Genomic DNA, 112,437 nt, shown 5'->3' on the forward strand with positions numbered 1-112,437 from the left:
CCTCGTCGGCCTGCGAGGTGGTGAGCACCACGACCGGGATGCGGCGCAGTTCCTCGTCCTTCTTGATCTCCTTGAGCACCTCCCGGCCGTCACGCCGGGGCAGGTTCAGGTCGAGCAGGATCAGGTCGGGCGTCACCGCGTCCGCGTACTGGCCCTCGCGACGCAGGTAGGCGAGCGCCTCGGCGCCGTCGGAGACGACGGTGAGGCGGTTGCGGAGCTTGTGCTCCTCGAACGCCTCCTGGGTCATCAGCACGTCGCCGGGGTCGTCCTCGACGAGCAGGACCTCGATCGGGCTCTTGCCGTCCGCGGGCGCGGTCATGCCACCGTCTCCTTCATGCCACCGTTTGTACCGTGTCGGTCCGCCTCCGCGGGCGGCTCTTCGCGTGCCTCGCCGTCCGCCTGCCGCCCGGTGGCCGCCGGGTCGGTCTCGGCGCCCTCGGCGGCCGGCGTCTCGGCCGGCTCGGCACCGTCCGCCGCCTCCCCGTCCGCGCCGTCCCCGTCCGCTGCCGCCTCCGCCGCCTTGGCGGCCTCGATGTCGGCCTCCAGCGCGGGCAGCGTGAACCGGATGGTGGTGCCCTCGTCGGCGTCGGTGTCCACCCAGACCCGGCCGCCGTGATACTCCACGATCTTCTTGACGATGGCCAGTCCGATGCCGGTGCCCGGGTACGCGTCCTTCGAGTGCAGCCGCTGGAAGATCACGAAAATCTTGTCGGCGAACTCCGGCTCGATCCCGATGCCGTTGTCCCGGCAGCTGATCTCCCACTCGCCGTCCACCAGCCGCGCCGACACGTGCACCTTCGGCGGCACGTCGGGCCGGCGGAACTTCACCGAGTTGCTGACCAGGTTGACCAGCAGGTTGGTCAGCAGCGGCTCCTCGCCGCGGATGGTGGGCATCTCGCCCCAGGTCAGGTCCGCGTCGGCGTACTGTAACGCCGCTTCGGTCTGCCCCGCCACGTCGCCCATCACCTTGTTCAGGTCGACCTCGGTGAAACCGGTGGTCAACCGGCCGATCCGGGAGAACGCCAGCAGGTCGTTGATCAGCCGCTGCATGCGCTGCGCGCCGTCCACCGCGAACGCGATGTACTGGTCGGCCCGCTCGTCGAGCTGCCCGGCGTAGCGCCGCTGGAGGAGCTGGCAGAAGCTCGCCACCTTGCGCAGCGGCTCCTGGAGGTCGTGCGAGGCGACGTACGCGAACTGCTCCAGGTCACGGTTGGAGCGGGTCAGCTCCTCGGCCTGCTTCTGCAACTGGCTGTTCACCCACTCGATGCGCTCCCGCGCCTCGCGTACCTCGTCCAGCTCCCGGGCGATCTTCATCCGCATCTGGTCGATGTCCTCGGCGAGCCGGCGGAACTCCGGCGGCCCGGACCCCTCGATGCGGTGCCGGTAGTCGCCGTCGGCCACCTCGCGCACCTGGTTGACCAGGTCGGCCAGCGGGCGGATCAGAATCCGGTCCAGCGAGAGCAGCATGACCACGCCGGCCGTCGTCACCACCAGCGCGGCGATGATCAGCAGCACGACGAGCGTGTTGCTCGTCGAGTTGACGCGGTCGGCGGTCTCCTGCCGGACGGTGAGGATCTCGTCCTGGAGCGTGTTCACCGAGGCGCGGATGCCGTCGAACTGCTGACGCGTCGCATCAGTGATCAGCGCCTGGCCGGCCTCCGGGCCGTCCCGCTCGACAGTGGTGATCACCGGCTCGGCCACCTGGGCCCGCCACTGTGCGGTCTGCTGCTCGACCACGTCCAGCGACCGGCGCACGTCCGGGTAGTCGGCGGAGAGGTCCCGGATCGAGGTGACCAGGCTCTGCTCGCGCTTCACGCCCTCCTGGTAGGGCTCCAGGTCGCTGCGGGCGCCGTTCACCGCGTACCCGCGCACCGCGGTCTCCTGGTCGAGCAGGACGCTCATCAGCTCCTGCGCCTGGACGCGCAGCGGGCCGGTCTTGAGCAGGACCGCGTCGATGTTCTCGCGGTTCTTCGCGGCGACCGCCGCCTCCGCGGCGGCCAGGCCGAGCAGCAGCACCACCACCACGCCGAGCAGCGCGCCCACTCGCCGACGCAGGGTCCACCCCTGCTGGTACGCCTTCACAGGTTCCTCCCCGTCGCCCTTCGCGCTCGCACTCACCGGCCGCTGCCCCGCGTGACCAGCAACATCGCCACGTCGTCGGCGAGCGGGCCGCCGTTTATCTGCTCGGCCCGCCCGACCAGCCACGCGGGCAGCTCGGCCAGCGGCACCGCCCGGTTCGCCGGGTCGGCGAGCAGCCCGGTCAGGCCCGGCACGTCGAGGCGTTCGTCCCCGCCGTCCACGCGGCCCTCGATGAGGCCGTCGGTGTACATCAGCAGGGACCAGTCGTCGGTGTCGAACTCCAGGTCGAAGGCGACCGGGCGGCGCGGGCGTACGCCCAGCAGCAACCCGCCCTTGGCCGGCACCGGCGCGACCTTACCGCCGCTGAGCAGCAGCGGCGGCGGATGACCGGCGAGCCGTACGGTGGCCCGCGCCGACGCCAGGTCGAGCCGGGTGGTGGCCACCGTCGCGAAGATCTCCTGGAGGCGGCGCTCGCTCATCAGCACCTGCTCCAGTGCGGGCAGCACCTCGTCGTCCGGCACCCCGGCCAGCACCAGCGCCCGCCAGGCCACGCGCAGTTCGACGCCGAGCGCCGCCTCGTCCACGCCGTGCCCGCAGACGTCGCCGACGATCAGGTCGATCCGGTCCGACCGGGTCTGCACCACGTCGTAGAAGTCGCCGCCGATCAGCGCGGCGTGCCGGCCGGGCCGGTAGAACGTGTGCACCGACACCTCGTCGGTGGTCATCAGCGGCTGCGGCAGCAGGCCACGTTCCAGGCGGGCGGACTCGGCCTGGCGCAGCTCCACCTCACGCAGCCGGCGGGCGTTCTCGTCGGCCCGCTTGCGCTCCACCGCGTACCGCAGCGCCCGGGTCAGCAGGACACCGTCGACCTGGCCCTTGACCAGGTAGTCCTGCGCTCCCTCGGCGACCGCGACGATGCCCAGGTGTTCGTCCGAGCGGCCGGTCAGCACGCAGACCGCCGCGCCGCTGGCCATCTCCAGCACCCGGCGCAGCCCGTCCAGGCCCTGCGCGTCGGGCAGGCCCAGGTCGAGCAGGACGCAGTCCACGCCCATCACCCGCTGCCGGGCCTCGCTGAGGCTGGTGGCGACCAGCAGATCGATCATCGAGTTGGTCTCGGCGAGAAGCTCACCGACCAGGAAGGCGTCGCCCTCGTCGTCCTCGACCAGCAGCACCCGCAGCCGCTCGCCCGGCGGTACACCGCCGTGCAGCCCCGCCCCGGCCGACGGCACGCGGACGGCACCCGACGCGCCGGCCCCCCGGACCGGTCGGGTCACCGCCGCGAGACGCGGGAGTTCGCTGGTGATGTCGGACTCCTTCCGAATGCCCTGCTGATCCTGGCTGACACAACGGTCCCACCCCGACAGCGGCACGGTCGACCCACGATGTTACGCCGGGAGCGCTGTCACGCCCGCAGCGCACCGACCGAGGACTGCCGCCGTGGCCCTCGGGGGTGCAGGATGATCCCCACCCCGTAGATCCACCCCGAGGAGTCCCTGTGGGCGCACCCCCCACCCGCCCCGCCGACCGCGCGTTCACCAGGCCTCGCCGCCGGCCGATCGCCGCCCTGGCCGCGCTCGCCGCGCTGCTCGCCGTCGGGGCGGGCGTCCTGGTCGGCCTCTCCACCCCGGCGCCGCGCCCGGCGGACGCGCCCGCGGGCGAGTTCAGCGCCGCCCGGGCGTTCCGGAACGTCGAGGTGATAGCGGCCGAGCCGCACGTGGCGGGCAGCGCCGCCAACGACCGGGTACGCGAGCACCTGGTGACGACGCTGCGCGGACTGGGCCTCCAGACCGAGGTGCAGGACGCGGTCGCGCCCGAGGCCGGGCAGCTGTCCGGCGCGGCGGGCGGGGCGACGCTGGCCCGGGTCCGCAACGTGGTGGCCCGGCTCCCCGGCACCGACCCGACCGGGAAGGTGTTCCTGGTCTCGCACTACGACTCGGTGCAGACCGGTCCGGGTGGCAACGACGACGCGGCCGGCACCGCCGCGATCCTGGAGGTGGCCCGGGCGCTGACCACCGGCCCGCGCCCCCGCAACGACATCGTCTTCGTGCTCACCGACGCGGAGGAGGCGTGCCTGTGCGGGGCCGCCGGGTTCGCCGGCGACCATCCGCTCGCCCGCGACGGCGGCGTGGTGCTCAACCTGGAGGCGCGCGGCTCCACCGGCCCGGTGATCATGTTCGAGACGTCCCGGAACAACGCGAAGCTGGTCGAGATCTTCGGCAAGGCCGCCCCGCACCCGGTGGGCACCTCGTTCGCGGTGGAGATCTACCGGGCGCTGCCGAACGACACCGACTTCACCGCCTTCCAGCACGGCAAGTTTGCCGGCCTGAACTCCGCGTACATCGACGGCGGCGCGATCTACCACACCCCGCTGGACGTGCCGGCCCGGCTGGACCGGGGCAGCCTCCAGATGCACGGCGACAACGCGCTCGGCCTGGCCCGCGAGTTCGGCCGCACCGACCTGGACGACCTGCGGGCCGTCCACGACGACACCTACTTCCCGGTGCTCGGCGGGCTGGTCCACTACTCCGGCTGGCTGACAGTGCCGCTCGCAGTGGTCGCCCTGCTCGCCGTCGGCGCGCTCGGCTGGCTCCTGCGCGTCCGGGGCCGGGCCACCGCCGGCACGCTCGCCGCCGGCTTCGGCCTCACCCTGGCGCCGATCGTCGTGGCACCGCTCGGCGCGTGGCTGCTCTGGACCGCGATCACCACGATCCGGCCCGGGTACGCCGAACTGCTCGACCCGTACCGCCCGGTCTGGTACCGGCTCGCCGTGGTGGCGCTCGCCGCCGCGGTGCTGTTCTGCTGGTACGCGCTGCTGCGCCGCCGGGTCGGCCCGGCCGCGCTGGCGTTCGGCGGGCTGGCCTGGCTCGCCGTGTTCGGCGTGCTGCTCGCCGTGGCGGTGCCCGGCGGGGCGTACCTGACGACACTGCCGGCGCTGGCCGGCGCGCTCGCCGGGTTCGCGGCGCTCGCCACCCGGCGCGACGGCCCGTGGCCGGTGGTCGCGGTGACGCTCGCCGCCGCAGTGGCGGTGGTGATCCTGCTGCCCCCGGTGGTGCTGCTGTTCCCGGCGCTCGGCATGGGCATGGGCGCGGTAGCCGCGCTCGTCGCGGTGCTGCTCGGCCTCGCCGTACTCCCGGTGGTGGACCTGCTGCACCCCCGGGCCGGCGGCCAGCGCGGTCTGCTCGCGCTGCGCGCACGCCGGCTCGGCGCGCTGCCCGCCGCGGCCGCCGCGCTGGCCGCGGTGGTGCTCGCCGGGGTCGGCCTCACCGTGGACCGCTTCGACGCCGCGCATCCCGTGCCGACCCATTTGATGTACGCGCTGGACGCGGGCACCGGGCAGGCGGCCTGGCTCAGCCGCGAGGAGAAGCCGCAGCCCTGGACCGACGGCTACGTCGACCGGAGCATCTCGGTGGCTGACGACTTCCCCGGCCTGGGCAACGGCGAGATGCGCGCCGGGCCGGCCACCGCCGCTCCCCTGCCCGCACCGAAGGTGGAGACGCTCTCCGACACCCGCACCGGTGACCAGCGCGTGCTGCGCGTGCGGGTGCTGCCGCAGCGGCAGGTACGCCTGCTCACGCTGCACGTCGACACCACCACCGCCACCGTGCGGTCCGCTGTGGCGGCCGGACGGGTCGTGCCGGTCGAGCCGGGCGAGGGCAGGTGGGGGTTCGGGGTCGTGTTCCACGCCCCGCCGCCGGAGGGTGTCGAGGTCACGCTGACGCTCGTGCCCCGGGGCGGTGCCGTTTCGGTGCGGGCGATGGACGCCAGTGACGGGCTGTCCGGGGTGCCCGGGTTCCGGCCCCGGCCGGAGGGCGTGGGCGTGGTCGGGTCGCACAGCTCGGAGATGTTGGCGGTGGCCCACACGTACCCGCTCTGAGCAGTCTTCTTGATCGACACCACCTCGCCGAAGTGGCGGTATCCGCGCGCCGGGATACCGCCACTTCGGCGTACTGGCTGTGGGTCAACGCCGCCCCAGCACCTCGGCGACCCGCAGGAAACCGTCCGCGCCGTGGCCCAGTCCGACGGCCCGGCGGGCCATGCCCTCGGCCGCGCGCATCACCCCCACGTCGATGCCGTGCGCCTCGGACGTGTCGACGATGTGGGCCATGGACGAGACGGCGGAGGTGATCGGGTTACCGTCGCCGGGGAAGCGTCCCGCGTCCATCTCCACCGCGCCCTCCTCGAAGATCGGCGGCAGGATCGCGGCGATACCAGTGGCGAACGGCGCGAGTTCCCGCGCCGTGACGCCCTCCGCCCTGGCCACCGCCAGCGCGTGCGCGTAACCCGCCATCGCGGTCCAGAAGATGTCGAGCAGCGCGATGTCGTACGCCGCCGCGCGCCCGATCTCCTCGCCGAGGTGGGTGTGGGTGCCGCCCAGCGCGTCGAGCACCGGCTGATGCTCCCGGTAGAGGCCGGCGGGACCGCTGTAGATGACCACCGCGCCCGCGGTGCCGATGGTGGTGGTCGGCGTCATGATCGCGCCGTCCAGATACCGGATGCCGTGTCCGGCCGCCCACCGCGCGGTGTCCCGGGCCCGGTCCGGGGTGTCGGCCGTCAGGCTGACGACCGTTCGACCCGTGAGCGCGGCGGCCACCGCATCGCGTCGCAGGATGGCGTCCGACGCGTCGTAGTTCACCACGCAGACCACGATCAGCCCGCTCGCGGCGACCGCCTCCTCGGCGGTCCGGGCGCTTGTCGCGCCCCGCTCGACCAGCTCACGGTCCTTGCCGGGCGTGCGATTCCAGACCGTCGTGGGCACTCCGGCGCTCAGGAAGGCGCCGGCCAGCGCACGACCCATCGGTCCCAGACCGAGCACCGTGACAGACTTGTCGGGATTGGTGTTCACGCAGACTCCTCTTGTCGAACGGGACGCAGATGACGCGCAGCCGGGCCCAGGATCTGAACGTCTGTGGAGTGACGGCCGCGATCGCCGTGATCGACGGCAAGTGGAAGACAGCCCTGCTCTGGCTGCTGGAATCCGGCCCGCGCCGCCCCGGAGAGTTGCGCCGGCAGCTTCCGGGCCTCACCGAGAAGGTGCTGACTCAGGCGTTACGCGAGATGGAGGGCGACGGACTGGTGCACCGGGAGGCGTACGAGGTGCTGCCGTTGAAGACCGAGTACTCGCTCACCGCTTTCGGCCGCGAACTGGCCGAGGCGCTGGCTCCCCTCTCCGACTGGGGCCACCGCCGCCTGGACAAACTCGCCGAAGCCCGCACCGCCTCCTGACCTGTTCTTTTCCGCCTCTGCCCACAACCAGGTTCGTCGCGGTCGCGCACGGCGACAAGTACCCACAAAAAAGTGGCTACGCCTGTTGCTCGACGGCGAGACTCGGGTCATGGAATTCCTCTGCTACCACCGCGATCGGCTCGGCTCGGCAACTCTGCGCCAGGAACTGGTCGAGGAGCACTGGTCCTACATGGACCGGTATGCGGAGCAAATGATCGCGCGCGGCCCGACCCTCGCCGACGACAGCTCGCCGACCGGCAGCGTGCACATCCTGAGCCTGCCCAACCCCGCCGCCGCACGGGCGTTCGCCTTCGACGAGCCCAACTACCAGGCCGGCGCGTACCGGGACGTGATGCTGCGGCGGTGGCGGAACATGCTGGGCCGCACCATGTGGGACTTCACCGGCGGCCGGACCGGCGGCAACCGCTACCTGGTGCTCGGCCTCGGTCCGGAGCAGAGCGCCGGCCCGGTGCTGCCGCAGCGGCAGGGCGAGCTAATCGCGTACGGGCCGCTGCTGTCCGACGACGGCGCGACGTGGGTGGGCACGGCGGCGCTGGTGCGGGCGGCCGGGCCGGACGAGGCACGGGCGGTGCTGGCCGCCGACCGGTACGCCGACCTCGAGGTGCACAACTGGGTGTTCGGCGGCCGTCCGGCGTAACCGGCTACTCGTGATCTCCCAGCCAGCCACCGATCCGCAGTTCGGGCGGTACCTGTCCCTGCCGCAGCACCCACTCGTCGGCCAGAGACGCGACGACCAGGTCGCAGTGATCGAACCGCAGCAGAACACCGGTCGGCTGGGCCGATACGCCCCGGATCGGTGCGGCGTTCAGCAGCCGATGCCCGGGTAGCAGCGCCAGCAGATCGGGCCGTTGTGCCGGTCCGACGCGCGTCTCACCGTCCTCCCCCATGTCGTACGCCGCGTACGGCTCGGCGAACCGAAGACGCAACGCCTCGCCGGATCCATGGGCCATGAGCGGTGGCGTGCCCGAGAAGTGCAGCCAGAAGTGCAAGAGGCTCTCCATGTCGCCGCCACGCCGGCCGCCGAACCAGTGGCGGGCCTCGGTGACCGCGACGAGATCCCGGCCGATGACCGGACGCAGCACCTGCACGGCCACCGCTTCGGTGTCATCGGGTGAATCGGGCACGGCTACTTCCAGCGGTATTGATCTAGGTCAAGGTGCATAGTCCATCAAGCGTGCAAGACCACCTCTGACCTTCGGGCAGAACCCTGGTGGGTGGGCAACGGTGGTCGCTTTCGGTTGCCCTTCGGCGGCCTGGCTACGGCATGATCTTGACTTCGGCTCAAGCCTCCGGGGACTCGAACCCTGAATCCGGCCGGCCCTGCGAGTATGCGGCGTGATCGGACGCACCGGGCCGGTGAGTAGGCGATCTGTTCACGCTGCCTGACGTCGTTTGACAGCCCTTGTCGTCCTCGGTTGTGCCGGAGTTGTGCCCGTTGATCTTGTCGCAGGAAGGGGAGGTGTGCCGGATGGATGGGTTACTTGAAGACGCCGATGATCCCTGTAACCGTGCCGACGATGCCGCTGACCGTTGCGAGCTTCGCTGACGCGCCGGTCCAGATCCCCTTGGCCTTCTGCTGCCAGCCGAGAGTCCACCAGTCGCGCCCGAACTTTTGCCACTTGTGCTGCCTGAGGTGACATCCCAGGACCAGCCCCGTCGAGTTGTTGCGGCAGAACTCCACAACGCCACCACGCTTGCGGTTGATCGCGCCGCAGTACACCGGCGCCTGGAAGAGGACGAAGACGATCAGTAGGCCGACGAGAACGGCGTAGAGGCCTGGGCCGACCGCGTTGTTGCCCAGGGACAGGAGAAGCACCGCCAGGATGATGTAGCCCCAGTACTGCCACAACTTCGATCTTCCACGCGACGCCATGAATGCGTACGGTACGGACGCGAGTGCATAACGTGAAGGCATCTAGACTGTCGGCCTTCCGACGAGACCACTTCAGCCCATCGATCTTAGAAGCTGTCGATAGTCGACCAAGCTGGACGACTGCGCCTCTGACCGGGGGTTACACCTTGCCTGGCTGGTCAACGATGGTCGCTGCTGGCTGTCGTTCGACGGTCTGGAAGCGGCATGAGCTTGCAACCTAGGACCGCTGCGGCAAATGGGTACGGCGTGCGATCCGCTAGGGTCACGAGGCTGAGTCGGCTGCAAGGGGTGAAGCAGAGATGCAGGCAGAGAGACGGGCGGCTGATCGGGTTGCCGCGATGCTGACAAAGGCCGAAAGCCTTAAGAAGACATACACTGCCCCGCCGGATAACTTCATCGGCTTCGAGGGATGGGTCGACAGTGAACTCTTCGCAGAGTGGCGCACACAGAGCCTTGTAGTACTGCGCCAAATTCTCGGCGCCGAGCATCAGTACACGCGCTCGTTCGAGAAAGGTACGGAAAAGAATGCCGTTCCCAGTTCCGTGCAAAACGGCGTCGGAGTACTTCGCGCCGTTGCCGAGGATCTGACAAACGGCCATTTGTTCGACGTAAAGCTACTAATCGAGGCGGAAGTCTTTTCCGATTTCATGGAAATGGCCAAGCATCTCGTGAACAGCGGCTACAAAGACCCCGCCGCCTCGCTCGCCGGAGCGGTTCTCGAAGACGGCTTACGGCGCATTGCAGACGCTCAAGGACTAACCTATAAAAAATCTGATGGGATTGCGGCTCTCAATGACTCCCTCGCAAAGGGCGGGGTCTACAACAAGCTGACTCACTCAAAAGTAGATTCCTGGAGACACATCAGAAACTCGGCGGATCACGGAAAGTTCAGCGACTACAGCTCCGGTGATGTGCAAGCGATGGTAACCGGCGTGGTCGATCTTCTGGGGGCCCACCTCAAGTGAGGGGCCGATAGGCAACCAGAGGCTGGCTGGACCTCACCCTGAAATGCAGGAAAATAGATAATGGCAGGCAGCGCGCCGTAGAAGTACTAGCCAATTGGTAGGCCATGACGACCAACTGGGCTGAATTCGCCAAGAATATTGCGCCCGCCGCCACAGCCTTCATCGGCGTTGCAGGAGTTTGGATCGGCTCGAGGCTTAACGCACGTACGCAGCGCCAAGCATTCCTGCGTGAGCGCATCTTCGCCGAGATGGCACGCCGCCGAGAGGTGAGCGCTCGTTTCAAAAAAGCGTTGTGGATCTTCTCGCGGCGCGTAGAGAAAGTCCGAGATATGGCCGCCGAGGCCGCCGAGTTGAAGGCCAAAGGCAAGGACTACTCTGCCATGAAGTTCAACATCGTCGAGGCTCAGGATCTCCAACTCCAAGTCATCGAAGCCTTTGCAACCTTAGACGTCCAGGTGCCCGCAAGAAACTGCATGGAGTCCCTTACCAAGGGCTTCAACGCCGCGAGCAATCTGAAGACGAAAGAGGCTCTTGCGAACTACGCCTTCTTCCAGCAGCAATACGTGATCTTGATGGAGGAACTAAACAAGGAAGGCGAGGATTTCAACGCGGTCATTGACGCCACCTTCACGCCGCTGCGACGGCTGCTGCTTCGGCGTGCACTGCGGCAACCTCCTCCGTACAAAGTTCCTCCCCCACCATCCGAACTGCGCAGGCCGGGCGAAGGAATCGAGCGCTAGTTTGCCATTCAACGCTCGCGCACTCCATTTCCCGTTGCCCCCCAGCCATCCCGTCGGCCTTCGTCCGCACCTCGGTGGGAGTGGGTGGGGCCTGCCCGGACGGAGGTTGTCGGGATGGCGCCACCATCCCAGAGCGCCCCAGCGCCCCGCCGGAGGCACTGCCTGTGTCTCGACCAACGTGAAGCCCCGGAACTGCCATCGATCATGGCGGCCCGGGGCTTCTTCTATGTCGCGCCGTCGGCGGGCTATCACCGACGCGCCGGCGGCCGAAGGCCAGAGGCGCGGCGGCGGGCCTTCGGCCCGGCCCAGGTTCGGCGGCGCGAGCGGCCTGCGAAGCGGGCCGCCTTGAACTCCGGAGTCTGGAAACCCGCGATCCGGGCCACAGGTGCACCGGACGACAGGCACAACGGGATGCACGTGCTCCGGCACACCTACGCCTCGGTGCTCCTCGACGCCGGGGAGAGCATCAAGGCCCTCTCGGCCTACCTCGGGCACGCGGACCGGGGCTTCACCCTCCGGACTTACACACACCTACTGCCGACAAGTGAGGACCGCACCCGGCGAGCCATCGACAAGGCGCTGGGTGAGGACCAGGAGGGCGACGACCCTCCGGAGCCCGTAGACGGCCTGGAGACGGCCGGATCTTGCTTCCGACCCCCGCTGGACGACCCAAGATGCAGGTCAGGGGGCATGCGGCCTCTACTTCCAGCGGAAGTGGACGAACAGGCGGCCGAAGTTCTTCGAGTCCTTCTCGACCCGGTGGTAGAGCTGCTTCACGTCCTTCTGGTCGAGGAAGCGCAGCACCTTCTTCTTCAGCGCGCCGGAGCCCTTGCCCGGGATGATCTCCACGAGCGTGGCCTTCTTCGCCACGGCCTCGTCCATGATCCCGCGCAGCGCGCGATCGATGTCGTGGCCCTTGTTGTAGATGTCGTGGAGGTCGAGCTTGAGCTTCACGGTCCCATCCTAGGTACGCGGAAGGGCAGCCCGCCCGGGCTGCCCTTCCGCGTCATCGGTCAACGACCGACCTTGCCCTCCACCCGGCGCAGGGCGGTGGCGTAGTCGGTGTTCGTCGAGTACATCGCGGCCGCGATGCGCAGGTGCCGCAGCGCGTCCGCCGGCCGGTTCATCCGCTCCAGCGTGCGGCCGAGCACGTGGTGCGCGTAGTGGTCGCTCGGATCGCGGTCGACCAGCGCGCGCAACTGCTCCTCGGCCCGGTTGAGCTGGGCCGACTGGAAGTACGCGCGGGCCAGCAGCTGCCGGACCGAGGAGTTGTCCGGCTCCGCCTCGATGATCGGTTCGAGCAGCCGGGCCGCTCCGGTCGGGTCACCCGCTTCGAAGAACATGGTCGCCCGCCGGTACTCCGCCAGAAGATCCACTCGACCCACCTCCTCGTGTCGCGCCAGGCCCTAGGTCCGACGCTGGCACAACACCGACGGAACCGCGAGTGTTCCTGCGGTCGAAGATCAGGTGGTCGGGTCGTACCGGCCGCCGATCAGGTCCCAGGCCCGGACACCACCGACGATTCCGGCCGTGTTCGGGACGATCACCACGTCGTCGCCCATCCGGGCCACCTGCTCGGGCCGGATCAGCCGCGAGTTGCCGCCGCCGAGGTACAGCCGGTCCCAGCGGAACACCGGCCGCAGGCCGTCCACCACCTGCCGGATCCGCCGGGACCAGAACGCGTCGCCGAGCCGCCGTCGTTCCGGCTCCCCCACGTACGTGTCGTAGGTGGTGTTCCACCGCACCGGCGCGTGCGACAGCTCCAGGTGCGGCGCCAGCACCCCGCCGTCGAACAGCGCGCTGCCCAGCCCGGTGCCGAGCGTCAGCACCAGCTCGCAGCCGGTCCCGGCGACCACGCCCGCGCCGTGCACCTCGGCGTCGTTCAGCACCAGCGCCGGCACGCCGAACGCCTCGGCCAGCGCGGTGCGCGCGTCGTACCCGGACCACTCGGCCATCAACTCGGGGTCGACGCGGCTGCGCGGCCCGGAGCGGGTCACGTAGTGCGGCGTCGCCACCACGACGCCGTGCCGGATCATGCCGGGCATGCCGACGGTGAGCCGGTCCGCCGTGGGCAGGCGGGCGCCGAGATCCAGCAGCGTCTTGACGAACAGTCCGGGCGGCAACGGGTACGGCGTGGGCACGCGCAGCGGCCGGGCGCGCATGGTCCCGGCGGCGTCCAGCACGGAGGCCTTGATCCCGCCGCCACCACAGTCGATCGCCAGTGTGGTCACCACGGCTGTGAGTCTCCCTCAGACCGGCGCCGCCGCGAGCGCGGGTCACGGTAATCCGGATGCGCCCGCCGGTAGGCTCGGTCACCTGATGAGCGCCACGTTGATCGCCAAGGACCTCACCGCCGGCCACGGTGACCGCCTCCTCTTCGAAGACCTCGACCTCGTCGTCGCACCCGGCGACGTGGTGGGGCTGGTCGGGGTCAACGGCGCGGGCAAGTCCACGCTGCTGCGTACCCTCGCCGGTCTTGCCCCCCGCGAGCAGGGCTCGGTGGCGCTGAGCCCGCCCACGGCGACTGTCGGCTACCTGCCGCAGGAGCCGGAGCGCCGGCCCGGCGAGACGGTCCGCGAGTTCCTGGCCCGGCGGACCGGGGTGACCGCCGCGCAGGCCGCGCTGGACGCCGCTACCGAGGCGCTCACCGCCGGGGCGGCGGGCGCCGACGACGCGTACGCGAACGCCTTGGAACGCTGGCTCGACCTCGGCGGCGCGGATCTGGACGAGCGGGCCGAGCAGGTCGCCGCGGAGCTGGGTCTCGACGTCGGCCTGGACCACCCGATGACCGGCCTGTCCGGCGGGCAGGCCGCCCGCGCCGGGCTCGCGTCGCTGCTGCTCAGCCGGTACGACATCTTCCTGCTCGACGAGCCCACGAACGACCTGGACCTGGCCGGGCTGGACCGGCTGGAACGCTTCGTCACCGGCCTGCGCGCCGGCACCGTGCTGGTCAGCCACGACCGGGAGTTCCTCACCCGCACGGTCAACCGGATCGTCGAGCTGGACCTGCACCAGCGGCAGGTCAAGCACTACGGCGGTGGCTACGCGGCCTACCTGGAGGAGCGCGCGGTGGCGCGCCGGCACGCCCGCGAGGAGTACGAGGAGTTCGCCGACACGAAGGCCGACCTGGAGGCGCGCGCCCGCACCCAGCGCGCGTGGATGGAGAAGGGCGTCAAGAACGCCCGCCGCAAGGCCACCGACAACGACAAGATCGGCCGCAAGTACCGCGCCGAGTCGACCGAGAAGCAGGCCGCGAAGGCCAAGCAGACCGCCCGGCTGATCGAGCGGCTGGAGGTGGTCGAGGAGCCGCGCAAGGAGTGGGAGCTGCGGATGGAGATCGCCGCCGCGCCCCGCGCCGGCGCCGTCGTGGCCTCGCTCCGAGGCGCAGTGGTACGCCGCGGCGGCTTCACGCTCGGCCCGGTGGACCTGCAGATCGACTGGGCCGACCGGGTGGCGATCACCGGGGCGAACGGCTCCGGCAAGAGCACCCTGCTCGCCGCGCTGCTCGGGCGGCTGCCACTGGACGAGGGGCACGCCGCGCTCGGCCCGGGTGTGGTGGTCGGCGAGGTCGACCAGGCCCGGGGACTGTTCCTCGGCGACCAGCCGCTGCTGGACGCGTTCGGCGCCGCCGTACCCGATCTCGCCCCGGCGGACGTGCGGACGCTGCTGGCCAAGTTCGGGCTGCGCGCCGAGCATGTGCTGCGGCCGGCGGCGACGCTGTCCCCCGGCGAGCGGACGCGGGCTGCGCTGGCCCTGCTCCAGGGCCGGGGCGTCAACCTGCTGGTGCTCGACGAGCCGACGAACCACCTCGACCTGGCCGCGATCGAGCAGTTGGAGTCGGCGCTGGCGAGCTACCCGGGAACGCTGCTGCTGGTGACCCACGACCGGCGGATGCTCGACGCGGTGAGCGTGAACCGGCGGCTGCGCGTGGCGGACGGACGGATCGCCGAACACTGATCCGTGCCGACCGGCGCGCGCGGGTCCACAATGAGCGCATGCTCAAGTGGGAGTACGCGCTGCTGGTCCGCCGCCGCCAGGCCGCCGCCACCGACGCCGGGTGGGAGGTCGTCTTCATCTGGTACGGCCCGGACGGCTCCATGATCGACGTGACGCCGTACGGCGACACCGCGCTGGCCCACCTGAACCGGGCCGGTGACCAGGGCTGGGAACTGGTCGCGATGAGCGAGGACCCGTCGTTGCCGGGCAACAACGAGTTGCACCGCTACCACCTCAAGCGCCCGAAGGCAGCGGCCGCCCAGCCGCGCCAGCGCATGCGAGGCTCCCGCACAGTCCGCCGAACCCTCTCCCCCTGACCGCCCTCCCCCTGTTCCCCTGTTCCCCTGTTCCCCTGTTCCCCTGTTCCCCTGTTCCCGATCTTGCAGTTGCCGCCCCTCGGATGCCCCTTTTGCGAGCTTGACCCGGGCCGCAAGTACAAGATCAACGGTGGTGGGAGGCGCGGGAGCCGACATCAGCGCGCACACCCCGACCACCACCCCGGCGATCAAGGACTTTGTGTCCAGGTCGCGCTCGAAACAGGACACAAACTCCTTGATCACCTGGATGGGGCGCGGACTGCGGCAGAGGTCGGGCACCCTGCTCGGTGATCAAGGAGTTTGGGTCGGCGGGGCGGCTCTGGGAGGACACGAACTCCTTGATCAACGTGTGACGGGGGCGGTGTCGGTGCGTGGGTGGGGGCATATCGGGGCGAATCGGGGGTAACGGGCCGCCGGAGGTGGCGCATGGTGGCGATGGGGCAGACCGCGCTCTCGGGTGAGCGACTCCGGCAGACCGACGGCTTCCTCGCCGAGGCGTGGGCCGACATGGTCCGGCACGACGAACGGCTGCGCGGAACGGCGGTCGAGGTGCGCTTCGACCGTGGGGTCGCGCACCTGACCGGCGAGGTCGCCGACCCGGAGCAGCTACGGCTGGTACGGGAGCTGATCGGCCGGCTGTCCGGCGTACTCGGGGTCTGGTGCCGGGTCACAGTGGCCGGGCGGGCGCCGGTGGTGGTCGACCTCGGCTGCGGCGCGACCAAGCAGTGGCCGGGCAACCTGGGGCTGGACATCTATCCGGCGCCGGGCGTGAACGCGGTCGCCAACCTGGCCGGCTCGCTGCCGCTGCGCGACGACTCGGTGGACGTGTTCTTCGCGGTGCACATCGTCGAGCACCTGATCGACTTCCTGCCACTGTTCGACGAGTGCCACCGGGTGCTGCGCCCGGGCGGGGTGCTGCACGTGATGAGTCCCTGGTGGCGGCACGTCAACGCGGTGGCCGACCCGACGCACGTACGCCTGCTCGACGTGCAGACGTTCAAGGGCATCTGCGGTCAGCGCCCACCGGGTACGCCGCGCTGGTATCCGCTGCACGTCGGCTGCGACGGCGCCTCGATCTTCGCCGACCTCACCCCGCTGCCACCGGACGCCCCCGCCCCGTCCCCCTCCCACCTGGCCCGCTTCTTCGACTGAAGCCGCGCCGGCCGACCAGAGGGACCACCCCGTCGATCACGAAGTTGACGGCACTCAAGGAAATCGACTTCGCCGTCAACTTCATGATCGACGAGACCAAGAGGGCCCCAAAAAACAGGGCTAGGCGGACTCGCGCAGGGCCACGTGGTGGGGGGCCACCAGCTCGCGCGGTGGGGAGTCGCGGTCGGGGCCCAGGCGGCCCGCCAGCAGCTCTACCGCGAGGCGGGCGATGCGCTCCTTGTCGGGGGCGACTGTGGTCAGCGTCGGGATCGAGAAGCGGCCGTCCTCGATGTCGTCGAAGCCGGCGACCGCGACGTCCTCGGGCACGCGCAAGCCCATCTCGTGCAGGGCACGCAACGCGCCGAGCGCGAGCGTGTCGTTGAAGCAGAAGACGGCGTCGGGGCGTACCCCCGTGGTGAGCAGGTGCCGCATGGCGGCGGCGCCGTCCGCGCGGTGCCAGGCCGGCGCGGGCGCCACCAGGCGGTCGTCGTACACGATGCCGGCGTCGGCCAGCGCGGCGGTGTAGCCGGCCAGGCGGAGCCGGGCGCTGGCGCCTTCGGGGGTGCGCTGGGAGCCGATCGCGGCGATCCGGCGGCGACCGAGCCCGATCAGGTGGGCGGTGATCTCGCGGGCCGCGGCCACGTTGTCGATCATGACGTGGTCGGCGGGGCCGTGGTCGACGCGTTCGCCGAGCAGCACCATGGGCAGGCCGGCCAGCGCGGCCAGGTCGTCGGCGGTGAGTGCGAGCGGGCTCAGGATCAGGCCGTCGATCATGTGGTCGCCGATGCCGCTGGCGGCCTTACGTTCCTGCTCGGAGCCGCCGCCGGTCTGGTCGATGAGCACGGTCCAGCCCTGGTCGGCGGCGGCGGTGACGACGTGCCGGGCCAGCTCGGCGAAGTAGGGGATGTCCAGCTCGGGTACGGCCAGCGCGATCACACCGGTACGGCCCTTGCGCAGGTTGCGGGCCGACAGGTTGGGCCGGTAGTTGAGTGCGGCGATGGCCTCCTCGACCCGGGCCCGGGTGTCGGCGCGCACGTGCTGGTAGCCGTTCACGACGTTGGAGACGGTCTTCACCGACACTCCGGCCCGCTCCGCGACGTCCTTGAGCCTGTGCCGCACTGCACTTCCTTCCGGTGAACGCTGGCCGCACTGTACCGCGCCACGACGACGCAACTGCCTCTTTACACGGGCGCTTACAACGTTGTAGAAACCACTGACGGCGGAGTGACCGCGGTCACCCGCACCAGCAGCGAGGGAGAGGTTGGCATCGTGCCGAACGCGCAGCTCACGATCGATCCGGCGTTCCGGGTCGCGCCGGCGGACCGCCGGATCTTCGGTTCCTTCGTCGAGCACATGGGCCGCTGCGTCTACGGCGGGGTGTACGAACCGGGCCACCCCACGGCCGATCGGCGAGGGCTGCGGCGCGACGTGCTGGACCTGACCCGCGAGCTGGGCGTGTCGGTGGTCCGGTACCCGGGCGGCAACTTCGTCTCCAGCTACCGCTGGGAGGACGGCGTCGGCCCGGTCGGCGACCGCCCGCGCCGGCTCGACCTGGCCTGGAAGACGATCGAGACCAACGAGTTCGGGCTGGACGAGTTCATGACCTGGGCGGCGGAGGCCGGTGTCGAGCCGATGATGGCCGTCAACCTCGGCACCCGCGGCGTCACCGAGGCGCTCGACCTGCTGGAGTACACCAACCACCCGGGCGGCACCCAGCTGTCCGACCTGCGCCGCAAGCACGGCGCCGAGCAGCCGTACGGGGTGCGGCTGTGGTGCCTCGGCAACGAGATGGACGGGCCGTGGCAGGTCGGGCACAAGACCGCCGACGAGTACGGCCGCCTCGCCGCCGAGACCGCCCGCGCGATGAAGATGATCGACCCCTCGATCAGCCTGGTCGCCTGCGGCAGCTCCGGCCGGGGGATGCCCACGTTCGCCGCGTGGGAGGCGACAGTGCTGGAACACACCTACGAGCACGTCGACTACATCTCCGCCCACACCTACTACGACCCCTCCGACGGGGACCGGGCCAGCCTGCTCGCCTCCGCCGTCGACATGGACGCCTTCATCACCGAGGTCGTCGCCACCGCCGACCACGTGGGCGCCAAGCTGCGGCAGAAGCGCAAGCTGAAGATCTCCTTCGACGAGTGGAACGTCTGGTACCAGTCCCGCCTCCAGTCCGACCTGGACCGGCGCGGCTGGGTCGAGGCGCCGGCGCTGATCGAGGACGACTACACGGCCGTCGACGCGGTGGTGGTGGGCGACCTGCTGATCACCCTGCTCCGGCACGCCGACCGCATCGGCGTGGCCTGCCAGGCGCAGCTCGCGAACGTGATCGCCCCGATCCGTACCCGCAACGGCGGCCCGGCCTGGCGGCAGAGCATCTTCCACCCGTTCGCGCTGACCGCCCGGTACGCCCGCGGCACCGTGCTGCGGACCGAGCCCACCGGCCCCACCTACGAGACCCGGCGGTACGGCGACGTGCCCGCGCTGGACACCGTCGCCGTGCACGACGAGGAGACCGGCGCCCTGGCCGTCTTCGCGGTCAACCGCGGCCCGCAGGACCTCCCGCTCGACCTGGACCTGCGCGGCCTGCCCGGCCTGCGGGCCGAGGCGCACACCACGGTGGCGGCCGGGACCGACCCGGACGCCACGAACACCGAAGCGGACCCGGAGCGGGTCACGCCCCGGGACCTCATCACACCCACTGTCGACGGCGGCCGGGTCTCCGTGCTGCTGCCGGCCACCTCCTGGAACCTGCTGCGCTTCGTGCCGGCGCTGTGACCAGCAAATACTCCATCCCGTCCCCCAAGGAGTACCCATGATCCAGAACGAGATGAGCCGGCGGCGCCTGCTCGGGCTCGGCGTCGGGCTCGGCGCGGCGGCCACGCTGACACTCAGCGGCTGCGGCGGCGGCAGCAGCTCCGACAGCTCCGGCGCCTCCGGCAACGGCGGCAAGGACTACAGCGGCCCGAAGGTGGACCTGAAGCTGTGGAACGGCTTCACCGGCGGCGACGGTGACATCTTCAAGACGCTCGTCCAGCAGTTCAACGGCGAGCACGAGAACATCGCGGTCAGCGTGATCACGTACCAGTGGGAGGACTACTACAGCAAGCTCCCCGGCGCGGTCTCCAGCGGCAACGGCCCGGACATCGCGGTCATGCACATGGACCAGCTCGCCACGTTCGCCGCTCGCGGCGTGATCAACGAACTGGACGACGTGGCGAAGGCCCTGGAGCTGAGCGAGGGCGACTTCGCCCCGACGGTGTGGAAGGGCGGCCTCTACAACGACAAGCGGTACGGCATCCCGCTGGACATGCACCCGCTGGGCTTCTACTACAACAAGGCGGTCATGCAGAAGGCCGGCCTGGACCCGGAGAAGCCACCGACCACCAGGGACGAGTACACCGCCGCGCTCACCGAGCTGAAGAAGTCCGGCGTGCAGGGCTTCTGGGTCAGCCCGTTCCAGTTCACCGGCGGCATGACGTACTATAGCCTGCTGCACCAGTGGGGCGGCACCGTCTTCGACGCCGACGTGGCGAAGGCGACGTTCAACTCCGACCCGGCGGTCGAGGCGTGCACCTGGCTGGTCGACCTGATCAAGCAGGGCCACTCCCCGGCCAACGTCGGCCAGGACGCCGACTACCTGGCGTTCAAGAGCGGCAAGAACGCGTTCACCTGGAACGGCATCTGGCAAATCAACGACCTGAAGAAGAGCCCGAACGTGCAGTGGGGCGTCGCGCCGCTGCCGCAGATCGGCAGCCAGAAGGCCGCCTGGGCGAACTCGCACAACTTCACCATCGTCAAGCAGCGCTCCGCGAACGCCGACAAGACCGCCGGCGCGAAGGTGTTCATCAACTGGCTGAGCCAGCACTCGCTGGACTGGGCCAAGGGCGGCCAGGTGCCGGCCCGCAAGGCGGTCCGCGAGAGCAGCGAGTTCACCGCGCTCACCGAGGTCAACGCGCTCGCCCCGGAACTGGAGTACGCCGCGTTCCCGCCCGCCGCGCCCGGCCTGGGCGAGGTCATCCTGACCTTCTACAGCGCGTTCAACGAGGCGGCGCTGGGCAAGAAGTCGCCGAAGCAGGCGCTCGACGACGGCGTGGCCAAGGCGAACAAGCAGCTCGAGGACAACCGCAAGAAGTACGGGAACTGATCCGCCGTGGCGGACGTGATCGAGGTCGGGGCGGCGCGTGACGGCGCGCCGCCACCGGCGGCGCGCACCCGCCGCCGGGGCGCGACGGAACGCGGCAACCGGACGACGCCGTACCTCTTCCTCGCGCCGTACCTGATCCTGTTCGGCGTCTTCGGCCTGGCGCCGATCCTGTTCGGGGTCTGGATCAGCCTGCACCAGTGGGACCTGCAACTGCCCAACCGGCCGTTCGTCGGGCTCGGCAACTACCGGGACCTGTTCTCCAGCGACTCGGCGATCTACGGGGACTGGTGGTCGAGCGTCCGGGCCACCGGGATCTTCACGCTGTTCTCCGTACCGCTGCTGGTGGTGATCCCGCTCGGGCTGGCGCTGCTGCTCAACCGCTCGTTCCCCGGGCGGACGTTCTTCCGGGCCGCGTTCTTCGCGCCGTACGTGCTGGGCGTGGCGGTGATCGGCCTGCTCTGGCGGTTCCTCCTCGACGCCAACCTGGGCCTGGTCAACCGGCTGCTCGGCGTGGTCGGCCTCCCCTCGGACACGCCGTGGGTGACCGACGTGCCGTGGGCCTGGGTGTCGCTCGTCGGCGTGACCGTGTGGTGGACCTGCGGCTTCAACGCGGTGATCTACCTGGCCGGGCTCCAGGACATCCCGGCCGAGCTGTACGAGGCGGCCAAGGTGGACGGCGCGGGCGGCTGGGACCGGTTCCGCCACGTCACGATCCCCGGCCTGCGCCCGGTGATGCTGTTCGTCTTCACCACCACGATCCTCGCCTCGGCGAACGTGTTCGGGCAGGCGTTCCTGATCACCCAGGGCGCGCCCGGCGAGCAGACCCGCACAGTGGTCTGGCGGATCGTCGACGAGGGGCTGCGGGACTACGACGCCGGACGGGCCGCCGCGATGAGCGTGTTCTTCGCGCTGATGCTCGCAGTGGTGAGCGTCGTCAACTTCCGGCTGTTCCGCTACCGGGAAGACTGAGGGGTACGACATGAGGAACATGCGCGCGGTGGCGCGGTACGGCGTCCTGCTGCTGATCACCGCGATCTTTGTGACTCCCCTGGTCTGGATGCTGCTGACCTCGGTGAAGACGTACGACGACGCGCAGCGGGTGCCGCCGGGCTGGCTGCCGAACCCGTTCTCCAGCTACGGCTACGAGCAGATCGTCGACAACGCGGCGAACCCGGTGCTGCGCTGGTTCGTCAACAGCATGCTGGCGGCCACCCTGCACACGCTGGTGGTGCTGGTGACCGCGTCGATGGCCGCGTACGCGCTGGCCCGGATGCGGTTCCGTGGCCGCAAGGTGCTGTTCGCGCTGATCGTGGGCACGCTGTTCCTGCCGCCCACCTCGCTGATCATCCCGAACTTCATCATCGCCGAGCGGCTGAACTGGATCGACACGCTGACAGTGGTGGTCGTGCCTGGTGCGGCGAGCGCGTTCGGGGTGTTCTTCCTGCGCCAGTTCTTCCTGTCCATCCCGGCCGAGCTGGAGGAGGCGGCGGTGCTGGACGGCGCGAACCACTGGCAGGTCTTCCGCCGGGTGCTGCTGCCGCTGTCGAAGCCGGCCCTGGCGACGCTGGCGGTGCTGTCGTTCCTGACCAACTGGAACGACTTCCTCTGGCCGGTGTACGTGCTGTTCAGCCCGGAACGGCTGACCCTGCCGGCGGGCCTGGGCCTGCTCCAGGGCGCGTACGTGACCGACTATCCGGTGATCATGGCGGGCGCGGTGCTGGCGAGCGTGCCGGTGCTGATCCTGTTCGTGTTCGCCCAGCGGCACGTCATCCAGGGTGTCTCCCGCAGCGGCCTGAAGGGGTGAGCGGGGTAAGGAAGGGCCCGCCTCAGGGGGTGGGGGCGGGCTCGGGGGTGTCCGAGTGCTCGCGACGGGCGAGCCGGTTCTTGCGGTGGCCGTACCCGAAGTAGATGACCGCGCCGATCAGCATCCACGCGAGGAACCGCAGCCAGGTCTCCACCGACAGGTTCAGGCTCAGGTAGAGGCACGCCAGCGCGGTGAGGATCGGCAGCACCGGCGAGAACGGCACCTTGAACGGCCGCTCCAGGTCGGGGCGGCGCTTGCGCAGGATCGGCACCGCGATGGCGACCAGCGTGAACGCGCAGAGCGCGCCGATGCTGACCAGGTCGGCCAGCGCGGACAGCGGCAGGAAACCGGCGAGCAGCGCCACCGCGATCGTCATGATCCCGGCGATCCGGTACGGGGTGCCCCAGCGCGGGTGCACCTTGGCGATGGCGGGCGGAATGAGCCCGTCCCGGGCGATGGCGAAGCCGATCCGGCCCATGGCCACCAGGTCGACCAGGATCACGCTGGTGAGCCCGGCGACGGCGGCGATGGAGACGAGCACCGCGGCCCAGCCGGCGCCGACCGCCCGGAACGCGGACGCAATCGGCGCACCCTCGTCGATCTCGGTGTACTTGACCATGCCGACCACGACCAGCGAGACGCCGATGTAGAGCACCGTGGAGATCACGAGCGTGCCGAGAAGGCCCAGCGGCAGGTCCCGCTTGGGCTTGCGGGTCTCCTCACCCAGGTTCGCCACGGCCTCGAAGCCGGTGTACGCGAAGAACACGACGGCGGCGGCGGTGAGCACCCCGACGAAGCCGAAGACGGAGGGTTCCAGCCCGAAGATGGCCTGGGTGACCGGTTGCTTGATGCCGTCGTCCCCGGCGCCGGCCGGCTCGGCGGACGGGATGAACGGGCTGAGGTTGGCCGCCTTGACGAAGAACAGCCCGGCGATGATGACGAAGGCACAGATCGCCACCTTGACCAGCACGAGCAGGTTGGTGACCCGGGCCGACTCGCGGATGCCGACGATGGCGACCACGCCGAGCACCAGCACGATGCCGATCGCGCCGAGGTTGACGACGCTGCCCTCCTCGGCGAACCAGGCGCTGGGCAGGCCGAACAGGTCGGCGAGGTAGCCGGACCAGCCGCGGGCCACCACCGCCGCGCCGAGCGCGAACTCCAGCAGCAGGTCCCAGCCGATGATCCAGGCGACGATCTCGCCCATCGTCGCGTACGCGTAGGTGTAGGCGCTGCCGGCGGTCGGCACGCTGCTGGCGAGTTCGGCGTAGCAGAGCGCGGCGAGCAGGGCGACCAGGCCGGCGATGCCGAACGAGATCACCACGCCCGGCCCGGCGCTGTTGCGCGCCTCGACCCCGGTGAGCGTGAAGATGCCGGTGCCGATCACGATGCCGATGCCGAAGCCCATCAGGTCGACCGCGCCGAGCCCGCGCCGCAGGCCCGGTTTGCCGTCCTCGCCGTCGGCGTCGCCCTGGGCGAGCACGTCGCCGATCGGCTTGGTCCGCAGGACCGACATCTGATCACCTCCCCCGCCGTGTGGCCGCCACGGTGGCGGTCTGTGATCGGGCAAGCTACCCAGCCGTTTTCCGCTCCAATCCCGCACCGCAGGTCTCGGAAGCGTCACGATCCGGCCGAGTCGGACGGCGCGGGACATCGATCACCGGTCGGGGTCTTGCGCCAGACCCGGATAGATGAAAGTTTTCTACCGGTGGCATGGGCGACACGGCGAATCTTGCCGTGACGCCCCGCCGCCGACCGTCCCCCCGGACCCGACGAAGGGACCGCACCGCATGAAGGCAACTCGGCTCGGAGCCGCCGCGCTGGCCGCGGCGCTGCTCGGCACGCTGGTCGCCGGCACGCCGGCGCAGGCCGCCCCCGGCGACACCGGCACCGCCACTTCCCCCTCCACCGACTGCGTCACCGACCCGGCCACCCCCAAGCGCCAGTTCCGGGCCATGTGGATCGCCTCGGTGACGAACATCGACTGGCCCAGCAAGGACTCCTGGACCGCGCCGGACCAGGTGGCCAAGCAGAAGGCCGAATACCTGGCCTGGCTCGACCTGGCCCGGAAGCTCAACCACAACGCCGTCGTGGTCCAGGTCCGCCCGACCGCTGACGCGTTCTGGCCCTCGCCGTACGAGCCGTGGTCGGAGTACCTGACCGGCGTACGCGGCAAGAACCCCGGCTGGGACCCGCTGGCCTTCCTGGTCGACGAGTCGCACAAGCGCAACCTGGAGTTCCACGCCTGGTTCAACCCGTACCGCGTCTCCATGCCCGCGCCCGGCGGCGCCGGCGCCGACCTGTCGCAACTGGCCCCGGACAGCCCGGCCCGCCAGCACCCCGACTGGGTCTTCGCCTACCCGCCGGCCGGCGTCGCCGGCAGCCGGCTCTACTACAACCCCGGCGTCCCCGAGGTCCGCGAGTTCGTCCAGACCGCGATGATGGACGCGGTCAAGCGGTACGACATCGACGGCGTGCACTTCGACGACTACTTCTACCCGTACCCGAGCGGCACCCACCAGGTGCCCGACGACGCCACGTTCGCGGCGTACAACAGGGGCTTCACCGACAAGGCCGACTGGCGGCGGGACAACATCAACCTGCTGATCCAGGAGATGAACGCCAAGATCAAGGCGGTCAAGCCGTACGTGAAGTTCGGCGTCAGCCCGTTCGGCATCTGGCGCAACGCGTCGGCCGACCCGAACGGTTCGGACACCACCGGCTCGCAGTCGTACGACATCATCTCCGCCGACTCCCGCAAGTGGGTCAAGGAGGAGTGGATCGACTACATCGTGCCGCAGCTCTACTGGTACATCGGCCAGTACCCGGCCGCCGACTACGCCCGGCTGGTGCCGTGGTGGGCCGAGCAGGTGCGCGGCACGCGGGTGCAGCTCTACATCGGCCAGGCCGACTACAAGAGCGGTGACCCGGCGTACGGGTCGTTCTGGATGAACCCGCAGGAGCTGTCGAACCACCTGACGCTCAACCGGTCGTACCCGGAGGTGCTCGGCAACGTGCACTTCTCCGCGGTGCAGGTGCGGGCGAACCGCCTCGGCGCCACCGACATCTACGCCGCCGAGCACTACTCCCGCCCGGCGCTGGTGCCCACCATGACGCACCTGCCGCGCAAGCCGCTGCTGTTCCCGGTGGTCACCAAGGCGCAGCGGGAGGCGGACGGGGTACGTCTGAGCTGGCGTCAGCCGGCCGACGGCAAGGGCCCGCTCGGCACCGCCGCGTCGTACGCGATCTACCGGTTCGACGGGCACGGCCTGGCCGGGCGCTGCGACTTCGCGGACGCCTCGCACCTGGTCGGCACCGTCCGGGCCACCGACGGCGCCGTGCAGTCCTGGGTGGACACGACGGCGGCCGACGGCGCCCGGTACACGTACTACGTGACCGCGCTGGACCGGCTGGCGAACGAGAGCCCGGCGAGCCCGCCGCGCTTCGTGCGCTGATCCTTCCCGGATGCCCCCGGGCCGCTCGCCGGCCCGGGGGCATTCGTCTGTTTGGGCGGATGTCAGCAAGCCGTTACCGCGAGCATCGCCCCAGCTCACCCGCTTGATCGACACTTGTCGACATCCGGAGATCCCGGCCACCACCCCCGGAGGTTCCCGTGTCCCGTCGACTCGCCACCACCCTCGCCGCCGGCGCACTCGCCCTGCTCACCATGCTCGGCCTGGCCACACCGGCCGCCGCCGCGGTGAACACCCAGCAGAAGCTGTCCGTCCTGACCAGTTGGACGCAGACCAGCGCGTCCAGCTACAACGCCTGGAACAGCGCCCGGCAGAACCGGGCACCCTGGACCGAGTACGGCTTCGACTGGTCCACCGACTACTGCTCGTCCAGCCCGGACAACCCGATCGGGTTCAACTTCAAGCTCTCCTGCTACCGGCACGACTTCGGCTACCGCAACCACAAGGCGATGGGCGTCTTCTCGTCCAGCAAGTCCCGCCTGGACAGCGCCTTCTACGCCGACCTCAAGCGGGTCTGCGCCACGTACAACGCGGTGGTTCGGCCCGCCTGCTACAGCCTCGCCTGGACGTACTACCAGGCGGTGAGCGTCTTCGGCTCAGTCGCCGCGGTGTCGCAGGCCGACCTCGACCGCGCCGCCCGGATGAAGGCCGACGCCCAGCGCCGCGCCGCCGCGACCGCCTGACCCGCCGCACGGGGAGTCCGCCACCCGCGGGCTCCCCGTCCGGCTCAGCCGGCAGTACTGCGCGGCTCGAACGCCGGCCACGAGCCCGGCGTCTGCGTGCCGAACCGGGGCGAGTCGGCGGCCAGGTCCGGGTGCTCGACGTGCAGCGCCAGCGCCGCGACCTCGTCCAGCCGCAGCCCTGTCCCGGCGCCGTAGGCGGCGTCGAACGCCTCGTCGCCGAGCACCCGGCGCAGCTCCGTCTGCCGGGCCGCCCAGTACGGGCCGTATATCCCCGGCGTGGCCCGCAGGTTCGCCCGGGTGGCCTGCGCCGCCCCGAACAGCCGGGCCGCCGCCAGCGCGTCCCCGGCGAGCGCGCAGCGCACCGCTATCGCGTTTATCGTGTCGCAGGCCCGGCCCAGGTAGCCGTGGCTCATCCGGGACCGCAACGCCACCAGCAGGTGCTCGTGCGCGGCGACCAGATCACCCCGGGCCAGGGCCACCATCCCGAGCAGCATGTCCACCGACCGGCCACCCCGCTCGGCCGGCCGGGCCGCCTCGACCGGGCGGGCCGCGGCGAGCAGGTCGGCCGCCTCGTCCAGTGCGCCCCGGCGCCAGAGCAGCTCGGCGAGGTTGTAGACGGCCAGGAGCGCGTCCCCCACCACGTCCTGCGCGTACGCCCAGTCGATCACCTCGCGGCAGATCCGCTCCGCCTCGGCGAACTGCCCCATGTCGACGAGCGGCGCCGCGCGTCCGGCCAGCACCCGGGCCAGCAGCCCCCGGTCGCCGGACTGCCGGGCGGCCGCCTCGGCCCGCTGCGAGTACCGCAGCTCCTCGCCGAACTCGCCGTCCGCGCCCGCGTGCAGCGAGTGCATGTGGTACGCGGCAGCCAGTTCGGCGTCCGGCATCGGCTCACCGGTCTCGGCGAGCCGGCCGTAGAGCCGGAACAGCCACAGCCGCCCCTCCCGGGCCAGCCCGCGCTCCCGCCACCACTGGTCCAGGTCACCGGCGAGCGACAGACCCGACCGGGCGCTGCCGCCGGTGGCGCACCAGCGCAACGCGGCCCGCAACTCGTTCGCCAGCGGGTCGAGCGCGTACAGGGAGAGCGTCACCGGGCGGCCGTCCGGGCCCAGGTGCGCCCGGTCCAGCGCGTGCCGGCACCAGGCGACGTGCCGGTCCCGGGCACTCTGCTCCTCGCCCGCCTCGACCAGCCGCCGGGCCGCGTACGCCCGGATCGGGTCGAGCATCCGGTAGGTGCTGCCGGAGGCGTGCGGCTCGGCCAGCACCATCGACTTGTCCACCAGCACCGAGAGCGGGTCGAGCGGGTCCTCGTCGAGCAGCCACTGCACGGTCGGCAGGTCCACCGGGCCGGCGAACACCGCCATCCAGCGCAGCAGCCGGGCCGAGCGCGCGCCGAGCGTCCGGTACGACCAGGTCACAGTGGCCTGGATGGTCAGGTGCCGTTCGCTCGCCGACCGCTGCACCGCCCGGGTCGCCGGGGTGGGCGGTGCGGCGCCGGTGGCGGCGGCCACCAGGTCCACCGTGTCCTGCTGGTTGCCGCTCCAGCCCGCCTCAACGGGTGGCGGTTCCGCCGTCTCCCGCCCGGCGTCGAGCGTGCCCAGCATGTCGTCCAGCCGCTCGGCCAGTTGCCCGGCCGAGAGCACCCGCAGCCGGGCGGCAGCAAGCTCTATGGCCAGCGGCAGCCCGTCCAGGCGGCGTACCACCCGGTGCAGGTCGGCCTGCTCGGCCGGCTCCGGCGCCCGGCCGCCGCGGGCCACCGCGGTACGGTCCAGCAGCAACGCGACCGCGTCGCTCCCCCCGCCGTCGGGACCCTCGTCCACCGACAGCGGCGGTATCCGCCACACCACCTCGCCGGGTACGCCGAACGACTCCCGGCTGGTCGCCAGCACCCGCACACCACGGCCACCGGCGAGCAGCCGGCCGATCACCTCGGCCGACGCGGCGGTCTGGGCGTCGCAGGTGTCGAGCAGCACGAGCATCCGGCGCGGCGCCGCGTACTCCACGAGGGTGTCGACCATCGGCCGGCCCGGCTCCGGGCGGAGGCCGAGCACGGCGGCGATCTCGAACGCCACCAGCCCCGGGTCGGTCACCGCGGCGATGTCGACGAACCAGACACCGTCCGGGTGGTCCTCGACGAGTCCGGAGGCCAGCTCCACCGCCAGCCGGGTCTTGCCGGCGCCGCCCGCGCCGAGCACCGTCACCAGCCGGTACGCCTCGACCAGCCGCCCCAGCTCGGCGCGCTCGGCCTGCCGGCCGACGAACGAGGTGACCTGGGTGGGCAGGTTGTGCGCTGTCGCATCGGCGGTACGCGGACGCGGGAACCGCCGTTCCAATCCGGGCGCGACGAGCTGGAACAGCCGCTCCCGGTCGTCGAAGCCGCGCAGCCGGTGCAGTCCGAGGTCCAGCAGGGACACCCCGTCCGGCAGCGGGTCGGCGTGCCGGGCGGTGGCGGCCGAGCAGAGCACCTGCCCGCCGTGCGCGGCGGCGGCCACCCGGGCGGCCCGGTGCACCTCGGGGCTGGCGTACTCGCCGTCGCGGGGCTCGGCGTAGCCGGTGTGCAGTCCCATCCGTACCCGGGGGGTGGCGTCCGGGTTGGGCCACTCGTGCCCGGCGAGCGCGCGCTGCGCGGTCAGGCAGGCGCGGACCGCGGCGGCGGCGTCGGGGAACGCGAGGAAGAACGAGTCCCCCTCGGTCAGCAGCTCGGCCCCGTCGGTGCCGGCCAGGGTGTCGCGCAGCAGCCGCCGGTGCTCGTGCAGGACCGGGCGGTAGACCGGGCCGAGCATCCGGGCCAGCCGCGTCGAGCCCTCGATGTCGGTGAACACGAAGGTCACCCACCCGCTGGGGAGGTGGTGTCCTTGCGACATACGTCGAACCTCCGCCCGGTGACGTCGGGTTCATGCTGCCCTATGGTCGTGCCGTCACGCATCGTGAGAACGGCTGGGCAGATTCCGCCCCAAGGTGCCAAAAGATCACACCGGCGGCAAGACCCCGATCGACCCGCGGGACGGAAGGCGGAAAGTCAGCAGCCGCAGGAGCCGCCGCAGCAACCACCGCCGCTGGGAATCCCACCGCTCGGGGCGGAGTCGCCCCGTCCGGTGACGGCCACCGTGGACAGCAGTTTCACCGTGTCGGCGTGGCCCTGCGGGCAGGTGGCCGGCTGCGCGGCCTCGGCCATCGGACGGCTGACCTCGAAGGTGTCGCCGCAGGCGCGGCAACGGAACTCGTACCGGGGCATGTCCCAAGCGTACGGCCGGGCCTGACGTCGCCACCCGGATGGGTGATACTCGACGGGTGGTGGACGGCGAACGGCGAGCGACGGCCCGGCCCCTGCGACCCGCCGCGCCACCCGACGACGGCACCCCGCCCGTCCCGCGGCCCCGCCGCGAACGCGACTCCCTCCCCCCGGAGCCACCCGCCGACCCGGCCCGCGACGCGGACGCCGCAGCCGGCGCGGGGGCGGCGGCCGACGCGGACGCCGAGCCCGGAGCGGGCGGAGACCAGCAGCCGGGCTCGGGGGCGAAGGCACAGGCCGGGGCGGCGGCCGAGAGCGGCGGGCGACGTCGGCGGATGCCGTTCGCGCACGCCGTCCGGACGCGCCCGAGGCAGCTCACCGTCGGCGCGGCCCGGGCCACCCGTGCCTGGTCCCGGCGGCCCGGCGGGCGCACCGCGCTGCCCGCGCTGTTCCTGCTCGCGCTGGTCGCCGCCGCCGCCACCGCCGGCGCGGTGGTCGTGCCGGCCGCGGTCGGCCGGCCGGAGACGGTCGCCGAGGCCACGCCGTCGCAGAGCGTGCCGCAGACCGCCGCGGCGCCCGCCACGCCCCCGTTGCCGGAACTGACCGGCCTGCCCGGCACCGCCGCGCCCACCGGCACGCCGCTGCCCGGTGCGACCACCGCCCCGGCGCTGCCCGCCGGACGCCCGGCCGACGCGCTCACCGGCTGGGCGCAGCGGGTCAGCGCGGTGACCGGCGTCCCCGTGGTGGCGCTCCAGGCGTACGCGTACGCCGAACTGGTGCTCGCCCAGACCAACCGTGGGTGCCAGCTGAGCTGGACCACGCTGGCCGCCATCGGGTACGTCGAGTCGCGTCACGGCGCCGCCAACGGCGCCACGCTGCAGGCCGACGGCCGGGCGCTGCCGGAGATCAAGGGAGAGCCGCTCGACGGGCAGGGCGGCCGGTCCCGGATCCTCGACACCGACCAGGGGCTGCTCGACGGCGACCGGGTCCACGACCGGGCGCTCGGCCCGATGCAGTTCATCCCGACCACCTGGCAGGAGATCGGCGCGGACGCGGACGGCGACGGCGTGAAGAACCCGCACGACATCGACGACGCGGCGCTGGCCGCCGGGCTCTACCTGTGCAAGGGCGGCCGGAACATGACCATCCCGGGCGACTGGTGGGGCGCCATCCTGTCCTACAACGATGTGCGTCGGTACGCCCAGGCCGTCTTCGACAAGGCCGACGAGTACGGCAGGCTCAGCCGCAACGTGAGGTGACGGCTCGCGTACATTCGCGGACTGAACCCTTCCCCCCGGCTGCCGTTGACGGCAAGCTAGACGGGTGATGGTGCGCGAGTGGGATCCCAGGACCGCGTCGTCCGCCGAGATCGCGTCCCTGCTGGACACGCTGAACGCGGTCCTGGCGGCCGATCTGCCGCAGGACCCGCCTTGGCGGGAGAGCTCCATGCGGGAGTATCTGTCCGAGGTGATGCCCGGCGAGCGGCGGATCTCGTGGGTCGCGCAGGACGACGACGCCGCCCCGGACGGCACGCCCGGCGCGATCCTCGGGCATGTGCACGTGCTGCTGCTCGGCGGTATCGGCGTGCTCGAGGTGCTGGTGCACCCGGCGGTCCGGCGCAGCGGGATCGGCCGTGAGCTGGTGCGGGTGGCCGCCCGCCGGGTCTGGGACGAGGGCTTCCAGTCGATCGGCGTGGAGGTGGTCGGCGACACCCCGGCCGTCGGGTTCTACGAGTCGCTGGGCTTCACCCGTGACTACGTGGAGACCCGCAGCGTGCTCGACCTGCGCTCGGTGGACTGGCCGGCGCTCACCGAGATGGCCGCCGAGGTCGGCGCGGGCTACCGCGTGGAGTTCTGGCCGGGTGGTCCGCCGGACGAGCTGATCGAGGCGTACGCGCGGGCGAAGGCCGAGGTGCGCGACTCCGACGACGTGGAGCTGCGGCCCAGCTCCTACGACCCGGACCGGCTGCGCGACAGCCTCGCCACGCTGCACCGGCGCGGCATGAAGCCGTACATCGTGCTGGCGTTGCACGAGCAGACCGGCGAGGTGGCCGGGTTGACCGAGGTGGTGGTGCCGGCGCAGCACCCGACCCGGGCCGACCAGTACGACACGATCGTCGTCCACGACCACCGCGGCTACGGCATCGACCGGGCCATCAAGGCGCGGATGCTGCTGGAGCTGCGCTCGGCCGAGCCCGAGGTGGCCGAGGTGCAGACCTGGAACGCGCAGGACAACGAGGCGATGCTGAAGGTCAACGCCGAGCTGGGCTACCGCCCCGACCGCGACTGGTGCGAATACGGTGTGGACGTGGCCGAACTGGTGCACCGGCTGGACAGTTACCGCTGACCGTTCACCGCCCGGCCATCGAAGGGCTGGACGGTGCACCCACGAGAGCCTTAACGTTCGTTAGTTCCTGTCCACCCATCGTGGAGGCCCCATGCGCCCGCGCCGCACCCTCGCCGCGCTCGCGACCACCGCCGCCGTCACCCTCACGGCGATCGCTGTCGCACCCACCGCGGCCAGCGCCGCGCCCACCGACCTCTTCATCTCGGAGTACGTCGAGGGGTCGTCCAACAACAAGGCCGTCGAGCTGTACAACGGCACCGGCGCCCCGATCGACCTGGCCGCCGGCGGCTACCAGCTCCAGCTCTTCTTCAACGGCGCCACCACGTCGACGAACGTGGCCCTCACCGGGACCGTCGCCGCCGGTGACGTGTTCGTCTTCGCCGCCGCGGCGGCCGCGCCGGCGATCCTCGCCCAGGCCGACCAGACGTACTCCGGTTCGCTGTTCAACGGCGACGACGCGATCGTGCTGCGCAAGGGTGGCACGGTGGTCGACTCCCTCGGCCAGGTCGGCGTCGACCCGGGCACCGAGTGGGGCAGCGGGCTGACCAGCACTGCCGACAACACGCTGCGCCGCCTGCCCTCGGTGACCGCCGGCGACACCGACCCGGCGGACCCGTTCGACCCGGCCGCGCAGTGGGCCGGCTTCGCCACCGACACGTTCGACGGGCTGGGCAGCCACACCGTCGGCGGCGGCGGACCGGTCGACCAGCCGGCCACCCTGGCCTGCGGCGGCGCGCTGACGCTGTCGGCGGGCGCCACCGCGACCCGCGAGGTGACCGCGACCGACGCCGACGACACGATCACCGACCTGGCGGTCACCTCGGTCGTGCCGGTGCCGGCGAGCGGCTCGATCAGCCGTACCGCGTTCACCCCGGCGGCCGCGGACGGCGGCACGGCCACCGCGACGCTGACCGCCACCGGCCTGCCGGCCGGCGGCTACGCGGTCACCGTGACCTCCACCGACGCCGACGGCGACAGCGCCACCTGCACGCTCACCGTGCAGGCCACCAGCGTGCTGTCGATCGGCGAGGTGCAGGGCCGCACCGCCGACGACGAGGACGGCCGTACCGACCGGTCGCCGCTCGCACCGGCCAGCGGCAACGGCACCAGCTCCACGCTGTACGACGTACGCGGCGTCATCACCGGCATGTCGCTGACCCGCAGCTCGGCCGGCGCCGACCAGTGGGGCTTCTACCTCCAGAGCCGGCTCGGCAGCGAGGACGGTGACCCGCTGACGTCCGACGGCCTGTTCGTCTTCATGGGCTCGTTCACCACGCTGATCGGCGGGTACGCCCCGACCGTCGGTGACGAGGTCGTGCTGCGCGGCCGGGTCTCCGAGTACTTCAACCAGACCCAGCTCTCCGGCGCCTCGCTGGTCCGCAAGCTGGACTCCGGCCTCGACGTGGACACCGCGGTCCGGGTCGACGACGCGGTCCCGCCGGCCGAGGCGGCCGCCGCCGACCTGTTCTGGGAGCGGCACGAGGGCGAGCGGATGCGGGTACGCGCCGGCAGCGGCGTCTCCGCGCCCCGTCACATCTACTCCTCCACCGCCGACTCCGAGATCTACGTGCTGGACCGCGAGGACCCGATCATGAAGCGGTCCGACCCGTACGCCCGCCGGGTGTTCCGGGACGCGCACCCGCTCGACGACGTCCCCGGCACGCTGTTCGACAACGGCAACAACCAGCGCATCCTGCTGGGTGCGGGTGGCGTGAAGGCGACCGCCGGTGACTCCCGGGCGCTGCTGCCCGAGGCGCGCACGTTCGACACGCTCACCGAGGACGCCTACGGCTCCGTCTCGTACGCGTTCAGCAAGTACAGCGTGCAGCCCGAGCAGCTCACCCTGACCGGCGGCGCCGACCCGGCCGCGAACCACCCGCCGCAGCCGGCCGACCGCGGCAGCGAAGTCGCGATCGCCACCTACAACGTGGAGAACCTGTACGACTACCGGGACGACCCGTTCGACGGCTGCGACTTCGCCGGCAACACCGGCTGCCCCGGCGTCAGCCCGCCGTTCGACTACGTGCCGGCGAGCCCGGAGGCGTACGCCGCCAAACTGGCCGTGCAGGCCCGGCAGATCGTCCAGTCGCTGCACAGCCCGGATCTGATCCTGGTGCAGGAGGCCGAGGACCAGGACATCTGCTCGGTGGTCGACGGCGCCCTGGCCTGCGGCGACACCAACAACGCCGACGGCGCGCCGGACACCGTGCAGGAGCTGGCGCTCGCCATCGCGGCGAACGGCGGCCCGGCGTACGCCGCCGCGTACGACCGGACCGGCGCGGACGCCCGGGGCATCGCCTCGGCGTTCCTCTACCGGACCGACCGGCTGACGCTGGCCGAGGCGACCGCCGCGGACCCGCTGCTGGGTTCCGCCCCGACGGTCCAGTACCGCTCGGCGGCGCTGCCGTCCAACGCCGACGTGCAGAACCCGAAGGCGCTCAACGCGGTGCTGCCGGCCGACGTGGACCGGTCGACCGGCGTGGACGGCAGCAACGTCTACACCCGCGCGGCGCAGGTCGCCCGGTTCACCGTGAAGGCCGGCCCCGGATCGACCGAGCGGTTCACGCTCTGGGCGGTCGCCAACCACTTCTCGTCCGGGCCGGACAGCCGGGTCGGACAGCGCCGTGAGCAGGCCGCGTACGGTGCGGCGATCGTGCAGGCGGTCGAGGCGAGCGACCCGAACGCCCGCGTGGTGTACGGCGGCGACCTGAACGTCTTCCCCCGCCCGGACGACCCGATCGCCACCGCCCAGAACCCGACCCCGTCGGACCAGCTCGCCCCGCTGTACGAGACCGGGCTGCACAACCTCTGGGACGACCTGGTGAAGGACGCGCCGGCGTCGGCGTACTCGTACACCTTCAGCGGCCAGGCGCAGACGCTGGACAACCTGTTCGTGAACGACCCGATGCACGACGACCTGGTGCAGGTACGGACGGCGCACATCAACGCCGACTACCCGACCGACGCGCCGGAGTTGGGCGACCGGGGTGCCAGCGACCACGACCCGCAGGTGGCCCGGTTCCGGTCGCGCGCCTCGCTGCGGGTCGCGGACACCTCGGTCACCGAGGGCGACAAGGGCACCAGCACGATGACGTTCACCGTCACCGTGTCCCGCCCGCTCTCCGAGCCGGCCCTGATCTGCGCCACCACCTACGGCACCACCGCCCAGGCCGGGTCGGACTACGACCCGTACGTGGGCTGCCGGGTGCTGGCCGCAGGCCGGACCTCGCTGACGTTCCCGGTCACCGTCCGCGGCGACCGCAAGCGCGAGGCGGACGAGAAGCTCACGCTGTACGTGGCCGGCGTGCCGGGCCTGCGGCTGGCCGACCCGTCCGGCGTCGGGACGATCCTGAACGACGACTGAGCGGTATGCCGCGCGGCGGCCCGTCGATCCCCTCATGGGCGGATCGGCGGGCCGCCGCGGTATCCGCACCGTTGCGGGTCGGGCGGGGGCGGCACGCTCCGGTACTTGGCCACCCGCACCTCCCACTGGCTGCGGCGGCGCAGCCAGTCCCGGACCTCCCGGTTGCGGTAGAACGTCTCCGGCGGGCGGGCCAGCCCGTACCGGTCGGCCCACCACTCCCCCGGCTCCGGGTCGGTGATGACGTCGAGGTGGGACGGGTACCGCCGCTCCGCGCCGTCGCGCAGGTCGGCCCGGTCACGCATCGGCTTGAGCACCCGGCCGGTTTCGTCCACGACCACGAGCCGGAAGCCGGCCGTGCCGACGATGCGCGACAGCATGGCCAGGCTCGGCGTCAGCGTCCCCGCCTCGATACGCCCGATAGTGCTCGGATGCACCCGGGCGAACCGGCCCAGCTCACGTTGGCTGGCGTCGGCCCGGCGACGCACCGCCCGGACGATCCCCGGCGCCGGGAACGGCACGTCGAACGGCTCGGTCAGCAGCGCCGGCCCGCCGCCTCCCGCCGCCGCGCCGGGCACGCCGGGTGCGGTGGGCACGCCGGGCGCGACGCAGGCTCCCGTGCCCGTCCCCGTGCCCGCGTCCGTGGCAGCGGCGGTGGCGGTGCCGCTGCCGGCACACGTGGCGGTACCTGTTGCGGCGGCCGCCTCCGGCTCGGTGTCGGCGATGTCTGTCACGCCGCCCACGGTCCCGTCTCCCGCACCGACCGGGCAACCCCGCTCCCCACCGTTGTGGAAAACCCGGAATGCGGCCTACGACTCCGCTTGGCAGCGACCGCCAGCATACACAGAGGGTGACGCTCACTCAGCGTTAAGGGCTGCCACCGAAGCGAGTGACCCAGCTGCAGCACAAAGCCGACTTAAGCGGACACAAACCTCACGATCGCCACGGCAGGGATAACCACCTCGGCAGACTTTGCTCTGCAGCCACCGAGGCAGCGCTCACGATTCGTGACAGTTGCGCCCAGGGCTGCAGAGCAAAGTCGGCGAGGGGTGAACTGTCCCGCCGGCCGAAAAGATACGCTGAGTGACCGCCTTGGGCTGTGGACAACGTGCGGCGACCACAACGAGGAGGGCGAAACCGGAGAACGGCGAGCCGAGCCCTGCCGCCGCACGTGGCGGCAGCAGACGGACCACGCCGGCGAGCAGCGGTCAGTAGCGCTCGCGCAGCAACTGGGCGGCCTCGACGGCCCAGTAGGTGAGGATGATCTGGGCGCCGGCCCGGCGGATCGAGGTGAGCGTCTCCAGCATCACCCGCTCCCGGTCGATCCAGCCGTTCGCGGCGGCCGCCTCGACCATCGCGTACTCGCCGGAGACCTGGTAGGCGGCGACCGGAACGTTCACCGCGTCCCGGACCGCCGACACCACGTCGAGGTAGGGCAGCGCCGGCTTGACCATCACCATGTCGGCGCCCTCGGCCACGTCCAGCTCGACCTCGCGCAGCGACTCGCGCAGGTTCGCCGGGTCCTGCTGGTAGGTGCGCCGGTCCCCCTCCAGCGCCGACTCCACGGCGTCGCGGAACGGGCCGTAGAAGGCGGAGGCGTACTTCACCGCGTACGCGAGCACCGAGACGTCCTGGTGCCCGGCGGCGTCGAGCGCCTTGCGGACCACGCCGACCTGGCCGTCCATCATCCCGGACGGCCCGACCACGTGGACCCCGGCGGCGGCCTGGGCCACCGCCATGTCGGCGTACGCGGCGAGCGTGGCGTCGTTGTCGACCCCGCCGTCCGGGGTGAGCAGGCCGCAGTGCCCGTGCGAGGTGAACTCGTCCAGGCACAGGTCGCTCATCACCACAGTCGCGTCGCCGACCTCGGCGATCACGTCCCGGATCGCCGTGTTGAGCACGCCGGCCGGGTCGATGCCACCGGAGCCGGTCTCGTCCCGCGTCGCCGGCACCCCGAACAGCATGATCCCGCCGACCCCGGCCTGGACCGCCTCCGCGGCGGCCTTGCGCAGCGAGTCCCGGGAGTGCTGGAGCACCCCCGGGAGCGACGCGATCGCCCGCGGCTCGGTCAGGCCCTCCTTGACGAACATCGGCACGACCAGCTCGGCCGGGTCGACGCGGGTCTCGGAGACCAGCCGCCGCACGGCCGCGTTGCGGCGCAGCCGGCGGGGCCGGATCTCGGGGTACGGCATGACGGGGCCTCCTGTCAGCGGAACCGCAGGGCGGTCGGGCCCTGCACCTTCGAGCCCCGGCGCTGCTTCGCCGGCATGGCGGCGAGCTTCTCCCGCAGCTCGACGGCGTAGGCGGCGAGCGCCTCCACCAGGTCGGGCACCGAGGCGTGCGGCGGCTGCACGTCGACGCGCAGGCCGAACTCGGTGGCGGTCTCCGCCGTCTTGGGCCCGATCACTGCAACAACGGTCCGCGCGTGCGGCTTCCCGGCGATACCGACGAGGTTCCGCACCGTGGACGACGAGGTGAACAGCACCGCGTCGAACCCGCCCGACTTGATCGCGTCGCGGATCTCGGCGGGCGGCGGGGCCGCGCGCACGGTCCGGTACGCGGTCACGTCGTCGACCTCCCAGCCGCGCTCGGTGAGGCCGGCGGCAAGGGTCTCGGTGGCGATGTCGGCGCGCGGCAGCAGCACCCGGCCGACCGGGTCGAGGATCTCGTCGTGCGGCGAGAACTCGGCCAGCAGGCCCTCGGAGGACTGCTCCCCGGAGGGGATCAGCTCGGGCTGGATGCCGAAGGCGCGGACCGCCTCGGCGGTGGCGTCACCGATGCAGGCGATCTTCACACCGCCGAAGTGGCGGGCGTCGAGGCCGTGCTCGGCGAACTTCTCCCACACCGCGCGGACCGCGTTCACCGAGGTGAAGATGACCCAGGCGTACCGGCCGTCGACCAGGCCCTTCACGGCCCGCTCCATCTGCGCCGGGGTGCGCGGCGGCTCGACCGCGATGGTCGGCACCTCGCACGGGATCGCCCCGTACGCGCGCAGCCGCGCGCTCATCACGCCGGCCTGCTCCTTGGTGCGGGGCACCAGCACCTTCCAGCCGTACAGCGGGCGGTTCTCCCACCAGCTCAGCTTGTCGCGGTCGGTGACGGCCGCGCCGACGGTGAGCACCACCCGGCCGGTGAAGCCGAGCGCCGCCGCGACGAACGAGTCCACGCTCGACGTAGTGGTGTACTGCGTCTCGCCGGTGCCGTCGCCGGTCACCCCGACCGCTGTGGTGCCGTCGACCCCGGCGGCCAGCAGGCCGTCCCGGACGGCGGCCAGGTCACCGGCGTCCACCGCGAGCGCCAGCGAACCCCGGCCCACGGCCGTGGCGAGCGCCTCGAAATCCAGCGCGGTGACGTCCTCGACGTCGGCGGCGGTGCGGACGCCCGGCAGCGGGACACCAGCGTACGTGGCCACACCCTCGGCCTGGCCGACGCCCGGCACGACCTCGAAGTGCGCGGCGGTACGCGCGACCGCCTGCACCTCCTTGACCACCGAGTCGTGGCCGAACGGGTCACCGGAGACCAGGTGCACGGCGTTCTGCCCGGCCCGGGCCGCGGAGATCAGCACCTTCGCCACGTCCCCCGGTACGCCCTCGGCAGGGCTGAACTCGGCGTCCGGCCGGGCCTGGGCGCGGACGTGCGCCAGGAGCGACTCGGGTACGCCCCGGTCGTAGACCACCTGGTCGGCCTCGACCAGGGCGTCCAGCGCCCGGCGGGTCAGCAGGCCGGGGTCGCCGGGACCGGCCCCGACGAAAGCGATCTGGCCTACGGGCTTACGGGTGCGGGTCATTCTGTGCTCCCAAGTTGCTGGGTCCCCGGGCCGGCCTGTGCGTCCTGGCCGAGGATCGAGTCGGCGCCGAGTTCGAGGAGTTCGGCGGCGAGTGCCTTGCCGATCTCCGCCGCGTCGGCGGGCGTTCCGGTGCGGGACAGCCGGAGGTCACGGGTACCGTCCGGGCTGATCACCGCACCGCGCAGGTAGATCTCCTGATTGACGTCGCCCTCGTCGGTGGGCTCGCCTTCGGCGAGAACGGCGTACGCGGCCACGGGTGCGCTGCACCCTGCCTCCAGGGTGGCCAGCAGCGCCCGTTCCGCGGTGATCGCGGCACGGGACGGTGCGTGGTCGAGCAGCGCGAGCAGCTCGATCACGTCCTGGTCGTCGGCCCGGCACTCGACGGCCAGCGCACCCTGGGCGGGCGCGGGCAGCATGAGCATCGGGTCGAGCGTCTCGGTGATGACGTCGGCACGGCCGATCCGGTTGAGCCCGGCGCGGGCGAGCACGACGGCGTCGAGGTCGGCGTCCGGGCCGAGCACCCGGCCGAGCCGGGTGTCGACGTTGCCCCGGATCGGGCTGACCTCCAACTGCATGCCCAGCGCGTGCAACTGGGCGATCCGGCGCAGCGCGCCGGTGCCGACGCGAGCGCCGGGCGGCAGCTCGGCGAGCGTCCGGCCGTTCGTCGCCACCAGCGCGTCACGCGGGTCCTGCCGGGGCGGTACGGCCGCGACGTGCAGGCCGGGCGCCGCCGCGGTGGGCAGGTCCTTGTACGAGTGGACGGCGAAGTCGATCTCGCGGGCGGTCAGCGCGTCGCGCAGCGCGGACACGAACACGCCGACGCCGAGCCGCTGCACCGGGGCGGTGGACCTGTCGCCGGCGGTCACCACCTCGACCAGCTCGACCGGGCGGCCGGTGGCCGCGGTGAGGGCCTCGGCGACGTGGCCGGACTGGGCCATCGCCAGGGCGCTGCCCCGGGTACCGAGGCGAAGGGGGGCGGTCATCGCGCACCTCCGGTGGGCGGGACGTCGGCGGCGTCGAACGACGGCCGGCCGTCGAGGTCGGTGGCGACCACGTCGGGGACGGTGTCGACCGGGGACGTCTGCGGGACGTCCAGGTCGAACAGTTCGCGCAGCAGCGCCGCGTACTGGTCGCCGCCGGGCTCAGCGGCGAGCTGGCGGACCCGTACGGTCGGCTGGTGCAGCAGGCGCTGCACGACCCGGTGCACGGTGCGGGCGACCTCGGCGCGCTGGTCGTCGCTGAGGTCGGGGCGGCGCTGGCCGAGCCGGCGCAGCTCGGCGGTGACGACGTCCTCGGCCCGGCCGCGCAGGGCGGCCACCGTCGGCGCGACGTCGGCGCCGCGCAGCCAGCTCAGGAACGCCTCGACCTCGCCGGTGACGATCCGGGCCACCTCGGCGGCGTCGGCGGCGGCCGGTCCGTCGGCGAGGACGGCGGCCATCCGGTCGATGTCGATCACCTCGACGCCGGGCAGCTCGCCGACGCCGGGCTCGACGTCGCGCGGGACGGCCAGGTCGAGCAGGACCAGCGGGCCGCGGTCGGCGTCCCGGCGGGCCAGCGCCCGGGTCACCACCTCGCGGGTGAGCACCGGCTCGGTGGCGGCGGTGGCGGCGACCACGACGTCGACGGCGGCGAGCGCGGTGATCAGCTCGGCCATCGGTACGGCGGACGCGCCGTACGACTCGGCGAGCCGGACGGCACGGGCGGCGCCTCGGTTGGTCACGGTGAGCGGGCCGGCACCCAGCCGGGACAGCGTGGCCACGCCCAGCGAGCCCATCGCGCCGGCGCCGACCACCATCGCGGGCCGGCCGGCCAGGTCGCCGTCGAGCAGCTCGGCGGCGAGGTCGAGGGCGGCGGTGACGACGCTCTGCCCCGCCCGGTCGATGTTGGTCTCGGCGTGCGCGCGCTTGCCGACCCGCAGCGCCTGCTGCATCAGCTCGTGCAGCAGCCGGCCGGCGGAGTCGGCGCCACCGGCGGAGTGGTACGCGTCGCGGAGCTGGCCGAGGATCTGCGCCTCGCCCACCACCATCGAGTCGAGCCCGGCGGCCACCCGGAAGACGTGGTCCACGGCGGCGGCGTCGTAGTGCACGTAGAGGTGCGGGGCGAGCGCTGCGGGCTGGCAGCCGGCCTGGTCGGCCAGGACCGCACAGATGTCGCCGAGTCCGCCGTGGAACCCGGAGACGGCGGCGTAGACCTCCACCCGGTTGCAGGTGGAGACCAGGACGGCCTCGGCGACGTACGGCTGGGCGATCAGACGGTCCAGCGTGCGGGTGAGATCGGCGGGCGGGACGGCCAGCTGTTCCAGGGTGGCGACCGGGGCGGTGCGGTAGGACGCGCCGACGACGAGCAGTTTCACGTGCCGATCGCCTCCTGGGTTTCGGTGGCCGCGAGTCCGCCGGGCAGGGCGGTGAGGGCGGACCCGCCGGTGGCGGGGAGCGCGGTCAGCGATGCCTTGCGGTGCTCGTGGAAGGACAGGATCTGCAGCTCGATGGCGAGGTCGACCTTGCGCACGTCGACCCCGTCCGGAACCGAGAGTACGCACGGCGCGAAGTTGAGGATGCTCGTCACGCCGACGGCGACCAACTGGTCGGCGACCGCCTGGGCGGCCGGGGCGGGGGTGGCGATGACGCCGATCGAGATCGACTCCTCGGCGACGATCTGGGGCAGCTCGTCGACGTGCCGCACGACCAGGCCGTTGATCTCTTCGCCGACGCGGGACCGGTCGGCGTCGAGCAGCGCGGCGATGCGGAATCCGCGGTTGGCGAAGCCGTCGTAGCCGGCCAGGGCGTGACCGAGATTACCGACGCCGACGAGCGCGACGGTCCGGCACTGGGTGAGCCCGAGCACCTCGGAGATCTGGTCGACCAGCAGCGCCACGTCGTAGCCGACGCCCCGGGTGCCGTACGAGCCGAGGTGGGACAGGTCCTTGCGGAGCTTCGCGGAGTTGACGCCGGCGGCGTTGGCGAGGCCCTCGCTGGACACCGTCTCGTGCCCGGCGTCGGCGAGCGCGTGCAGCGCACGCAGGTATTCCGGGAGCCGGGACACGGTCGCCTCGGGCAGGTCCGGAAGCGCCGGTACGGCACCGGTGCGACCGGGCGCGCCTGGTTGACGGTGCTGGCTCATGAGACTCCGTGCGGTGCGATCCTCGACCAGCGACGGGGGCCGGTCGTTTCGGGACTCCCGCTGGCGACCGAGATTGCCGGCTGTGCTAGCAGGGCGCGTCGGAACTACAGAGTAGGTGTTTGTGAAGGGGTGCACAAATCGCGATCTTGAAAGCTCGCGACGCGCCTTCACCTGCCCCTCCATTCCCGCAAGATCGATCAACCGCGTCTCTCGGCGGCGCGTGGCGATTATTGCTCAATCCAGACTTCCCTGACCAATCGCGCGGGGGTCGTAGCGCTCCGTGACCGGCGTGGCGAGGCGAGTCTCACGTTTTCAGTAGGGACAACCCCACCCCCGAAAGGCCAGCGTGCGGGATGGGTGGGCGGGGCGCGCGCCCATAGCCTCGAACCATGACCGCCGCACCACTCGCCACCGCGCCCACTCCGCTGTCCCCCGTCCACGGGCTCCTGCGCCGCCTCGCCCGCGAGACCACCTACGTACTGGTGGGCTTCCCGCTGGCGCTCGTCGGCTTCGTGCTGGCAGTGGTGGGGATCTCACTCAGCGCCGGGCTGCTGGTGACCACGCTCGGCCTGCCGATCCTCGCCGGCTTCCTCTACGCGGCCCGCGGGCTGGCCGACATCGAGCGGCTCCGGCTCGCCGGGGTGCTGGACCGGCCCCGGGTACGGCCGGTCTACCGCACGCCGGAGCCGGGCGCCGGGTTCTGGCGGCGGGTGTTCACCCCGATCCGGGATGTGCAGTCGTGGCTCGACCTGCTCCACGCGTTCCTCCGGTTGCTGGTGGCGGTGCCCACGTTCGTGGTGCTGGTGGTGTGGTGGGTGCTGGCCCTGGGCGGCACGCTCTACATCACCTACGACTGGGCCATCCCGCGTGGCGCCGGCGAACAGGACCTGAGCCAGCTCCTCGGGATGGGCGACGGCGCGGGCGCGCGGATCGCCCTGAACACCGCGATCGGGCTGTTCGCCCTGTTCACGCTCCCGCTGATGGCCCGGGGCTGCGCCCGGCTCCAGGCCGGGCTGGCGTACTCGCTGCTCACCGGCGTGGCCGAGATGCGGCAGCGGATCGTCACGCTGGAGGAGCAGAAGCGGGCCGCCGCCTCGGCCGAGGCGGTCGCGCTGCGCCGGCTGGAGCGTGACATCCACGACGGCCCGCAGCAGCGGCTGGTCCGGCTCGCCATGGACCTGGGCCGGGCCCGCCACCAGCTCACCGCCGACCCGGAGGCGGCCCGGCAGACGCTGGACGAGGCGGTCGCGCAGACCCGGGAGACGCTGGACGAGCTGCGTGCCCTCTCCCGGGGCATCGCGCCGCCGATCCTGGTCGACCGAGGGCTGCCCAGCGCGCTCGCCGCGCTCGCCGCCCGCGCCCTGGTGCCCACCGAACTGGCGCTCGACGACGACCTGGGCACCGCCGCCGGCCGTCTCGACCCGGGACTGGAGAGCACCGCGTACTTCGTGGTGGCAGAGGCTCTGACGAACGTCTCGAAGCACAGCCGGGCGACCGCCTGCCGGGTGGAGGTCACCCGGAAGGTGGGCCGGCTGGAGATCACCGTCACCGACGACGGAGACGGCGGCGCGCACGTGGCAAAGGGGCACGGGCTCAGCGGCATCGCCGACCGGGTCCGGGCGGCCGGCGGCACGCTGGAGGTGGACAGCCCGGCCGGCGGGCCGACCCGGATCCACGCCGAACTGCCGAGGTGACCCGTTTCGCCCGGATCCGGGGCCGCCGGGCGGCCACCGGGTCCGGGCGTGATAGACACCGGACCCATGCGGGTGGTGATCGCGGACGACGCCGTACTGCTCCGGGAGGGGCTGGTCCGGCTGCTGACCGAGTTCGGGCACGAGGTGGTGGCGGCCGTCGGTGACGGTGACGCGCTGGTCGAGGCGGTGGTGGCGCACCGGCCCGACGTCTCGGTGGTGGACGTGCGGATGCCGCCGTCACACACCGACGAGGGACTGCGCGCCGCGGTGGAGGCCCGACGCCGGGTGCCTGGTACGCCGATCCTGGTGCTCTCCCAGTACGTCGAGGTGTCGTACGCCGACGACCTGCTGGACACCGCGGGCGGGGGCGGCGGCGGGATCGGCTACCTGCTCAAGGACCGGGTCGCCGCGATCGACGAGTTCCTCGACGGCCTGGCCCGGGTGGCGGCCGGCGGCACCGTGCTCGACCCGGAGGTGATCAGCCAGTTGCTGGTCCGGCGGCGGCGCGACGACCCGCTGGCGTCGCTGACCCCGCGCGAGCGCGAGGTGCTGGCGCTGATGGCCGAGGGCCGCTCGAACACCGCCATCGCGCGGGCCCTCGTGGTGAGCGACGGCGCGGTCGAGAAGCACGTCCGCAACATCTTCACCAAGCTGGACCTGCCCCCGGACGCGACCACCCACCACCGCCGCGTCCTGGCCGTCCTGGCCCACCTGCGGGCCTGAGCGGGGAGGTCAGGCGAGCGTGCGGGCCAGCGTCACCGCCTCGGTGAGCGTGTCGGCGGCCGGGTGGCCGCTGCCGCGCAGCCGGTCCGGGTCGGACAGGCCACCGGTGTAGAGGACGCAGCGGGCACCGACCGAGGCGGCCGCGTCGGCGTCGTCGAGCGAGTCGCCGATCAGCACCACCTCGTGCCCGCCCAGTCCCAGCTCGGCCAGGTGCTTCTCCAGCCACTCGGCCTTCCGCCCGCCGCCGACGGTGGCGCGCAGCCCGTCCACCCGGCGGAAGTGCGGGGTCAGCCCGTACGTGTGCACGGTCGGCACCAGCTCGTCGTGGAACCACATGGACAGCAGCGACTGGCTGCCGTCCCAGGACTCGATCGCGGTGGTGGCGTCGGCGGCCAGGGCGCAGGTGGTCAGCCCGGCCCGGTACGCGTCGTGGAAGACCCGGTCGAGCGCACCGAACGCCTCGGCGTCCACGGCCCGGCCGAGCATCTCGGCGTAGTAGTCGGCGATCGGCCGCCGGAACCGCACCCGGTGCTCGGCGGCGGTGACCGCCGGTCCGCCGGCGCTGGTTAACGCGACGTTCGTGGCCTGGACCACCAGGTCGAGATCGTCGAGGAGCGTTCCGTTCCAGTCCCACACGAGGTGGCGTCGCATACCCGTCACCCGAGCACTCTAAGGCTAGAGCTGCGGCGTGGTCAGGTCGCGCAGCAGCCGGTCCTCCTCGACCCGCCAGTAGCCGTGCTCCTTGCCGTCGAGCAGCACCACAGGCAGCCGGTCGCCGTAGTCGCGCTCCATCTCCAGGTCGCCGGTGACGTCCCGCTCCACCCAGCGGTCGCCGGTGACCGCCACCACCCGGTCGAGCGCGGCCTTCGCGTCGTCGCACAGGTGGCAGCCGGGCCGGGTGATCAGGATGAGCCTCGGGTCACTGGACATCGGATACCTCCGTGCGGATCTCGGTCGGCGTCGCCGGGGACGGCACCGCGGGCGCCGGGCGCAGCTCGGTCTTGCGTACCTTCCCGATCGCCGAGTACGGCAGGCTGTCGACGAACTCGACGGCGGTCGGGCACTTGAACCGGGCCAGGTTACGCGCGCAGTGGGCGAGCAGATCCTCCGCCGTCACCGGCGGGCCGGCCGCCCGGACCACGTACGCCCGCACAGTCTCGCCGGTCCGCGGGTGCGGCACACCGAGGACTGCCGACTCGGCCACGCCGGGGTGGGCCCGGAGCACCAGCTCCACCTCGTGCGGGTAGACGTTGAAGCCGTTGACCAGGATCAGCTCGCCGAGCCGGTCGACCAGGAACAGGTCGCCGTCGCCGTCGGCGTACGCCACGTCGCCGGTGGCCCACCAGCCGTCCGGGTCCGGCCCGCCCCGCCCGTCCGGCCAGTAACCGGCGAACAGGTTCGGGCCGCGTACCACGATCTGCCCGGGGTCGGTGCCGGCCGCCTCGTCGGAGAGGTCCATCTCGTCCTCGTCGGGGGCGTCGGCGGGCACCCCGTCGCGCCACAGCTCGGTGCCGTCGGATCCGACCAGGCGCAGCCCGACGCCGGGCAGCGGGCGGCCGATCGACCCCGGTTTCGGCTCGCCGCCGACGAGCGTCGAGGTGAGCACCGGCGCGGTCTCGGTGAGCCCGTAGCCGACGTGCACCGGATGCCCGGTCAGCTCGGTGAAGCGCGCGCCGGCCGCGAGCGGCAGCGGCGCCGCGCCGCACACCGCGACGCGCACGGAGGCGAGCGCCGCGGCCGGGTCACGCTCCGCCTCGGCCCAGGTCAGGAACATCGACGGTACGCCGACGAGCACTGTGACCCGGTGCCGGGCGATGTCGTCCAGCGCACCGGCCGGACCGGGCTCGTCGACGAGCACCCCGGTCGCGCCGTGCCGCACGACGGCGCCGAGCGCGGAGTTCAGCCCGTACGCGTGGAACAGCGGAAGCGCGAGCAGCACGACGTCGCCGGGGCCGACCACAGGTGGTTCGATGCGGTCGACCTGGTCGTGGTTGGCGGCGAGCGCCCGGTGCGACAGCATCGCGCCCTTGGGCCGGCCCTCGGTGCCGGAGGTGTAGAGCAGGACGGCGAGGTCGTCGCCGGAGCGGGCCGGGAACCGGGCCGGGGTGTCGTCGCCGGTGACCGGCGACGCGGTGTGTACGGCGCGCAGCGCGGGCAGGTCGGCCGGGTCCACGCGGCCGGTCACCGCGGGCGCGCCGACCAGCACGGCCGCGCCGGAGTCGGCGAGGACGTGCCGCAGCTCGCGGGCGGTCAGCGTGGGGTTGACAGGTACGGCCACCAGGCCGGCCCGGAGCGCGGCGAGGTAGGTGACCACGAAGTCCGGCGTGTTGCCGAACGCGATCGCCACCCTCGGCGGGTGGCCGGTTCCGTCGGCGGGCGGCGCGCCGGCGAGCAGCGCGCGGGCGGTGGCGGTGACCGCGTCGTCCAGCTCGGACCAGGTCAGCGTCCGGTCGCGCCAGTGCAGCGCGGCCCGGTCGCCCCGCTCCAGAGCGGCGTGGCGGAGCCGGTCGGCGAGGTTCGGCGCGGAGCTTTCGGCGGCGTCCTGCACGGTGGCTGAGTCTGGCACAGCGGTGTCCGACAGGCCATGCCCGAACACGGCGCCGGGTCCGCCGCACGGGACTGCAATTGCCGTACGGTGGGATTCCTAGCCACGGGATGAGGATCTCCACCGGTGTCCGGGCGGACAGCCGGAAGTGACCCGGCCGCACCGCTGCCGCGACACGCCGAGCGAAAAGAAAATCGGCTCCGACCAGGACTTTCCACTGCGGACCAGGTTCCGGCGCGAAAGTCAACCACACGCGACGGACAACCGGTCCGCCATGTGTGCGACCTGGCGGGAAATACTTCCGCTCTGTGTAACGGACTTGCCACGCGTGGGTGACGTTGGCCCTATCATCACTCGGGTCGGCTCACCCCATTTGCCGTGAGTCGACACCCCTCAGCCCGAGGAGGCCCCCGTGCCCGTGAGCGCATTGGACCAGCACCTCAAGGGGATCTGCCGCCCGCCGGCACGTCCCGACCCGGCCGTGCCCGACCGGGTGTTACCCGGTCCTCCGGCGCGGTCACTGTCCGCCAAGCCTGGGGAGGCGCGGTGACCACCTTCGGTTACGCCGAACGACCGGCCGGCGTCACCGGCCCGGCCCAGCGCAACCCGCTCAACGAACGCGCGGACCCCGGCCCGCGGAGCGCCGACGGCCCGCTCGCGGTACGCGGTGACGGGCGACGCGTCCGCAGCCGCGCGCACCACACGAACGAGGCACCGCCCCGCCCCGCGACCCCGGGCGGCAACGCGAAGCCCACGACCGGCCGCCTGGGCAGCCCGACCCGCCCGACCATGCCGGTCCAGGCGCGACGCGGCGACGCGGCGACCGGGACCGAGCCGTCCGCCGCCGAGACCGCGATCCTGCCGGCGGTCACCACCGGTGACACCGCCGTGCTGCCCGCCGTACCGGCCGCCGCGCCCGCCACCGGCTTCCCCAGCCGCCCCGACCCGTCCGACCCGGCCACCGAGGTGTGGACGCTGGTCGAACGCGCGCAGGCGGGCGAGTCCGAGGCGTTCGGGCTGATCTATGACAGGTACGTCGACACCGTCTTCCGGTTCGTCTACTTCCGCGTCGGCAACCGCCAGCTCGCCGAGGACCTCACCTCCGACACGTTCCTGCGGGCGCTCAAGCGGATCGGCAGCTTCACCTGGCAGGGACGCGACCTCGGCGCCTGGCTTGTCACCATCGCCCGCAACCTGGTCGCCGACCACTTCAAGTCCGGGCGCTACCGGCTGGAGGTCACCACCGGTGACGTCCTGGACGCCGACCGGGAGGACCGCGGGCCCGAGGGCAGCCCCGAGGCGGCGGTGGTGGAACACATCACGAACGTCGCCCTGCTCACCGCCGTCAAGCAGCTCAACCCGGAGCAGCAGGAGTGCATCGTGCTGCGGTTCCTCCAGGGCTTCTCGGTGGCCGAGACGGCCCGCGCCATGGGCAAGAACGAGGGCGCCATCAAGGCCCTGCAGTACCGGGCGGTCCGGGCGCTGGCCCGGCTGCTGCCCGACGGCTTCCACTCCTGATCGGTCCGACCCGGCCGGCGCACGCTCGCCGGGCGGTGTCGCATGCCCGACGTACCCCACCCCGCCCCTCACTCCCGGTGATTTCGCCGCCGCCCCAGCCGTAACCGGCAACCGGCGCGGTCCGTTTCTCCGGGTGCGACCAGTGGTTGTCCCGGCGTCCCCCGGGCCACCCGGTCCGGCGGGTCAGGTCGGCCGTTCCGGTCGGCTTCGGGCCACACGCTGCCACCGGTCGCTGGTGACGACGACGGCCGCCCGGCCGTGACCAGCGAGAGGGGGTGCCGCGGTGGACAGCGACCTCTTCTCCCGTCGGCGAGCCGAGCGCTTCGCGCAACTCCTCGACGAGGCCAACGGCGGACGCCGGCACCACGTCCGGTCCAAGGCGGACGGTGAACTCACCGCGCTCGTCGAGGTCAGCCGCCGGATCACCGCCGAGCGGCCCGACGTCGAGGTGGACGCCGAGTTCCGTACCGGCCTGCGGGCAATGCTCGTGGCCACCGCCGAACGCGAGGGCGTCGGCGCTCCGGACAAGACCGGCACCTCCGGCGTACGCGGCGCGCTGCTCCCCGCCATCACCGGCCGCCGGGCACGGGCCCGGGGCGCGATCCTGGTCGGCGTGGCCGCCGGGGCGATCGCCCTCTCCGGCATCTCCGCCGCCAGCGAGAACGCGCTGCCCGGTGACGCCCTGTACGGCATGAAGCGCTCCACCGAGCGCGCCCAGCTCGCGCTCGCCAGCTCGGACATCAGCCGTGGGCAGCTCTTCCTCGACTTCGCCCGCACCCGGCTCGACGAGGCCGCCTCGGTGCGCGACGACCGGCTCGGCTTCAGCGCCGTCCTGGACGACATGGACGCGGACACCCGCCAGGGCGTACGCCTGCTGACCACTGTCGCCGCGCAGCGCTCCGACCCGGCGGCGCTGGACGCGGTGGACACGTTCCTCGCCGGCCAGCGCCGGGTGGTCAGCGGCCTGCTCGACCGGCCCGACCACGCCGACCGGGAGCGCACCCGGCGCTCGCTGTCCCTGCTCGACGCGGCCGGCAAGCGCGCCGACGCGCTCCGCGAGGCGATCGCCTGCGGGCTGCCCGCGCCGCAGGCCAGCGACATGCTCGGGCCCGCGCCGTCCACCTGCCCGGCCGACCGCTGAGCGGTCGACGCCTACCGCGCCACACTTCTCCCGGCGGACACCCGGCCGTCACACCGTGCCGGATACGCTCGACTCGGAGCACGTTCGCGTCGTCGAGGCAGGGAGGTCGCCGTGGCCGGGAGCCGGAAGGTGACCGTCAGCACCGACGCGCACGGGCACACCGCGGGCTGGTCGGAGACCCCCTCGGCGCCGGCGACGACAGTCACGCCCGACCCCACTGCGGCCGCGTTCTTCGACGTGGACAACACGATGATGCAGGGCGCGTCGATCTACTGGTTCGCCCGCGGGCTGGCCGCCCGGAAGTACTTCACCACCGGCGACCTGGCCCGGTTCGCCTGGCAGCAGGCGCGGTTCCGGCTGCTCGCCACCGAGCACGCGGGCGACATGTCGCAGGCCAAGGAGGCCGCGCTCGCCTTCGTCCAGGGCTGGCGGGTCGACGACATCGAGCGCCTCGCCGACGAGATCTTCGACGAGCTGATGGCGCCGCGCATCTGGGCCGGCACCCGTCGCCTCGCCCAGCGTCACCTCGACGCGGGCGAGCGGGTGTGGCTGGTCAGCGCCGCCCCGGTGGAGATCGGCCGGGTGATCGCGACCCGGCTCGGCCTGACCGGCGCGATCGGCACTGTGGCCGAGGTGGTCGACGGCGCGTACACCGGTCGGCTGGTCGGTGACCTGATGCACGGGCCGGCGAAGGCCGAGGCGGTCACCCAGCTCGCCGCCGTGGAAGGGCTGGACCTGGCCCGGTGCGCCGCCTACAGCGACTCGGCGAACGACCTGCCGATGCTCTCCGCCGTCGGCCGCGCGGTGGCGGTGAACCCCGATCCGGCGCTGCTGCGGCAGGCCCGCGAGCGGGGCTGGGACGTGCGCGACTTCCGCACCGGGCGTCGGGCCGCACGCATCGCCGTGCCCTCCACCGCGGCGGCCGGGCTGCTCGCCGGCGCGGTCACGGCCGGCCTGGCGCTGCACCGGCGCCGCCACCGCGACGCCTGACCGACGCGGCCCGGCTCAGGGGCCGAACGGGTCCGGCCGGCGTTCGAGCAGCTTGTGCAGCGTCTGCTGGATCGTCTCCCGCACCTGGTCGGCGAGGTTGAACACCACGAGCGGGTCGTCCGCCGCGTCACGCAGGTGCGCGGTCGGGATCGGCGGGCAGAACTCGATCAGCCACTTGCTCGGCAGCGGCACCATGCCCAGCGGCCCCAGCCAGGGGAACGTCGGCGTGACCGGGAAGTACGGCAGTTTGAGCAGCCGGGCCAGCGGCTTGATGTCGGCGAGCATCGGATAGATCTCCTCGCCGCCGACTATCGCGACCGGCACGATCGGCGTCCCGGTGCGCAGCGCGGCGGAGACGAACCCGCCCCGCCCGAAGCGCTGGAGCTTGTAGCGGTCGGCGTAGAGCTTGCCGACGCCCTTGAAGCCCTCCGGGAACACGCCCACCAGCTCCCCGTTGCCGAGCAGCCGCTCCGCGTCCGGGTTGCACGCGACGGTGCCGCCGGTCTTGCGGGCGATCTCGGAGACGACGGGCATCCGGAAGACCAGGTCGGCGCCGAGCAGCCGCAGGTAGCGGTGCGCCGGGTGCCGGTCGTGCAGCGCGGTGGAGAGGATCAGCGCGTCGAGCGCCACGGTGCCGGAGTGGTTGCCCACGACGAGGCCGGCGCCCTCGTCCGGTACGTGCTCGATGCCGCTGACCTCGGTGCGGAACCAGTCCCGGTAGAGCAGCCGGACCAGCGGGTGGACGACCGCGTCGGTCAGGTCGGGGTCGAAGCCGAACTCGTCGACCTCGTAGTCACCGGCGAGCCGCCGCCGCAGGAACGCCAGCCCCTGGGCCACCTTGCGGTCCCAGTGGTCCCCCGGCCGGTCGGCCACCGCCGGGCCGTTCGGCGTCTCACCGGCCGGCTTGCTCCCGGCCGTCGGCTCAGCCACCGCCTTCTTCGCCACCGCCTTCTTGGCGACGGCTTTCTTGGCGACGGTCTTCTTGGCGACCGTCTTCTTCGCCGGCTGCTGGGGCGTGGCCGGGCCGGGAACGCCCGCGCCGGCGGCGGCACCCGGCTCGTCGGCGGAGGTGTCCGGCTCGTCCGGCGATGCCGCCGGGCGGGCGGACGGCGCGGTCACCCGGCGGTGCCCGTTGCGCCGCGCCGGCTCCGCGCCCGGATCCGGCACACCCAGCGGTACGTCGAAGCGCCCGTCACGCCGCTCGTCGGGGCTGCTCACGAACGCTCCCGGACGGTCGAGCGGACCTGCCGGATGCTTTCCAGCACCAACTGCTCGGCGGCGGCGAGTTGATCGCGGGTCACCACGACCCCGCCGTGGTGGGCGCGGATGAAGTCGTCGAACGCGGCGGCGGTCGAACGGGGCGTGAAGCCGTACTCCCGCTCCAGTCGGCTGGTGTCCACCACCCGGCCGTGCACGAAGAGGTCCACCTGGTCCAAGCCGTACCGGCCGAAGCCCAGACTACGGGCGATCGCCGCGACCCCGGCCAGGCCCGGTTCCAGCACCGGCACCGCCACCCGGCCGGCCCGGCGGATCGCCTGCGACAGCGACAGCACACCCGGCCCGGCGACGTTGTACGTGCCCGGGTGGTCCTCGGCGACCGACCGGTGCAGCACCTCCAACGCGTCGTCGAAGTGCACGAACTGCAGGCGCGGGTCGCGGCCGAAGACGGTGGGCACCACCGGCTGGGAGAAGTAGCGGGTGAGCGTGGTGTCGGCGGCGTACCCGATGAACGGCGCGAAACGCAGCACCGTCGCGGTGACGTCGGGCCGGCGGCGGCGGAACCCGCGGACGTACCCCTCGATGTCGAGGATGTCGCGGCCGAAACCGCCGCGCGGCACCTCGCGCGGCTCGGTCTCCTCGGTGAAGACGGCCGGATCGCGGAACGACACCCCGTACGCGGCGGTGGACGAGCGGACCACGAGCTTGCGCAGCCGGGGCGCGCGTTGCGCGGCGGCGAGCAGCTGCATGGTGCCGATGACGTTCTGTTCCTTCATCCCCGCCCGGCCGCCCTGCTGCGGGTCGGGGGCGGTGACGAGCGCCAGGTGCACCACGGTGTCGACGTCGAGGTCGTGCAGGAGGCCGCCGAGCGAGTCGAGGTCCAGGCGGATGCGTTCGACGTCGGAGAGCAGGTCGGTCAGCTCGGGGTTGGGTGGTGCCGGGTCGACCCCGATGACGCGTTCGATGCGCTCGTCGGCGGCGAGCCGGGCGGCCACGTGGGCGCCGAGCCAGCGCCCGACCCCGGTGACGACGACGACCCCCGGGGCACCGGAGGTGTCACCGGGGGTCATGTCGTGCGCCTAGCGCGGCAGGCGGGATCGAGCCGGGACGTCCGCGGCCTGATCACCTGAGCCTCCGAGGGTCGACAGTTGGCAAGTGGTGCCGGTGCCGGGCTGCTGCCCGGCCCCGGTCACTTGCCGAGACGGCGACGCTGGACGCGGGTCTTGCGCAGCAGCTTGCGGTGCTTCTTCTTAGCCATGCGCTTGCGGCGCTTCTTGACCACCGAGCCCATACGACAGCCTTTCGATGCAACGTGCGGGGCGGACCGGACGGCACCACCACGGGTGGCGCCGTGACCGCTTGCGGACAACGGACCGGACCAGCGTGGTGGGCAGGGCACACCAGAGAGCGGTCACGGTCGTGGCCCAGCCTAACCGGAGTGCGTCAGCAGGACCAACGCGCCCCCGTCGATGCCCCTTTTCGTCGCACTCGGCGGACGGTGCGCCGAGGGCTCAGGCGGACTCCTGGAAGGCGCCCCGGAGGTATTCGTGCACGGCGTGCTCGGGCACCCGGAACGACCGGCCGACCCGTACCGCGGTCAGCTCACCGCTGTGCACGAGGCGGTAGACGGTCATCTTGGAGACCCGCATGACCGTCGCCACCTCGGCGACGGTCAGGAACCTGACATCCGACAGCCGTGCGTCGGACTGCGACCCGGCCATGGCTCACCGACCCATTCCCGTGCCCGGCGCGTGTCACCGGGCAGGTGTTCCCGCCTCGACGAGCGACGCGCGTGTAACCAGTACGGTAGCGGGACGGCTGTGACCTGCGCGATCCCTTCCACCCTTTGATCATGGCGAGACAGCCGTTCACCCGATGTCCACCAGGGCTTTTTCGCCCGGACGGGTGTCTCGTCCGATCCGGGCGCCGCCGTCTACTCGGCGCGCAGCGCCACCACCGGGTCGAGCCGTCCGGCCCGCTGCGCCGGCACCACGCCGAAGACGATGCCGACCGCCGCGGAGACGCCGAACGCCAGCGCCAGCGACCACCAGGTGATCGCCGCCGGGATCGGCGAGAACGCGTCCACGAGCAGTGCGGTGCCGACGCCCAGCGCCATCCCGGTCAGGCCGCCGACCGAGGTGAGCAGCACCGCCTCCAGCAGGAACTGCACGCCGATGTCGCGGGGGCGGGCGCCGACCGCCTTGCGCAGGCCGATCTCGCGGGTTCGCTCGCGTACCGAGACCAGCATGATGTTGGAGACGCCGACGCCGCCGACGAGCAGCGAGATGCCCGCGATGGCGGCCAGTACGCCGGTCAGGACGCCCAGGATGTCGCCGAGCACGCCGAGGATCTGCCGCTGGGTGACGGCGCTGAACTCGGTGTCCGGGTGCCGGCGGGACAGCTCCGCGACGATCCGGTCACCGAGTTCGTCGATCCGCTCCCGGTCCGGCGCCTTCACCGCGATGCCGTCGATGCGCTGGGTGCCCCACAGCCGTTGCGCCGCCGTGACCGGTACGTGCACCTCGTCGTCCCGGTCCACGCCGAGGCTCTGCCCGAGCGGGGCGAAGACGCCGATCACCCGGAACCGCACGCCGGCCAGCGTGACCTGCTGGCCGAGCGGATCCCGGTCGGGGAACAGGGCCTGGGCCACCGAGTCGCCGAGCACCGCCACCCGGCGGCTGGTGTCCACGTCCGCCCCGGTGAGGTAGCGGCCCCGCGACAGCGACCTGGTGAACACCGACGGGGTGGTCTCCAGGACGCCCTGCACGGTGGTGAAGTCGGACCGGTTGCCGGCCCGCGCGGTCGCGCCGGAGGCCACCGTGACGGCGACCCGGCCGGGGTCGCCGACCACCCGGGAGACCGCGTCGGCGTCGCTGAGGTCCAGCGGCGAGACCACAGGCGCGTTGCCCACCTCGATCCGGCCCGGCACCACCAGCAGCAGGTTCGAGCCGAGCCCTTCGACCTGCTGCTCGACCTGCTGCTTCGTGCCGGTGCCGATGGCCACCAGGATCACCACCGAGGCCACCCCGATGATCACCCCGAGCATGGTCAGCAGGCTGCGCATCCGGTTGGCCCGCAGCGCGTCCGACGCCACCCGCCACGCCTCGGCGAGCCTCATCCGGCGCCGCCCTGCTGACGGCCGTCCGCGGCCCGCGGAAGGCGCCCGGTGGCCCCGGTGGCGCCACCGGGGCCACCGGGCGGGTGCCCCGGGCCGCTTCCGGACGCGAACCGGGGCTCCGCGCTGGGAGCGGGGTCCAGTGTCGCAGGTACGCCGGAGCCGTCCGACGGCGGTCGATCATGAAGGCTGTCGGACCGGATCAGCCCGTCCCGTACCGCGATGCGCCGGTGTGCCCGGGCGGCCACCTCCTGGTCGTGGGTCACCATCACCAGCGCCACCCCGGACTCGGCGTTCAACTGTTCCAGCAGTTCCAGCACCGCCTCGCCGGTGGCGCTGTCCAGGTTGCCGGTCGGCTCGTCGGCGAGCAGCACCGCCGGTTCGGTGACCAGCGCACGGGCGATCGCCACCCGCTGCTGCTCGCCGCCGGAGAGCTGGTTGGGCCGGTGGTGCAGCCGGTGGCCGAGCCCCACCCGGCCCAGCATCGCCGCCGCCCGTTCCCGCCGCTGCCGCGCCCCGACACCCCGGTAGACGAGCGGCAACGCCACGTTGTCCACAGCCGACGTACGGGCCAGTAGGTGGAACGCCTGGAACACGAAGCCGATCGTCTCGTTGCGCAGCGTCGCCAGCTCCGGCGCGGTGAGCGTGGTCACGTCCCGCCCGCCGATCACCAGCCGGCCGCCGCTGGGCCGGTCCAGCCCGCCGAGCAGGTGCATGAGCGTCGACTTGCCCGAGCCGGAGGGGCCGATCACCGCCACGTACTCGCCCTGGTCGATGGTGAGCGACACCCCGCGCAGCGCGGACACCGAGACGCCGTCCAGCTCGTACGTGCGCCAGACGTCGACCGCCTCGACCGCCGGTACGGTCACCGCAGTTCCTGGCCGTCGCGTACCTGGTCGGCGCCGCGCACCACCACCCGGTCACCGGCCCGTACGCCGTCGACGATCTGCACCAGGTCCTGCCCCTGCACGCCCACCGTCACCGGCACCCGGTCGGCCCGGCCGTCGCGCAGCACCCAGACGGCGTCCCGCCCGTCGGCCGAGAACACCGCCGACGCCGGCACCGCCACCGCGTCGGCGGCCTCCCGCACCCGCAGCCGTACCACGGCGTTCATGCCGGGGCGGGGTGCCGGGGCGGCCTCGGCCTCACCGAGGCGGCCGGCGCCCAGGTCGAGCCGGACCCGGTAGGTGACGCCACCCCGCGCCGAGCTGGTCGGCAGCACGTCCACCGACCGCACCGTGGCGTCGTACGTCGCGCCGGTCACCGCGTCCAGCTCGACCGAGGCGGGCACCCCGGCCCGGACCAGCAGCACGTCGGTCTCGTCCACCTCGGCGAGCAGGCCGAGCCGGCCGATGTCCACCACGGTGAGCACCGGCGTGCCGGCGGTGACCCGGCCACCGGCCGGGATCGCGTCGTCCACCCCCGGCGGCGGGCCGCCCTGCCCGCCACCGGCCAGCGCCGACGGGTCGAGACCGGGCACCCCCGCGCCACCCGCCGCACCGAGCAGCCCGGCCAGGTCGGCCGGTGCCGTCGACCGGGTGCCACCCGGCTGCACCACACCGGCGATCGGCGCGCGCAACGTCAACGCGTCCACAGTCGCCTTCGCCAGGTCGTACGCCTGCTGGGCCTGGAGTCGTTGCGCGGCCGACAGCGCGCCGACGGCGCTGTTCAGGCCGGCGACGCCGCGCTGCACCTGGGCCACGGCCCGGTCGGCGGCGCGGGCGGCCGACTCGTACTGCCGCTGCGCCGACTGGACCTGGAGCAGCAGCGCGGCGCGTACCTGCGGGTCGCCGACCTTGCCCGCGGCGGCGCGGGCGGCGGCGAACGCCTCGTCGGCGGCCCGGTCGGTGCCGCGCCGGCTGCCGCCCAGGTCGCCGGTGCCGGCGCCCCGCCCGGCCCGCTTCGCCGCGCGCAGCGCGTCCCGCGCCTTCGCCAGGCGGTCCCGGGCCGACGGCGAGTCGATCACCGCGAGTACCTGCCCCCGGCTCACCCGCTGCCCCGGCTGCACCCGCAGACGGGCGAGCGTGCCGTCGGCGGGCGCGGTGAGCGTGGCGGCGGCCCGCGCGGTGACTGTGGCCGGGGCGTCGATCACCTCGCTGACCGGCGCGCGGCCCACCTCGGCGACGGTGACCGCCGGGGCGTCGTCGCCGCAGGACGCGGCGGTCGTGCCGGTCAGCGCGACGACGGCGAGCACCGCGGTGACGAGACGGGGGCGGCGGGCCGCGGGCAGCCGCGGCGAGGGAGTGCGGGCCACCCGGCCCATGCTACGACCCGTCGACAGGTGTCGACGTTCAGCCGACGACGGCCCGGACGTAGGCCACGCAGTCGTCGTGCAGCATCGACCACGTGTCGCCGAACACCTCGTCGGCGGCCTGCTCCGGGGTCCGGCCCTGGTGCACCACGGCCCGGTAGAAGTCCAGCATCCGCTGCTCGCCGTACCTGTCGACGAGATGGCGTACGGCCAGGTAGCCGACGCCGTACGCGCCACCGACCCGGTCGTCGCTCGCGTCGTCGGCCGGCGCCACCTCGTCCAGCCGCCCGGACCAGCCGCCGCGCAGCAGGTCCCGCACCTCGGTCAGGCCGTCGTAGCGGTGCACCGGCTGGCCGTCGGCACCGGCGTACTCGGCCAGCCCCTCCACCAGCCACCAGTCCGCGCGGTCGGCGTAGCCCCGGTCGGGCAGCGAGGCGGCGTGGGTCAGCTCGTGCCGGAGCAGGTCGTCGAGGCCGGCCGGGGTGACGATCTGGGCGTTGAGCACGACGTCGTGACGCCCACCGCCGACACCCACCGCGTAACCGGCTGTCCACTTCGGCCGCCCGCCGCCGTACCAGCGCTGCCACTCGCCCTTCCCGGCGTAGTAGACGAGATACCGGTCCGGCGGCCGGCCGCCGATCGCGTACCGGTCCGCGGCCCGTGCCGCCGTCTCGGCCTGGGCGAGCAGGCCGGGCAACCTGCGCCGCTGGGCCGCCGTGGTGGCCACCACCACCCGCTTGCCGACCGTCACGGCCAGATCGTTCGCCTGCCACGGCCGTACACCGGCCGGATCCGCCTCGGACGGTTCCAACGCGGTCAGCCGGGGTTCCTCCCCCGCCAGCCGCCAGCGCGCGCCCAGCTCCACAGTGCTCGGCGCACAGTCCGGCACCACGAAGCAGTAGCCCACAGTCACCGTCTGCCGCCACTCCCCCGGCCGCCCCTCGACAGCCTCCGGCACCCCGTCGGCCGCCGGCCGCCACACGGTGACCCGCAGCGCCCGCAGCGCCGCGTACCGGCGGCTCAGCGCCGGCCGGGCCGCCGGCTCGGCGACCGCAAGGAAGCCCGCCCGGTCCGCGCCGACGAGCGCGGCGGCCTGCCGGTCCAGCAGCGCGAGCATCCGCTCGCCGAGCCGCCGCTGCGCCGCCGTGCCCGGGTCGTCCTTCGCGGCCGGCCGCCCGGCCGCGTCGGGCGCCGACTCCCGCAGGAGTACGCCGGGCACCGCGCCCGCCACCAGGCCGAGCGCGAGCCCGAGCGCGGTCCAGAGCAGCCACCGCCGCCGGTGCCGCACCGCCCGCGCCGGGTCCGGCTGCGCCGGCGGTACGGGGTACGGCGCCGGACCGGCGGCGAAGTGCGGCAACGACGCCGCGTCCGGTGCCGGTGCCGGTGCCGGTGCCGGTGCCGGTGCCGGTGCCGGTGCCGGTGCCGGTGCCGGTGCCGGTGCGATGGTGTCGACGGCGGCGTCCACGCCGGCGGGAGTGGCGGCGTTTTCGGCGCGGGTGTCGTCAGCGCTGGCGTCGGCGGCGGCGTTGACGGTGGGACGAGGCTCGTCGCCGTCCGTCGTCCGGCCGGGAGGCTGCTCGTCGCCGTCGGTCACCGGCGAAGGGTACGACCAATCGGGCGTTCCGGGAAAGAGTCCCGCCGCGGTTCCGCCGCACCCCGAGATCTTGGTAGGAAAGTGCCCCCAGAGGGGCCGAATCCTTCCAAGATCTCTCAGATCGGGGTGCCGGTCAGCGTGAGCGCGGTCTTGTCGGCTGCCCACAGGGCCACCAGGGCCACTCCGGGGGCGGCGTGGCCGGCCACGGTCAGCAGCACGCCGCCGGTCAGGAAGCAGGCGGCCTGGACGGCGAGCTTGGCCGGGTCGGGCAGCGTCACGGAGGCACGCGGCGAGCAGAACAGGCCCCACACCACGGCGATCACCAGCGGCGTACCGAGCCCGGCCAGCAGGCGTACCGGCCAGCCGGCGCCGAGCGTGAAGCCCCAGTATCCGGCCGAGCCCAGCAGGGCCACTTCCAGCAGGAAGATCACGCCGAGCAACAGGGCCGTCATCGGTTCTCCCAGGAGAGGTAGGCGCGGTCCAGGCCGGCGATCATCTCGCCGAAGGAACGGTCGGTGTCGCGGGGCAGCCCGAATCCGCCCGCCGCCTCCAGGGCGACGAAGCCGTGCACGGCGGCCCGGAACATCCGGATGGCGTCGGTGGCGGCGTCGCCGTCGAGGCCGTACCCGAGCAGGATGGCGCGGACCGCGCCGACCGCGCGCTGCCCGGCGGTCAGGTGGTCGGGGTCGGCCGGGTCGGGTGCCCGCTGGGCGGCCGGGTAGCGGCCGGGGTGCTGCCGCGCGTACTCCCGGTAGGCGGCGGCGACGGCGCGCAACGCGTCGCCACCGGCGCGACCCGCGGCGGCGGCCGTGAGCACGTCGGCGATCTCGGCGGTGGCGAGCACGGCGAGCTTCTGGTGCAGCGCGTCCGCGCCCCGGACGTGCTTGTAGAGGCTCGGCAGCGCGACGCCGAGCCGGGCGGCGAGCGCGGCCAGGGTCAGCTTCTCGTAGCCGACCTCGTCGGCGAGCGCGGCGGCCTCCCGCACGACAGTCGCCGGGGTCAGGCCGGCCCTAGGCACGCGCGGTCACCGCCAGGAACTCGACCAGGTCGGCGGCGGTGGCGTCGGGCTGGTCGGCGTGCGGGTAGTGCCCGGAGTCGGCGACCATCCGGGCCTCGGCCACGGCGAACAGCCGGCGTGCGGCCCGCGCCTCGGCGCCCGGGTCGGGGAAGTCCGGGTCCTTCGTGCCCATCAGCACCAGCACCGGCCGGCGCACCTCGGGCGCCCGGGCGGTCCAGTGCGGGTCGGCCGGTGCGATCACGCCGCGCACCGCGGCCATCCGGCCGCGCAGCTTGGCGACGAGCTCCTTGCGGTACGCGGCGTCGTCCGCCGGCCGCCCGCAGGGGAACAGCGTGCGGTGGAACAGCCCGAACAGCCGAGGGCTGCGCAGCACTGCCGCCTGCGCCACACGCATCAGCGGGTTCGGCTTGGGCGTGCCGACGAACGGGCTGACCTGCACGATGCCGCTGACCAGGTCGGGCGCCTCGGCGGTGGCGAAGACGATCGCGGCGGCGCTGGACGAGCTGCCGACCAGGGTGGCGGGCTCGCCGCCGAGCGCCCGCACCACGGCGAGCAGGTCGCCACCGACCTGCTCGGGGGCGTACGTGGGCCAGTGCGGGCTGGAGTCGCCGTGCCCGCGGACGTCGACAGCGGCGACCCGGTAGCCGGCCGCGACCAGCCGGGGCGTCAGGTGCCGGAAGGCGGCCCGGTTCTCCCCCATGCCGTGCGCGAGGACCACGAGCGGCCCCGACCCGTGCACCTCGTACGCGATCGTGCCGCCGTCCCGCGCCACCTGGCTAACCGTCATAGCCGTAAAGCTAATCCTATTAGCAAAGCCCCGTCAAGCTTGACCTCAACCCCGGTTGAGGTCGCACGATCCCGGCATGCCGATCACCGCCGACACGCACGTCCGCCTCGCCCGCCCGAGCCGCGACCTCGCCGCCGCCGAACGGTTCTGGACGCAGGGGCTCGGCCTGGACGTGCTCTACCGGAGCGAGGGCGGCCACGCGGACGAGCACGACCTGGTGATGCTCGGCCTGCCCGGGGCCGGTTGGCACCTGGAGCTGGTCGGCGGCGCCACGCTCACGGACGAGCCGCGTCCCACCGGAGAGGACCTGTTAGTGCTCTATCTCGACGGCCCGGCCGACGACGGGCTGGTCCCGAGAATGGAACGGGCCGGCGGGACCAGGGTCTCCGCCGGCCCGTACTGGGACAGGTGGGGTGTCACGTTCGCCGACCCGGACGGCTACCGCCTCGTGCTGTGCACCCGGGCCTGGTCGAACGGGTGACTCACTTCTTCGACAGCACCGCGCGGCCGAAGAACGCCAGGTTGGCCGGGCGCTCCGCGAGCCGGCGCATCAGGTAGCCGTACCACTGGTCGCCGTAGGGGACGTACGTCCGCACCGTGTAGCCCTCGGCGACCAGGCGCTGCTGCTCCTCCGGGCGGATGCCGTAGAGCATCTGGAACTCGAACCGGCCCGGGTCGCGGTCGAACCAGCGCGCCCGGTCCTCGCCGATCGCGATCAGGCGCGGGTCGTGCGTGGCGAGCATCGGGTAGCCGTCGCCGGACATCAGCACGTTCATACAGCGCACGTACGACTTGTCCACCTCGCGGGCGGACTGGTACGCCACCGACTCCGGCTCCTTGTACGCGCCCTTGCACAGCCGCACCCGCGACCCGGCCGAGGCCAGCTCCCGACAGTCCGACTCGGTCCGCCGCAGGTACGCCTGGAGCACCGCGCCCGTGCCCGGGTGGTCCTTGCGCAGCTTCGCCAGGATGTCCAGCGTCGAGTCGGTGGTGGTGTGGTCCTCCATGTCGAGCGTGACGGTGGTGCCCGCCGCGTCGGCCGCCGCGCAGATCGCCCGCGCGTTGTCGTACGCGAGCTGCTCGTCGAACATCTGGCCCAGCGCGGACAGCTTCACGCTGACCTCGGCGGCCGGGGTGAGCCCGGCGGCGGCGAGGCGGCTCAGCAGCGTGAGGTATTCGTCCCGGGTGGCGTTCGCCTGCTCCGGGGTGGTGGTGTCCTCGCCCAGGTAGTCGAGGGTGACCGCTTGGCCGTCGGCGACCAGCTCGCGGGTTGCGCGCAGCGCGTCGTCGGTGGCGGCGCCGGCGACGAACCGGCGGACGACGTCCCGGGTGAACGGGGCCGTCGCGACGAGCCGCTCCACCTGGGTAGACCGGGAGGCGGCGAGGATGACGGAACGGAGCATGAGCCGAGCGTAACGCTCACCACCGTGCCCTCGCCGGGTGCGTCCGAGGCCCGCCCCTCCCGTCCTCCGGCCCGGCCCGGGCACCCCCGGCTGGCGGGGATCGGCTACAACGTTCACGTGGATCGACGACACCCCCGGCGCCGGCTCCGCTCGGCCTCCGTGCAGCTCGGCGCGCTCACCGCGCTGGCCCTCGCGCTCTCCGGCTGCAACAACGGTTACGACGACGACGATGACGACTGCGCGCTCGGGCCGGCCGGCGGGGGTGGCGACACCGTCGCGGTCGCCCTGCTCGTGCCCGCGCCGGCCACCGCCGCGCGCGGCGAACCGGCCCCGACCGCCGCCCTGCCCGAGCGCGGCGGGTTCGGCACCCACCTCGCCTCCTGCGGCGGCTGACGTGCGCCGCGAGGCGAGCACGCCGCGCCCCGGCTGGGACGAGACCATCCGGGCCCAGGGCCTGGTGTACGTCGACACCGAGCTGCCCGACGGCGAGATCATGTCGTACTGGGACGAGACGGCCGCGTACTCGTTCACGCTCGACGAGGTGCTCCGGCTGGAGGAGGCCACGGAGGAGCTGCACCGGATGTCGGTGGCCGCTGCCGAGCACGTGGTGGCCCGCCGCCGGTACGCCGAGTTCGGCATCCCCGAGTGGGCCGCCGAGGCGGTCGCCCGCTCGCTGCGGGAGTCCCCGCCGACGCTCTACGGCCGGTTCGACCTCTGGTACGACGGCAGCGGGCCGCCGAAGATGCTGGAGTACAACGCCGACACCCCGACCGCGCTGGTCGAGGCGAGCATCGTGCAGTGGTACTGGCTGGAGCACACCCGCCCGGACGCGGACCAGTGGAACAGCCTGCACGAACGGCTGGTCGGCGCCTGGGCCAAGATCGGCGCCGGGTTGCACGAGCCGAGGGCGCACGTGCTCTGGTCCTCCGAGGAGGAGTCGGGCGAGGACCAGATCACCGCCGGCTACCTGGCCGAGACGGCCCGCCAGGCCGGGCTGGACGTGACGCTCATGCCGATCCAGCAGGTCGGCTGGGACGGGCGGCGCTTCGTCGACGCCGACGACCGGCCGATCACCACCTGCTTCAAGCTCTACCCCTGGGAGTGGATGCTCGCCGAGCCGTACGGACGGCCGGCGCTCGACCCGGGCACCCCCACCACCTGGATCGAGCCGGCGTGGAAGCTGCTGCTGTCGAACAAGGCGCTGCTCGCCGTGCTCTGGGAGATGTACCCGGGGCACGACTACCTGCTGCCCGCGTACCTGGACTCGCCGCGCGGCATGACCGAGTACGTGGCCAAGCCGCTGCTCGGCCGCGAGGGCGGCTCGGTACGCATCGTGACCGGCGACACCGAGATCACCAACCCGGGGATCTACGGCGACGAGGGCTTCTGCTTCCAGGAGTTCCGCGCGTTGCCCGAGTTCGAGGGCAACCGGACGGTGCTCGGGAGCTGGATCGTGGACGGCGAGTCGGCCGGCGCCGGGGTCCGCGAGAGCGAGAGCCTCATCACTGACGGTTACGCGCGGTTCCTGCCCCACTACATCGACGCACCGCGTGTGCTCTGAGTCGTCTACCGTTGGTGTCGTGAACTTCGACGCGTACGCCCGGACCGGGGTCGAGCTCGTCAACGCCCGGCTGGACGACCTGGACGGCCTGCGGGCCGTCTTCTCGGACGAGCAGGGCTGGATGCGCGACGAGGTCGCGGAACGGGACCTGGCGATCTTCCGGCGGGCGCAGAAGCGCCTCCGGGACGTCTTCGAGTACGGCACCTCTGGCCGGGACGCCGACGCGGTCGCCGAACTGAACGCGCTGCTGGAGGCGTTCCCGGTGCAGCCGCGCATCTCCGGGCACGACTCCTCCGACTGGCACATGCACGTGACCAGCCGGGGCGCGTCGGTCTCCTCCGAATACCTGGCCGGCGCGGTCTGGGGCCTGTCGGTGTGGCTGTGCGAGTACGGCAGCGCCCGCTTCGGGGTCTGCGCCGACGACCGCTGCGGCAACGTCTACCTGGACACCTCGTCCAACTGCTGCCGGCGGTTCTGCTCCGAGCGCTGCGCCACCCGCTCCCACGTGGCGGCGCATCGGGCCCGCAAGCGGGCCGCGGTCGGCGAGCAGGCCGTCCCGGCTCAGCCGCTGTCCCCGGTGAGCTGACCTCCGGCGCTCCGGCCGCCCTTGTGCGAGCGGGCGGCCGGGCGACGCGTCCCGGTCAGACGTCGACAGGCGACGGCGCGGTCAGGTTGGCCCGGGCGAACTCCAGCGACTCCCGCAGGTCCGCCTCCCGGACCGCGCGGCTCTTCGCGCCCCGGGTGGTCACCTCCACCGCCACCGAGCCGGTGAACCCCCGCCCGGCCAGCGAACGCAGCATCTCCGCGCAGGGCTGCCCGCCGCGACCGGGCACCAGGTGCTCGTCGCGCCCCTCGCCGGTGCCGTCGCCCAGGTGCACGTGCGCCAGCCCGGAACCCATCCGGTCGGCCATCGCCATCGCGTCCGTGTGCGAGGCCGCGCAGTGCGACAGATCCAGCGTGTACGAGGCGTACCCGATCTCGGTCGGATCCCAGCCCGGCGCGTACGGGACGAACTGGCGCCCCGCCATCCGCACCGGGTACATGTTCTCCACCCCGAAGTGCAGCCCACCGAACTGCCCGGCGATCGTGTCGAGGCCGTCGGAAAAGGTGCGCGCGTAGTCACGCTGCCAGGTGAACGGCGGATGCACCACGACGGTGGGCGCCTCCAGCGTCTCGGCCAGCTCGGCGGCCTTACGCAGCCGCTCCCACGGGTCGGGGCTCCACACCCGCTGGGTGACGAGCAGGCACGGGGCGTGGACCGACAGCACCGGGACGCCGTAGTGCTCGGCGAGGCCGCGCAGCGCGCCCGCGTCCTGGCTGACCGGGTCGGTCCAGACCATCACCTCGATGCCGTCGTAGCCGAGCTCGGCGGCGAGCTGGAACGCCGCCGCGGTCCGTTCGGGAAAGACCGAGGATGTGGACAGGAGCACCGGAACGCGGTAAGTCACAGCTCCGAGGGTAGCTCCAACCGCCAGCGAGCATCGGGACGAGCAACCGCAAAGCAACCCAGAGCGCTCGTACGGTCACATCGGCGCGAGCTGATCCAGCCGGCGCAGGATGACGCCCTCCCGCAGCGCCCACGGGCAGATGTCCACGCAGTCCACGTCGAGGCGGCGCATCACCGCCTCCGCCACCACCGCGCCGGCGAGGAGCTGGTGCGCCCGCTGCGCGCTGACCCCCTCCAACTCGGGCAACTGGGCCGGCGGGATGTGCCGCACGAACCCCAGCACCTGCCGCAGCCCGGTACGGGTCAGGCTGCGGCGCGCCCACAGACCCGCACCCGAAGGCGCGGCGCCGGCCAGCCGAGCCAGCGTGCGGAACGTCTTCGAGGTGGCGACCGGACGCTCCCAGCCCACCGCTGTCAACTGCTCCACCACCGGGTCGAGCTGCGCGTCCACGTATGCCCGCAGTTCCTCCACGGCCTCGGCCGACGGCGGCGCCGTGCCGGCCGGATCCACGGCGAGCCGCTCCCGGCTGAGCCGCCCCGCGCCGAGAGGCAGCGAGATCGCCACGTCCGGGTGCTCGTCGATGCCGGCGGCCAGCTCCAGCGAGCCGCCGCCGATGTCCATCGCCAGCAGCCGCCCGGCGGACCAGCCGAACCACCGCCGCACCGCCAGGAACGTCATCCGCGCCTCGTCCGCGCCGGAGAGCACCTCCAGGCGTACGCCAGTCTCGTCGCGGACGCGCGCCAGCACGTCGGCGGCGTTCGTGGCGTCGCGGACCGCGCTCGTCGCGAACGCCAGCAGATCCTCGGCGCCCAGCCCGTCAGCCGCCGCCCGGGCCATGCCGACCGCCTTGACCAGGCCGTCCGCGCCGCCGTCGGTGAGCGCGCCGTCCGGCCCGATCTGCTCGGCCAGCCGCAGCACCACCTTCTCCGAGTGCGCCGGCCAGGGATGCGCGCCGTGGTGGGCGTCGACCACCAGCAGGTGCACCGTGTTGGAACCGACGTCGAGGACACCCAGTCGCATGGGGAAGACCCTAGGGCCAACACGTTTCGTCGGCTCGGCGGCCGGGCGGGGTCACCGCGCGTACGCTGGTCCGAGTGACAGGGCAGATCGAGCTTCACGTGCTGGTGGACGACCCCGAGGACCCGCGCAGCCGCGAGGTCGGGCTGGACTTCCCACGGGAGTGGATCGAGTTCGTCGACCCGGCCGACGCGAAGCACGTCGTCCGCGCCGACCTGACCTGGCTGCTGTCCCGCTGGACGTGCATCTTCGGCAAGGGCTGCCACGGCATCATCGCCGGGCGGGCCGCCGACGGGTGCTGCTCGCACGGCGCGTTCTTCACCGACTCCGACGACGAGAAGCGCGTCCGGGCCGCGGTGAAGCGGCTGACGCCGGAGACGTGGCAGCACTTCCGGCGCGGGTTCAAGAACTGGACCGAGAACGACACCGTCGACGGCAAGACGCCGGCCCGGCGTACCGCCACCCGCGACGTGGACGCCCCGTGCGTGTTCCTCAACGACGCCGACTTCGCCGGCGGGGGCGGCTGCGCGCTGCACGCCCAGGCGCTGCGCGACGGGGTGCACCCGCTGGAGTACAAGCCGGACGTCTGCTGGCAGTTGCCGGTACGCCGTGACCAGGAGTGGCACAAGCGGCCCGACAACACGAAGGTGCTGATCTCCACGCTGGCCGAGTTCGACAGGCGCGGCTGGGGCGCGGGCGGGCACGACCTCGACTGGTGGTGCACGTCCTCCACCGACGCGCACGTCGGCGCCGAGCCGATGTACGTCTCGTACGGGCCGGAGCTGACCGCGCTGATCGGCGCGCCCGCGTACGCGAAGCTGGCCGAGCTCTGTTCCGCCCGGCAGCGCCAGGGTCAGATCGCCCCGCACCCCGCAAGCGAGTGAAGGCCGGCACCCCTTGGTTCGGGGTGCCGGCCTTCGTGTCTCTTACTTGTTCCAGTGCTCGGCTACCAGGTCGGCGGCCTGCTGCTCCCACTGGGCGTAGTGGTCGGGGTAGGCGGAGACCTGGACGGTCTGGGCGGCCTTGGTCAGCGGCATGTCCTGCCAGCCGTCGACCTGCTTCAGACCCTTCAGGAACGCCGTGGTGGAGTACTCGGGGTCGGTGATCTGCTCCACCGTGCCCCAACCACTGGAGGGGCGCTGCTGGAACAGGCCCTGCGAGTCGTGGTCGTTACGGTCACCGAGGTGGCCGAGGTTCTCCAGCTTCGACTCCTGCAACGCGGTCGCGATGGAGACGACGGCGGCGCGCTCGTCCATGCCGGCCTTCTTCGTCGCCGCGATGATCGCCTTCACGTTCTTGACCTGCTCGTCGTTCAGGTCGATGCGCGACTGGTCGCCCTGGACGCCGTGCGGGATCAGCTTGTCACCCTGCACGCTCACGCTCACCGGCTTCGCCGCGTGGGTGGTGTCGGCGGCGTGGGCGGCGACCGGACCGGCGAACACGCCACCGGTGAAAGCCAGACCAGCGATACCGAGAACGCTCTTCCGCAGAATCGTGTTCATCACAAGTGCTCCATTCGGGGGTCGACGCACCCGGGGGATGGGGATGCGTGGGCACCGTCAGGCGCTCAAAAGACTTCGGGAGGATCCGGCTGCTCGCGGGGCACGGGGAGTGCTGCCTTTGCGCGGCGCCGGAAGCATGTCCAACGACCCACCACCCGGCATCATTCCCGGGCCGGCTCACGCCGTCGGAACCATGTTCAACGACCAGCCGGCCGGGATGATTCCCGGGCTCGCGGATGCCACCTCGCTCGCAGGGGGGCGCCGCCGGTGCTCGGTCGTTCACCCGGTTACAACGCCACCCACCCGCCAGCGATTCCACCGCCAGAGTGCCGCCCACCACCCCCGAACCAGACACCCCCACCCACGCCGGCACGGATGGCACACACGCGCCCGCCGTCGACGCGGTCGATCATGAAGTTGGCGGCGACAAACCGGACACCAAACACCGCCAACCTCATGATCGACGCGACCTCGGCGGACTGACCCGGGGCGAGAGCGCGGGCGCCGCCGATCACACGCGCGATCTTGCAGTTCGAGCCCTTCCGGCGCCCCATTCAGGCGATTTGCGGGGTACCGAAGTGCAAGATCGGCGAGCGGGGGGATCTTGGAAGTCTGCCCCGAGAGCGTCGGCGCAACCTGCCCTGCCCCGGCGATCTTGGAGTTGTGGCACCTCGCGAAGGGTGCCATAACGGGCATGTCGTGGTGCCACAACTCCAAGATCGGCGACGGCGAGGGCCGAGGGCGGGCCCAGTGGGCGGGCGGGGAGGGGATCAGGGCTCGAACTTGTAGCCCAAGCCTCGCACCGTGACGATGTAGCGCGGGGCGGACGGCTCCGGCTCGATCTTGGAGCGCAGCCGCTTCACGTGCACGTCGAGCGTCTTGGTGTCGCCCACGTAGTCGGCGCCCCAGACCCGGTCGATCAGCTGACCCCGGGTGAGCACCCGCCCGGCGTTACGCAGCAGCAGCTCCAGCAGCTCGAACTCCTTGAGCGGAAGCTGCACCCCGGCGCCGCCGACAGTCACCACGTGCCGTTCGATGTCCATCCGGACCGGGCCGGCGGCGAGCGTCGGCGCGCCCGTCTCGTTCGACTCGGCGGTCTGCCGGCGCAACACCGCCCGGATGCGGGCGACCAGTTCACGCGGCGAGTACGGCTTGGTCACGTAGTCGTCGGCGCCGATCTCCAGCCCGACCACCTTGTCGATCTCGCTGTCCCGCGCGGTGACCATGATGATCGGCACGTGCGAGCGCTGGCGGAGCTGCCGGCAGACCTCGGTGCCGGACATCTCCGGCAGCATCAGGTCGAGCAGCACGATGTCGGCGCCGGTCCGGTCGAACTCGGTGAGGGCGGCGGGGCCCGTCGCGGCGACGGAGACCTCGAACCCCTCCTTGCGGAGCATGTAGGACAGGGCGTCGGAGAACGACTCCTCGTCCTCGACCACCAGTACGCGGCTCAACGGGTGTTTCCTTTCCTGTGGTCAGACCTGCCGGAGCTCGGCCGGGCCGGCCTCGATCCCAGCGGAGGCGAGTGTCGTCTCCAGGTCGTCCGGGGGGCGCGCGGGCAGCCGGAGAGTGAACGTCGACCCCCCACCAAGGGTGCTCGACACGTCCACCCGGCCGCCATGGTTGCTGGCGATGTGTTTGACGATGGCGAGGCCCAGGCCGGTGCCGCCGGTGGACCGGGAGCGGGCCTGGTCGGCCCGGTAGAAGCGCTCGAAGATCCGGTCGACCTCGTTCGGGGCGATGCCGATGCCCTGGTCGGCCACGGCGATCTCGACGTGTTCCTCGGTGCCGGTGACAGTCACCCGGACCGTGGTGTCCTCGCCGGAGTAGTTGATCGCGTTCTCCACCAGGTTCGCCACAGCGGTGGCGAGTTGGCTGTCACTCCCGTACACGGTCAGGCCCCGCTGCCCGCCGACGGCGATCTCCACCCGGCGCGCGGTGGCCGCGGTGCGGGTGCGGTCGACGACCTCGGCGAGCACCCAGTCCACCGAGACCGGCTCGGGGGCGGGCTGCGGTTCGGCGCCCTGGAGGCGGGTCAGTTCCAGCAGTTCCTGCACGAGGCGGCCGAGCCGGGTCGACTCGTGCTGGATCCGCTCGGCGAACCGCCGCGCGGCGACCAGGTCCTCGGACAGGTCGGGCGCGCCGTCGGCGGCCGGTTCGGTGGCGTCGACGAGCGCCTCGGCGAGCAGTTGCAGCGCGCCGATCGGCGTCTTCAGCTCATGGCTGACGTTCGCGACGAAGTCCCGGCGTACCCGCGCCAGACGGTGCGACTCGGTGACGTCGACCGCCTCGATCGAGATGTAGCCGGAGCCCAGTCCCATCGCCCGCAGGTGCACGCCGAGCGGGTTGTCACCGCCGCCGTCGCGGCCCCGGGGCAGGTCCAGCTCTATCTCGCGCCGCACGCCCGTGCGGCGGACCTGCCCGGCGAGGGTACGGATCAACGGGTGCGCCGCGATCGACCCCGGCGTCGCCCCGGTACGGAGCAGACCCATCGCCCGGGCGGCCGGGTTCACCAGCACCGGCACGTCGTCCGGGCCGAGCACCACCACGCCCGCGCGCAGCGAGTCGATCGTCTTGCGGCCGAGCCCGGATAGGCCCCCCTGCTGGTCGTCCGGAATGGTCGTCCTCCCTGCGTCACGACGGAGGAGCCCGCCGCCCCGCGGCGCCCGGCGGCGCCGCCATTCGTCAACGGGTCCGGACAGCAGCGCCCCGGCGACCAGCCCGGTCACCAGCGCTCCGGCCACCACGATGGCCACCGCCCATTCCACCCGGCGATCGTAGGGTCATTGTTAACCCAGGGATCGGGCACAAAGGGACGAACCACTCTCGCTTTCGGCAAAGTTCACCTGCGGGCCCCGCGTCGTTCATCCGCGTTCACCCTGGTGCCGACCGTTCGGCCTAGCGTGGGGCGCGCACCTGCTCCTGCCGTACCCCATGGGGGTGGCGGCCACCGACCCCAGGAAGTGACGATGCGCGACGAGTTCCGGGCCGACCTGCAGATTGTCAGCCAGTTGCTGGTGGACATGGCCGAGGCGGTACGCGCGGCCATGCGGCAGGCCACCAAGGCGCTGCTCACCGCCGACCGGACGGCCGCCGAGACGGTGATCGCGCGGGACGCCGAGATCGACGACCTCTACCGGCACGTGGAGGAGCGGGTCTGTGACCTGCTGGCCCGGCAGGCGCCGGTCGCCTCCGACCTGCGGGCGATGATCACCGCGTTGCACGTGGCAGCCGATCTGGAGCGGATGGGCGACCTGGCCGACCACGTGGCGAAGACGGCGCTGCGCCGGCACCCGTCCCCGGCGGTGCCGGCGGAGCTGCGGCCGGTCTTCACCGACATGGCCGGGATCGCCGACCGGATGGCCGAGAAGATCGGCTCGGTGCTGGCCAAGCCGGACGCCGACGTGGCCGCCGAACTGGACCGCGACGACGACGCGATGGACGACCTGCACAAGAGCCTGTTCGGCGTGCTGCTCGGCGACGACTGGCCGTACGGGGTGGAGACGGCGATCGACGCGACGCTGCTGGGTCGCTTCTACGAGCGTTTCGCCGACCATGCGGTGAACGCGGGCGAGCACGTGGTCTACCTGATCACCGGTTCCACGTCCGGCTGAGGACCGTGGGCGGGGCCGCCTCGGGGGAGGCCCCGCCCACGCCGCCTCAGCGGCCCTGGTTCGCGACCGCGGCGGCGGCGTCCTTGGCGGCCTCCGGGTCCAGGTACGTCCCGCCGAGCACCTGCGGACGCAGGTCGGCGTCCAGGTCGTAGCGCAGCGGGATGCCGGTGGGGATGTTCAGCTTGGCGATCGCGTCGTCGGAGATCTGGTCGAGGTGCTTGACCAGGGCGCGCAGCGAGTTGCCGTGCGCCGCCACCAGCACCGTCCGGCCGGCCAGGATGTCCGGCACGATCGAGTCGTACCAGTAGGGCAGCATCCGGTCGACGACGTCCTTGAGGCACTCGGTGCGCGGCATCAGCTCGGTCGGCAGCAGCGCGTACCGGGGGTCGCCGACCTGCGACCACTCGTCGGCGTCGTCGATCGGCGGCGGCGGCGTGTCGTACGAGCGGCGCCAGAGCATGAACTGCTCCTCGCCGTACTCGTCGAGGGTCTGCTTCTTGTTCTTGCCCTGCAGGGCGCCGTAGTGGCGTTCGTTGAGCCGCCACGACCGGCGCACCGCGATCCAGTGCCGGTCGGCGGCGTTCAGCGCCAGCTCGGCGGTGCGGATGGCCCGGCGCAGCAGGCTCGTGTGCACCACGTCCGGCAGCAGGTCGTGCTCGCGCAGCAGTTCGCCGCCGCGCCGCGCCTCGGTCTCCCCCTTGGCGGTCAGGTCGACGTCGACCCAGCCGGTGAAGAGGTTCTTGGCGTTCCAGTCGCTCTCGCCGTGCCGCAGCAGGACCAGCGTCCCGACGGTGGGCCCCTCGCTCGCAGTCATGCCGATCATCCTGCCGTACGGCGCGGGCGGACACGCGGCGACCTGTGGTGACGACCACCACGTGGAAAACCTGATGACCACGGCTCCGGCCCGGCACTAGGTTGTAAGGCGTCTTAAAGAGGTCGGTCATTACCATTCGGGGGGCGTCGGGATGCGGACGGTACGGGGCTGGTTCCAGGACACAGCCGGTGGCCTGCCACGGACGTTCTGGTACCTCTGGGCCGGCACGCTGATCAACCGGCTCGGCTCGTTCGTCCTGATCTTCCTGGCCATCTACCTGACCCAGGAACGCGGCTTCTCCGCCTCCCAGGCCGGACTGGTGATCGGCCTCTGGGGTGCCGGCGGCGCGGTCGGCACCACCATCGGCGGCACCCTGACCGACCGCTGGGGACGGCGGCCCACGCTGCTCACCGCGCACGTCGGCGCGGCGGGCATGATGATCGCGCTCGGCTTCGCCCGCCCGCTCTGGGCGGTCGCCGTGGGCGCGCTGCTGCTCGGCGCGTTCGCCGAGGCGGCCCGCCCCGCCTTCGGCGCCATGATGGTCGACGTCGTGCCGGACAAGGACCGGCTGCGCGCCTTCTCGCTGAACTACTGGGCCATCAACCTCGGCTTCGCCTGCGCGGCCGTGCTCGCCGGCTTCGCCGCCCAGGGCAGCTACCTGTTGTTGTTCCTGGTGAACGCGACCACCACACTCGTGACCGCGCTCATCATCTTCGCCAAGGTCGGCGAGACCCGCGGCCCGGTCACCGCGCTCCCGGTCAAGGGGATGCCGACGCCGGCCGGGGCGCTGCGCACCATCCTCGCCGACCGGGTGTTCCTCGGCTTCGTCGCGCTCAACCTGCTCGCCGCGCTGGTGTTCCTCCAGCACATCTCGATGCTGCCGATCGCGATGGGCGACTCCGGGCTCAGCCCGGCCACCTACGGCTCGGTGATCGCACTGAACGGCGTGCTCATCGTGGTCGGCCAGCTGTTCGTACCCCGGCTCATCAAGGGCCGCAGCCGCTCGCACGTACTGGCGCTCGCGGCGCTGGTGATGGGCGCCGGGTTCGGGCTCACCGCGTTCGCCGACACGGTCTGGCTCTACGGCCTGACCGTGCTGATCTGGACCGTCGGCGAGATGCTCAACTCGCCGTCGAACGCCACCCTGATCGCGGAGCTGTCCCCGGCCGCGCTGCGCGGCCGCTACCAGGGCGTCTTCTCGCTGTCCTGGCAGCTCGCCGGCGCCGCCGCGCCGATCCTCGGCGGCCTGGTCCGGGAGAACGCCGGCAACAGCACGCTCTGGCTCGGCTGCGCGGGCATCGGCGTCGTGGCGGCGGTCGCCCACCTGATCTCCGGCCCGGCCCGGGAGCGCCGCGCGGTCGCGCTGCGCGCCGTGGGCACGCCGGTCACGCCGGTCACCGTCACCGCCTCCCCGGCGCCCGAGGCGGGCGAGGCCGCGGCGACCGCACCCGCCGCGCCAGTCCGGGCCGGTTCCTGAGTACGCCCCGACGCAGCCGCCCGGAGGCCTGTGGATACGGTACGGGAAGGAATCGGTAAGGAAACCTTCCTGGAGGACTGGTGCACGGCCTGCGGCGCTGGTGGGACGACACAGCCGGCGGACTGCCGGCCACGTTCTGGTACCTCTGGTCCGGCCTGCTGATCAACCGGGCCGGCGCGTTCGCGCTGCTGTTCCTGTCGCTCTACCTGACCGCCGCGCGGGGCGCACCGCCGTCGCTGGCCGGGCTGGTGGTCGGCGCGTACGGGATCGGCGGCGCGGCCGGCACGCTGCTCGGCGGCGTCCTGGCCGACCGGTGGGGACGGCGGGCCACGCTGCTCGCCGCCCACCTGGCCGCCGCCGTCCTGATGGCGGCGCTGGCGTTCAGCACGCACCTGGCGGCGATCGCCGTACTCGCCACGCTGGTCGGGGTGGCGCACTCGATGCCCAGCCCGGCGTTCGTGGCCGCCATCGTGGACGTGGTGCCCGAGGCGCGCCGCTCCCGCGCGTTCAACCTGCAGTTCTGGGCGTTCAACCTGGGCATGGCGGTGGCGTCGCTGCTGGCCGGCATCCTCGCCGAGGCGAGCTTCACGGCGCTGTTCCTGGTCGACGCCGGAGCCACACTGGCGGCTGCTGTGGTGATCGCGCTGAAGGTGCCGGAGACGATCACCCGGCGGCCGGCGCTCACGCCACGGGCGGTGGTGGGACGCCGTCCCGGGCTGCACACGGCGCTGACCGACCGCACGTTCCTGGTGTTCGTCGGGCTGACGTTCCTGCTGGCCGTGCTGACCATGCAGACCTCGACGATCATGCCGCTGGCGATGCGCGAGGACGGCCTGCGCCCGTCGGCGTACGGGCTGGTGGTGGCGCTCGGCGGGGCGCTCATCGTGGTCGGGCAACTGTTCGTGCCCCGGCTCATCGAGCCGTACCGGAAGTCGAGCGTGCTGGCCGTCTCCACCGGCCTGATGGCGCTCGGGTTCGGCGCGCTGACGGTGGCCGACGGGCTGCCGCTCTACCTCGGCGCGGCGGTGGTCTGGACGGTCGGGCAGATGCTCGCCGCGCCGCCGAACGCCCAGATCAACGCGGACCTCGCACCCCCCGAACTGCGCGCCCGCTACCAGTCGGTGTTCTACCTGACGTTCCCGGCCGCGTCGTTCGTGGCGCCGGCGCTCGGCGGGCTCAGCCTGGAACACCTCGGCGAGCGGCACTGGCTGGTGGTGGGCGCGCTCGGCCTGCTGGCCGCCGCCGGGCACCTGCTCGCCGGGCCGCGCCGGGAGCGGCGGGTGGCCGCGCTGCGGGCGGCGGCCGCGGAACCGGTGACTTCCGCCCGCTGAAGGCTCGGGAGACAACGGCAGAGCGCCCACCCCGACCCCCGTCGAGATGGGCGCTCGTACCGTACGCCCGGCGGCGGCGGGCGACACTCACCCCCGTAAGCGTCGCCCGCTCGCGCCGCCGGTTCCACGGGTGGCACCGTCCCCCAACGGTGTGCTCCACCCGATCTTCGCGTCTCGCCTGCGCGGATCTGATCGATCCACCGCTCCCCCGAACGAAAACAAGCGTGACGCGGTGCAATAAAGTTAGTTCGCCCGGATTCCGGATTCAACCCAGAACGCTGTCTTGCCCGTCACAGCGCCCGTGTCGGAAACCCGGCTGTCCGTGTTGTCGTCCCTGGAATGGCAAACACGGCGTTCCCGTCGGCCATTCCCGTAAACCTCAGCCGTCCTCGCGATTCGGGTTCTCGGTCCGGAAGAAGTTGCTCTGCCGACCGTCCCGCATCTGCTCCTGGTAGATCAGGTTCAGCCGCCGCAGGTCGAACGTGCGGAACCAGTCGTCCCAGGTGATCTCGCGGATCCGGCTGCTCTCCCGGTACCCGGGGATGTTGAACGTCAGCACCCCGGCCCGGCCCTCGCGCTCGGTGCCGGCGATGGTCGCGGGCTTCGCACCCCGCGCCCGCGCCCAGCGCTGGATCACCTCGTGGTTACGGGTGACCAGGCTCCGGCCCGGACGCTCCGGCCGGTCCGCGAGCGACGTGATGAGCTGCGACGATCCGATCGACCGGCTGGACGCCGGGCCACGGGTCGGCGCGGCCTGCGCGCCCGGCGCCTTCCGGGCCGGTGCCGCCTTGGCCCGCGACGGAGCCGCCTTGGCACGCGAAGGAGCGGCCTTCGCCCGCGACGGGGCCGCCTTGGCCCGCGACGGAGTCGCCTTCGCCCTCGACGGGGCTGCCTTCGCCCGAGCGGGCGCGGCCTTCGCGCGGGCCGTCGTCGCCCGCGACGAGGTCGCCTTCGCCCGAGCCGGGGCCGCCTTGGCGCGAGCCGGCATCGCCTTGGCCCGGGACGAGCTCGCCTTCGCCCGGGCGGGCACCGCCTTGCGCGTACCCGTCGCCTTGGCCCTGGCACCGGTGGCGCGTGCGGCCGGCGACGTGGCGCTCCGGCGGGCCGACGTGGTCCGCTTCGCCGCAGTGGTCTTCTTCGCGGCGGTGCTCTTGCGGGTCGCCGACGGCCGGCCGGCCGGGCCGGTGCTCCGCCGGGCGGCGCCGCCCTCCCCGCGCATCGTTCGCGCCAGGGTCTTCACCAGTTCCGGCTTCCGCAGCGCGGAGATCCCGGAGACCCCGCGCCGTTTGAGCTGGCTGCGGATGTCGTCCACCTTCATCCGGGAGATCGCCGACTCCGACACCCCCGGGGTGTTCGGCGTCTGATTGCCGGTTTGCCGTTTGGTCCGGGTCGCAGTCGTGCCGCGACCTGAGCTGTTGCGCTGAGCCATGGGACACGCTCCTCGACAGTCCGTCCTCGGCCCGCGGTGGGTCCCAGTGCTCCGCACCGCGCGGGGCGGCATACCCGTCAGGAGGGCTCCGAACCTCCGGCGGACGATCCGGCGGTGGCGGAAGGCTCGAAGAGGTGCGCGAACGCGGCCAGGTTGGCCGTCGACTCGCCGCGCTTGACCCGCCACTCCCACTCCCGGCGGATGGCGGTGCCGAACCCGATCTCCAACATGCTGTCGAACGACTCGTCGGCGTACGTCAGCACGGAACCGAGCAGCCGGTCCAGCTCGTCGGCGTCGATCCCGGCCAGGTTGACCCGCCCGGTCAGGTAGACGTCGCCGACCGAGTCGATGGAGAACGAGACGCCGTACATGCGGGCGTTGCGCTGGAGCAGCCAGGCCCACAGCTCCTCGCGGCGCTCGTCGGGCTGGCGCATCACGAACGCCTCGACCCGCAGCGCGTGCTCACCCACGATCAGGTTGCAGATCGTCTTGAGCTTGTGCGTGCCGGGCAGCGTCACCGCGTACGACGCCTCGCCGGTGGACTCCCACTCCAGCTCGCGCTCCGCGCAGACGGACTCGATCAGCGCGGCGACCTCACTCCTGCGGCTCATCGCACCCACTCTACGACCGGCGTACCGGGGCCGCCCGGTGGCCGGTGGCGATCACCAGGAGCACAGCGCGGCCGGTTCGCCGAGCCGCCGCGCCAGCCGGGCCCGGTGCTCGGTGATCGCCTCCCCGTAGACCGCGAGCAGGCCGGAGGCGGTGCGGTGCCAGGAGAAGTCCCGGGCGTGCCGCTCGGCGCCGCGGCCCAGCGCCGCACGGCGTACCGGATCGGGCAGCAGGCGGGCCAGCGCGCGGGCCCAGTCGACCGGGTCGTGCCCGTCGATGAGCATGCCGCTGACGCCGTCGCGTACCGCCGTCACCAGGCCGCCCACAGCGGCGGCCAGCACCGGCGTGCCGCACGCCTGTGCCTCCAGCGCGACCAGCCCGAACGACTCGTTGTGCGACGGCACCGCGACCAGGTCGGCGGCGCGGTAGAGGGCGGGCAGGTCTGCGCCGGTCTGCGGCGGGAGGAAACGCACCCGGTCGGCGATGCCGAGCGCGTGCGCCAGCTCGATCAGGGCGGTGGGCCGGTCCAGGCCGCTGCCGCTGGGCCCGCCGCAGATCACCACGGTCAGCTCGTCGGCCAGCGCCGGATCCCGCTCACGCAGCGCGGCGGCGGCGCGCACCAGCACGTCCGGCGCCTTGAGCGGCTGGATCCGGCCGACGAACGCGACCACGTACCCGTCGGTCGGCAGGCCGAGCCGGCGGCGCGCGGCCCGGGTCGCGGCGTCCCGGTCACCGGCGGCGGGACGGAACCGGTCCAGGTCGACGCCGGGTTCCACGATCGCCACCCGGTCCGGCTCGGCCGCGTACCGGTCGAGCAGGTCGCGGGCCTCGACCCGGGTGTTGGCGACCAGCCGGTCCGCCTCGGTGACCACCTGCTCCTCACCGATCACCCGGGCCTTCGGCTCGGGACGGTCCCCGGCGGCGAGGCGGGCGTTCTTGACCTTCGCGAGGGTGTGCGCGGTGTGCACAAGCGGTACGCCCCAGCGCTCCTTGGCCAGCCAGCCGACCTGGCCGGAGAGCCAGTAGTGCGAGTGGATCAGGTCGTAGTGGCCCGGCGGGCGGGCCGCCTCGGCCCGCAGCACCCCGGCGGTGAAGGCGCAGAGCTGACCCGGCAGTTCCTCCTTGGTCAGCCCCTCCAGCGGCCCGGCGGTGACGTGCCGGACGGACACCCCGGGCGCCACCTCGACCACCGGGGGCAGGTCACCGGCGGTGGCCCGGGTGAAGATCTCCACCTCGACGTCGGCCTCGGCCAGCCGCCGGGCCACTTCCAAGATGTAGACGTTCATGCCGCCCGCGTCACCGGTGCCGGGCTGGTGCAGCGGCGACGTGTGCACCGACAAGGTGGCGATACGGCGGGGCCGCGGCCACGGAAGGGCACCTCGCTGACGACCGACACCGGTGTGCAAATCCGCCACGTCCGCTCCCTCTGTCACGGTTGATGCCGTCCCGCACGACCGGCGCTTCTCGGTCAACCCGTGTGCCGGATGTCATCTTCCCCATCGGGGTACGGAAATGCTTTCCGCCGGGTCCCCGGCGTGACGGACCTCATCCCGCCACGCGGCCCGGCGACGGGAGACAATGTCCGGATGACTTCAGTCGCCATCGTCACCGGGGCGTCCAGCGGGATCGGCGCGGCCACCGCCCGCCGGCTCGCCGCCGAGGGGTTCCACGTGCTGGCTGCCGCCCGGCGTACCGACCGGCTGGCCGCGCTGGTCGCCGAGATCGAGGCGGCCGGCGGCGCGGCGACAGCGGTGGCCTGCGACGTGACCTCGGACGAGTCGGTGGCCGGCCTGGCCGCCGCCGCCGAGGCCGCACCCGGGCCGGTCACGCTGCTGGTGAACAACGCGGGCGGCGCCCGCGGCCTGGACCCGGTCGAGACCGCCGACGTGGGCGACTGGCAATGGATGTACGACGTGAACGTGCTCGGCACGCTGCGCGTCACGAAGGCGCTGCTCCCGGCGCTGGAGCGCTCCGGCGCCGGCACGGTCGTGATCGTCAGCTCCACCGCCGGGCACGTGGTCTACGAGGGCGGCGGCGGCTACACGGCCGCCAAGCACGCGCAGACCGCGATCGCCGGCACGCTCCGGCTGGAACTGTGCGGGCGCCCGGTCCGGGTGATCGAGATCGACCCCGGCATGGTGAAGACCGAGGAGTTCGGCCTGGTCCGCTTCGGCGGTGACACCGACCGGGCCGAGGCGGTCTACGCCGGAGTCGCCGAACCGCTGGTGGCCGACGACGTCGCCGACTGCGTCGCCTGGTGCGCGACCCGCCCGCACCACGTCAACATCGACCAGCTCGTGGTCCGCCCGCTGGCCCAGGCCGCGCAGCACAAGGTGCACCGGACGTCCTAATGGAGCGTCCGCTCGGCGTGGCCACCCGGGGCACGACGAACCCCAACCGGCTCCGGCGGGTGGACAACTGGATCGTCGAGACCTGCCGCGACGCGCTGCGCGCCGCCGCAGACCCGCTGGTGGTGGACCTGGGCTACGGCGCCACCCCGGTCACCCCTGTCGAACTGCGGGCCCGTCTCGCGGCCGGGGTCCGCGCCGACGTGCGGGTGGTCGGCCTGGAGATCGATCCGGTACGCGTGGCCGCCGCCCTGCCCGCCGCCGACCCACCCGGGCTGACGTTCGCCAGGGGCGGCTTCGAGCTGGCCGGACTGCGTCCCGCGCTCGTGCGGGCGTTCAACGTGCTCCGCCAGTACGACGAGAGCGAGGTGGCCGACGCCTGGCGTACCGTCACCGGACGGCTCGCGCCGGACGGGCTGCTGGTCGAGGGCACCTGCGACGAGCTGGGGCGGCTCGGCTCCTGGGTGCTGCTCGACGCCACCGGACCGCGCACGCTCACGCTGTCGGCGAAGCTGACCACGCTGGAGAGCCCTGCCACGCTCGCCGAGCGGCTGCCGAAGGCGCTGATCCACCGCAACGTGCCGGGCGAACGCGTCCACGACCTGATCGACGCGCTGGAGCACGCGTGGCGCTCGGCCGCCGGTTACGCCCCGTTCGGCCCCCGGCAGCGCTGGCTGCGTACGGTCGAGGCGGTGAAGGAGTCAGGCTGGCCGATCCAGGGCACCCCCCGCACGTGGCGCCACGGCTACCTGACGCTCCCTTGGCCCGCCGTAGCCCCCCGCTGACCGCCGGCAGTCAGCCGCTGGCAGTCAGCCGTCCCTTCCGCGGAGCCCTGTCCCCGCGCGTTGATCTTGCACTTACTGCCCCGGCAGAACGGGCTAAACCGCCCGCCCCGGGGGCCAGAAGTGCAAGATCGCGGGGGTGAGGCGGGGCGGGGCGGGGCGGGTCAGATGGTGCAGTTGATGAGGACTGGCTCGGGGTGGAGGGTTACGCCGAAGCGGGACTGCACGCCGTCGCGGATCTCGCGCGCCAGCGCCACCAGCGCGGCCGCACTCGCCGTGCCGGAGCGGTTTGTCAGCGCCAGCGTGTGCTTGCTGGAGATGGCGACGCCCTCCGGGCCCGCGTACCCCTTGCCGAACCCGGCCTTGTCGATCAGCCACGCCGCGCTGACCTTCACCGCCCCGTCGGCACCAGGCCAGTGCGGCGGCTCTCCCACGTCGGCGGCGCGTTGCCGCATCCGCTCGAACACCTCGCCCGGCAGCACCGGGTTGGTGAAGAACGAGCCCACCGACCAGGTGTCCGGGTCGGCCGGGTCGAGCACCATGCCCTTGCCGGCGCGCAGCTTGCGCACGGTGGCGCGGGCGTCGGCGAGCGGCACCCGGTCGCCCACCTCGACGCCGAGCGCCCGGGCCAGTTCGGCGTAGCGGACCGGGCCGGACAGCGGGGACCGGGTGAGCCGGAAGTCGACGGTGAGCACCACCCAGCGGTCGCTGTACTTGAAGATGCTGCCCCGGTAGACGAACCCGCAGTCGGCGGCCGGGATCCGGACCACCCGGCGCTCCGTCCGGTCGTACGCCTCGACGGCGACGATCGTCTCGGCCACCTCCTGGCCGTACGCGCCGACGTTCTGGATCGGGGTCGCGCCGGCCGAGCCGGGGATGCCGGAGAGGCACTCCAGCCCGGACCAGCCGTGCTCGACGGTGGCGGCGACGAGGTCGTCCCACGGCTCGCCGGCTTCGACACGTACCGTGACGGTGTCGCCGTCCTCGGCGACGGCCCGGAACCCCCGGGAGCGGACGAGCACGACGGTGCCGGGGAAGCCCTGGTCGCCGATGACGACGTTGCTGCCGCCGGCCAGCACCAGAACGGCCTGCTCGCGGGCTTCCGCTTCCTGCACCTTCAGGACGATCTGGGTGGCGTCCTCGGCGGTCTCCAGCCGCCCGGCGGGTCCGCCGAGCCGGAGCGTGGTGTAGCGCGCCAGGGTGGCCGGATCGGTCGGTTCACCGGCAGTAGCCGGTTCGGCGTAGACGTCTGACACGCCTTTCACCCTAGGCTGAGGGGTAGCCGGAGCACCCACTGGTGGCCCGGTCACCCCCGGGAGGATGGCGATGAGCAGACTGCACCACACGAAGGACTTCTGGATCGGCGCGCTGCGCACGGAGGGCCCCGCCTTCGCCACGGCGGTGGCTGAGGCGCCGCCCGAGACACCGGTGCTGTCCTGTCCCGGCTGGACTGTCACCGACCTCGCTCATCACCTGACCCGCGCGTACGTCTGGGCGGGCACCGTGCTGTCCACGGGCGGCACCACGCGCCCGGAGCGGCACGACCCGGAGCCGCCGGCGGGTCTGACCGCGGCGCAGTGGTACGCGCAGGAGTACGAGCGGCTCACCGCGCTGCTGGAGGCGACTGATCCGGAGGCGCCGGCCTGGAACTTCGCGCCCCAGCCGAAGAAGACGGCCTTCTGGCCGCGCCGGATGGCGCACGAGACGGCCGTGCACCGCTGGGACGCCCAGCTCGCGATCGGTGCGGGTGATCCGATCGAGGCGAAGCTCGCGGCCGACGGGGTGAGCGAGGTGCTGGACACCTGGCTGCCGGCGGGCCGGCGGGTGCAGCCCGGGCAGTGGCGCGGCGTGGTGCAGCTGAACGCGACAGACGCGGCGCAGGAGTGGTACCTGCGGTTGCGGGGTGAGGGGGTCGCGCTGCTGGACACCGCGACGATCCTCGACCACGACGACCACCGCGCGCGGGCGCAGGTGTCGGGTACGGCGAGCGATCTGCTGCTGGCGCTGATGGGCCGGATCAGCTTCGACGCGCTGGACGTGGCGGGCGATCCGGCCCTGCTGGGGGGCCTGCGGGTCGGCTGACGACGGGCACCGGACGGAGAGGGGCGGCGGCCGTCCCTCTCCGTTTCTTTTCGGACAGCTCTGAGAGCGCTCTCTTGACAAGGTCCGGGACCCTCCACCACGCTGTCGTGAGAGCGCTCTCTTAGTTCCGGAACCGCCTTCCACCACCCGTTTCGACGACCCGAGAGGTCAGGGACAGCATGCTCACCTTCACGCGCCGCCGCTTGGCGGCGGTGGCAGTGGTCGCCGCCACCGCGCTGCTCGGCACCACCGCCTGCGGCGGCGGCGACGATGCCGCCGCCGACGGGCCGATAACGCTCACCGTCGACGTCTTCGGCCAGTTCGGTTACGCCGATCTCTACCAGGAGTACATGGCCAGCCACCCGGGGGTGAAGATCGTCGAGCGGGGCACCGGCGGCAACCTCGACGAGTACTCCCCGAAGCTCACCCAGTGGCTCGCCGCGGGCAAGGGCGCCGGCGACGTGGTCGCCATCGAGGAGGGCCTGCTCGTCGAGTACAAGGCCAACCCGCAGAACTTCGTCAACCTGCTCGACCACGGCGCGGCCGACCTGAAGGGCAACTTCCTCGACTGGAAGTGGAACCAGGGGCTCACCGCCGACGGCAAGCAGCTCATCGGCCTCGGCACCGATGTCGGCGGCATGGCGATGTGTTACCGCACCGACCTGTTCGCCAAGGCCGGCCTGCCCACCGACCGCGAGGCGGTGTCCAAGCTCTGGCCCACCTGGCAGGACTACATCAAGGTCGGCGAGCAGTTCACCGCGAAGAAGACCGGCGCGTCGTTCCTGGACGCCGCGACCAACACGTTCAACACGATCCTGCTCCAGACCGCCGGCAACAGCAGCGGCTACAGCTACTACGACACCGGCAACAACCTGGTCGTGGGCAGCAACCCGGCGGTGAAGCAGGCGTACGACACCACGATGGACATCATCGACTCGGGGCTGTCCGGCAAGTACGGCTCCTGGTCCGAGGAGTGGGTGTCGGCGTTCAAGCAGTCGAAGTTCGCCACCATCGCCTGCCCGGCCTGGATGACCGGCGTGATCGAGGGCAACGCGGGCGCCGGCGCCAAGGGCAAGTGGGACATCGCCCAGATCCCCGGCAACGGCGGCAACTGGGGTGGCTCGTTCCTCGCCGTGCCGAAGCAGAGCAAGCACCAGGCCGAGGCGATCGAGCTGGCCAAGTTCCTGACCAGCGCCAAGGGTCAGATCGGCGCGTTCAAGGCGAAGGGCCCGCTGCCCTCGTCGCCGCAGGCGCTGGAGGACCCGGCGATCATCGACTCGAAGAACGCCTACTTCTCCGAGGCGCCGGTCGGGAAGATCTTCGCCGAGGGCGCCAAGAGCCTGAAGCCGGTCTACATGGGACCGAAGAACCAGGCCGTACGCACCGAGGTCGAGAACGCCGTCCGCTCGGTCGAGCTGGGCAAGCGCTCACCGGAGCAGGGCTGGACCGACGCGGTCGCCAACGCCGAGAAGGCCGCCGCCAAGTAACCCGAGCAGCGCGTGCGGGCGGCCACCCGGCCACGGGGGCCGCCCGCACGGCGGAAAGGAGTCCCGGGTCATGGCCGTCCAGCTCGACGCCCGCCCGCCGGTCGCACCGGCACCCCGTCCCACCCGTCCCGGCCTGGGCAACCGGCTCAGCCGGATCGACACCAAGTACTCGCCGTACCTGTTCATCGCCCCGTTCTTCCTGCTGTTCGGCGTCTTCGGGGCGTACCCGCTGGCGTACACGTTCTGGGTCTCGCTGCACGACTGGGACCTGCTCGGCGCCGAGCACCCGTTCGTCGGCCTCGACAACTACACGCAGTTGCTCGCCGACTCGGACTTCTGGCACTCGGTCGTCAACACGCTGGGCATCTTCGTGATCTCCACGGTCCCCCAGCTGCTCGCCGCGCTCTGGCTGGCCAACCTGCTCAACCGGCAGTTGCGGGCCCGTACCACCTGGCGGATGGCGGTGCTGATCCCGAACGTCACCTCGACCGCCGCCGTGGCGATCGTGTTCGCGGTGCTGTTCGGCCGCGAGTTCGGCATGATCAACTGGCTGCTCGACCACGTCGGGATCAGCGCGATCGACTGGAAGGCGAACCGGTTCGCCGCCTGGGTCGCCATCTCCACCATGGTCGACTGGCGCTGGACCGGCTACAACGCGCTCATCTTCCTGGCCGCCATGCAGGCCATCCCCCGCGACCTGTACGAGTCGGCGGCGATCGACGGCGCCGGCCGGGCCCGCCAGTTCTGGTCCATCACGGTGCCGCTGCTCAAGCCGACGATCATCTTCGCGGTCATCATCTCCACCATCGGCGGCCTCCAGCTCTTCACCGAGCCCCGGATGTTCAACTCCGGCACCAACGCGATCCGCGGCGGGCCGCTGCGGGAGTCGCAGACGGTGACCATGTACATGTTCGAGAACGCCTTCGCGCCGCACTACAACTTCGGCTACGGCTCGGCGGTCGCCTGGCTGCTGTTCGCGCTGATCGCCGTGGTCGCGGCGATAAACGTCCTGCTCCTGCGCCGGCTCGGCGGCGGCTCCCGCAAGGAGGTCTCCCGATGACCCGCCTCTGGTCGGCAAGCCGGCTCACCTACCTGGCGCTGACGCTCTCGGCCGTCCTGTCGATCTTCCCGATCTACTGGATGTTCGTGGTGGCCAGCCGGACCAGCGACACGATGGGCCAGGTGCCGCCGCCGCTCACCCCGGGCGGCAACCTCGGCGCCAACATCGCCCGGCTGTTCGACAACACCGACGCGTACTTCCTGACCGGCCTGATCAACTCGGCGATCGTCGCCACCACCGTGACGATCTCGGTGGTGTTCTTCTCCACGCTGGCCGGGTTCGCGTTCGCCAAGCTGCGCTTCCGCGGGCGCAACGCGCTGCTGCTGGTCATCGTCGCCACCATGATGGTCCCCACCCAGCTCGGCGTGATCCCGCTCTACCTGCTCATGACGAAGCTGAACTGGAACGACAGGCTGCCCGCCGTGATCGTGCCGGCGCTTGTCACCGGCTTCGGCGTGTTCATGATGCGCCAGTACGCGGGCCAGGCGGTCAGCACCGAACTGATCGAGGCGGCCCGGATGGACGGCTGCAACACCGCGCGGATCTACTGGAACGTGGTGCTGCCCGCGCTGCGCCCGGCCGCCGCCGTCCTCGGCCTGCTCACGTTCATGACCACCTGGAACGACTTCCTCTGGCCGTACGCGGTGCTGAACGACCCGGAGAACCCGACGGTGCAGCTGTCGCTGCGGGCCCTCTCCGACGGGTACTACCAGGACATGTCGCAGGTGTTCACCGGCACGGCCATCGCCACGCTGCCGCTGCTGCTGGTGTTCATCGTCTTCGGCCGCCAGATCATCGGCGGGATCATGGAAGGTGCGGTCAAGGCATGAGCAACGTCCGATTCCCGGAGGGTTTCGTCTGGGGCGGGGCCACCGCCGCGTACCAGATCGAGGGCGCCGCCCGCGACGACGGTCGCGGCCCGTCGATCTGGGACACCTTCAGCCGTACGCCGGGCGCGGTGTTCCAGGGACACACCGGCGACGTGGCCTGCGACCACTACCACCGGTACGCGCAGGACGTCGCGCTGATGGCCGACCTGGGGCTGCGGGCGTACCGGTTCTCGGTGTCCTGGCCCCGGGTACGGCCGGACGGCACCGGCCCGGTCGAGCCGCGCGGGCTGGACTTCTACGACCGGCTGACCGACGCGCTGCTGGACGCCGGCCTCGACCCGATCGTCACGCTCTACCACTGGGACCTGCCGCAGGCGCTGGAGGACCGGGGCGGCTGGACCGTCCGGGAGACCGCCGAGCACTTCGCCGAGTACGCGCTCGCCGTGCACGGCCGCCTCGGCGACCGGGTCCGCACCTGGACCACGCTCAACGAGCCGTGGTGCTCGGCCTACCTCGGGTACGGCTCCGGGGTGCACGCGCCGGGGCGCCGCGACGCCGGTGACGCGTTCCGGGCCGTACACCATCTGCTGCTCGGCCACGGCCTGGCGGCGCGGGCGCTGCGCGCGGCCGGCGCGGAGACGCTCGGGATCACGCTCAACCTGGCCGACGTGCAGCCGGCGGACGCGGGCAGCGCCGCTGACGCCGAGGCGGTCCGGCTGGTCGACGGCCTGCACAACCGGATCTTCCTGGACCCGCTCACCGGCCGCGGCTACCCGGCGGACGTGCTGGCCCACGTCAGCCGGATCGTCGCGCCGGACTTCGTCCGGGACGGGGACGAGAAGCTGATCGCCGCGCCGCTGGACCTGCTGGGCCTGAACTACTACGCGCCCACCTACGTGGCCGGGCGTGCGGGCGGCGCGGGCGGCGCCGCGTACCCGGGGACCGCCGGGACCGTCGAGTTCCTGCCGCCGGCCGGGCCGCTGACCGACATGGGCTGGTCGATCGAGCCGGCCGGGCTGACCCGGCTGCTGGAACGGGTCGCGGCCGACTATCCCGGACTACCTCTGATGATCACCGAGAACGGCGGGGCGTTCCCCGACACCGACCTCGACGAGCAGGGCGGGGTGGCCGACGCCGACCGGGTCGCCTACCTCGACGGGCACCTGCGCGCGGCACACGAAGCCATCGCCCGCGGCGTGGACCTGCGCGGTTATCTCGTATGGTCGGTGCTGGACAACTTCGAATGGGCCGAGGGTTACCGGAAGCGGTTCGGGATCGTCCACGTCGACTACCTGACCCAGCGGCGCACACCAAAGCACAGCGCCCGCTGGTACCAGGAGGTGATCGCCCGGAACGGGCTGTGACGAGGTGGTGGTTACGGGGATGACGACGGCACAGCGACCGACCCTGGAGGCGGTGGCCCGGCTGGCCGGCGTGTCCCGGGCCACCGTGTCCCGGGTGGTGAACGGCTCGACCACAGTCGCCGAGCCGATCCGGCAGGCGGTACGCCGGGCGGTCGAGGAACTCGGGTACGTCCCGAACCTCGCCGCCCGCAGCCTGGTCACCCAGCGAACCGACTCGGTGGCGCTGGTGATGCCCGAGGCGGCCACCCGGGTGTTCTCCGACGACCAGGTGTTCCCGGGCATCATCCGGGGCGCGGCACAGGAGTTGGAGGCGGCGGACAAGCAGCTCGTGCTGATGCTCGCCGGTTCGCCGGCCGGGCACGAACGGGTCGAGCGGTATACCACCGGCCGGCACGTCGACGGGGTGCTGTTCGCCTCGCTGCACGGCGAGGACCCGCTGCCCGGCCGGCTGGCCCGCCTCGGCATCCCGGTGGTGTGCAGCGGACGGCCGCTCGACGGCGCCGACGTGCCGTACGTGGACGTGGACCACGAGGGCGGCGTGAGCACTGCGGTCCGGCACCTGATCGCGAGCGGGCGGCGGCGGATCGCCACCATCGCCGGCCCGCAGGACATGGTCGCCGGGATCGAACGGCTGATCGGCTACCGCACCGCGATCACCGAGGCCGGGCTGCCGGAGCTGGTCGCGTACGGCGACTTCACCCGGGAGTCCGGCACCGCCGCGATGCGCGAACTGCTCGCCGCCGACCCGGAGCTGGACGCCGTGTTCGCCGCCTCCGACCTGATGGCGCACGCCGCCCTGCGGACACTGCGGGAGGCCGGGCGGCGGGTGCCCGAGGACGTGGCGGTGATCGGGTTCGACGACATCGAGACGGCCGCGTACACCGAGCCGCCGCTGACCACGGTGCGGCAGCCGATAGTGGAGCTGGGCCGGTCGATGACCCGGCAACTGCTGCGCATCGCCGCGGGCGAGCAGGTCGAGCAGGCGCTGGTGCTGCCGACCGAGCTGGTGCTGCGCGAGTCCGCCTGATCATCCGGTCGCGCTGGTTATCCGGTCGCGGCGCGGGTGGCGGCGGGGCTAGGGTCCGCCGGATGAGTGCAGCCGAGATCCGTCCCGCCCGCCCCGACGACGCGCCCGCCGTGGTGGCGTTGCGCGCGCTCGTCTTCCCCTATCTGGTGCGCGGAGTCGAGTCGACCCGCCGCATGATCGCCGAACCGCCGCCCGGCGAGGACTGGGCGGCCTGGGTCGCCGAGGCGGACGGCGAGGTCGTCGGCTGGGCGTCGGCGTACCGCAACACGCAGACCTCGACGCCCGGCGTGGGGATGATCTCCCTGCTGCACGTACACCCGGCGCATCGCCGTCATGGCACCGGCGCGGCGCTGTTCGACACCGCGCTCGGGCACCTGCTGACGCTCGGGTCCACCGAGGTGCTCACCTACGCGCATACCGAGTCGCTGCCGTTCGCGCAGCGGCACGGCTTCACGCCCAGTCGGGAGGTGCGCTACTCGGCGCTGGACCTGAGCACGGCCCCACCGATGCCGCAGCCGCCGCCGGGCGTACGGCTGGTGTCCGCCGCCGGGCTCGACCCGCGTCTGGTGCACCGGGTCGACGCCGAGGCGTCCCGGGACGAGCCGGGGGACGTGCCGACGGACTCGCTCGGCTTCGACCTGTGGCGGCACGAGTGCTGGGACAGCCCGGGGCTGGACCGGGAGGCGAGCACACTCGCCGAGGTGGACGGGGAACTGGTCGCGCTCACCCTGGTCCAGCGGGACGGCGAGCGGATGTGGTCGGACTTCACCGGCACGCTGCCCGCGTACCGGGGGCGCGGGCTGGCCCGGCTGGCCAAGCAGGCCGCGCTTCACCGTGCGGCGGCGCGCGGGGCTCGCACCGCGTACACCTCGAACCACGAGGTGAACGCGCCGATGCTGGCGGTCAACACCCGGCTCGGCTACCGGCCCGTGGACAGCCAGTGGTCGTGCCGGCGCACGCTCAGCTGAGGCCGGCGGCCACCCGCACCGCCGTGGCGTAGGTGTCGCCGCCGAACAGCACGAGCCGGGCCTCGGTGACGTGCGCCGGGGTGGCCGCGTGCAGCACTGTCAGCGCCTGCGCCACCGCGTCCTCGACCGGCCAGCCGTAGATCCCGGCGGAGATCAGCGGGAACGCGATCCGGGTCGCGCCCAGCCCGTCGGCGACGCGCAGGCTGTTGGCGTAGCAGTCGCGCAGCAGCGCCGAGCGGTCCTCGCGCGGCGAGAAGACCGGGCCGACCGTGTGCACCACCCAGCGGGCGGGCAGGTTGCCGGCGGTGGTGGCGACGGCCTGGCCGGTCGGCAGCCCGCGCCCGTAGCGGGAGGCGCGCAGCGCGCGGCACTCCTCCAGGATCGCCGGGCCGCCGCGCCGGTGGATCGCGCCGTCCACTCCCCCGCCACCGAGCAGCGACGAGTTCGCGGCGTTGACTATGGCGTCGACCTGCTGCGCGGTGATGTCCCCCTCGATCAGGACGGTGTCCATCTCAGCTCTCCTCGACGGGCTGGCCCAGCGACCGGCGGGCCAGCAGCGCGGCCCCGGCAACGGCGGCCGGCATGACCAGCACCGCGCCGAGCGGGATCAGGAAGCACAGGAAGACCGCCACCCCGAAACCGAGCGCCGTCGGCCGGTCGGCGCGCAGCCGCGCCCGCCGATCCGGCAGCCGCATCCCGCGCCGGTAGAACGGCGCGCCCACCAGCTCCAGCGCCAGGAACCAGCCACCCACCAGGGCGCCGACCACCGGGACCACCGTCTGTCCCACCACCGGGATGAAACCGGCGGCGAACAGGGGTACGCCGATCAGCGCGGACAGCGCCACCAGGCGCAGCGAGTCGGCGAGGCTGCGTCGCAGCGAGGACCAGAACGGCACGTCCACGGCACCGGGGGTGCCGCCGAGCCGGTCCTCGACCCGCTCGGAGATCGCCTCGTAGAACGGGTCGCCGATGACGAGCGTGACGGCGGTGAACGTGAGCACCCCGACCAGCCCGGCGACCCCGACCACCGCCAGCCCGGCGGCGACCCGCAGCAGCCCGCGCCAGGGCGACGACCAGTCGTCGGCGAACGGGGTGAGCCAGCCCGCCACGTCGTCCACGAAGTAGAGCAGCGTGGCGAACAGGGCCACGTAGAGCGCGCCGGTGATCAGCGCCGGGATCACGCCGAGCAGCATCAGCTTCGGGCTGCGGACGTACATGCCGAAGCCGCGCAGCAGCAGCCCGGCGCCGCCGAGGAAGCGGGTGGCCGCGCCGGTGACCGGCGCGACGGTACGGGAGGCGTTCACGACGGCACAGCCTAATCTCCCGGTGCACCACAATGGGCCTGTGCGTGCGTCCCGGCTGATCTCGCTTGTGCTGCTGCTCCAGTCGCGGGAGACGATGACCGCCGCCGAGCTGGCCCGCGAGCTGGAGGTGTCCGAGCGGACCGTCTACCGGGACGTGCTGGCGCTCTCCGCCGCCGGTGTCCCGGTGTACGCGGACCGGGGCCGGGCCGGCGGCTACCGGCTGCTCGGCGGCTACCGGACCCGGCTGACCGGGTTGAGCCGGGACGAGGCCGAGGCGCTGTTCCTGGCCGGGCTGCCCGGACCCGCCGGGGACATGGGACTGGCCGACTCGGTGGCGGCCGCCGAGCTGAAGGTGCTCGCCGCGCTGCCGCCGAGCCTGCGGGACGCGCCCGCCCGTACCGGGCAGCGGTTCCACCTGGACGTGCCCGGCTGGTTCCGGGAGACCACGCCGCCGCCGACGCTCGCCGAGCTGGCCCGGGCGGTCTGGCGGGACCTGATGGTCGAGCTGCGCTACCGGCGCGGGGACCGGGAGGTGACCCGCACGCTGGCGCCGTACGGGCTGGTGCTGAAGAACGGGGTCTGGTATCTGGTCGGCCGGGTCGGTGACGGCTGGCGGACGTACCGGGTGGACCGGGTGGTGGCGGTCGAGGTGAGCGCCGACGGCTTCGAGCGGGACGAGGGCTTCGACCTCGGGGCGTACTGGCGGGAGCAGGCGGGCGCGTTCCTGCGCGAACTGCTGCGGGAGCGGGTGACGGTGCGGCTCGGCCCGGCCGGGTTGCGGGCGCTGCGGCACCTGGTGGACGCGCCGTTCGTCTACACCGAGGCGGTGGACGCGGCCGGGCCGCCGGACGAGCAGGGCCGGCTGGTGCTGCGGCTGCCTGTCGAGTCGGTGGGCGTGGCGTACACCCAGTTGCTGGCGCTCGGCCCGGAGGTGGAGGTGCTGGCGCCGCCGCAGTTGCGGGCGCGCTTCGCCGAGGCGACCCGCCGCGCGGCGGCGCTCTACACCGATCCGCCGTCCGACGGTCAGCGGTAGCCGTCTGGGTCGGCCGGCTTACCAGGCTTGACCACCTCCTCGTAGTAGCGGGCCCAGTGCGGGCGGCTGCCGTCGACGTCGGTGAAGCCGTACACCTGGGCCAGGCCGCCGCTGTCCAGCGACTGGCCGTTCCAGCGGGCCCGGTCCGGGTCGGCGGCCAGGGCGGCGACCGCGCGCCCGACGAACGCCGGCGTCTCCGACATGACGAAGTGCGGTTCGGTCTTCGCGCCGTCACGCCAGTTCGCCTCGGTGACGCCGTAGTGTTCGAGCATCGCCTCCGAGCGCAGCCAGCCGGGCGTGAGCGAGACGGCGGTGCAGCCGTGCGGGGCCAGCTCGTGCGCCTGGCTGAAGCCGAGCCGGTTCACCGACACCTTCGCCAGGTCGTAGAAGACCGACAGGCGGTACTCGCTGTCGTTGTGCTCCTTGGTGCCGTCGCCGACCTCGACGACCAGGCCACCAGGGTTGCGGATCAGCAGCGGCAGCGCGAAGTGGCTGGTGATGATGTGCGTGTCGACAGCCAGCCGCAGCGTGCGGAAACCGGCGTCGAGCGGCTGTTCCCAGACCGGCTTCTCCCAGGTGATCAGCGGGTCCGCGCCCCAGACGTCGTTCACGAGCACATCCAGTCGGCCCTGCTCGGCGTCGATCCGCTCGACCAGGCCGCGTACCTGCTCGGGGTCGAGGTGGTCGACAGCGACGGCGATCCCGGTGCCCCCGGCGGCGGTGACCAGCTCGGCGGTCTCCTCGATGGTCTCCGGCCGGTCCATCTCGGAGCGGCGCTCGCGGGTGGTGCGGCCGGTGGCGTAGACGGTGGCTCCGGCGGCGCCGAGCTGCACGGCGATCTGCCGGCCGGCGCCCCGGGTCGCGCCCGCGACGAGCGCGACAGTTCCGGTCAGTGGTGAGTTCATGGGATCACCGTGTCACCGATACCTGACAGCGGAAGTCCGATTTCCCCGGAGAACGGGATGGGCGATCATCATCGGTATGCACCTGCTGCTGTCCGGGATCGTCGGCTCCGTCGCGTACGGGCTGGCCGGCCCCGGCTCGGACACCGACCGGATCGGCGTGTTCGCCGCGCCCACAGTCGCGTTCCACGGCCTGCGCCCGCCCCGCGAGTCGGTGGTCACCACCGACCCGGACGTCACGCTGCACGAGGCCCGCAAGTACGCGCTGCTGGCGCTGAGCGGCAACCCGACCGCCACCGAGCTGATGTGGCTGCCCGAGGACTGCTACGAGACACGTACCGGATTCGGCGAGGAGCTGATCGCGATCCGCTCGGCGTTCCTCAGCGCGCCCCGGGTCCGCGACGCCTACCTCGGGTACGCCTCGCAGCAGTTCCGCAAGCTCACCACCGCCCCGGCGGACAGCGGCGGGCGACGGCGTTCGGCGAAGCACGCCCGGCACCTGGCCCGGCTGCTGCACCAGGGCCGGACGCTGTACGCGACAGGCGTACTGGAGATCCGCCTCGCCGACCCGGAGTGGTTCCGCGCGTTCGGCGAACGGGTCGCCGGTGGCGCGCTGGACGAGGCGCAGGCCCTGGTGGCGGCCGCCGAGGCGGAGTTCGACCGGACCCGATCGCCGCTGCCGGAGCGCCCGGACGAGGAGACAGTGGAACGCTGGCTGCTCGCCGTCCGGGCGGCGCACCTGCCGCGCTGAGCGGTCACTGCACGTCGAACTCGTTGCCCTCCGGGTCGGCCATCGTGGTGTGCTCGCTGCCCCGGTCGGCGACCTCGGCCAGCACCGTCGCGCCGAGCGCGGTCAGCGGGCGCGTTCGCCCGCTACGAGGTGCTGCACCGGCCGGACGACCTCGCGGGCTGGCTGGCCGTGTCCCGGCTGCGCCTGGACCCCGCCACCGTCACCGTCGACGCGGACGACCTGGCCGCCGCCCGCCGGCTGCGCGACGCGCTCTGGCGGGTGACGCAGGCGCGTACCCACGACGAGACCCCGCCCGCCGCGGACCTGGCGGTGGTGAACGACGCCGCGCCGGGCTGCCGCTGAGCCCGCAGGCCGGTCCCGACGGCAGCCGGTCCTGGCGTACGCCGCTGACCGGCGCGCAGGTGGTCGCGACGTTCGCCCGGGACGCGGTCGACCTGCTCACCGGCCCGTACGCGGACCGGATCCGGGAGTGCGGCGCGCACGACTGCCGACTGGTCTTCGTGGACACCTCACGGCCGGGGCAGCGCCGCTGGTGCGCGATGGAACGCTGCGGCAACCGGCAGAAGGCGCGCGCTGCGGTCCCGGCGCGCGCCCGGCTGACTCAGTCCGCCAGGCGTACGCGCACCCGGCGGTTGGCCCGCCCCTTGCTCTCCACCTTGACCACCTGGACCTTGCCGATCTGGGCGGTGGAGGCGACGTGCGTGCCGCCGTCTGCCTGCACGTCCAGCCCGACGATGTCGACGATCCGCACCTCCTGCTCCTCCGGCGGGATCAGGTTCGACTGGGTACGGATGATGTCCGGCAGGGCGAGCGCCTCGGCGCGCGGCAGCACCCGCACCGCCACCGACCGGTCGGCGGCCACCTCGGCGTTCACCAGCTCCTCGATGCGGGCCTTGAAGTCCGGCGGCACCTCGGGGAGGTTGAAGTCCATCCGCGCCTCGCCCGGCTCCATGTTGCCGCCCGTGACGAGCGCACCGAAGTCGCGGAACACCACGCCGCAGAGCACGTGCAGGCCGGAGTGGGTACGCATCAGCATGGTCCGGCGGGCGTCCTCCACCGCGCCGGCCACCTCGGTGCCGACCGGCGGTACCGGGTCACCCTCGGCCGGGATCAGCCACAGGTCGTCGCCCTTGCGGGTGCCGACGATCCGGGTCTGTACGCCCTGCCAGAGCAGCACCCCGTGATCCGGCGGCTGCCCGCCGCCACCGGGGTAGAACGCGGACCGGTCCAGCACGATGCCCTGCTCGGGATCGGCCTCCAGCACCCGGCAGGTCCACTCGCGCAGGGTCGGGTCCGCGAGGTCGAGCCGGTGCGTACGGCCGTGGTGTGTGACGCCCATGGACGGCGACGTTACCCGTTGAGGAACTCCGAGACGCGCTCCCGCAGGTCGGCGCGCTCGGTCCAGAGCACGCCGGGCCTGTCGTAAACGTGCAGTGTGGCGTTCGGGAGCGCGGCGGCGAGCCGTTCGGCGACGGCGACCGGGTGCAGGTCGTCCTCGGCGGCGGCGATGACCAGCGCCGGCGCGGTGACCGCGGCGAGCGACCCGGCGTCGTCGAGCGGGGCCTGGGCGGGCAGGTCGGCCAGCCCCGGCGCGAGCCCGTCGCGCAGCAGCTGGTCGAGCCGTTGCCGCAGGTACGCCCACCCGGCCGGGGTGTTGCGCACCGACGGCGGCAGTTCCAGCGACACCGCGTCGGCCAGTGCCGAGGCGTCGCCCTCGGCCACCGCGTCGAGCAGGCCGGTGAGCCGGGCGCGGGCCACCTCGCCGCGCGGCTCGTCCAGCACGGCGGGCAGGAAGAAGACGAGCCGCTCGAAGCGTTCCGGGCTCTCCGCGAGCAGCCGGCACAGCGCGCCCGCGCCGAGGCTGGCGCCGAACGCCCGGGTCGCGCCGCCCAGGTCGGCGACGGCGCGCAGATCACGGGCGAGGTCCAGGTAGCTCCACGGACCGGGCGGGGAGTCGGAGCGGCCGTGCCCGCGGAACTGGAAGAAGATGCGCCGCCCGGCGACGCCGCTGCCGAACGGACGGGTGGTGGCGATGCCGCTGCCCAGCCCGTGCGCGAACACGGTGACCGGGTCACCGGTGCCGGTGACCAGCCGTTCCAGGCTCACCCCATGCGGGGTGGCGACCAGCTCCGTCTCCGGCTCGGGCAGCGCGGGACGCCCGGTCCGGGGCGCGCCGGGGCCGGGCCCCCAGGTGCGGGGACCGCCGTCCGGCGGCGGAGGCCAGCGGAAACCTCTCACCAGGACCCTCGGCCGTCGTGCAGATCCCGCAGACCCGGCCGCACGTCGAGCAGGTAGATGAGACCGGCGGCGATGCCGATCAGTCCGAACAGGCTGATCGGGCCGAATCCGAGCAGGGTCAGCAGCAGGCAGACCGCCAGAATGGCGACCCAGCCGCCCTTGGGCAGCGTGCCGAGCGCGGCGAAACCGTCGCCGCGCTGGGTGACCGCGTGCACCAGCGCCACTCCCTGTACGACCAGGGCGAAGACGAGCAGGATCAGCTGGATCACGTCTTGGACTGCGAACGCGAAGATCGGCGCGGCGATGGCCATGGGGGCAAGCTTATGCCGAGACCCCGGAAACGTCCGACAAGACGTTGTCCGGGGTCCGGTGGAGCATCAGGTCACTCGGCGGCCGGGCGGGTCCGCTTCGTGGCCTTCGGCAGCTTCGCCGACGGGGTGGCCGGCTTGGTCGCCTTGGTGGCGGTCGTCTTGGCGACGGCCTTGGTCGCGGTCGCCTTGGTGGCGCGGGTGCGCTTCACCGCGGCCGGCTTGGCGGCCACCGCCTCGGCCACCTCGGCCGGGCTGGGCACCTCGGTCGTCGCGGCGGCCTTCGGCGCGGTCTCCGGCTTCGGGGTGATCTCGGTCTTCGGGGCTACCTCGGTGCCGGTCGCCTCGGTGGCCTCGATGTCGGCGTTCACCGTGTCGGCGGCCTCCAGCACGCCGACGCCGACGACGCGCTCACCGCGGGCCACCAGCTCGGCGTACGCGGCCAGCGCGCGCTCCTGCGCGGCGTGCGCCCCGGCCACCACGACGGCGGCGTTGCGGGTGGCGGCCTCGCGGAGCTTGTCCAGGTTGGTCGCCTCGCGCAGCTTCTCCAGGTTCGCCGCCTCGCGCAGCTTCTCCAGGTTGGCGGCCTCGCGGAGCTGGTCGAGGTCGGTGGCGACGGCGCGCTCGCGCAGCCCGGTGGCGGTCTGGTTGGCGGTCTTCAGCGTCTCGGTGGCCTTCTGGCGCAGCTCGAAGCCGGTGACCACGGCCTTGCCGCCGAGGTCGGTCACGACCCGGGTGCCGAGGCCGCTGACCACTGTCGGCAGCTTGCGCAGCTGCTCCAGGGCCAGCTCACCGGCGCCGGCGGCGGCGTAGAGGGGTGCGGGGATGCGGTTGGTCTTCGGCTGGGTGGTCATGACTGCTCCTCTTCGGCCGCACCGGCGGCCTTCCGGGCCGCCCGGCGGGCGGTCGTGTCCTGCGGGGCGGCGGTGGTCGGGGCGGGCGCGGTGGTCGGGGCGGGCGCGGCACCCGCTTCGGTGACGGCTACCGATTCGAGGACCGCCTCGGTCGGCGTGCCCTCCGGCGTGACCGGACCGGTCGCGGCCGCCGCCACCGTCGCCGGCGCCTCCGGCGCGGTGGCCGGCTCGGTCGCGGCGGCCTTCTCGGCCGTCTCCGCCGCCTCGGTCGCCTCGGCCAGGCGGGCGTTCTCGCGCCGGAACGTCTCGTAGATCTGGGTGAGCGACTGCTTCTGGGCCATGGTCAGCTCGGGGTCGACGGCGATCGCCGCGAGCACGCCCTGGCCCTCCTTGTCGTCCAGCAGCCCGGCACGCAGGTACATCGCCGGGGTGGAGACACGAAGCGCGCTGGCGAGCTGCTGGAGCACCTCGGCACTCGGCTTGCGCAGCCCGCGCTCGATCTGGCTCAGGTAGGGATTGCTGACGCCCGCCTGCTCGGCGAGCTGGCGCAGTGAGATCTTCGCGTTGCGCCGCAGGTCGCGAATGAACCCGCCGACATCGGGAAGGTCCTTGCTGGTGGCCATGACTCAACGCTAGCTCGAGCCGCTAACTCCTGCAAGCAAAACGCTAGCCAGAGTTAGCAGGGTCACCGAAGGTGGGTTGCGGAGGCCATGTCCGGTCCGTACCGTTCTCCCCCGTGACCAAGATCGATATCAACGGTGCCCAGCTCGCGTACGACGAGAGCGGCACCGGCACCGCCGTGGTGCTGCTGCACGCCGGCATCGCCGACCGGCGGATGTGGCGCGGGCAGATCCCGGCGCTCGCGCAGCAGCATCGGGTGATCGCACTGGACCTGCGCGGCTACGGCGAGTCGGAGCTGCCGACCACGCCGTTCGCCCACCACGACGACGTGGTCGGGCTGCTCGACGCGCTGGGCATCGAGCGGGCCGCGCTCGTCGGCTGCTCGTTCGGTGGCCGGGTCGCGGTGGACACCGCGCTCGCCCACCCGGAGCGGGTCTCGGCGCTGGCGCTCTTCGGCGCCCCGGTCTCCGGCAACGAGTGGTCCGAGGAGACCGAGCAGCTCTGGGAGGAGCTGGTCGGCGACGTGGACCCGGAGGACTTCGCCGCCACCGCCGCCGGCGAGGTGCGGTTCTGGGTGGTCGGCCCGACCCGCCGCCCGGAGGACGTCGACCCGGAGCTGATCCGGTTCGCCGAGGAGATGGACCGCCGGGCGCTCGCCGCCGAGCAGGCGCTCAGCGCGATCGAGGTGGGCGAGCTGGACCCGCCGGCCATCGACCGGCTGGGCGAGCTGCGCGTACCGGTGCTGGTCGGCACCGGCGCCGACGACCTGGCCGACATCCGCCGACTGGCCGACCGCATCGCCGACGAGGCACCCCAGGGCGTCCGCATGCCGGACGTCCCCGACGCGGCCCACCTGCTCCCCTTGGAGCGCCCCGCCGAGGCGAACGCCGCCCTCCTGCCCTTCCTTGCCTGACCTTCCCCCTCTCCCTTTGCCGCGTTGATCTTGCACTTGCGGCCCTCGGGGTGCCCGGGATGGGCGGTTTGCCGGGGCAGCAAGTGCAAGATCGCCGGGGGTAGAGGGCGGGGCTACCAGAGGGGGCGGATGGCTCCTACCGGGAGGCCGCCGCCCAGCAGGGGTGGCTCGGCGTACTCGGTGAGGATGGGGGCGCGCACGTTCAGGCGCGCCAGGGCCGAGGTCAGGACGGGTGTGCGGGCCCTCGCGGCGCCGTCGTCGATCTTCAGGGCCACGGCGCCGACCTCCGGGATCGCCGCCGCGATCACACCCTCCGCGCCGATCTTGGCGAGCAGACCGGGTACGCCGCGCATCAGCCGCGTGTCCTCCGCCTGGGTGCCGCCGACAAGCTCCGGGTACGCCCGCATCGCGTCCGCCACCGTCCGCTCGACGGTGCCCGGCTCGGCCTCGACCAGCCGCAGGAACGCCCGCGCCAGGCCGGTCAGCGAGACGGCGAGCACCGGCGCGCCGCAGCCGTCCACCCCGACCGCCGCCGCCCGCTCGCCGGTGAACTCCTCGATCGTGGCGGTCAGGCACTGCTGGAGCGGGTGCTCGGGCCGCCAGTAGCCGTCCAGCGGCCAGCCCGCGGCCAGGCAGGTGCGCACCATGCCGGCGTGCTTGCCGGAGCAGTTCATCAGCACCCGGGCCGGGCCGCCGCCGGCGCGCAGCACCGCCTCCCGGGCGGCCTCGCCGAACGGCAGGTCCGGCGGGCAGTGCAACGCCTCCTCGGTCAGGCCGGCGTCGCGCAGCAGCGCTGTCACCCGCTCGACGTGGAACTCCTCGCCGGCGTGGCTGGCCGCGACGAGCGCGATGTCGGCCGGGTCGGTGAGCGGCAGGCCGGCCCGGAGCATGCCGATCGCCTGCATCGGCTTGCTCGACGAGCGGGGGAAGATCGGCGAGGTGACGTCGCCGGCCCCGGCGACCGGCTCACCGGCGGCGTCGAGCACCACCACGGAACCCCGGTGGACGCCCTCCACGAAGCTGGACCGGACCACCTCGGCGAGCGGCACGCCGCCCTCGTACGTTTTTCCCACGGTATGGACGGTACCGAGGGGACGGACCCGGTCGGCGGCGGGGTGACCTGCGACGTCGACCGGGGCGGTACGGGGTCGGAGCGGGGTGCGCCGCTTACCGGACGGTAGCCGGGACGCGGAGCAGCGTACGGGCCTCGGCGGTGGTCAGCGGAGGCCGCTGGGCGAGCTGGGCGAAGCCCACCGCCCGCGCGACGAGCTGCATGTTGGACTCCACCGGGCGGCCCTTCGCGTACGTGACCGTGTCCTCCATGCCGACCCGCAGGTGACCACCTGTCGACAGCGAGGCCAGCATCACCGGGATGGTGCTGCGCCCGATGCCGGTGGCCGCGAACGTGGTGCCCTCGGGCAGGTCACGCAGCATCTGCTGGGCCGCGACAAGGGTCGCTGTGGTGCCCGGCATGCCACCCGGCACGCCCATCACGAAGTCGACGTGCACGTGCCCGCCGTGCGGCAGGCCGTACTTGCCGAGCAGCCGCTGCAGGGCGGTGAGGTGGCCCAGGTCGAAGATCTCGTACTCGGGGACGACGCCCCGCTCCTGCATCCGGGTGTGCAGGTCGACGATGAACTCCCACCTGTTGAGGAAAACGTCGTCGCCGAAGTTGACGGTGCCCATGGTGCAGGAGGCCATGTCCGGCGCGGCGTCGAGCACCGCCAGCCGGGCCGATTCCGGGTCGGTCACCGCGCCGCCGGAGGAGAGCTGCACGATCAGGTCGGTGCTCTCCCGCAGCGCCGCCACCGTGTCGCGCAGCCGCCCCTGGTCGAGCGTGGGCCGCGCGTCGTCGTCACGGATGTGGACGTGGATCACGGCGGCGCCGAGCGCCTCGCACTCCTTGGCGGTCAGCAGCAGCTCGTCGAGCGTCACCGGCAGCGCCGGCACCTCCGCCTTCGCCGACTCCGCGCCGGTGGGGGCAACCGTGATCAACGTCCCTGTCGTCATGCCCCGGATCCTAGACCGGCACCCGACGCCGGGTCGACCGGAGGATTTCCGGTGCGGGCGGCGTCAAGAAGGGACCCTTCCTCTACCGGAGGCGTTAATAGGGAGCCCTTCCTTACACGTCGATGGCGGCGGCGCTCTCGCCGACGAGCAGGCGGGCGTCGTCGGGCGTGTTGCGCTTCAGCACGGCGAGCGCCACCTGACCGAGCTCGTAGTGCTGCACGGCGGTGCCCACGAAGCCGACCGTCCGGCCGTCGAGCGTCACCGGCGTACCGGCCACCGGCGGCTGGTCGCTCGCCACGCCGTCGAGGTGCAGCAGGACGAGCCGGCGGGGCGGCTTGCCGAGGTTGTGCACCCGGGCGACCGTCTCCTGCCCCCGGTAGCAACCCTTGTCCAGGTGCACGGCCGGGGCGATCAGGTCCACCTCGGCCGGGATCGTCCGGTGGTCGGTGTCCACGCCGGCCCGGGCCCGCTTGGCGGCCACCCGGATCGCCTCGTACGCCCACAGCCCGGCCACCGGCACCCCGGCGCCGCGCAGTTCCGCCACCACCCCGTCCATGGCGGCCCGGGGCACGAGCAGGTCGACGCCGAGCGCCACCCGCCGGGCCCAGCCGCCGACGGGGAGCGGCTTGACGTCGTACACCACGGAGGGCCGCGCGGGCAGCTCGCCGGAACGGAACTTCGGACCCGGCACCGCTGCTACGTCGGGTGCGGCCAGCCCGGTGACGCCGAGCGTGTCGAGCGCGCCCTGCGCCTCCGGACCGACCAGCGACAGCAGCGCGTGGTCGGCGGTGGCGTCGCGCGGGTCGACCCTGCTGAAGAACCGCATCTTCTCCAGGTATGACAGCAGGCCCTCGGTCATCCCCGGTTCGGTGTCGAGCCAGGTGGTCTCGCCGTCGTCGGCGACCATGGCGTGCTGCTCGACGTGCCCGTGCGGGGAGAGCACCAGCAGCTCGGTGCCCTGCCAGGGGGCCAGCGCGGCCAGGTGCTGGCTGGTGAGCGTGTGCAGCCAGCTGATCCGTTCCTCGCCTGGGACCGCGACCACGCCCCGGTGCGAGCGGTCGACCAGGCCCACGCCGGTGGCCAGGAGCCGCTGCTCGCGCATCGGGTCGCCGTAGTGGGCGGCTACCGGGCCGACCCCGGCCGCCCGGTGGGCCGGCTCGGGCTGGTCCCGGGTCTTGTCGTCGATGGCGTCGGTGGTCACCGCGCCCGCGATGTCGATCATGTGCGTTCCCCGTCCTGTGCGCACCGGCCGCAGACCCCGAAGAGCGCGACGTGCCCGATGTCGACCTGGAATCCGCGCTGCTCGGCCAGTTGGTCGGTGAGCGGGCGGAGCATCTCGGGGGCGATCTCGTCGATCGCCCCGCACTCCCGGCACACCAGGTGCACGTGCTGGTGCTCACCGGCCGCGTGGTAGGTGGGCGAGCCGTGCGACAGGTGCGTGTGCGTGACCAGGCCGAGCCGTTCCAGTAGCTCGAGCGTGCGGTAGATGGTGGTGATGTTGACGCCGGCCGCCACCTCGCGCACCGCGGTGTGCACCTGCTCCGGGGTGGCGTGCCCCAGATCCAGGACGGCCTGGAGCACCAGCTGCCGCTGCGCCGTCAGCCGCAGCCCGCGCGAGCGGAGCATTTCCGCGAGGGAGGATTCGGACACCCTTCGATCATAGTTCGGCCGCCGCGCGGGCCGGCCCGCCGCCGGGGGTACGCCACTACGCTTCGCCAATGGGTACGACACGGGTGGCGGTGCTCGGCCGGGGGATCGTACCGGCGGGTGAGCCGGTGCTGCGTGGCGACGACCGGGGTGTCCTGCACGGCGACGGCCTGTTCGAGACGCTGCACCTGCGGAACGGCCGCCCCTGGCTGCTGGAGCCGCACCTGGCCCGGCTGCGGGCTGGCGCGGCGGCGATCGACCTGCCGCTGCCCCCTGAGGCCGCGCTCGTCGAGCTGCTGGACACGGTGCGCGCCGGCTGGCCCGCGCAGACCGAGGGCGCGTTGCGGCTGGTCTGCACGCGCGGACCGGAGGGCGGTGGGCCACCCACGGTGTACGCCACGCTGGGCGAGGTGCCGGAGTCCGTCCGGGCGCCCCGGCGCACCGGGGTGACGGTGGCCACGCTGCCGCTCGGGGTGGCCGCCCGGTCCCGCCCGGAGCTGGGGTGGCTGCCGGGCGGTGTGAAGTCCACCTCGTACGCGCTCAGCACCGCGGCCCGGCGCTGGGCGCAACGGACCGGCGTGGACGACGTGCTCTGGGTCTCGACCGACGGCTACGTGCTGGAGGGCCCCACGGCGAACGTGGTGTGGCTGAGTGGCGGCCGTCTCCTCACGGTACCGACGGCACAGACCGGGATCCTGCCCGGCGTGACCGCCGGCCATCTGCTGGAACGCGCCGGAGAGCTGGGCCTGACCGCAGACGAGCACCTGCCCACCGTCGCCGACCTGCACGAGGCCGAGGCCATCTGGCTGACCAGCTCGCTGCGCGGCCCGGTGGAGATCACGACCCTGGACGGCATTCCCCGCCCGAGTTCCCCGGTGACCCAGCGCATCCAGACCCTCCTGAACTTCCCCCCACCCCGTTGACCATGAAGTTGGCGGCGGCAAATCGGGCAGGGACCGCCGTCAACTTCATGATCGCCGGAGCGAAGAAAGGGGAAGGTCAGCCGGCCACCCGGGTCAGGCGGGCGGAGAGGTGCGGGCTCAAGGGCTGGCCCACCGCGGCCATCTCCTGCGCGTAGAGCAGGGCGCCCTCGACGATGCCGAACAGCCGGGCACCTGCGGTGACCTCCTTCGCCGTGGCGGTACGCACGACCGCGTCGGTGGCGAACTCGATCTGGGTGCCCTTGCGCTTGCCGATGTGCAGCTCCATCACGCCGGTCGGCGTGGTCATCAGCGCCTCCAGCTCGTCCGTCACCCGCTCACCGTCGAGCACCGGACGCCACCAGCCCACCTCACGACCGGCGGGACGGACCGGGCGGCTCTGCTCGTCCAGGATCCACGCCCGCGACTCGTAGAACAGGAACGGCCGGCCGTCGTGGCTGATCCGGATCTCCTGCGCGTAGTCGAAGTCCTCGATCGTCGGGAACCCACCCCGGCCCCGGCCGCGCCACACCCCGACGTACGGCAGCAGGCCGTCCAGGCTCGGGTGCAGCTTCGGGCCGACGCGCAGGTCGTGGCTCTCCTCGTACGGGTACGGGTCGACCGGCGGCGCGTTCAACCACGGCGGCTGAAGCGGATTCTCACTATTCACAGCGCCACCTTCGTTCGCGACTGCGGGGCTCGCAAAACCGGCTCACTCCTCGCGCTCACCATTTACCTCTAGCTATGCGGACCGCGACGTACACCAGGCCACCGGCGAGCGCGCCCAGGCCGGCGACCAGCAGGCTGACGAACCCGATCTCGGTAACCATCCGGGCCATCCTATGCTGGCGTCATGGCGCGCACTCTCGTCGTCAAGGCCACCGCCGGCGCGGACTCACCGGAACGCTGCGCCCAGGCGTTCACCGTCGCCTCCACCGCAGCAGCGGCCGGGGTGGACGTGTCGCTCTGGCTCACCGGCGAATCCACCTGGTTCGCACTGCCCGGGCGGGCGGAGACGTTCGAGCTGCCGCACTCCGCGCCGCTCGGCGAACTGCTGCACGTGGTCCTGACCACGGGCCGGGTGACCGCCTGCACCCAGTGCGCAGCCCGGCGGGACATCGGGCCGGGCGACGTCATCCCCGGCGTACGCATCGCGGGCGCCGCGGTGTTCGTCGAGGAGGCGATGGCGGAGGGCGCGCAGGCGCTCGTCTACTGAGCGGCCCGCCCGGGTCGTCCACTCTGACCGGTGAGCCGATCCTGACCCGACATGTCCGGATTACGCCTACCATGTGAACGTGAGTGAGGCGATCCAGCAGTTCTTCGCGTCGCTACCGGCGCGCGCCGCGTCGGTGCTGAACAGCCCGATCGGCGGCACGCTCCAGATCGACCTGGCCGACGGCAACCGAACCGAGCACTGGTACGTGCGACTGGCACCCGGATCGGCCCAGGTGAGCCGGGAGGAGCAGGGGCAGGCCGACGGCGTGCTCACCCTCTCCACCGAACTGTTCGAGAAGCTGGTCACCGGCCGGGAGGCCGGCATGGCCGCGGTGCTGCGCAACGAGGCCACGTTCAGCGGGCACGTCGTGTTGTTCCTGGCGTTCCGCCGGTTCCTGCCGACCCGGCCCGACGTACGGGATCCGCGGGACGCCGCCCGCGACCACGTCCGGCGGCTGGCGTGAAGGACCGGGTCAGCATCCTCGACGGCAACACGTTCCTGGTCAGCGACGATCGCGGCAACATCCAACCGTCGTACGACTTCCCCACCGGGCTGTTCTCCTTCGACACCCGGTTCCTCTCCACCTGGATCCTCACCCTCGACGGGGAACCCCTGCACGCGCTCTCCATCGACGACTCGCTGTCGTACAAGACGCGGTTCTTCCTGGTCCCCGGCGAGCCGACGCACTATCTGGACGCGAACGTCTCGGTGATCCGCAGCCGGGCGATCGGCGGCAGCCTGGACGAGGAACTGACAGTGCTCAACCACTCCGCACAGGAGAAGGAGTTCCACCTCCGGCTGAACATCGGCTCCGACTTCGCCGACCTCCTGGAGATCAAGAACAAGCGGCAGAAGAAGGGACGCACCACGCCGACGGTGGAGAAGGACGGCCTGCGGCTGACCTATCGCCGGAAGGCGTTCCACCGCGAGACGCTGGTCACCAGCAGCGCGCCGGCCGAGGTGGACACGGACGGGATGACCTTCCGGATCCGGGTCGCTCCGCACGGTGAGTGGACCACCCGGCTGCACATCGACACTGTCATCTACGGCGCCCGGGGCGAGGACATCCGGGCCATCCTGCCACTGGGCGGCCAGCGGACGGCAGCCGACATCGAGGCGGAACAGAGCGACCTGATCAGCCGCGCGCCGAAGCTCGGCTGCGACTGCGAGCCGCTCGCCGGGGCGTACCGGCGCAGCCTCAACGACCTGGCCGCCCTCCGGTACGAGTCGATCACGCTCGGCGCCCGGCTGCTCGCCGCCGGCCTGCCCTGGTTCATGACGCTGTTCGGCCGGGACAGCATCTTCACCTCGCTCCAGGTGCTGCCGTTCCTGCCCGAGATGGTCAAGCCCACGATCGTCATGCTCGCCGGTCTCCAGGGCAGCCGGGTCGACGACTTCCGGGACGAGGAGCCCGGCAAGATCCTGCACGAGCTGCGCTACGGCGAGACCGCCGGCTTCGAGGAACAGCCGCACTCGCCGTACTACGGCGCCGCAGACACCACGGCGCTGTTCGTGATCCTGCTCGACGAGTACGAGCGGTGGACCGGTGACGCCGACCTGGTGCGCAAGCTGGAACACGAGACGCGGGCGGCGCTGACCTGGCTGGACACGTACGGCGACCTGCTCGGCGCCGGTTACGTCTGGTACATGTCCCGGAACCCGGAGACCGGGCTGCCGAACCAGTGCTGGAAGGACTCGCCGGACGCCATCTCCTACGCCGACGGGCGGATGCCCGAGTTCCCCCGTGCCACGTGCGAACTCCAGGGGTACGCGTACGACGCGAAGATGCGCGGCGCCCGCCTGGCCCGCACCCATTGGCGGGATCCGGCGTACGCGGACCGGCTGGAACAGGAGGCGGCGGCGCTCAAGGAGCGGTTCAACCGCGACTTCTGGATACCGGACCGGGAGTACTACGCGCTGGCACTCGACCCGCGCGGGCGGCAGGTGGACGCGCTCACCTCCAACATCGGCCACCTGCTGTGGAGCGGCATCGTCGACGAGTCCCGGGCCCCGGCCGTCGCCGCTCACCTGCTCGGCCCGCGCCTGTTCTCCGGATGGGGCGTGCGCACGCTCGCCGACGACCAGGGCCGGTACAACCCGGTCGGCTACCACGTCGGCACGGTGTGGCCGTTCGACAACTCGATCATCGCCTGGGGGCTGTGGCGGTACGGCTTCCGGCAGGAGGCCGGACAGATCTGCGACGCGATGCTCAGCGCCTCCCACTACTTCGACGGGCGGCTGCCCGAGGCGTTCGCCGGCTACGAGCGCGCCCTCACCGACTATCCGGTGGAGTACCCGACCGCAGGCAGCCCGCAGGCGTGGTCCGCCGGCACACCGCTGCTGCTGCTCCGGGTGATCCTGGGACTGGAACCGCAGGGCGATCACCTGATCATCGACCCGGCCGTACCGCCCGGGATGGGCCGCGTGGAACTGCTCGACATCCCGGGCCGCTGGGGCCGGGTGGACGCGCTGGGACGCAGCCGGGAGCCGCACGAACAGCCGGCGCCACCGGCGCTCACCCTGCCCGGCGGCTGACGTCAGGCCCGGCAGGGCGTGGTAACAGCCACCCGGACCCGCTCACCGGCCCGCTGCGCCAGCACCGCCGGGTCGCCCGGGCGTGCGTACGCGTCGGCCGAGTCCACCACCGGCGCGGCGCCGGCGCCGAACGCGGCGGCCAGCGACCGGTCGGCCGGCACTGCCGCCTCGGACCGGGCCGTGCGGACGGTCCCGCCACCCGGGCAGGGCGCGGCCAGCACCTGGACCGGCCCGGTCGCGCCGCCCCAGCGGCCCAGCGCCGACGCCAGCACGGCCGACTCGGCGGCGGCGTCGGCGGACGGGGCCCGGTAGCCGGAGCCCGCCGGGCGGCAGCCGGTGCCGGCGGTGAGCAGCACCCGGCCCGGGCCACCGGCCCGACCCTCGACCGTGACGAACTCACCCGCGTCGGCGCGCAGCAGCGGCTCGCCGTCGAGCGTCGACACGCCGGCCCGCCACCCCGACGGCAGCCGGTCGGCGATGCCGCGCAGCACCTCACGGACGTCGTCGCCGCCGATCGCCACCTCGACGCCGCGCTCCAGCGTCGCGCCGTCGTCCATCGGCGTGATCCGGCAGCCGCGCTTCAGGCGGTCCGGCAGGAGCGCCGGTACGCCCGCGGTGCCGACCGCGGCGGTCAGCTCACCGATCGCGCGGTCCACCACCGGGCCGGCCTGGTCCAGCGAGCGCTGCTCCTTGACCGTCGGCGCGTCGGTGCGTACCGACCACCAGGTCAGACCGGCGAGCAGCACGGCCCACGCCACGGTGGCGACCGCCAGCCAGCGCAGCCGGCGTCGGCCGCCGGGTCCGGGCCGGCCGGGCGGGGTGGGCGGGGCGTAACCCGTCTCGACGGCAGTCACCCGGCCATGGTGTCACGTGTCCGCGAGGCGCCCGGCCGCGCCTCGGACACCCGCCCGGAACGGCTCGTGGCCCGCCACCCGGGTGGGTGGCGGGCCACGATCAGAGCGTGGGTCAGGCGGCGACCGAGACGGTCACCTCGTTGATCCCGCGGGCCGCGGCCACGGCGGTGTCACCGTTGCCGTGGCGGGACAGCGCCCGCAGCGTCCACGAGCCCGGCGCGGCGAAGAACCGGAACTGCCCGGCCGCCGACGTCACCACCTCGGCGGTGAACTCGCCTGTCGAGTCGAGCAGGCGCACGTACGCGCCCGGCACGACCTCACCGGACTCGGCCAGCACGCGGCCGGTGATGACGGTTTCCTTCTCCAAGTCCAGGCTCGCCGGGAGGGGGGCGGACTGGTCCGGCGCGGCGCAGCCGGCGGCAGCCGTCGAGGCGGCGGAGGCGGCGGTCATCAGGCCTCCCCCGGCTCGTCGCCGAGCGCCACCGGCACGCCGACGAGCGAGCCGTACTCGGTCCAGGAACCGTCGTAGTTCTTCACGTTGCGGTGCCCGAGCAGCTCCTGGAGCACGAACCAGCTGTGCGAGGAGCGCTCGCCGATCCGGCAGTACGCGATCGTCTCCTTGCTGTCGTCCAGCCCGGCGTCGGCGTAGATCTTGCGCAGCTCGTCGTCGGACTTGAACGTGCCGTCCTCGTTGGCCGCCTTGGACCACGGGACGCTGATCGCGGTCGGGATGTGGCCGGCCCGCTGCGCCTGCTCCTGCGGCAGGTGGGCGGGGGCGAGCAGCCGGCCGGCGAACTCGTCGGGGCTGCGCACGTCGACCAGGTTCTTGGTGCCGATCGCGGCGACCACCTCGTCGCGGAACGCGCGGATCGAGGTGTCCGGCTCCTGCGCGACGTACTGCGTCTTCGGCCGCTCCACCACGTCGGTGACGAGCGGACGGGCGTCCAGCTCCCACTTCTTGCGGCCACCGTCGAGCAGCTTGACGTCGCCGTGGCCGTAGAGCTTGAAGTACCAGTACGCGTACGCGGCGAACCAGTTGTTGTTGCCGCCGTACAGGATCACGGTGTCGTCGTTGGCGATACCCCGGTCGGACAGCAGCGCCTCGAACTGGGTCTTGTTGACGAAGTCCCGGCGGACCTGGTCCTGCAGGTCGGTACGCCAGTCGAGCTTGACGGCGCCGGCGATGTGCCCGGTGTCGTAGGCCGAGGTGTCCTCGTCGACCTCGACGAAGACGACGCCCGGGGCGCCGAGGTTCTTCTCGGCCCACTCGGCCGAGACGAGTGCGGTGTCGCGACTCATCAGATCACTCCCTGGTGAGGATGGTTTGGTGAGCCTGCGCGTGGAGATCGATGTCGATGGTTGTCGCACCACACGCGGACCCTGAGCTAGGAACGGATCACGGGTACGTGCGACGGCGCCGCTGCCGGGCGTTGGGGAGGGGAACCGGAGAAGGTTCGTGGACCCTGGTGGCCGCCGTTCAGGCGGCCGGAGACAGCCCCGCCGTCAGATGACGGGGCGACACAGGCAGGTGGCCACGCGGCACAGGTCGACCGCGCGCCGTTTGGTGAGGAGGGTCCCCATGGGCAGGGAGATTACCAGCCGAGGCGACAGGTGCCACCAGGCCGACCAGCATCCGGGACGGCCGGCCCGCTCCCCGGACCGGCCGCGTGCGGCTTTCAGCCGGCGGAGTTGATGGGCACGTTCGCCGCGTCCGCCGTGACCACCAGGCCCTCCGGCTTCGGCTCCACCTTGCGCAGGTTGAGCTGGAACGGCAGCTCCGGCAGCGGCACGTCGATCGAGATGCCCTGCGCGTACCGGGTCAGCGCGGCCCGGGCCAGCGGCACGTTCGGCAGCCCGTCTGCGGTGAGGTCGTTGAAGCGCAGCGCCACCTTGTTGCCGGCCACCGTGACGTCGGCGGTGCCGTTGACGGTGAGCTTGATGCCGAGGACGTCCACCGGGGCGGTGACGGCCAGCTTGCCGTTGCGCTCGCCCAGCGTCAGCCCGGGACGGTCCAGCAGCTTGGCCAGGCTCTCGTAGGTGACGGTGCCCCGCCCGTCGACGCTCTCGGCCACCACGTCGCCCCGGCCGGAGCGCAGCGTGTCCAGCGAGGCGGTCACGTTGCGCGCGTCCACGTCGAGCTTCGGCACCTCGACCGCGTCGCCCTGCACGTCACCGCGTACGTCGGTGAGCTGGATCGAGATGCGCTCGTACCGGCCGTCGAGCACCTGGGTGAGGAACGGGAAGCCACCCACCTCGACCTGCGGCGCGGCGGACTGCGCGTCCTGCTTGGCGATCTCCTGCCGGACCTGGTCGGCGATGGCGCGCTCGGCCACGCCGGCGGCGACCCGGTCGGCGACCACGAGCAGCCCGGCCAGCACCAGCAGTAGGACGAGGAAGCCGATCAGCACCTTCCGGCCCCGTCGCCGGGGTCGACCCTCCGCCGGATACGCCTCTGCCACGCCGCCTCCCGTCCTCGCCGCCGTCACCGCGCCTCGCGGCGCAACCGTACTTACCCGAGGCGAATCCTCCCCAACCGCGTCAGAGGAACAGCACGCACATGGCGTACGCGGCGGGCGCGGCCAGCGCGAACCCGCCCAGGGGCCCCTGCATGTGCCGGGCCACCCACATCGTCGGCGGTTCACCGGCCATCAGCCGGCCCGCCTCGGCATACCCGACGGCGAGGTCGGCCAGGACGGCGGTGGCCGCGCTGACCACCCCGACCAGGGCGGCGCTGGTCGGGGTGAAACCGACCAGGTAGCTGCCGAGCACGGCGCTGGTGAGCGTGCCGAGCATGGCGCCGACGACCACGCCCGCCGCGCCGCGCGGCACCTGCGGGGCGAGCCGGGGCCACGGCGCGATCGCGTCGGTGAGCCGGGCGACGAGCAACGCCACCCCGGCGGCGGTGAGGCAGACGGTGATCGCCTGGGTGCCCTTGGGGATCCGGCTGAGCACGACGAGCGTGGCGAAGGCGACCACACCCACCACGATGAGCAGGGTGCCGCCGAGCGAGTCGGTCACCCGGACCCGGTCCACCCGCCGTACGAGCTGTCCCAGCACGGCGAGCAGGAACCCGGCCGCGGCGGCGTAGCCGAGCGGGGCCAGGCCGGCGATGTCCGACTGCACGGCGGCGACGTCGGCGATCACCGCCGTCGCGGCGCTGACGAGGGCGACGACGAGCAGCGCCGGCGGCCGCATGGCCATCGTCCAGGCCAGCACGAACAGCAGTTGTACGCCGAAGATGATCACGGCGAACGGCAGCCGGTGCCCCGGGCCCGAGGTCTGCGCGCCCAGCACCAGGCCGACGCCGAGCAGCGCGGCGAAGCCGGCGACGGTGAGCGCCAGGGGGCGGCGTACCGGGACCGGCGGCACCTCCTCCTCGGGCTCCTCGTCGGACTCGTCGTCGGGACGCCGGCCGGGGCCGCCCTTGCGCAGTCGGCGCGGGCCCTTGCGTTCCGGCCGGTCACCCTCGTCGGCGGGGCCGGTACGCGGGGCGGGCGGGTAGCCACGGGCGGGGCCGGACGGCCCGGCGGACGGGTCGTCGGCCCACGGTTCACGACCGGTGTCGCGCGAGGTGGAGGGAAACACGCCCCGATCGTGCCAGACCCGGGCGGCTCGGCGGAGGTCCCGGTTTCGGTGACGTTAAAACCTGCGCCGCGATCGAGGGCAGAAAGGGCAAACGGTAAATCGCGCGAAGGTGACGGCCGGTCCATCGGTTACGCTCAGGCCGTTACCCGCCCGTCGACGACGCCGGGACCCACGCAAGTTCACAGTGCCGCCCGCACCGGGCGTGTCGCTGGTCGCGCGCGGCCGGAAGGTCGCCGGGACGGAGGTGATCGTGGAGCTCCTGCTGCTCGTGACCGCGCGGGCCGGTGAGCCGTCGGCGGTGTTGCCGGCACTCGACCTGCTGCCCCACTCGGTCCGCACCGCACCCCGTGACGTCCGCACGCTGGTCTCCGGTCCGACGCCGGACGCCGTCCTGGTGGACGCCCGCTCCGAGCTGAGCGAGGCGCGGGCCACCTGCCGGATGCTGCACGCCACCGGGCTCGGCGTACCGCTCGTCGCGGTCGTCACCGAGGCGGGCCTGATCGCGCTGAACGCGGACTGGGGCGTCGACGACGTGATCCTGGCCGGCGCCGGGCCGGCCGAGGTGGAGGCCCGGCTGCGGCTCGCGGTGGGCCGGCTCAGCAACGCCACCGCCGGCGCCGGCGGCTCGATCCGGGCCGGCGAGCTGAACATCGACCCGGACACGTACGCCGCCAAGCTGAAGGGCCGGCCGCTCGACCTCACGTACAAGGAGTTCGAGCTGTTGAAGTTCCTGGCCCAGCACCCGGGGCGGGTGTTCACCCGGGACCAGTTGCTGCGTGAGGTCTGGGGCTACGACTACTTCGGCGGCACCCGGACGGTGGACGTGCACGTGCGGCGGCTGCGCGCCAAGCTCGGCTCGGAGTACGAGTCGATGATCGGCACGGTGCGCCAGGTGGGCTACAAGTTCGTCGTCCCGCCGTCGCGCTCGCTGCCGGAGTCGGAGCCCGCCCCGCTGCCGGTCTGACCGCCCACGCTCCACCCCGCTAGAGGGCACTTTTCTCGTATGCCCTTTTTGCCCGATCAGTCAGCCATATCCTGGCTGCCGGAATTGTCGGGCTAAGGGGGCGACGGTGCGTGCGGTGAACACGGGGGCGACGAACGGCCGGTACCGCTGATGCGGGCCTCGACGCTGCGCGCCGCCGGGCTCGTGACAGTCGTGCTGGCCGGCCTGCTCGGTTCGGCCTTCGTGCTGGGCCGCAGCCTGGTACCGGACCCGCACCCGTCGGCCGCCGGAGTCGCCACCACGCTCACCGGGCCGCGCTACGGCGAGCAGCCACCCAGCACCGACTTCCCGGGCGGCACGACCAGCCCCCGGCCGAGCCCCGACGCCGAGCCGGACGCCGCTCCCCTCCCGCCCGACGGCGACGGCCCGTACGGCGCCCTGGTCGCCACCGGCTCGTCCCGGGTCGCGCTGACCTTCGACGACGGCCCCGATCCCCGCTGGACCCCGCAGGTGCTCGCGCTGCTAGCCCAGTACGGCGTACGGGCCACGTTCTGCGTCGTCGGCGAGAACGTCGAGGCCCACCCGGATCTGGTGCGCTCGATCGTGGCCGAGGGCCACACGCTGTGCAACCACTCCTGGAAGCACGACGTCAACCTGGGCAAGCGATCCCCGGCGACGATCCGGGCCGACCTGCTGCGCACCAACGACGCGATCCTGGCCGCCGCGCCCGACGCGCG

Annotated in this window: 114 protein-coding genes and 1 pseudogene (2 of these 115 running past the window's edge); 50 read left to right on the forward strand and 65 right to left on the reverse strand. The window is 72.7% G+C overall.

Annotation, left to right across the window (positions count from 1 at the left end):
• The 3 genes in view from CLT75_RS21185 to CLT75_RS21195 are tightly spaced (at most 32 nt apart) and all read right to left on the reverse strand, a layout consistent with a single transcriptional unit that may run on beyond the window.
• Window positions 1-319, reverse strand: partial view of a response regulator gene (locus tag CLT75_RS21185; protein ID WP_135242138.1) — the 5' portion only. 134 nt of this gene lie to the left of the window's left edge; only the first 319 of its 453 coding nucleotides appear in the window; it begins with the start codon at window positions 317-319; its stop codon lies beyond the left edge, outside the window.
• Entirely contained in the window at window positions 316-2,082 is a 1,767-nt protein-coding gene (locus tag CLT75_RS21190; RefSeq protein WP_135244082.1) for a sensor histidine kinase, read from the reverse strand. Before CLT75_RS21190 ends, CLT75_RS21185 begins: the two co-directional genes overlap by 4 nt.
• A gap of 32 nt (window positions 2,083-2,114) precedes the next feature.
• Window positions 2,115-3,308 carry a PP2C family protein-serine/threonine phosphatase gene (locus tag CLT75_RS21195; RefSeq protein ID WP_486485237.1) on the reverse strand — a complete coding sequence of 398 codons (1,194 nt, stop codon included), beginning with the start codon at window positions 3,306-3,308 and terminating at the stop codon, window positions 2,115-2,117.
• Window positions 3,309-3,574: 266 nt separating this feature from the next.
• On the opposite strand from CLT75_RS21195, the gene CLT75_RS21200 reads away from it, so the two are divergent.
• Window positions 3,575-5,953, forward strand: coding sequence for a M28 family peptidase (locus CLT75_RS21200; RefSeq protein WP_135242139.1), 2,379 nt, complete (start codon window positions 3,575-3,577; stop codon window positions 5,951-5,953).
• 84 nt (window positions 5,954-6,037) lie between these two features.
• Here the strand turns inward: CLT75_RS21200 and CLT75_RS21205 are convergent, their stop codons facing one another.
• The gene (locus CLT75_RS21205) at window positions 6,038-6,922 is read right to left on the reverse strand and encodes an imine reductase family protein (RefSeq protein ID WP_135242140.1); all 885 of its coding nucleotides are present in this window, start codon (window positions 6,920-6,922) and stop codon (window positions 6,038-6,040) included.
• A 29-nt stretch (window positions 6,923-6,951) separates the two neighbouring features.
• On the opposite strand from CLT75_RS21205, the gene CLT75_RS21210 reads away from it, so the two are divergent.
• Window positions 6,952-7,302, forward strand: coding sequence for a winged helix-turn-helix transcriptional regulator (locus tag CLT75_RS21210; RefSeq protein ID WP_135242141.1), 351 nt, complete (start codon window positions 6,952-6,954; stop codon window positions 7,300-7,302).
• A gap of 109 nt (window positions 7,303-7,411) precedes the next feature.
• Window positions 7,412-7,960, forward strand: coding sequence for a YciI family protein (locus CLT75_RS21215; protein WP_135242142.1), 549 nt, complete (start codon window positions 7,412-7,414; stop codon window positions 7,958-7,960).
• 4 nt (window positions 7,961-7,964) lie between these two features.
• Here the strand turns inward: CLT75_RS21215 and CLT75_RS21220 are convergent, their stop codons facing one another.
• Together CLT75_RS21220 and CLT75_RS21225 are read right to left on the reverse strand one after the other, a co-directional pair.
• Window positions 7,965-8,447, reverse strand: coding sequence for a hypothetical protein (locus CLT75_RS21220; RefSeq protein WP_486485238.1), 483 nt, complete (start codon window positions 8,445-8,447; stop codon window positions 7,965-7,967).
• A 353-nt stretch (window positions 8,448-8,800) separates the two neighbouring features.
• Entirely contained in the window at window positions 8,801-9,196 is a 396-nt protein-coding gene (locus tag CLT75_RS21225; RefSeq protein ID WP_135242143.1) for a hypothetical protein, read from the reverse strand.
• Window positions 9,197-9,495: 299 nt separating this feature from the next.
• On the opposite strand from CLT75_RS21225, the gene CLT75_RS21230 reads away from it, so the two are divergent.
• The 3 genes and pseudogenes from CLT75_RS21230 to CLT75_RS33410 form a co-directional block, all read left to right on the forward strand.
• Window positions 9,496-10,161, forward strand: a complete 666-nt coding sequence (locus CLT75_RS21230; RefSeq protein ID WP_135242144.1) for a hypothetical protein — start codon at window positions 9,496-9,498, stop codon at window positions 10,159-10,161.
• Between the two features lie 104 nt (window positions 10,162-10,265).
• Window positions 10,266-10,901, forward strand: a complete 636-nt coding sequence (locus tag CLT75_RS21235; RefSeq protein ID WP_135242145.1) for a hypothetical protein — start codon at window positions 10,266-10,268, stop codon at window positions 10,899-10,901.
• A 204-nt stretch (window positions 10,902-11,105) separates the two neighbouring features.
• Window positions 11,106-11,426: pseudogene (locus CLT75_RS33410) on the forward strand (site-specific integrase); the annotation flags it as partial.
• A 174-nt stretch (window positions 11,427-11,600) separates the two neighbouring features.
• On the opposite strand, the gene CLT75_RS21245 reads toward CLT75_RS33410, so the two are convergent.
• The 3 genes from CLT75_RS21245 to CLT75_RS21255 all read right to left on the reverse strand — a co-directional run bounded on the left by CLT75_RS21245 (window position 11,601) and on the right by CLT75_RS21255 (window position 13,135).
• The gene (locus CLT75_RS21245) at window positions 11,601-11,855 is read right to left on the reverse strand and encodes a Smr/MutS family protein (protein WP_013288724.1); all 255 of its coding nucleotides are present in this window, start codon (window positions 11,853-11,855) and stop codon (window positions 11,601-11,603) included.
• Window positions 11,856-11,914: 59 nt separating this feature from the next.
• Window positions 11,915-12,277, reverse strand: a complete 363-nt coding sequence (locus tag CLT75_RS21250; RefSeq protein WP_120572992.1) for a tetratricopeptide repeat protein — start codon at window positions 12,275-12,277, stop codon at window positions 11,915-11,917.
• 87 nt (window positions 12,278-12,364) lie between these two features.
• Window positions 12,365-13,135 (reverse strand): ROK family protein, encoded by a 771-nt coding sequence (locus tag CLT75_RS21255; RefSeq protein ID WP_135242146.1) that lies wholly within the window; start codon window positions 13,133-13,135, stop codon window positions 12,365-12,367.
• Between the two features lie 85 nt (window positions 13,136-13,220).
• Between CLT75_RS21255 and CLT75_RS21260 the strand changes: the two genes are divergently transcribed.
• The 3 genes from CLT75_RS21260 (at window position 13,221) to CLT75_RS21275 (ending at window position 16,366) form a co-directional block, all read left to right on the forward strand.
• Window positions 13,221-14,858, forward strand: a complete 1,638-nt coding sequence (locus tag CLT75_RS21260) for an ABC-F family ATP-binding cassette domain-containing protein (RefSeq protein WP_135242147.1) — start codon at window positions 13,221-13,223, stop codon at window positions 14,856-14,858.
• 38 nt (window positions 14,859-14,896) lie between these two features.
• The gene (locus CLT75_RS21265) at window positions 14,897-15,214 is read left to right on the forward strand and encodes a hypothetical protein (protein ID WP_013288728.1); all 318 of its coding nucleotides are present in this window, start codon (window positions 14,897-14,899) and stop codon (window positions 15,212-15,214) included.
• Window positions 15,215-15,640: 426 nt separating this feature from the next.
• Complete coding sequence (locus CLT75_RS21275; protein ID WP_135242149.1) at window positions 15,641-16,366, forward strand: methyltransferase domain-containing protein; 726 nt, start codon at window positions 15,641-15,643, stop codon at window positions 16,364-16,366.
• 120 nt (window positions 16,367-16,486) lie between these two features.
• On the opposite strand, the gene CLT75_RS21280 is transcribed toward CLT75_RS21275, so the two are convergent.
• Window positions 16,487-17,485: a LacI family DNA-binding transcriptional regulator gene (locus CLT75_RS21280; protein ID WP_135242150.1), complete on the reverse strand. Its 999-nt coding sequence runs from the start codon at window positions 17,483-17,485 to the stop codon at window positions 16,487-16,489.
• A 150-nt stretch (window positions 17,486-17,635) separates the two neighbouring features.
• Between CLT75_RS21280 and arfA the strand changes: the two genes are divergently transcribed.
• From arfA to CLT75_RS21300, 4 genes are read left to right on the forward strand one after another with little or no spacing between them, the layout of a single operon-like run.
• Window positions 17,636-19,147 carry an arabinosylfuranosidase ArfA gene (gene arfA, locus CLT75_RS21285; RefSeq protein WP_135242151.1) on the forward strand — a complete coding sequence of 504 codons (1,512 nt, stop codon included), beginning with the start codon at window positions 17,636-17,638 and terminating at the stop codon, window positions 19,145-19,147.
• 37 nt (window positions 19,148-19,184) lie between these two features.
• Window positions 19,185-20,516 carry an ABC transporter substrate-binding protein gene (locus tag CLT75_RS21290; protein ID WP_135242152.1) on the forward strand — a complete coding sequence of 444 codons (1,332 nt, stop codon included), beginning with the start codon at window positions 19,185-19,187 and terminating at the stop codon, window positions 20,514-20,516.
• Between the two features lie 6 nt (window positions 20,517-20,522).
• Window positions 20,523-21,485: a carbohydrate ABC transporter permease gene (locus tag CLT75_RS21295; RefSeq protein ID WP_135242153.1), complete on the forward strand. Its 963-nt coding sequence runs from the start codon at window positions 20,523-20,525 to the stop codon at window positions 21,483-21,485.
• A 10-nt stretch (window positions 21,486-21,495) separates the two neighbouring features.
• Entirely contained in the window at window positions 21,496-22,320 is an 825-nt protein-coding gene (locus tag CLT75_RS21300) for a carbohydrate ABC transporter permease (protein ID WP_135242154.1), read from the forward strand.
• Between the two features lie 22 nt (window positions 22,321-22,342).
• On the opposite strand, the gene CLT75_RS21305 is transcribed toward CLT75_RS21300, so the two are convergent.
• Window positions 22,343-23,836 (reverse strand): amino acid permease, encoded by a 1,494-nt coding sequence (locus tag CLT75_RS21305; protein WP_135242155.1) that lies wholly within the window; start codon window positions 23,834-23,836, stop codon window positions 22,343-22,345.
• Window positions 23,837-24,110: 274 nt separating this feature from the next.
• On the opposite strand from CLT75_RS21305, the gene CLT75_RS21310 reads away from it, so the two are divergent.
• Complete coding sequence (locus CLT75_RS21310) at window positions 24,111-25,775, forward strand: family 10 glycosylhydrolase (protein ID WP_135242156.1); 1,665 nt, start codon at window positions 24,111-24,113, stop codon at window positions 25,773-25,775.
• A 158-nt stretch (window positions 25,776-25,933) separates the two neighbouring features.
• Complete coding sequence (locus CLT75_RS21315) at window positions 25,934-26,476, forward strand: phospholipase (protein ID WP_135242157.1); 543 nt, start codon at window positions 25,934-25,936, stop codon at window positions 26,474-26,476.
• Window positions 26,477-26,520: 44 nt separating this feature from the next.
• On the opposite strand, the gene CLT75_RS21320 is transcribed toward CLT75_RS21315, so the two are convergent.
• Both CLT75_RS21320 and CLT75_RS21325 read right to left on the reverse strand, forming a co-directional pair.
• Window positions 26,521-29,337, reverse strand: coding sequence for a winged helix-turn-helix domain-containing protein (locus CLT75_RS21320; RefSeq protein ID WP_135242158.1), 2,817 nt, complete (start codon window positions 29,335-29,337; stop codon window positions 26,521-26,523).
• 155 nt (window positions 29,338-29,492) lie between these two features.
• On the reverse strand, window positions 29,493-29,708 hold the full coding sequence (locus tag CLT75_RS21325; protein ID WP_135242159.1) for an FmdB family zinc ribbon protein: 216 nt from the start codon (window positions 29,706-29,708) through the stop codon (window positions 29,493-29,495).
• A 38-nt stretch (window positions 29,709-29,746) separates the two neighbouring features.
• Between CLT75_RS21325 and CLT75_RS21330 the strand changes: the two genes are divergently transcribed.
• The 3 genes from CLT75_RS21330 to CLT75_RS21340 all read left to right on the forward strand — a co-directional run bounded on the left by CLT75_RS21330 (window position 29,747) and on the right by CLT75_RS21340 (window position 35,415).
• The gene (locus tag CLT75_RS21330) at window positions 29,747-30,964 is read left to right on the forward strand and encodes a lysozyme family protein (protein ID WP_135242160.1); all 1,218 of its coding nucleotides are present in this window, start codon (window positions 29,747-29,749) and stop codon (window positions 30,962-30,964) included.
• 67 nt (window positions 30,965-31,031) lie between these two features.
• A complete protein-coding gene (locus CLT75_RS21335) occupies window positions 31,032-32,051 on the forward strand; it encodes a GNAT family N-acetyltransferase (protein ID WP_135244084.1) in 1,020 nt (339 codons plus the stop codon).
• Window positions 32,052-32,142: 91 nt separating this feature from the next.
• Window positions 32,143-35,415: a lamin tail domain-containing protein gene (locus tag CLT75_RS21340; protein ID WP_135242161.1), complete on the forward strand. Its 3,273-nt coding sequence runs from the start codon at window positions 32,143-32,145 to the stop codon at window positions 35,413-35,415.
• Window positions 35,416-35,447: 32 nt separating this feature from the next.
• On the opposite strand, the gene CLT75_RS21345 is transcribed toward CLT75_RS21340, so the two are convergent.
• From CLT75_RS21345 to CLT75_RS21370, 6 genes are all read right to left on the reverse strand, one after another.
• Window positions 35,448-36,146, reverse strand: a complete 699-nt coding sequence (locus CLT75_RS21345; RefSeq protein WP_486485239.1) for a helix-turn-helix domain-containing protein — start codon at window positions 36,144-36,146, stop codon at window positions 35,448-35,450.
• Between the two features lie 474 nt (window positions 36,147-36,620).
• Window positions 36,621-37,604, reverse strand: a complete 984-nt coding sequence (gene hemB, locus CLT75_RS21350) for a porphobilinogen synthase (RefSeq protein ID WP_135242163.1) — start codon at window positions 37,602-37,604, stop codon at window positions 36,621-36,623.
• 14 nt (window positions 37,605-37,618) lie between these two features.
• Window positions 37,619-39,199: a bifunctional uroporphyrinogen-III C-methyltransferase/uroporphyrinogen-III synthase gene (locus tag CLT75_RS21355; RefSeq protein WP_135242164.1), complete on the reverse strand. Its 1,581-nt coding sequence runs from the start codon at window positions 39,197-39,199 to the stop codon at window positions 37,619-37,621.
• A complete protein-coding gene (hemC, locus tag CLT75_RS21360) occupies window positions 39,196-40,182 on the reverse strand; it encodes a hydroxymethylbilane synthase (protein ID WP_135242165.1) in 987 nt (328 codons plus the stop codon). Before hemC ends, CLT75_RS21355 begins: the two co-directional genes overlap by 4 nt.
• A complete protein-coding gene (locus CLT75_RS21365; RefSeq protein WP_135242166.1) occupies window positions 40,179-41,552 on the reverse strand; it encodes a glutamyl-tRNA reductase in 1,374 nt (457 codons plus the stop codon). The genes hemC and CLT75_RS21365 overlap by 4 nt, the downstream gene beginning before the upstream one ends.
• Window positions 41,549-42,319: a redox-sensing transcriptional repressor Rex gene (locus tag CLT75_RS21370; RefSeq protein WP_135242167.1), complete on the reverse strand. Its 771-nt coding sequence runs from the start codon at window positions 42,317-42,319 to the stop codon at window positions 41,549-41,551. Before CLT75_RS21370 ends, CLT75_RS21365 begins: the two co-directional genes overlap by 4 nt.
• A gap of 389 nt (window positions 42,320-42,708) precedes the next feature.
• Between CLT75_RS21370 and CLT75_RS21375 the strand changes: the two genes are divergently transcribed.
• Both CLT75_RS21375 and CLT75_RS21380 read left to right on the forward strand, forming a co-directional pair.
• A complete protein-coding gene (locus tag CLT75_RS21375) occupies window positions 42,709-44,013 on the forward strand; it encodes a sensor histidine kinase (RefSeq protein ID WP_135242168.1) in 1,305 nt (434 codons plus the stop codon).
• A 66-nt stretch (window positions 44,014-44,079) separates the two neighbouring features.
• On the forward strand, window positions 44,080-44,736 hold the full coding sequence (locus CLT75_RS21380) for a response regulator transcription factor (protein WP_135242169.1): 657 nt from the start codon (window positions 44,080-44,082) through the stop codon (window positions 44,734-44,736).
• A gap of 9 nt (window positions 44,737-44,745) precedes the next feature.
• Here CLT75_RS21380 and CLT75_RS21385 read toward each other — a convergent pair whose 3' ends face one another.
• The 3 genes from CLT75_RS21385 to CLT75_RS21395 are packed head-to-tail and all read right to left on the reverse strand — an operon-like array spanning window position 44,746 to window position 47,332.
• Window positions 44,746-45,387, reverse strand: a complete 642-nt coding sequence (locus CLT75_RS21385; RefSeq protein WP_135242170.1) for an HAD family hydrolase — start codon at window positions 45,385-45,387, stop codon at window positions 44,746-44,748.
• A 24-nt stretch (window positions 45,388-45,411) separates the two neighbouring features.
• Window positions 45,412-45,666 (reverse strand): glutaredoxin family protein, encoded by a 255-nt coding sequence (locus CLT75_RS21390; protein ID WP_013288752.1) that lies wholly within the window; start codon window positions 45,664-45,666, stop codon window positions 45,412-45,414.
• A complete protein-coding gene (locus tag CLT75_RS21395) occupies window positions 45,656-47,332 on the reverse strand; it encodes an AMP-binding protein (RefSeq protein WP_135242171.1) in 1,677 nt (558 codons plus the stop codon). The genes CLT75_RS21390 and CLT75_RS21395 overlap by 11 nt, the downstream gene beginning before the upstream one ends.
• Before the next feature lie 495 nt (window positions 47,333-47,827).
• On the opposite strand from CLT75_RS21395, the gene CLT75_RS21400 reads away from it, so the two are divergent.
• The 3 genes from CLT75_RS21400 to CLT75_RS21410 all read left to right on the forward strand — a co-directional run bounded on the left by CLT75_RS21400 (window position 47,828) and on the right by CLT75_RS21410 (window position 50,930).
• Window positions 47,828-48,799: an ECF subfamily RNA polymerase sigma factor, BldN family gene (locus CLT75_RS21400; RefSeq protein WP_135242172.1), complete on the forward strand. Its 972-nt coding sequence runs from the start codon at window positions 47,828-47,830 to the stop codon at window positions 48,797-48,799.
• Window positions 48,800-49,082: 283 nt separating this feature from the next.
• Window positions 49,083-49,940 (forward strand): DUF5667 domain-containing protein, encoded by an 858-nt coding sequence (locus CLT75_RS21405; protein ID WP_135242173.1) that lies wholly within the window; start codon window positions 49,083-49,085, stop codon window positions 49,938-49,940.
• A gap of 111 nt (window positions 49,941-50,051) precedes the next feature.
• On the forward strand, window positions 50,052-50,930 hold the full coding sequence (locus CLT75_RS21410) for an HAD-IB family hydrolase (protein ID WP_135242174.1): 879 nt from the start codon (window positions 50,052-50,054) through the stop codon (window positions 50,928-50,930).
• A gap of 15 nt (window positions 50,931-50,945) precedes the next feature.
• On the opposite strand, the gene CLT75_RS21415 is transcribed toward CLT75_RS21410, so the two are convergent.
• From CLT75_RS21415 to CLT75_RS21470, 11 genes are all read right to left on the reverse strand, one after another.
• On the reverse strand, window positions 50,946-51,803 hold the full coding sequence (locus CLT75_RS21415) for a lysophospholipid acyltransferase family protein (protein ID WP_030269196.1): 858 nt from the start codon (window positions 51,801-51,803) through the stop codon (window positions 50,946-50,948).
• A 341-nt stretch (window positions 51,804-52,144) separates the two neighbouring features.
• Window positions 52,145-53,218, reverse strand: a complete 1,074-nt coding sequence (locus CLT75_RS21425) for an NAD-dependent epimerase/dehydratase family protein (protein ID WP_135242177.1) — start codon at window positions 53,216-53,218, stop codon at window positions 52,145-52,147.
• Between the two features lie 119 nt (window positions 53,219-53,337).
• Window positions 53,338-53,439 carry a 30S ribosomal protein bS22 gene (locus tag CLT75_RS21430; protein WP_007465623.1) on the reverse strand — a complete coding sequence of 34 codons (102 nt, stop codon included), beginning with the start codon at window positions 53,437-53,439 and terminating at the stop codon, window positions 53,338-53,340.
• A 220-nt stretch (window positions 53,440-53,659) separates the two neighbouring features.
• Complete coding sequence (locus CLT75_RS21435; protein ID WP_013288759.1) at window positions 53,660-53,869, reverse strand: helix-turn-helix domain-containing protein; 210 nt, start codon at window positions 53,867-53,869, stop codon at window positions 53,660-53,662.
• Between the two features lie 212 nt (window positions 53,870-54,081).
• Window positions 54,082-55,266: an ABC transporter permease gene (locus tag CLT75_RS21440; RefSeq protein WP_135242178.1), complete on the reverse strand. Its 1,185-nt coding sequence runs from the start codon at window positions 55,264-55,266 to the stop codon at window positions 54,082-54,084.
• On the reverse strand, window positions 55,263-56,132 hold the full coding sequence (locus tag CLT75_RS21445; RefSeq protein ID WP_135242179.1) for an ABC transporter ATP-binding protein: 870 nt from the start codon (window positions 56,130-56,132) through the stop codon (window positions 55,263-55,265). The genes CLT75_RS21440 and CLT75_RS21445 overlap by 4 nt, the downstream gene beginning before the upstream one ends.
• Window positions 56,129-57,526 carry an efflux RND transporter periplasmic adaptor subunit gene (locus CLT75_RS21450; RefSeq protein ID WP_135242180.1) on the reverse strand — a complete coding sequence of 466 codons (1,398 nt, stop codon included), beginning with the start codon at window positions 57,524-57,526 and terminating at the stop codon, window positions 56,129-56,131. Before CLT75_RS21450 ends, CLT75_RS21445 begins: the two co-directional genes overlap by 4 nt.
• A 28-nt stretch (window positions 57,527-57,554) precedes the next feature.
• Window positions 57,555-59,108, reverse strand: coding sequence for a hypothetical protein (locus CLT75_RS21455; protein ID WP_135242181.1), 1,554 nt, complete (start codon window positions 59,106-59,108; stop codon window positions 57,555-57,557).
• Window positions 59,109-59,224: 116 nt separating this feature from the next.
• Window positions 59,225-59,560, reverse strand: coding sequence for a YrdB family protein (locus CLT75_RS21460; protein ID WP_135242182.1), 336 nt, complete (start codon window positions 59,558-59,560; stop codon window positions 59,225-59,227).
• Window positions 59,557-60,126 carry a TetR-like C-terminal domain-containing protein gene (locus tag CLT75_RS21465; RefSeq protein WP_135242183.1) on the reverse strand — a complete coding sequence of 190 codons (570 nt, stop codon included), beginning with the start codon at window positions 60,124-60,126 and terminating at the stop codon, window positions 59,557-59,559. The genes CLT75_RS21460 and CLT75_RS21465 overlap by 4 nt, the downstream gene beginning before the upstream one ends.
• Window positions 60,119-60,913, reverse strand: a complete 795-nt coding sequence (locus tag CLT75_RS21470; RefSeq protein WP_135242184.1) for an alpha/beta fold hydrolase — start codon at window positions 60,911-60,913, stop codon at window positions 60,119-60,121. The genes CLT75_RS21465 and CLT75_RS21470 overlap by 8 nt, the downstream gene beginning before the upstream one ends.
• A gap of 76 nt (window positions 60,914-60,989) precedes the next feature.
• On the opposite strand from CLT75_RS21470, the gene CLT75_RS21475 reads away from it, so the two are divergent.
• Window positions 60,990-61,394 carry a VOC family protein gene (locus CLT75_RS21475; protein ID WP_135242185.1) on the forward strand — a complete coding sequence of 135 codons (405 nt, stop codon included), beginning with the start codon at window positions 60,990-60,992 and terminating at the stop codon, window positions 61,392-61,394.
• A 1-nt stretch (window position 61,395) separates the two neighbouring features.
• Here CLT75_RS21475 and CLT75_RS21480 read toward each other — a convergent pair whose 3' ends face one another.
• Window positions 61,396-62,316 carry a proline dehydrogenase family protein gene (locus CLT75_RS21480; RefSeq protein WP_135242186.1) on the reverse strand — a complete coding sequence of 307 codons (921 nt, stop codon included), beginning with the start codon at window positions 62,314-62,316 and terminating at the stop codon, window positions 61,396-61,398.
• A gap of 117 nt (window positions 62,317-62,433) precedes the next feature.
• Between CLT75_RS21480 and CLT75_RS21485 the strand changes: the two genes are divergently transcribed.
• From CLT75_RS21485 to CLT75_RS21495, 3 genes are read left to right on the forward strand one after another with little or no spacing between them, the layout of a single operon-like run.
• Window positions 62,434-62,709 (forward strand): hypothetical protein, encoded by a 276-nt coding sequence (locus CLT75_RS21485; RefSeq protein ID WP_225319763.1) that lies wholly within the window; start codon window positions 62,434-62,436, stop codon window positions 62,707-62,709.
• Between the two features lies 1 nt (window position 62,710).
• Window positions 62,711-63,877, forward strand: a complete 1,167-nt coding sequence (locus CLT75_RS21490; protein WP_135242187.1) for a glutathionylspermidine synthase family protein — start codon at window positions 62,711-62,713, stop codon at window positions 63,875-63,877.
• A gap of 19 nt (window positions 63,878-63,896) precedes the next feature.
• Window positions 63,897-64,463, forward strand: a complete 567-nt coding sequence (locus CLT75_RS21495) for a CGNR zinc finger domain-containing protein (RefSeq protein ID WP_135242188.1) — start codon at window positions 63,897-63,899, stop codon at window positions 64,461-64,463.
• A 55-nt stretch (window positions 64,464-64,518) separates the two neighbouring features.
• Here CLT75_RS21495 and CLT75_RS21500 read toward each other — a convergent pair whose 3' ends face one another.
• Together CLT75_RS21500 and CLT75_RS21505 are read right to left on the reverse strand one after the other, a co-directional pair.
• On the reverse strand, window positions 64,519-65,325 hold the full coding sequence (locus CLT75_RS21500; protein ID WP_209310364.1) for a sugar phosphate isomerase/epimerase family protein: 807 nt from the start codon (window positions 65,323-65,325) through the stop codon (window positions 64,519-64,521).
• Between the two features lie 75 nt (window positions 65,326-65,400).
• Window positions 65,401-66,345, reverse strand: coding sequence for a Ppx/GppA phosphatase family protein (locus CLT75_RS21505; RefSeq protein WP_135242189.1), 945 nt, complete (start codon window positions 66,343-66,345; stop codon window positions 65,401-65,403).
• Window positions 66,346-66,419: 74 nt separating this feature from the next.
• Here CLT75_RS21505 and CLT75_RS21510 point away from each other — a divergent pair, with 74 nt between their 5' ends.
• Window positions 66,420-67,226, forward strand: coding sequence for a DUF3109 family protein (locus CLT75_RS21510; protein ID WP_135242190.1), 807 nt, complete (start codon window positions 66,420-66,422; stop codon window positions 67,224-67,226).
• A gap of 42 nt (window positions 67,227-67,268) precedes the next feature.
• Here CLT75_RS21510 and CLT75_RS21515 read toward each other — a convergent pair whose 3' ends face one another.
• From CLT75_RS21515 to CLT75_RS21525, 3 genes are all read right to left on the reverse strand, one after another.
• Window positions 67,269-67,844, reverse strand: coding sequence for a hypothetical protein (locus tag CLT75_RS21515; RefSeq protein ID WP_135242191.1), 576 nt, complete (start codon window positions 67,842-67,844; stop codon window positions 67,269-67,271).
• Between the two features lie 770 nt (window positions 67,845-68,614).
• Window positions 68,615-69,298 (reverse strand): response regulator, encoded by a 684-nt coding sequence (locus CLT75_RS21520; protein ID WP_135242192.1) that lies wholly within the window; start codon window positions 69,296-69,298, stop codon window positions 68,615-68,617.
• A gap of 21 nt (window positions 69,299-69,319) precedes the next feature.
• Window positions 69,320-70,612 carry a sensor histidine kinase gene (locus tag CLT75_RS21525; protein WP_486485240.1) on the reverse strand — a complete coding sequence of 431 codons (1,293 nt, stop codon included), beginning with the start codon at window positions 70,610-70,612 and terminating at the stop codon, window positions 69,320-69,322.
• Window positions 70,613-70,813: 201 nt separating this feature from the next.
• Between CLT75_RS21525 and phoU the strand changes: the two genes are divergently transcribed.
• The gene (gene phoU, locus CLT75_RS21530; protein WP_135242193.1) at window positions 70,814-71,458 is read left to right on the forward strand and encodes a phosphate signaling complex protein PhoU; all 645 of its coding nucleotides are present in this window, start codon (window positions 70,814-70,816) and stop codon (window positions 71,456-71,458) included.
• Window positions 71,459-71,504: 46 nt separating this feature from the next.
• Here phoU and CLT75_RS21535 read toward each other — a convergent pair whose 3' ends face one another.
• Window positions 71,505-72,272, reverse strand: coding sequence for a phosphoglyceromutase (locus CLT75_RS21535; protein ID WP_135242194.1), 768 nt, complete (start codon window positions 72,270-72,272; stop codon window positions 71,505-71,507).
• Window positions 72,273-72,423: 151 nt separating this feature from the next.
• On the opposite strand from CLT75_RS21535, the gene CLT75_RS21540 reads away from it, so the two are divergent.
• Window positions 72,424-73,749 carry an MDR family MFS transporter gene (locus tag CLT75_RS21540; RefSeq protein WP_135242195.1) on the forward strand — a complete coding sequence of 442 codons (1,326 nt, stop codon included), beginning with the start codon at window positions 72,424-72,426 and terminating at the stop codon, window positions 73,747-73,749.
• An 80-nt stretch (window positions 73,750-73,829) separates the two neighbouring features.
• Window positions 73,830-75,080 carry an MFS transporter gene (locus CLT75_RS21545; RefSeq protein ID WP_135242196.1) on the forward strand — a complete coding sequence of 417 codons (1,251 nt, stop codon included), beginning with the start codon at window positions 73,830-73,832 and terminating at the stop codon, window positions 75,078-75,080.
• Window positions 75,081-75,459: 379 nt separating this feature from the next.
• On the opposite strand, the gene CLT75_RS33415 is transcribed toward CLT75_RS21545, so the two are convergent.
• From CLT75_RS33415 to mshA, 3 genes are all read right to left on the reverse strand, one after another.
• Window positions 75,460-76,068: a hypothetical protein gene (locus CLT75_RS33415; RefSeq protein WP_486485359.1), complete on the reverse strand. Its 609-nt coding sequence runs from the start codon at window positions 76,066-76,068 to the stop codon at window positions 75,460-75,462.
• Between the two features lie 518 nt (window positions 76,069-76,586).
• Window positions 76,587-77,120: a type III secretion system chaperone family protein gene (locus CLT75_RS21555; protein WP_013288782.1), complete on the reverse strand. Its 534-nt coding sequence runs from the start codon at window positions 77,118-77,120 to the stop codon at window positions 76,587-76,589.
• 51 nt (window positions 77,121-77,171) lie between these two features.
• A complete protein-coding gene (gene mshA / locus CLT75_RS21560; protein ID WP_135242198.1) occupies window positions 77,172-78,533 on the reverse strand; it encodes a D-inositol-3-phosphate glycosyltransferase in 1,362 nt (453 codons plus the stop codon).
• Between the two features lie 171 nt (window positions 78,534-78,704).
• On the opposite strand from mshA, the gene CLT75_RS21565 reads away from it, so the two are divergent.
• Together CLT75_RS21565 and CLT75_RS21570 are read left to right on the forward strand one after the other, a co-directional pair.
• The gene (locus CLT75_RS21565; protein WP_135242199.1) at window positions 78,705-79,469 is read left to right on the forward strand and encodes an SDR family oxidoreductase; all 765 of its coding nucleotides are present in this window, start codon (window positions 78,705-78,707) and stop codon (window positions 79,467-79,469) included.
• Complete coding sequence (locus CLT75_RS21570) at window positions 79,469-80,251, forward strand: class I SAM-dependent methyltransferase (RefSeq protein ID WP_135242200.1); 783 nt, start codon at window positions 79,469-79,471, stop codon at window positions 80,249-80,251. Before CLT75_RS21565 ends, CLT75_RS21570 begins: the two co-directional genes overlap by 1 nt.
• A 161-nt stretch (window positions 80,252-80,412) precedes the next feature.
• Here CLT75_RS21570 and CLT75_RS21575 read toward each other — a convergent pair whose 3' ends face one another.
• A complete protein-coding gene (locus CLT75_RS21575; protein ID WP_135242201.1) occupies window positions 80,413-81,504 on the reverse strand; it encodes a UDP-N-acetylmuramate dehydrogenase in 1,092 nt (363 codons plus the stop codon).
• A gap of 70 nt (window positions 81,505-81,574) precedes the next feature.
• Here CLT75_RS21575 and CLT75_RS21580 point away from each other — a divergent pair, with 70 nt between their 5' ends.
• The 7 genes from CLT75_RS21580 to CLT75_RS21610 all read left to right on the forward strand — a co-directional run bounded on the left by CLT75_RS21580 (window position 81,575) and on the right by CLT75_RS21610 (window position 89,066).
• Window positions 81,575-82,330, forward strand: coding sequence for a maleylpyruvate isomerase family mycothiol-dependent enzyme (locus CLT75_RS21580; protein WP_135242202.1), 756 nt, complete (start codon window positions 81,575-81,577; stop codon window positions 82,328-82,330).
• Between the two features lie 179 nt (window positions 82,331-82,509).
• Entirely contained in the window at window positions 82,510-83,817 is a 1,308-nt protein-coding gene (locus tag CLT75_RS21585; protein WP_121683308.1) for an ABC transporter substrate-binding protein, read from the forward strand.
• A 70-nt stretch (window positions 83,818-83,887) separates the two neighbouring features.
• Window positions 83,888-84,877, forward strand: a complete 990-nt coding sequence (locus tag CLT75_RS21590; RefSeq protein WP_135242203.1) for a carbohydrate ABC transporter permease — start codon at window positions 83,888-83,890, stop codon at window positions 84,875-84,877.
• Window positions 84,874-85,707, forward strand: a complete 834-nt coding sequence (locus CLT75_RS21595; protein ID WP_030504579.1) for a carbohydrate ABC transporter permease — start codon at window positions 84,874-84,876, stop codon at window positions 85,705-85,707. The genes CLT75_RS21590 and CLT75_RS21595 overlap by 4 nt, the downstream gene beginning before the upstream one ends.
• Window positions 85,704-87,071, forward strand: coding sequence for a GH1 family beta-glucosidase (locus CLT75_RS21600; RefSeq protein WP_135242204.1), 1,368 nt, complete (start codon window positions 85,704-85,706; stop codon window positions 87,069-87,071). Before CLT75_RS21595 ends, CLT75_RS21600 begins: the two co-directional genes overlap by 4 nt.
• Window positions 87,072-87,090: 19 nt before the next feature.
• Window positions 87,091-88,098, forward strand: coding sequence for a LacI family DNA-binding transcriptional regulator (locus CLT75_RS21605; RefSeq protein ID WP_135242205.1), 1,008 nt, complete (start codon window positions 87,091-87,093; stop codon window positions 88,096-88,098).
• Window positions 88,099-88,160: 62 nt separating this feature from the next.
• Entirely contained in the window at window positions 88,161-89,066 is a 906-nt protein-coding gene (locus CLT75_RS21610; protein ID WP_135242206.1) for a GNAT family N-acetyltransferase, read from the forward strand.
• Here CLT75_RS21610 and CLT75_RS21615 read toward each other — a convergent pair.
• Both CLT75_RS21615 and CLT75_RS21620 read right to left on the reverse strand, forming a co-directional pair.
• Window positions 89,059-89,577 (reverse strand): O-acetyl-ADP-ribose deacetylase, encoded by a 519-nt coding sequence (locus CLT75_RS21615; protein ID WP_135242207.1) that lies wholly within the window; start codon window positions 89,575-89,577, stop codon window positions 89,059-89,061. The genes CLT75_RS21610 and CLT75_RS21615 overlap by 8 nt on opposite strands.
• 1 nt (window position 89,578) lies before the next feature.
• A complete protein-coding gene (locus CLT75_RS21620) occupies window positions 89,579-90,370 on the reverse strand; it encodes an EI24 domain-containing protein (protein WP_135242208.1) in 792 nt (263 codons plus the stop codon).
• A gap of 40 nt (window positions 90,371-90,410) precedes the next feature.
• Here CLT75_RS21620 and CLT75_RS21625 point away from each other — a divergent pair, with 40 nt between their 5' ends.
• Complete coding sequence (locus CLT75_RS21625) at window positions 90,411-91,403, forward strand: helix-turn-helix transcriptional regulator (RefSeq protein ID WP_135242209.1); 993 nt, start codon at window positions 90,411-90,413, stop codon at window positions 91,401-91,403.
• Here the strand turns inward: CLT75_RS21625 and CLT75_RS21630 are convergent.
• Complete coding sequence (locus CLT75_RS21630) at window positions 91,394-92,308, reverse strand: SDR family oxidoreductase (RefSeq protein WP_135242210.1); 915 nt, start codon at window positions 92,306-92,308, stop codon at window positions 91,394-91,396. The genes CLT75_RS21625 and CLT75_RS21630 overlap by 10 nt on opposite strands.
• 76 nt (window positions 92,309-92,384) lie before the next feature.
• Here CLT75_RS21630 and CLT75_RS21635 point away from each other — a divergent pair, with 76 nt between their 5' ends.
• Window positions 92,385-93,056, forward strand: a complete 672-nt coding sequence (locus CLT75_RS21635; protein WP_135242211.1) for a DNA polymerase beta superfamily protein — start codon at window positions 92,385-92,387, stop codon at window positions 93,054-93,056.
• A 4-nt stretch (window positions 93,057-93,060) separates the two neighbouring features.
• Here CLT75_RS21635 and CLT75_RS32720 read toward each other — a convergent pair whose 3' ends face one another.
• Window positions 93,061-93,141, reverse strand: a complete 81-nt coding sequence (locus tag CLT75_RS32720; RefSeq protein ID WP_357210556.1) for a VOC family protein — start codon at window positions 93,139-93,141, stop codon at window positions 93,061-93,063.
• A 44-nt stretch (window positions 93,142-93,185) separates the two neighbouring features.
• Here CLT75_RS32720 and CLT75_RS33420 point away from each other — a divergent pair, with 44 nt between their 5' ends.
• Window positions 93,186-93,398, forward strand: coding sequence for an ABATE domain-containing protein (locus CLT75_RS33420; protein WP_486485241.1), 213 nt, complete (start codon window positions 93,186-93,188; stop codon window positions 93,396-93,398).
• 259 nt (window positions 93,399-93,657) lie between these two features.
• On the opposite strand, the gene CLT75_RS21645 is transcribed toward CLT75_RS33420, so the two are convergent.
• The 5 genes from CLT75_RS21645 to CLT75_RS21665 form a co-directional block, all read right to left on the reverse strand.
• On the reverse strand, window positions 93,658-94,395 hold the full coding sequence (locus CLT75_RS21645) for an alanyl-tRNA editing protein (RefSeq protein ID WP_135242212.1): 738 nt from the start codon (window positions 94,393-94,395) through the stop codon (window positions 93,658-93,660).
• 11 nt (window positions 94,396-94,406) lie between these two features.
• A complete protein-coding gene (locus CLT75_RS21650) occupies window positions 94,407-95,294 on the reverse strand; it encodes an alpha/beta fold hydrolase (protein WP_135242213.1) in 888 nt (295 codons plus the stop codon).
• Window positions 95,291-95,605 (reverse strand): DUF2516 family protein, encoded by a 315-nt coding sequence (locus CLT75_RS21655; RefSeq protein WP_013288803.1) that lies wholly within the window; start codon window positions 95,603-95,605, stop codon window positions 95,291-95,293. The genes CLT75_RS21650 and CLT75_RS21655 overlap by 4 nt, the downstream gene beginning before the upstream one ends.
• Window positions 95,606-95,676: 71 nt before the next feature.
• Window positions 95,677-96,456, reverse strand: a complete 780-nt coding sequence (locus tag CLT75_RS21660; RefSeq protein WP_135242214.1) for a hypothetical protein — start codon at window positions 96,454-96,456, stop codon at window positions 95,677-95,679.
• On the reverse strand, window positions 96,453-97,079 hold the full coding sequence (locus tag CLT75_RS21665) for a helix-turn-helix domain-containing protein (RefSeq protein ID WP_135242215.1): 627 nt from the start codon (window positions 97,077-97,079) through the stop codon (window positions 96,453-96,455). The genes CLT75_RS21660 and CLT75_RS21665 overlap by 4 nt, the downstream gene beginning before the upstream one ends.
• 113 nt (window positions 97,080-97,192) lie before the next feature.
• On the opposite strand from CLT75_RS21665, the gene CLT75_RS21670 reads away from it, so the two are divergent.
• Window positions 97,193-97,990 (forward strand): alpha/beta fold hydrolase, encoded by a 798-nt coding sequence (locus CLT75_RS21670; RefSeq protein ID WP_486485242.1) that lies wholly within the window; start codon window positions 97,193-97,195, stop codon window positions 97,988-97,990.
• Between the two features lie 113 nt (window positions 97,991-98,103).
• Here the strand turns inward: CLT75_RS21670 and CLT75_RS21675 are convergent, their stop codons facing one another.
• From CLT75_RS21675 to CLT75_RS21690, 4 genes are all read right to left on the reverse strand, one after another.
• Entirely contained in the window at window positions 98,104-99,063 is a 960-nt protein-coding gene (locus tag CLT75_RS21675) for an asparaginase (RefSeq protein WP_135242217.1), read from the reverse strand.
• Between the two features lie 94 nt (window positions 99,064-99,157).
• Entirely contained in the window at window positions 99,158-100,000 is an 843-nt protein-coding gene (locus CLT75_RS21680; protein ID WP_135242218.1) for a beta-keto acid cleavage family enzyme, read from the reverse strand.
• A gap of 112 nt (window positions 100,001-100,112) precedes the next feature.
• On the reverse strand, window positions 100,113-101,222 hold the full coding sequence (gene ygfZ / locus CLT75_RS21685) for a CAF17-like 4Fe-4S cluster assembly/insertion protein YgfZ (RefSeq protein ID WP_135242219.1): 1,110 nt from the start codon (window positions 101,220-101,222) through the stop codon (window positions 100,113-100,115).
• Window positions 101,219-101,650, reverse strand: a complete 432-nt coding sequence (locus CLT75_RS21690; RefSeq protein WP_135242220.1) for a Fur family transcriptional regulator — start codon at window positions 101,648-101,650, stop codon at window positions 101,219-101,221. Before CLT75_RS21690 ends, ygfZ begins: the two co-directional genes overlap by 4 nt.
• 68 nt (window positions 101,651-101,718) lie before the next feature.
• On the opposite strand from CLT75_RS21690, the gene CLT75_RS21695 reads away from it, so the two are divergent.
• A complete protein-coding gene (locus tag CLT75_RS21695; RefSeq protein WP_135242221.1) occupies window positions 101,719-102,570 on the forward strand; it encodes an aminotransferase class IV in 852 nt (283 codons plus the stop codon).
• A gap of 76 nt (window positions 102,571-102,646) precedes the next feature.
• Here CLT75_RS21695 and CLT75_RS21700 read toward each other — a convergent pair whose 3' ends face one another.
• Complete coding sequence (locus CLT75_RS21700; RefSeq protein WP_120572922.1) at window positions 102,647-103,237, reverse strand: heme-binding beta-barrel domain-containing protein; 591 nt, start codon at window positions 103,235-103,237, stop codon at window positions 102,647-102,649.
• 55 nt (window positions 103,238-103,292) lie between these two features.
• A complete protein-coding gene (mtfM, locus tag CLT75_RS33425) occupies window positions 103,293-103,397 on the reverse strand; it encodes a small membrane protein MtfM (RefSeq protein WP_013288813.1) in 105 nt (34 codons plus the stop codon).
• Between the two features lie 23 nt (window positions 103,398-103,420).
• On the opposite strand from mtfM, the gene CLT75_RS21705 reads away from it, so the two are divergent.
• From CLT75_RS21705 to CLT75_RS21715, 3 genes are all read left to right on the forward strand, one after another.
• A complete protein-coding gene (locus CLT75_RS21705) occupies window positions 103,421-103,783 on the forward strand; it encodes a DsrE family protein (RefSeq protein ID WP_135242222.1) in 363 nt (120 codons plus the stop codon).
• A gap of 73 nt (window positions 103,784-103,856) precedes the next feature.
• Window positions 103,857-104,246, forward strand: coding sequence for an SCP2 sterol-binding domain-containing protein (locus tag CLT75_RS21710; RefSeq protein ID WP_135242223.1), 390 nt, complete (start codon window positions 103,857-103,859; stop codon window positions 104,244-104,246).
• A complete protein-coding gene (locus CLT75_RS21715; RefSeq protein ID WP_135242224.1) occupies window positions 104,243-106,318 on the forward strand; it encodes a glycogen debranching N-terminal domain-containing protein in 2,076 nt (691 codons plus the stop codon). Before CLT75_RS21710 ends, CLT75_RS21715 begins: the two co-directional genes overlap by 4 nt.
• A gap of 2 nt (window positions 106,319-106,320) precedes the next feature.
• Here the strand turns inward: CLT75_RS21715 and CLT75_RS21720 are convergent, their stop codons facing one another.
• The 6 genes from CLT75_RS21720 to CLT75_RS21740 form a co-directional block, all read right to left on the reverse strand.
• Window positions 106,321-107,172 (reverse strand): hypothetical protein, encoded by an 852-nt coding sequence (locus CLT75_RS21720; RefSeq protein WP_135242225.1) that lies wholly within the window; start codon window positions 107,170-107,172, stop codon window positions 106,321-106,323.
• 112 nt (window positions 107,173-107,284) lie between these two features.
• The gene (locus CLT75_RS21725) at window positions 107,285-107,623 is read right to left on the reverse strand and encodes a DUF1416 domain-containing protein (RefSeq protein WP_135242226.1); all 339 of its coding nucleotides are present in this window, start codon (window positions 107,621-107,623) and stop codon (window positions 107,285-107,287) included.
• Complete coding sequence (locus tag CLT75_RS21730; protein ID WP_135242227.1) at window positions 107,623-108,471, reverse strand: sulfurtransferase; 849 nt, start codon at window positions 108,469-108,471, stop codon at window positions 107,623-107,625. The genes CLT75_RS21725 and CLT75_RS21730 overlap by 1 nt, the downstream gene beginning before the upstream one ends.
• A 204-nt stretch (window positions 108,472-108,675) precedes the next feature.
• Window positions 108,676-108,753 carry an Ms5788A family Cys-rich leader peptide gene (locus CLT75_RS33430; RefSeq protein ID WP_311202345.1) on the reverse strand — a complete coding sequence of 26 codons (78 nt, stop codon included), beginning with the start codon at window positions 108,751-108,753 and terminating at the stop codon, window positions 108,676-108,678.
• 95 nt (window positions 108,754-108,848) lie between these two features.
• Complete coding sequence (locus tag CLT75_RS21735; protein WP_030272146.1) at window positions 108,849-109,631, reverse strand: LmeA family phospholipid-binding protein; 783 nt, start codon at window positions 109,629-109,631, stop codon at window positions 108,849-108,851.
• Between the two features lie 79 nt (window positions 109,632-109,710).
• Entirely contained in the window at window positions 109,711-110,757 is a 1,047-nt protein-coding gene (locus CLT75_RS21740; RefSeq protein ID WP_135242228.1) for a hypothetical protein, read from the reverse strand.
• Between the two features lie 244 nt (window positions 110,758-111,001).
• On the opposite strand from CLT75_RS21740, the gene CLT75_RS21745 reads away from it, so the two are divergent.
• Together CLT75_RS21745 and CLT75_RS21750 are read left to right on the forward strand one after the other, a co-directional pair.
• Window positions 111,002-111,721: a winged helix-turn-helix transcriptional regulator gene (locus tag CLT75_RS21745; protein WP_176722767.1), complete on the forward strand. Its 720-nt coding sequence runs from the start codon at window positions 111,002-111,004 to the stop codon at window positions 111,719-111,721.
• A gap of 150 nt (window positions 111,722-111,871) precedes the next feature.
• Window positions 111,872-112,437: the 5' portion of a polysaccharide deacetylase family protein gene (locus tag CLT75_RS21750; protein ID WP_135242229.1), read on the forward strand. Its footprint extends 289 nt past the window's final position; only the first 566 of its 855 coding nucleotides appear in the window; its start codon is at window positions 111,872-111,874; its stop codon lies beyond the right edge, outside the window.

The organism is Micromonospora sp. CNZ285 (assembly GCF_004637285.1).

Coding starts and splice junctions, on each gene's coding strand:
- CLT75_RS21470 (WP_135242184.1), bottom strand. CDS start 60,913: ATGACGGTTAGCCAGGTGGCGCGGGACGGCGGCACGATCGCGTACGAG.
- CLT75_RS21460 (WP_135242182.1), bottom strand. CDS start 59,560: ATGACGGCCCTGTTGCTCGGCGTGATCTTCCTGCTGGAAGTGGCCCTG.
- CLT75_RS21335 (WP_135244084.1), top strand. CDS start 31,032: ATGGTGCGCGAGTGGGATCCCAGGACCGCGTCGTCCGCCGAGATCGCG.
- mtfM (WP_013288813.1), bottom strand. CDS start 103,397: ATGGTTACCGAGATCGGGTTCGTCAGCCTGCTGGTCGCCGGCCTGGGC.
- CLT75_RS21635 (WP_135242211.1), top strand. CDS start 92,385: ATGCACCTGCTGCTGTCCGGGATCGTCGGCTCCGTCGCGTACGGGCTG.
- phoU (WP_135242193.1), top strand. CDS start 70,814: ATGCGCGACGAGTTCCGGGCCGACCTGCAGATTGTCAGCCAGTTGCTG.
- CLT75_RS21695 (WP_135242221.1), top strand. CDS start 101,719: ATGGGTACGACACGGGTGGCGGTGCTCGGCCGGGGGATCGTACCGGCG.
- CLT75_RS21570 (WP_135242200.1), top strand. CDS start 79,469: ATGGAGCGTCCGCTCGGCGTGGCCACCCGGGGCACGACGAACCCCAAC.
- CLT75_RS21300 (WP_135242154.1), top strand. CDS start 21,496: ATGAGGAACATGCGCGCGGTGGCGCGGTACGGCGTCCTGCTGCTGATC.
- CLT75_RS21605 (WP_135242205.1), top strand. CDS start 87,091: ATGACGACGGCACAGCGACCGACCCTGGAGGCGGTGGCCCGGCTGGCC.
- CLT75_RS21215 (WP_135242142.1), top strand. CDS start 7,412: ATGGAATTCCTCTGCTACCACCGCGATCGGCTCGGCTCGGCAACTCTG.
- CLT75_RS21310 (WP_135242156.1), top strand. CDS start 24,111: ATGAAGGCAACTCGGCTCGGAGCCGCCGCGCTGGCCGCGGCGCTGCTC.
- CLT75_RS21680 (WP_135242218.1), bottom strand. CDS start 100,000: ATGACGACAGGGACGTTGATCACGGTTGCCCCCACCGGCGCGGAGTCG.
- CLT75_RS21515 (WP_135242191.1), bottom strand. CDS start 67,844: ATGAACACGATTCTGCGGAAGAGCGTTCTCGGTATCGCTGGTCTGGCT.
- CLT75_RS21440 (WP_135242178.1), bottom strand. CDS start 55,266: ATGAGGCTCGCCGAGGCGTGGCGGGTGGCGTCGGACGCGCTGCGGGCC.
- CLT75_RS21320 (WP_135242158.1), bottom strand. CDS start 29,337: ATGTCGCAAGGACACCACCTCCCCAGCGGGTGGGTGACCTTCGTGTTC.
- CLT75_RS21290 (WP_135242152.1), top strand. CDS start 19,185: ATGATCCAGAACGAGATGAGCCGGCGGCGCCTGCTCGGGCTCGGCGTC.
- CLT75_RS21705 (WP_135242222.1), top strand. CDS start 103,421: ATGGCGCGCACTCTCGTCGTCAAGGCCACCGCCGGCGCGGACTCACCG.
- ygfZ (WP_135242219.1), bottom strand. CDS start 101,222: ATGATCGACATCGCGGGCGCGGTGACCACCGACGCCATCGACGACAAG.
- CLT75_RS21230 (WP_135242144.1), top strand. CDS start 9,496: ATGCAGGCAGAGAGACGGGCGGCTGATCGGGTTGCCGCGATGCTGACA.
- CLT75_RS21725 (WP_135242226.1), bottom strand. CDS start 107,623: ATGACCGCCGCCTCCGCCGCCTCGACGGCTGCCGCCGGCTGCGCCGCG.
- CLT75_RS21480 (WP_135242186.1), bottom strand. CDS start 62,316: ATGCTCCGTTCCGTCATCCTCGCCGCCTCCCGGTCTACCCAGGTGGAG.
- CLT75_RS21425 (WP_135242177.1), bottom strand. CDS start 53,218: ATGACCCCCGGTGACACCTCCGGTGCCCCGGGGGTCGTCGTCGTCACC.
- CLT75_RS21450 (WP_135242180.1), bottom strand. CDS start 57,526: ATGGGCCGGGTGGCCCGCACTCCCTCGCCGCGGCTGCCCGCGGCCCGC.
- CLT75_RS21590 (WP_135242203.1), top strand. CDS start 83,888: ATGGCCGTCCAGCTCGACGCCCGCCCGCCGGTCGCACCGGCACCCCGT.
- CLT75_RS21580 (WP_135242202.1), top strand. CDS start 81,575: ATGAGCAGACTGCACCACACGAAGGACTTCTGGATCGGCGCGCTGCGC.
- CLT75_RS21325 (WP_135242159.1), bottom strand. CDS start 29,708: ATGCCCCGGTACGAGTTCCGTTGCCGCGCCTGCGGCGACACCTTCGAG.
- CLT75_RS21375 (WP_135242168.1), top strand. CDS start 42,709: ATGACCGCCGCACCACTCGCCACCGCGCCCACTCCGCTGTCCCCCGTC.
- CLT75_RS21385 (WP_135242170.1), bottom strand. CDS start 45,387: ATGCGACGCCACCTCGTGTGGGACTGGAACGGAACGCTCCTCGACGAT.
- CLT75_RS21565 (WP_135242199.1), top strand. CDS start 78,705: ATGACTTCAGTCGCCATCGTCACCGGGGCGTCCAGCGGGATCGGCGCG.
- CLT75_RS21615 (WP_135242207.1), bottom strand. CDS start 89,577: ATGGACACCGTCCTGATCGAGGGGGACATCACCGCGCAGCAGGTCGAC.
- CLT75_RS21340 (WP_135242161.1), top strand. CDS start 32,143: ATGCGCCCGCGCCGCACCCTCGCCGCGCTCGCGACCACCGCCGCCGTC.
- CLT75_RS21370 (WP_135242167.1), bottom strand. CDS start 42,319: ATGAGCCAGCACCGTCAACCAGGCGCGCCCGGTCGCACCGGTGCCGTA.
- CLT75_RS21355 (WP_135242164.1), bottom strand. CDS start 39,199: ATGACCCGCACCCGTAAGCCCGTAGGCCAGATCGCTTTCGTCGGGGCC.
- hemC (WP_135242165.1), bottom strand. CDS start 40,182: ATGACCGCCCCCCTTCGCCTCGGTACCCGGGGCAGCGCCCTGGCGATG.
- CLT75_RS21235 (WP_135242145.1), top strand. CDS start 10,266: ATGACGACCAACTGGGCTGAATTCGCCAAGAATATTGCGCCCGCCGCC.
- CLT75_RS33415 (WP_486485359.1), bottom strand. CDS start 76,068: ATGCCGGCTCGCGCCAAGGCGGCCCCGGCTCGGGCGAAGGCGACCTCG.
- CLT75_RS21430 (WP_007465623.1), bottom strand. CDS start 53,439: ATGGGCTCGGTGGTCAAGAAGCGCCGCAAGCGCATGGCTAAGAAGAAG.
- hemB (WP_135242163.1), bottom strand. CDS start 37,604: ATGCCGTACCCCGAGATCCGGCCCCGCCGGCTGCGCCGCAACGCGGCC.
- CLT75_RS21645 (WP_135242212.1), bottom strand. CDS start 94,395: ATGGGCGTCACACACCACGGCCGTACGCACCGGCTCGACCTCGCGGAC.
- CLT75_RS21475 (WP_135242185.1), top strand. CDS start 60,990: ATGCCGATCACCGCCGACACGCACGTCCGCCTCGCCCGCCCGAGCCGC.
- CLT75_RS21305 (WP_135242155.1), bottom strand. CDS start 23,836: ATGTCGGTCCTGCGGACCAAGCCGATCGGCGACGTGCTCGCCCAGGGC.
- CLT75_RS21260 (WP_135242147.1), top strand. CDS start 13,221: ATGAGCGCCACGTTGATCGCCAAGGACCTCACCGCCGGCCACGGTGAC.
- CLT75_RS21265 (WP_013288728.1), top strand. CDS start 14,897: ATGCTCAAGTGGGAGTACGCGCTGCTGGTCCGCCGCCGCCAGGCCGCC.
- CLT75_RS21380 (WP_135242169.1), top strand. CDS start 44,080: ATGCGGGTGGTGATCGCGGACGACGCCGTACTGCTCCGGGAGGGGCTG.
- CLT75_RS21535 (WP_135242194.1), bottom strand. CDS start 72,272: ATGACTGCGAGCGAGGGGCCCACCGTCGGGACGCTGGTCCTGCTGCGG.
- CLT75_RS21225 (WP_135242143.1), bottom strand. CDS start 9,196: ATGGCGTCGCGTGGAAGATCGAAGTTGTGGCAGTACTGGGGCTACATC.
- CLT75_RS21275 (WP_135242149.1), top strand. CDS start 15,641: ATGGTGGCGATGGGGCAGACCGCGCTCTCGGGTGAGCGACTCCGGCAG.
- CLT75_RS21585 (WP_121683308.1), top strand. CDS start 82,510: ATGCTCACCTTCACGCGCCGCCGCTTGGCGGCGGTGGCAGTGGTCGCC.
- CLT75_RS21600 (WP_135242204.1), top strand. CDS start 85,704: ATGAGCAACGTCCGATTCCCGGAGGGTTTCGTCTGGGGCGGGGCCACC.
- CLT75_RS21210 (WP_135242141.1), top strand. CDS start 6,952: ATGACGCGCAGCCGGGCCCAGGATCTGAACGTCTGTGGAGTGACGGCC.
- CLT75_RS21505 (WP_135242189.1), bottom strand. CDS start 66,345: ATGCGACTGGGTGTCCTCGACGTCGGTTCCAACACGGTGCACCTGCTG.
- CLT75_RS21660 (WP_135242214.1), bottom strand. CDS start 96,456: ATGACCACCCAGCCGAAGACCAACCGCATCCCCGCACCCCTCTACGCC.
- CLT75_RS21610 (WP_135242206.1), top strand. CDS start 88,161: ATGAGTGCAGCCGAGATCCGTCCCGCCCGCCCCGACGACGCGCCCGCC.
- CLT75_RS21630 (WP_135242210.1), bottom strand. CDS start 92,308: ATGAACTCACCACTGACCGGAACTGTCGCGCTCGTCGCGGGCGCGACC.
- CLT75_RS21390 (WP_013288752.1), bottom strand. CDS start 45,666: ATGTCCAGTGACCCGAGGCTCATCCTGATCACCCGGCCCGGCTGCCAC.
- CLT75_RS33430 (WP_311202345.1), bottom strand. CDS start 108,753: ATGGGGACCCTCCTCACCAAACGGCGCGCGGTCGACCTGTGCCGCGTG.
- CLT75_RS21665 (WP_135242215.1), bottom strand. CDS start 97,079: ATGGCCACCAGCAAGGACCTTCCCGATGTCGGCGGGTTCATTCGCGAC.
- CLT75_RS21435 (WP_013288759.1), bottom strand. CDS start 53,869: ATGGCCGGGTCGCAGTCCGACGCACGGCTGTCGGATGTCAGGTTCCTG.
- CLT75_RS21730 (WP_135242227.1), bottom strand. CDS start 108,471: ATGAGTCGCGACACCGCACTCGTCTCGGCCGAGTGGGCCGAGAAGAAC.
- CLT75_RS21655 (WP_013288803.1), bottom strand. CDS start 95,605: ATGGCCATCGCCGCGCCGATCTTCGCGTTCGCAGTCCAAGACGTGATC.
- CLT75_RS21540 (WP_135242195.1), top strand. CDS start 72,424: ATGCGGACGGTACGGGGCTGGTTCCAGGACACAGCCGGTGGCCTGCCA.
- CLT75_RS21330 (WP_135242160.1), top strand. CDS start 29,747: ATGGGTGATACTCGACGGGTGGTGGACGGCGAACGGCGAGCGACGGCC.
- CLT75_RS21595 (WP_030504579.1), top strand. CDS start 84,874: ATGACCCGCCTCTGGTCGGCAAGCCGGCTCACCTACCTGGCGCTGACG.
- CLT75_RS21555 (WP_013288782.1), bottom strand. CDS start 77,120: ATGAGCCGCAGGAGTGAGGTCGCCGCGCTGATCGAGTCCGTCTGCGCG.